This window comes from Cypionkella sp. TWP1-2-1b2 (assembly GCF_049896245.1).
Classification (GTDB): domain Bacteria; phylum Pseudomonadota; class Alphaproteobacteria; order Rhodobacterales; family Rhodobacteraceae; genus Cypionkella.
Genome location: NZ_JAFCTX010000008.1, coordinates 56,678 through 149,587, shown reverse-complemented (window position 1 = coordinate 149,587; position 92,910 = coordinate 56,678). Strand labels below are relative to the sequence as shown.

General features: G+C 60.2%; 104 protein-coding genes, 1 tRNA gene and 3 pseudogenes (1 of these 108 running past the window's edge). 66 read left to right on the top strand and 42 right to left on the bottom strand.

Features of this window, described 5'->3' with window-relative positions; translation table 11 throughout:
* The first annotated feature begins 678 nt into the window (after positions 1-678).
* Positions 679-2,517, top strand: a complete 1,839-nt coding sequence (ilvD, locus tag ACP7AP_RS07685) for a dihydroxy-acid dehydratase (RefSeq protein WP_426033614.1) — start codon at positions 679-681, stop codon at positions 2,515-2,517.
* 195 nt (positions 2,518-2,712) lie between these two features.
* Here the strand turns inward: ilvD and ACP7AP_RS07680 are convergent, their stop codons facing one another.
* The gene (locus ACP7AP_RS07680) at positions 2,713-3,525 is read right to left on the bottom strand and encodes a helix-turn-helix domain-containing protein (protein ID WP_426033613.1); all 813 of its coding nucleotides are present in this window, start codon (positions 3,523-3,525) and stop codon (positions 2,713-2,715) included.
* Positions 3,526-3,591: 66 nt separating this feature from the next.
* On the opposite strand from ACP7AP_RS07680, the gene ACP7AP_RS07675 reads away from it, so the two are divergent.
* Positions 3,592-4,983 (top strand): SLC13 family permease, encoded by a 1,392-nt coding sequence (locus tag ACP7AP_RS07675; RefSeq protein ID WP_426033612.1) that lies wholly within the window; start codon positions 3,592-3,594, stop codon positions 4,981-4,983.
* Position 4,984: 1 nt separating this feature from the next.
* Here the strand turns inward: ACP7AP_RS07675 and ACP7AP_RS07670 are convergent, their stop codons facing one another.
* On the bottom strand, positions 4,985-5,905 hold the full coding sequence (locus ACP7AP_RS07670) for a substrate-binding domain-containing protein (protein WP_426033611.1): 921 nt from the start codon (positions 5,903-5,905) through the stop codon (positions 4,985-4,987).
* Positions 5,906-6,031 (bottom strand): LacI family DNA-binding transcriptional regulator, encoded by a 126-nt coding sequence (locus ACP7AP_RS07665; RefSeq protein WP_426033610.1) that lies wholly within the window; start codon positions 6,029-6,031, stop codon positions 5,906-5,908. It lies immediately after the preceding gene.
* A gap of 331 nt (positions 6,032-6,362) precedes the next feature.
* Between ACP7AP_RS07665 and ACP7AP_RS07660 the strand changes: the two genes are divergently transcribed.
* The 16 genes and pseudogenes from ACP7AP_RS07660 to ACP7AP_RS07585 all read left to right on the top strand — a co-directional run bounded on the left by ACP7AP_RS07660 (position 6,363) and on the right by ACP7AP_RS07585 (position 16,653).
* Positions 6,363-7,610 (top strand): ABC transporter substrate-binding protein, encoded by a 1,248-nt coding sequence (locus tag ACP7AP_RS07660; protein ID WP_426033609.1) that lies wholly within the window; start codon positions 6,363-6,365, stop codon positions 7,608-7,610.
* Between the two features lie 6 nt (positions 7,611-7,616).
* The gene (locus tag ACP7AP_RS07655) at positions 7,617-7,955 is read left to right on the top strand and encodes a hypothetical protein (protein WP_426033608.1); all 339 of its coding nucleotides are present in this window, start codon (positions 7,617-7,619) and stop codon (positions 7,953-7,955) included.
* 108 nt (positions 7,956-8,063) lie between these two features.
* A complete protein-coding gene (locus ACP7AP_RS07650) occupies positions 8,064-8,924 on the top strand; it encodes a carbohydrate ABC transporter permease (RefSeq protein ID WP_426033607.1) in 861 nt (286 codons plus the stop codon).
* On the top strand, positions 8,921-9,295 hold the full coding sequence (locus ACP7AP_RS07645) for a carbohydrate ABC transporter permease (protein WP_426033606.1): 375 nt from the start codon (positions 8,921-8,923) through the stop codon (positions 9,293-9,295). The genes ACP7AP_RS07650 and ACP7AP_RS07645 overlap by 4 nt, the downstream gene beginning before the upstream one ends.
* A gap of 9 nt (positions 9,296-9,304) precedes the next feature.
* A complete protein-coding gene (locus ACP7AP_RS07640) occupies positions 9,305-9,808 on the top strand; it encodes a carbohydrate ABC transporter permease (RefSeq protein ID WP_426033605.1) in 504 nt (167 codons plus the stop codon).
* The gene (locus ACP7AP_RS07635) at positions 9,805-10,593 is read left to right on the top strand and encodes an ABC transporter ATP-binding protein (RefSeq protein ID WP_426033604.1); all 789 of its coding nucleotides are present in this window, start codon (positions 9,805-9,807) and stop codon (positions 10,591-10,593) included. The genes ACP7AP_RS07640 and ACP7AP_RS07635 overlap by 4 nt, the downstream gene beginning before the upstream one ends.
* Before the next feature lie 6 nt (positions 10,594-10,599).
* Entirely contained in the window at positions 10,600-10,896 is a 297-nt protein-coding gene (locus ACP7AP_RS07630; RefSeq protein WP_426033603.1) for a hypothetical protein, read from the top strand.
* Position 10,897: 1 nt separating this feature from the next.
* On the top strand, positions 10,898-11,986 hold the full coding sequence (locus ACP7AP_RS07625; RefSeq protein WP_426033602.1) for an ABC transporter ATP-binding protein: 1,089 nt from the start codon (positions 10,898-10,900) through the stop codon (positions 11,984-11,986).
* Entirely contained in the window at positions 11,983-12,813 is an 831-nt protein-coding gene (locus tag ACP7AP_RS07620) for a Gfo/Idh/MocA family protein (protein ID WP_426033601.1), read from the top strand. The genes ACP7AP_RS07625 and ACP7AP_RS07620 overlap by 4 nt, the downstream gene beginning before the upstream one ends.
* Before the next feature lie 131 nt (positions 12,814-12,944).
* A complete protein-coding gene (locus ACP7AP_RS07615; protein WP_426033600.1) occupies positions 12,945-13,073 on the top strand; it encodes a hypothetical protein in 129 nt (42 codons plus the stop codon).
* 14 nt (positions 13,074-13,087) lie between these two features.
* Entirely contained in the window at positions 13,088-13,396 is a 309-nt protein-coding gene (locus tag ACP7AP_RS07610) for a sugar phosphate isomerase/epimerase family protein (protein WP_426033599.1), read from the top strand.
* Between the two features lie 154 nt (positions 13,397-13,550).
* Entirely contained in the window at positions 13,551-14,000 is a 450-nt protein-coding gene (locus ACP7AP_RS07605; protein WP_426033598.1) for a hypothetical protein, read from the top strand.
* Positions 14,001-14,174: 174 nt separating this feature from the next.
* Positions 14,175-15,175: pseudogene (locus tag ACP7AP_RS07600) on the top strand (DUF4432 family protein).
* A gap of 9 nt (positions 15,176-15,184) precedes the next feature.
* Complete coding sequence (locus ACP7AP_RS07595) at positions 15,185-15,544, top strand: fatty acid desaturase (RefSeq protein ID WP_426033597.1); 360 nt, start codon at positions 15,185-15,187, stop codon at positions 15,542-15,544.
* A complete protein-coding gene (locus ACP7AP_RS07590; RefSeq protein WP_426033596.1) occupies positions 15,504-15,977 on the top strand; it encodes a MocE family 2Fe-2S type ferredoxin in 474 nt (157 codons plus the stop codon). Before ACP7AP_RS07595 ends, ACP7AP_RS07590 begins: the two co-directional genes overlap by 41 nt.
* Complete coding sequence (locus ACP7AP_RS07585; RefSeq protein ID WP_426033595.1) at positions 15,862-16,653, top strand: 3-methyl-2-oxobutanoate hydroxymethyltransferase; 792 nt, start codon at positions 15,862-15,864, stop codon at positions 16,651-16,653. Before ACP7AP_RS07590 ends, ACP7AP_RS07585 begins: the two co-directional genes overlap by 116 nt.
* On the opposite strand, the gene ACP7AP_RS07580 is transcribed toward ACP7AP_RS07585, so the two are convergent.
* Positions 16,654-17,214 carry an FCD domain-containing protein gene (locus ACP7AP_RS07580; RefSeq protein ID WP_426033594.1) on the bottom strand — a complete coding sequence of 187 codons (561 nt, stop codon included), beginning with the start codon at positions 17,212-17,214 and terminating at the stop codon, positions 16,654-16,656.
* Here ACP7AP_RS07580 and ACP7AP_RS07575 point away from each other — a divergent pair.
* The 8 genes from ACP7AP_RS07575 to ACP7AP_RS07540 all read left to right on the top strand — a co-directional run bounded on the left by ACP7AP_RS07575 (position 17,200) and on the right by ACP7AP_RS07540 (position 20,413).
* Positions 17,200-17,502, top strand: coding sequence for an enolase C-terminal domain-like protein (locus ACP7AP_RS07575; protein ID WP_426033593.1), 303 nt, complete (start codon positions 17,200-17,202; stop codon positions 17,500-17,502). The two genes, ACP7AP_RS07580 and ACP7AP_RS07575, sit on opposite strands and share 15 nt — an antisense overlap.
* Entirely contained in the window at positions 17,496-17,945 is a 450-nt protein-coding gene (locus ACP7AP_RS07570; protein ID WP_426033592.1) for a hypothetical protein, read from the top strand. The genes ACP7AP_RS07575 and ACP7AP_RS07570 overlap by 7 nt, the downstream gene beginning before the upstream one ends.
* Positions 17,946-17,999: 54 nt before the next feature.
* Complete coding sequence (locus tag ACP7AP_RS07565) at positions 18,000-18,410, top strand: hypothetical protein (RefSeq protein WP_426033591.1); 411 nt, start codon at positions 18,000-18,002, stop codon at positions 18,408-18,410.
* Between the two features lie 241 nt (positions 18,411-18,651).
* On the top strand, positions 18,652-19,014 hold the full coding sequence (locus tag ACP7AP_RS07560) for a hypothetical protein (RefSeq protein ID WP_426033590.1): 363 nt from the start codon (positions 18,652-18,654) through the stop codon (positions 19,012-19,014).
* Complete coding sequence (locus tag ACP7AP_RS07555; protein ID WP_426033589.1) at positions 19,002-19,310, top strand: carbohydrate ABC transporter permease; 309 nt, start codon at positions 19,002-19,004, stop codon at positions 19,308-19,310. Before ACP7AP_RS07560 ends, ACP7AP_RS07555 begins: the two co-directional genes overlap by 13 nt.
* A gap of 147 nt (positions 19,311-19,457) precedes the next feature.
* Entirely contained in the window at positions 19,458-19,622 is a 165-nt protein-coding gene (locus tag ACP7AP_RS07550; RefSeq protein WP_426033588.1) for a hypothetical protein, read from the top strand.
* A gap of 27 nt (positions 19,623-19,649) precedes the next feature.
* On the top strand, positions 19,650-19,922 hold the full coding sequence (locus tag ACP7AP_RS07545; RefSeq protein WP_426033587.1) for a hypothetical protein: 273 nt from the start codon (positions 19,650-19,652) through the stop codon (positions 19,920-19,922).
* A 17-nt stretch (positions 19,923-19,939) separates the two neighbouring features.
* Complete coding sequence (locus ACP7AP_RS07540) at positions 19,940-20,413, top strand: ABC transporter ATP-binding protein (RefSeq protein WP_426033586.1); 474 nt, start codon at positions 19,940-19,942, stop codon at positions 20,411-20,413.
* 98 nt (positions 20,414-20,511) lie between these two features.
* Here ACP7AP_RS07540 and ACP7AP_RS07535 read toward each other — a convergent pair whose 3' ends face one another.
* Entirely contained in the window at positions 20,512-20,832 is a 321-nt protein-coding gene (locus ACP7AP_RS07535) for a hypothetical protein (RefSeq protein WP_426033585.1), read from the bottom strand.
* 118 nt (positions 20,833-20,950) lie between these two features.
* Between ACP7AP_RS07535 and dusA the strand changes: the two genes are divergently transcribed.
* Entirely contained in the window at positions 20,951-21,928 is a 978-nt protein-coding gene (gene dusA, locus ACP7AP_RS07530) for a tRNA dihydrouridine(20/20a) synthase DusA (protein WP_426033584.1), read from the top strand.
* On the opposite strand, the gene ACP7AP_RS07525 is transcribed toward dusA, so the two are convergent.
* The 3 genes and pseudogenes from ACP7AP_RS07525 to ACP7AP_RS07515 form a co-directional block, all read right to left on the bottom strand.
* Complete coding sequence (locus ACP7AP_RS07525) at positions 21,904-22,761, bottom strand: MFS transporter (protein ID WP_426033583.1); 858 nt, start codon at positions 22,759-22,761, stop codon at positions 21,904-21,906. The two genes, dusA and ACP7AP_RS07525, sit on opposite strands and share 25 nt — an antisense overlap.
* 64 nt (positions 22,762-22,825) lie before the next feature.
* Positions 22,826-23,011 (bottom strand): annotated as a pseudogene (locus tag ACP7AP_RS07520) (MFS transporter); the annotation flags it as partial.
* A gap of 183 nt (positions 23,012-23,194) precedes the next feature.
* A complete protein-coding gene (locus tag ACP7AP_RS07515; protein WP_426033582.1) occupies positions 23,195-23,746 on the bottom strand; it encodes a hypothetical protein in 552 nt (183 codons plus the stop codon).
* A gap of 158 nt (positions 23,747-23,904) precedes the next feature.
* Between ACP7AP_RS07515 and ACP7AP_RS07510 the strand changes: the two genes are divergently transcribed.
* Together ACP7AP_RS07510 and ACP7AP_RS07505 are read left to right on the top strand one after the other, a co-directional pair.
* On the top strand, positions 23,905-24,723 hold the full coding sequence (locus tag ACP7AP_RS07510) for a sulfite exporter TauE/SafE family protein (protein ID WP_426033581.1): 819 nt from the start codon (positions 23,905-23,907) through the stop codon (positions 24,721-24,723).
* Between the two features lie 291 nt (positions 24,724-25,014).
* On the top strand, positions 25,015-27,012 hold the full coding sequence (locus tag ACP7AP_RS07505; RefSeq protein ID WP_426033580.1) for a hypothetical protein: 1,998 nt from the start codon (positions 25,015-25,017) through the stop codon (positions 27,010-27,012).
* Between the two features lie 90 nt (positions 27,013-27,102).
* Here the strand turns inward: ACP7AP_RS07505 and ACP7AP_RS07500 are convergent, their stop codons facing one another.
* From ACP7AP_RS07500 to ccmI, 4 genes are all read right to left on the bottom strand, one after another.
* Positions 27,103-27,996 (bottom strand): T6SS effector amidase Tae4 family protein, encoded by an 894-nt coding sequence (locus ACP7AP_RS07500; RefSeq protein WP_426033579.1) that lies wholly within the window; start codon positions 27,994-27,996, stop codon positions 27,103-27,105.
* A 67-nt stretch (positions 27,997-28,063) separates the two neighbouring features.
* Entirely contained in the window at positions 28,064-28,297 is a 234-nt protein-coding gene (locus tag ACP7AP_RS07495; RefSeq protein ID WP_426033578.1) for a DUF1289 domain-containing protein, read from the bottom strand.
* Positions 28,290-28,796 carry a Holliday junction resolvase RuvX gene (gene ruvX / locus ACP7AP_RS07490; RefSeq protein ID WP_426033577.1) on the bottom strand — a complete coding sequence of 169 codons (507 nt, stop codon included), beginning with the start codon at positions 28,794-28,796 and terminating at the stop codon, positions 28,290-28,292. The genes ACP7AP_RS07495 and ruvX overlap by 8 nt, the downstream gene beginning before the upstream one ends.
* A complete protein-coding gene (ccmI, locus tag ACP7AP_RS07485) occupies positions 28,793-30,001 on the bottom strand; it encodes a c-type cytochrome biogenesis protein CcmI (protein WP_426033576.1) in 1,209 nt (402 codons plus the stop codon). The genes ruvX and ccmI overlap by 4 nt, the downstream gene beginning before the upstream one ends.
* 190 nt (positions 30,002-30,191) lie before the next feature.
* Here ccmI and ACP7AP_RS07480 point away from each other — a divergent pair, with 190 nt between their 5' ends.
* The 8 genes from ACP7AP_RS07480 to ACP7AP_RS07445 all read left to right on the top strand — a co-directional run bounded on the left by ACP7AP_RS07480 (position 30,192) and on the right by ACP7AP_RS07445 (position 37,701).
* Positions 30,192-31,439 carry a sarcosine oxidase subunit beta family protein gene (locus ACP7AP_RS07480; RefSeq protein ID WP_426033575.1) on the top strand — a complete coding sequence of 416 codons (1,248 nt, stop codon included), beginning with the start codon at positions 30,192-30,194 and terminating at the stop codon, positions 31,437-31,439.
* Complete coding sequence (locus ACP7AP_RS07475) at positions 31,439-31,990, top strand: hypothetical protein (RefSeq protein ID WP_426033574.1); 552 nt, start codon at positions 31,439-31,441, stop codon at positions 31,988-31,990. The genes ACP7AP_RS07480 and ACP7AP_RS07475 overlap by 1 nt, the downstream gene beginning before the upstream one ends.
* A gap of 82 nt (positions 31,991-32,072) precedes the next feature.
* A complete protein-coding gene (locus tag ACP7AP_RS07470) occupies positions 32,073-32,435 on the top strand; it encodes a hypothetical protein (protein WP_426033573.1) in 363 nt (120 codons plus the stop codon).
* Positions 32,436-32,552: 117 nt separating this feature from the next.
* On the top strand, positions 32,553-32,876 hold the full coding sequence (locus tag ACP7AP_RS07465) for a sarcosine oxidase subunit delta (RefSeq protein WP_426033572.1): 324 nt from the start codon (positions 32,553-32,555) through the stop codon (positions 32,874-32,876).
* Positions 32,873-35,881, top strand: a complete 3,009-nt coding sequence (locus ACP7AP_RS07460; protein WP_426033571.1) for a sarcosine oxidase subunit alpha family protein — start codon at positions 32,873-32,875, stop codon at positions 35,879-35,881. The genes ACP7AP_RS07465 and ACP7AP_RS07460 overlap by 4 nt, the downstream gene beginning before the upstream one ends.
* Complete coding sequence (locus ACP7AP_RS07455) at positions 35,874-36,470, top strand: sarcosine oxidase subunit gamma (RefSeq protein WP_426033570.1); 597 nt, start codon at positions 35,874-35,876, stop codon at positions 36,468-36,470. Before ACP7AP_RS07460 ends, ACP7AP_RS07455 begins: the two co-directional genes overlap by 8 nt.
* Positions 36,471-36,552: 82 nt before the next feature.
* Positions 36,553-36,963, top strand: a complete 411-nt coding sequence (locus ACP7AP_RS07450) for a hypothetical protein (RefSeq protein ID WP_426033569.1) — start codon at positions 36,553-36,555, stop codon at positions 36,961-36,963.
* Positions 36,964-37,101: 138 nt separating this feature from the next.
* Positions 37,102-37,701 (top strand): superoxide dismutase, encoded by a 600-nt coding sequence (locus tag ACP7AP_RS07445; protein WP_426033568.1) that lies wholly within the window; start codon positions 37,102-37,104, stop codon positions 37,699-37,701.
* 83 nt (positions 37,702-37,784) lie between these two features.
* Here ACP7AP_RS07445 and ACP7AP_RS07440 read toward each other — a convergent pair whose 3' ends face one another.
* Together ACP7AP_RS07440 and ACP7AP_RS07435 are read right to left on the bottom strand one after the other, a co-directional pair.
* On the bottom strand, positions 37,785-38,063 hold the full coding sequence (locus ACP7AP_RS07440) for a hypothetical protein (protein ID WP_426033567.1): 279 nt from the start codon (positions 38,061-38,063) through the stop codon (positions 37,785-37,787).
* Between the two features lie 82 nt (positions 38,064-38,145).
* On the bottom strand, positions 38,146-38,709 hold the full coding sequence (locus ACP7AP_RS07435) for a TIGR00730 family Rossman fold protein (protein ID WP_426033566.1): 564 nt from the start codon (positions 38,707-38,709) through the stop codon (positions 38,146-38,148).
* A gap of 104 nt (positions 38,710-38,813) precedes the next feature.
* On the opposite strand from ACP7AP_RS07435, the gene ACP7AP_RS07430 reads away from it, so the two are divergent.
* Positions 38,814-40,475 (top strand): LysM peptidoglycan-binding domain-containing protein, encoded by a 1,662-nt coding sequence (locus tag ACP7AP_RS07430; protein ID WP_426033565.1) that lies wholly within the window; start codon positions 38,814-38,816, stop codon positions 40,473-40,475.
* Here the strand turns inward: ACP7AP_RS07430 and ACP7AP_RS07425 are convergent.
* Positions 40,453-40,836 carry an ArsR/SmtB family transcription factor gene (locus ACP7AP_RS07425; protein WP_426033564.1) on the bottom strand — a complete coding sequence of 128 codons (384 nt, stop codon included), beginning with the start codon at positions 40,834-40,836 and terminating at the stop codon, positions 40,453-40,455. The two genes, ACP7AP_RS07430 and ACP7AP_RS07425, sit on opposite strands and share 23 nt — an antisense overlap.
* Positions 40,837-41,098: 262 nt before the next feature.
* Between ACP7AP_RS07425 and ACP7AP_RS07420 the strand changes: the two genes are divergently transcribed.
* Both ACP7AP_RS07420 and ACP7AP_RS07415 read left to right on the top strand, forming a co-directional pair.
* Positions 41,099-42,868 carry an ABCB family ABC transporter ATP-binding protein/permease gene (locus ACP7AP_RS07420; protein ID WP_426033617.1) on the top strand — a complete coding sequence of 590 codons (1,770 nt, stop codon included), beginning with the start codon at positions 41,099-41,101 and terminating at the stop codon, positions 42,866-42,868.
* Positions 42,843-45,617 carry a caspase family protein gene (locus ACP7AP_RS07415; RefSeq protein WP_426033563.1) on the top strand — a complete coding sequence of 925 codons (2,775 nt, stop codon included), beginning with the start codon at positions 42,843-42,845 and terminating at the stop codon, positions 45,615-45,617. The genes ACP7AP_RS07420 and ACP7AP_RS07415 overlap by 26 nt, the downstream gene beginning before the upstream one ends.
* On the opposite strand, the gene ACP7AP_RS07410 is transcribed toward ACP7AP_RS07415, so the two are convergent.
* Positions 45,618-47,300: a calcium-binding protein gene (locus ACP7AP_RS07410; RefSeq protein WP_426033562.1), complete on the bottom strand. Its 1,683-nt coding sequence runs from the start codon at positions 47,298-47,300 to the stop codon at positions 45,618-45,620.
* Positions 47,301-47,569: 269 nt separating this feature from the next.
* Between ACP7AP_RS07410 and ACP7AP_RS07405 the strand changes: the two genes are divergently transcribed.
* From ACP7AP_RS07405 to der, 3 genes are read left to right on the top strand one after another with little or no spacing between them, the layout of a single operon-like run.
* A complete protein-coding gene (locus ACP7AP_RS07405) occupies positions 47,570-48,253 on the top strand; it encodes a hypothetical protein (RefSeq protein ID WP_426033561.1) in 684 nt (227 codons plus the stop codon).
* A gap of 44 nt (positions 48,254-48,297) precedes the next feature.
* Complete coding sequence (locus tag ACP7AP_RS07400; protein ID WP_426033560.1) at positions 48,298-49,644, top strand: PQQ-binding-like beta-propeller repeat protein; 1,347 nt, start codon at positions 48,298-48,300, stop codon at positions 49,642-49,644.
* A gap of 48 nt (positions 49,645-49,692) precedes the next feature.
* The gene (gene der, locus ACP7AP_RS07395) at positions 49,693-51,162 is read left to right on the top strand and encodes a ribosome biogenesis GTPase Der (RefSeq protein ID WP_426033559.1); all 1,470 of its coding nucleotides are present in this window, start codon (positions 49,693-49,695) and stop codon (positions 51,160-51,162) included.
* A 164-nt stretch (positions 51,163-51,326) separates the two neighbouring features.
* Here the strand turns inward: der and ACP7AP_RS07390 are convergent, their stop codons facing one another.
* Positions 51,327-52,040, bottom strand: coding sequence for a hypothetical protein (locus ACP7AP_RS07390; RefSeq protein WP_426033558.1), 714 nt, complete (start codon positions 52,038-52,040; stop codon positions 51,327-51,329).
* A gap of 30 nt (positions 52,041-52,070) precedes the next feature.
* Positions 52,071-53,360, bottom strand: a complete 1,290-nt coding sequence (serS, locus tag ACP7AP_RS07385; RefSeq protein ID WP_426033557.1) for a serine--tRNA ligase — start codon at positions 53,358-53,360, stop codon at positions 52,071-52,073.
* Between the two features lie 281 nt (positions 53,361-53,641).
* Between serS and ACP7AP_RS07380 the strand changes: the two genes are divergently transcribed.
* The 5 genes from ACP7AP_RS07380 (at position 53,642) to ACP7AP_RS07360 (ending at position 58,250) form a co-directional block, all read left to right on the top strand.
* Positions 53,642-54,562, top strand: coding sequence for an acyltransferase family protein (locus tag ACP7AP_RS07380; RefSeq protein ID WP_426033556.1), 921 nt, complete (start codon positions 53,642-53,644; stop codon positions 54,560-54,562).
* Between the two features lie 267 nt (positions 54,563-54,829).
* On the top strand, positions 54,830-55,162 hold the full coding sequence (gene yajC / locus ACP7AP_RS07375) for a preprotein translocase subunit YajC (protein WP_426033555.1): 333 nt from the start codon (positions 54,830-54,832) through the stop codon (positions 55,160-55,162).
* 74 nt (positions 55,163-55,236) lie between these two features.
* Positions 55,237-56,904, top strand: a complete 1,668-nt coding sequence (gene secD / locus ACP7AP_RS07370; RefSeq protein ID WP_426033554.1) for a protein translocase subunit SecD — start codon at positions 55,237-55,239, stop codon at positions 56,902-56,904.
* Between the two features lie 11 nt (positions 56,905-56,915).
* Positions 56,916-57,893, top strand: a complete 978-nt coding sequence (gene secF, locus ACP7AP_RS07365; RefSeq protein WP_426033553.1) for a protein translocase subunit SecF — start codon at positions 56,916-56,918, stop codon at positions 57,891-57,893.
* A 3-nt stretch (positions 57,894-57,896) separates the two neighbouring features.
* Positions 57,897-58,250, top strand: a complete 354-nt coding sequence (locus ACP7AP_RS07360; RefSeq protein ID WP_426033552.1) for an Mth938-like domain-containing protein — start codon at positions 57,897-57,899, stop codon at positions 58,248-58,250.
* Between the two features lie 100 nt (positions 58,251-58,350).
* Here ACP7AP_RS07360 and ACP7AP_RS07355 read toward each other — a convergent pair whose 3' ends face one another.
* Entirely contained in the window at positions 58,351-59,343 is a 993-nt protein-coding gene (locus tag ACP7AP_RS07355; RefSeq protein WP_426033551.1) for an aldo/keto reductase, read from the bottom strand.
* 100 nt (positions 59,344-59,443) lie between these two features.
* On the opposite strand from ACP7AP_RS07355, the gene ccmA reads away from it, so the two are divergent.
* Genes ccmA through ACP7AP_RS07325 form a run of 6 tightly spaced genes read left to right on the top strand, consistent with a single transcriptional unit; the run spans position 59,444 to position 62,594 of the window.
* Complete coding sequence (gene ccmA, locus ACP7AP_RS07350; RefSeq protein ID WP_426033550.1) at positions 59,444-60,070, top strand: heme ABC exporter ATP-binding protein CcmA; 627 nt, start codon at positions 59,444-59,446, stop codon at positions 60,068-60,070.
* Entirely contained in the window at positions 60,067-60,723 is a 657-nt protein-coding gene (gene ccmB, locus ACP7AP_RS07345; protein WP_426033549.1) for a heme exporter protein CcmB, read from the top strand. Before ccmA ends, ccmB begins: the two co-directional genes overlap by 4 nt.
* A 36-nt stretch (positions 60,724-60,759) precedes the next feature.
* Positions 60,760-61,488, top strand: coding sequence for a heme ABC transporter permease (locus ACP7AP_RS07340; RefSeq protein ID WP_426033548.1), 729 nt, complete (start codon positions 60,760-60,762; stop codon positions 61,486-61,488).
* Entirely contained in the window at positions 61,485-61,658 is a 174-nt protein-coding gene (ccmD, locus tag ACP7AP_RS07335; protein ID WP_426033547.1) for a heme exporter protein CcmD, read from the top strand. Before ACP7AP_RS07340 ends, ccmD begins: the two co-directional genes overlap by 4 nt.
* Entirely contained in the window at positions 61,651-62,184 is a 534-nt protein-coding gene (locus tag ACP7AP_RS07330) for a DsbE family thiol:disulfide interchange protein (RefSeq protein ID WP_426033546.1), read from the top strand. Before ccmD ends, ACP7AP_RS07330 begins: the two co-directional genes overlap by 8 nt.
* Positions 62,181-62,594 (top strand): hypothetical protein, encoded by a 414-nt coding sequence (locus ACP7AP_RS07325; protein ID WP_426033545.1) that lies wholly within the window; start codon positions 62,181-62,183, stop codon positions 62,592-62,594. The genes ACP7AP_RS07330 and ACP7AP_RS07325 overlap by 4 nt, the downstream gene beginning before the upstream one ends.
* On the opposite strand, the gene ACP7AP_RS07320 is transcribed toward ACP7AP_RS07325, so the two are convergent.
* The 3 genes from ACP7AP_RS07320 to acnA all read right to left on the bottom strand — a co-directional run bounded on the left by ACP7AP_RS07320 (position 62,595) and on the right by acnA (position 67,278).
* Complete coding sequence (locus tag ACP7AP_RS07320) at positions 62,595-62,729, bottom strand: hypothetical protein (RefSeq protein ID WP_426033544.1); 135 nt, start codon at positions 62,727-62,729, stop codon at positions 62,595-62,597.
* 253 nt (positions 62,730-62,982) lie between these two features.
* On the bottom strand, positions 62,983-63,852 hold the full coding sequence (locus tag ACP7AP_RS07315) for a Hint domain-containing protein (RefSeq protein ID WP_426033616.1): 870 nt from the start codon (positions 63,850-63,852) through the stop codon (positions 62,983-62,985).
* 741 nt (positions 63,853-64,593) lie between these two features.
* On the bottom strand, positions 64,594-67,278 hold the full coding sequence (gene acnA / locus ACP7AP_RS07310) for an aconitate hydratase AcnA (protein ID WP_426033543.1): 2,685 nt from the start codon (positions 67,276-67,278) through the stop codon (positions 64,594-64,596).
* 263 nt (positions 67,279-67,541) lie between these two features.
* Here acnA and ACP7AP_RS07305 point away from each other — a divergent pair, with 263 nt between their 5' ends.
* On the top strand, positions 67,542-68,264 hold the full coding sequence (locus tag ACP7AP_RS07305; protein WP_426033542.1) for a DUF1223 domain-containing protein: 723 nt from the start codon (positions 67,542-67,544) through the stop codon (positions 68,262-68,264).
* Between the two features lie 74 nt (positions 68,265-68,338).
* Here the strand turns inward: ACP7AP_RS07305 and ACP7AP_RS07300 are convergent, their stop codons facing one another.
* The 4 genes from ACP7AP_RS07300 to purB all read right to left on the bottom strand — a co-directional run bounded on the left by ACP7AP_RS07300 (position 68,339) and on the right by purB (position 72,593).
* Positions 68,339-69,202 carry a lysophospholipid acyltransferase family protein gene (locus ACP7AP_RS07300; protein WP_426033541.1) on the bottom strand — a complete coding sequence of 288 codons (864 nt, stop codon included), beginning with the start codon at positions 69,200-69,202 and terminating at the stop codon, positions 68,339-68,341.
* A 3-nt stretch (positions 69,203-69,205) separates the two neighbouring features.
* The gene (locus ACP7AP_RS07295; RefSeq protein WP_426033540.1) at positions 69,206-70,087 is read right to left on the bottom strand and encodes a DMT family transporter; all 882 of its coding nucleotides are present in this window, start codon (positions 70,085-70,087) and stop codon (positions 69,206-69,208) included.
* A 67-nt stretch (positions 70,088-70,154) separates the two neighbouring features.
* On the bottom strand, positions 70,155-71,228 hold the full coding sequence (locus ACP7AP_RS07290) for a flagellar motor switch protein FliG (protein ID WP_426033539.1): 1,074 nt from the start codon (positions 71,226-71,228) through the stop codon (positions 70,155-70,157).
* Between the two features lie 60 nt (positions 71,229-71,288).
* Positions 71,289-72,593, bottom strand: coding sequence for an adenylosuccinate lyase (gene purB, locus ACP7AP_RS07285; protein ID WP_426033538.1), 1,305 nt, complete (start codon positions 72,591-72,593; stop codon positions 71,289-71,291).
* A 209-nt stretch (positions 72,594-72,802) separates the two neighbouring features.
* Here purB and ACP7AP_RS07280 point away from each other — a divergent pair, with 209 nt between their 5' ends.
* Together ACP7AP_RS07280 and ACP7AP_RS07275 are read left to right on the top strand one after the other, a co-directional pair.
* Positions 72,803-73,183 (top strand): hypothetical protein, encoded by a 381-nt coding sequence (locus ACP7AP_RS07280; protein WP_426033537.1) that lies wholly within the window; start codon positions 72,803-72,805, stop codon positions 73,181-73,183.
* Positions 73,184-73,254: 71 nt separating this feature from the next.
* Positions 73,255-73,890: a CDGSH iron-sulfur domain-containing protein gene (locus ACP7AP_RS07275; RefSeq protein ID WP_426033536.1), complete on the top strand. Its 636-nt coding sequence runs from the start codon at positions 73,255-73,257 to the stop codon at positions 73,888-73,890.
* Positions 73,891-74,020: 130 nt separating this feature from the next.
* Here the strand turns inward: ACP7AP_RS07275 and dddP are convergent, their stop codons facing one another.
* Entirely contained in the window at positions 74,021-75,361 is a 1,341-nt protein-coding gene (gene dddP, locus ACP7AP_RS07270) for a dimethylsulfonioproprionate lyase DddP (protein WP_426033535.1), read from the bottom strand.
* Positions 75,362-75,494: 133 nt separating this feature from the next.
* Between dddP and ACP7AP_RS07265 the strand changes: the two genes are divergently transcribed.
* Both ACP7AP_RS07265 and ACP7AP_RS07260 read left to right on the top strand, forming a co-directional pair.
* On the top strand, positions 75,495-75,653 hold the full coding sequence (locus ACP7AP_RS07265; RefSeq protein ID WP_426033534.1) for a hypothetical protein: 159 nt from the start codon (positions 75,495-75,497) through the stop codon (positions 75,651-75,653).
* A 9-nt stretch (positions 75,654-75,662) separates the two neighbouring features.
* Positions 75,663-76,286: a heme-dependent oxidative N-demethylase family protein gene (locus ACP7AP_RS07260; RefSeq protein ID WP_426033533.1), complete on the top strand. Its 624-nt coding sequence runs from the start codon at positions 75,663-75,665 to the stop codon at positions 76,284-76,286.
* A gap of 3 nt (positions 76,287-76,289) precedes the next feature.
* Here ACP7AP_RS07260 and ACP7AP_RS07255 read toward each other — a convergent pair whose 3' ends face one another.
* The 3 genes from ACP7AP_RS07255 to ACP7AP_RS07245 form a co-directional block, all read right to left on the bottom strand.
* The gene (locus ACP7AP_RS07255) at positions 76,290-77,120 is read right to left on the bottom strand and encodes a hypothetical protein (protein ID WP_426033532.1); all 831 of its coding nucleotides are present in this window, start codon (positions 77,118-77,120) and stop codon (positions 76,290-76,292) included.
* A 212-nt stretch (positions 77,121-77,332) separates the two neighbouring features.
* The gene (gene glnA, locus ACP7AP_RS07250) at positions 77,333-78,742 is read right to left on the bottom strand and encodes a type I glutamate--ammonia ligase (RefSeq protein WP_304924823.1); all 1,410 of its coding nucleotides are present in this window, start codon (positions 78,740-78,742) and stop codon (positions 77,333-77,335) included.
* A gap of 76 nt (positions 78,743-78,818) precedes the next feature.
* Positions 78,819-79,157, bottom strand: a complete 339-nt coding sequence (locus ACP7AP_RS07245; RefSeq protein ID WP_054008596.1) for a P-II family nitrogen regulator — start codon at positions 79,155-79,157, stop codon at positions 78,819-78,821.
* Between the two features lie 184 nt (positions 79,158-79,341).
* Between ACP7AP_RS07245 and ACP7AP_RS07240 the strand changes: the two genes are divergently transcribed.
* Entirely contained in the window at positions 79,342-80,982 is a 1,641-nt protein-coding gene (locus tag ACP7AP_RS07240; RefSeq protein ID WP_426033531.1) for an NAD(P)H-hydrate dehydratase, read from the top strand.
* A 63-nt stretch (positions 80,983-81,045) separates the two neighbouring features.
* Here ACP7AP_RS07240 and ACP7AP_RS07235 read toward each other — a convergent pair whose 3' ends face one another.
* Entirely contained in the window at positions 81,046-81,519 is a 474-nt protein-coding gene (locus tag ACP7AP_RS07235; RefSeq protein WP_426033530.1) for a Hint domain-containing protein, read from the bottom strand.
* Positions 81,520-81,726: 207 nt separating this feature from the next.
* Between ACP7AP_RS07235 and ACP7AP_RS07230 the strand changes: the two genes are divergently transcribed.
* The 3 genes from ACP7AP_RS07230 (at position 81,727) to ACP7AP_RS07220 (ending at position 83,989) form a co-directional block, all read left to right on the top strand.
* Positions 81,727-81,811, top strand: a tRNA-Leu gene (locus ACP7AP_RS07230).
* A gap of 24 nt (positions 81,812-81,835) precedes the next feature.
* On the top strand, positions 81,836-83,170 hold the full coding sequence (gene tig, locus ACP7AP_RS07225; RefSeq protein WP_426033529.1) for a trigger factor: 1,335 nt from the start codon (positions 81,836-81,838) through the stop codon (positions 83,168-83,170).
* A gap of 72 nt (positions 83,171-83,242) precedes the next feature.
* Positions 83,243-83,989: a hypothetical protein gene (locus ACP7AP_RS07220; RefSeq protein WP_426033528.1), complete on the top strand. Its 747-nt coding sequence runs from the start codon at positions 83,243-83,245 to the stop codon at positions 83,987-83,989.
* Here ACP7AP_RS07220 and ACP7AP_RS07215 read toward each other — a convergent pair.
* The 10 genes from ACP7AP_RS07215 to ACP7AP_RS07170 all read right to left on the bottom strand — a co-directional run bounded on the left by ACP7AP_RS07215 (position 83,960) and on the right by ACP7AP_RS07170 (position 89,911).
* On the bottom strand, positions 83,960-84,901 hold the full coding sequence (locus tag ACP7AP_RS07215) for a DMT family transporter (protein ID WP_426033527.1): 942 nt from the start codon (positions 84,899-84,901) through the stop codon (positions 83,960-83,962). The two genes, ACP7AP_RS07220 and ACP7AP_RS07215, sit on opposite strands and share 30 nt — an antisense overlap.
* A 382-nt stretch (positions 84,902-85,283) precedes the next feature.
* Complete coding sequence (locus ACP7AP_RS07210; RefSeq protein ID WP_426033526.1) at positions 85,284-85,967, bottom strand: hypothetical protein; 684 nt, start codon at positions 85,965-85,967, stop codon at positions 85,284-85,286.
* Positions 85,968-86,358: 391 nt separating this feature from the next.
* Positions 86,359-86,943 carry a 50S ribosomal protein L9 gene (gene rplI / locus ACP7AP_RS07205; RefSeq protein ID WP_426033525.1) on the bottom strand — a complete coding sequence of 195 codons (585 nt, stop codon included), beginning with the start codon at positions 86,941-86,943 and terminating at the stop codon, positions 86,359-86,361.
* Positions 86,944-86,953: 10 nt separating this feature from the next.
* A complete protein-coding gene (gene rpsR / locus ACP7AP_RS07200) occupies positions 86,954-87,181 on the bottom strand; it encodes a 30S ribosomal protein S18 (protein ID WP_426033524.1) in 228 nt (75 codons plus the stop codon).
* A 29-nt stretch (positions 87,182-87,210) separates the two neighbouring features.
* Positions 87,211-87,666, bottom strand: coding sequence for a 30S ribosomal protein S6 (gene rpsF, locus ACP7AP_RS07195; RefSeq protein WP_426033523.1), 456 nt, complete (start codon positions 87,664-87,666; stop codon positions 87,211-87,213).
* Between the two features lie 373 nt (positions 87,667-88,039).
* The gene (locus ACP7AP_RS07190) at positions 88,040-88,459 is read right to left on the bottom strand and encodes a PACE efflux transporter (RefSeq protein WP_426033522.1); all 420 of its coding nucleotides are present in this window, start codon (positions 88,457-88,459) and stop codon (positions 88,040-88,042) included.
* A 62-nt stretch (positions 88,460-88,521) separates the two neighbouring features.
* Complete coding sequence (locus ACP7AP_RS07185; RefSeq protein ID WP_426033521.1) at positions 88,522-88,683, bottom strand: hypothetical protein; 162 nt, start codon at positions 88,681-88,683, stop codon at positions 88,522-88,524.
* Positions 88,680-89,315, bottom strand: a complete 636-nt coding sequence (locus ACP7AP_RS07180) for a sulfatase-like hydrolase/transferase (protein ID WP_426033520.1) — start codon at positions 89,313-89,315, stop codon at positions 88,680-88,682. The genes ACP7AP_RS07185 and ACP7AP_RS07180 overlap by 4 nt, the downstream gene beginning before the upstream one ends.
* A complete protein-coding gene (locus tag ACP7AP_RS07175) occupies positions 89,276-89,665 on the bottom strand; it encodes a phosphoethanolamine transferase domain-containing protein (RefSeq protein ID WP_426033519.1) in 390 nt (129 codons plus the stop codon). Before ACP7AP_RS07175 ends, ACP7AP_RS07180 begins: the two co-directional genes overlap by 40 nt.
* A gap of 3 nt (positions 89,666-89,668) precedes the next feature.
* Entirely contained in the window at positions 89,669-89,911 is a 243-nt protein-coding gene (locus tag ACP7AP_RS07170) for a hypothetical protein (RefSeq protein ID WP_426033518.1), read from the bottom strand.
* 252 nt (positions 89,912-90,163) lie between these two features.
* On the opposite strand from ACP7AP_RS07170, the gene fabD reads away from it, so the two are divergent.
* The 3 genes from fabD (at position 90,164) to ACP7AP_RS07155 (ending at position 92,333) form a co-directional block, all read left to right on the top strand.
* Complete coding sequence (gene fabD / locus ACP7AP_RS07165; RefSeq protein WP_426033517.1) at positions 90,164-91,093, top strand: ACP S-malonyltransferase; 930 nt, start codon at positions 90,164-90,166, stop codon at positions 91,091-91,093.
* Between the two features lie 99 nt (positions 91,094-91,192).
* Positions 91,193-91,930 carry a 3-oxoacyl-[acyl-carrier-protein] reductase gene (gene fabG, locus ACP7AP_RS07160; RefSeq protein WP_426033516.1) on the top strand — a complete coding sequence of 246 codons (738 nt, stop codon included), beginning with the start codon at positions 91,193-91,195 and terminating at the stop codon, positions 91,928-91,930.
* A 169-nt stretch (positions 91,931-92,099) separates the two neighbouring features.
* Positions 92,100-92,333, top strand: a complete 234-nt coding sequence (locus tag ACP7AP_RS07155) for an acyl carrier protein (protein ID WP_054008607.1) — start codon at positions 92,100-92,102, stop codon at positions 92,331-92,333.
* Between the two features lie 306 nt (positions 92,334-92,639).
* Here the strand turns inward: ACP7AP_RS07155 and ACP7AP_RS07150 are convergent.
* Positions 92,640-92,910: pseudogene (locus tag ACP7AP_RS07150) on the bottom strand (IS481 family transposase) (it continues 788 nt past the right edge of the window).

Genomic DNA, 92,910 nt, shown 5'->3' with positions numbered 1-92,910 from the left:
CGCCTGCTTGTGAAGATGGATCAACATGCCCGAACCCCGCTTCGAATGTCCCTCAGGATCGATCTTGCCATGAAAAACGCAGAGCGCCGAGGGTCTATGTGATCATCCGGGATGGAACACTTAGCATACGTACCGGATCGAACATACATGATCAACACAACTGCAACCCCTCTGTAGTGAACAGCAAGCCAATGGGGGGCCAAGGTTACGCATTCTTTTCCTTGCCCGGAAGCAAGGGCGGAGCCCGCCGGGCCGCGCCCGACCTCCCGCCGGGAGGGCGCGATTGCCAAGGGTGCCAGCAGAAGTTCTGGGGGAGGGGTTGGGGGATAAAGCGCGTCAAACTTCTGTTGGCGCGTCCTCCCGAGGTCGGGCGCTTCCCTCTGTTGCGCTTGTATGAGGCCCCGGATCAGGTCCGGGGCGGCGTGGTGGTGGGGAGATAGAGTGCGCAGAAGTTTGCTGGCGCGTCCTCCTGAGGTCGGGTGCTGCCCTCTGTTGCGCAGGCGTTGAGGCCCCGGATCGGGTCCGGGGCGGCGTGGGGGTGGGGGGGAAACTGCGCGAATATTGGTCATCTCGAGGCTCGGTTTGCGATTGCGCTCTTGAAGCGGGCGGCGCGTAGGGTCAATAAGGGCTTGCCGAGTTTCCGCGCGCTCGCGGGACGTCTAGCTATGAGGATCAGCCATGCCTGTTTATCGTTCCAGAACCACCACTCACGGCCGCAATATGGCGGGGGCGCGCGGGCTTTGGCGGGCGACCGGGATGAAGGATGGCGATTTCGGCAAGCCGATCATTGCGATTGTGAACTCGTTTACCCAGTTCGTGCCGGGGCATGTGCATCTTAAGGACCTCGGGCAGATGGTGGCGCGCGAGGTGGAGCGGGCGGGCGGGGTTGCCAAGGAATTCAACACCATCGCGGTGGATGATGGCATTGCGATGGGGCATGACGGGATGCTGTATTCGCTGCCGTCGCGCGAGTTGATTGCGGACAGCGTCGAATACATGGTGAACGCGCATTGTGCGGATGCGATGGTGTGTATCTCAAATTGCGACAAGATCACGCCGGGGATGCTGATGGCAGCGATGCGGCTGAACATTCCGGTGGTGTTTGTATCGGGTGGACCGATGGAAGCGGGCAAGGTGGTGATCGACGGCAAGGAACTGGCGCTCGATCTGGTGGATGCGATGGTTTCGGCGGCGGACGAGTCGGTGTCGGATGAGGATCTGGCGAAGATTGAGGCGGCGGCTTGCCCTACTTGTGGGTCGTGTTCGGGGATGTTTACCGCCAATTCGATGAACTGTCTGACCGAGGCTTTGGGGCTGTCTTTGCCTGGGAATGGCTCGACCTTGGCGACGCATTCGGCGCGGCAGGGGCTGTTCCTTGAGGCGGGCCGCGTGATCGTCGATATCACCAAGCGGCATTATGAGGGCAATGAGGCGGGGCTCTTGCCGCGCGACATCGCCAGCAAGGGCGCGTTTGAGAATGCGATGGCTTTGGATATTGCGATGGGGGGCTCGACCAACACCGTGCTGCATATTCTGGCGGCTGCGCATGAGGGTGGTGTGGATTTCACCATGAGCGATATTGATGCTTTGAGCCGCAAGGTGCCGGTGTTGTGCAAGGTGGCCCCCGCCAAGCAGGACGTTCATATGGAGGATGTGCATCGCGCAGGCGGCATCATGGCGATCTTGGGGCAGTTGGATGCGGCGGGGCTATTGAACCGAGATTGCCCGACGGTGCATGCGCCGACGTTGGGGGCGGCGATTGACCATTGGGACATCTCGCGCTCGAACCACCCCGAGGTGCGGGAGTTGTTCTTGGCGGCTCCGGGTGGGGTGCCGACACAAGTGGCGTTCAGTCAGAGCCGGAAATGGGCGGAGCTGGATACGGACCGCGAGAAGGGGGTTATTCGTTCGGCTAAGACTCCGTTTTCGCAGGATGGCGGTTTGGCCGTGCTGTCGGGGAATATCGCGCCTGAGGGTTGCATTGTGAAGACGGCTGGGGTGGACGATTCTATCTTGGTGTTTGCGGGGCCTGCGCGGGTGTTTGAGTCGCAGAACGCCGCTGTCGAGGCGATTTTGTCGAACTGGATCAAGGAAGGCGATGTACTGGTGATCCGCTATGAGGGGCCGAAGGGCGGGCCGGGGATGCAGGAGATGCTGTATCCGACCTCGTATCTGAAATCGAAGGGGCTCGGGAAGGCGTGTGCGCTGCTGACGGATGGTCGGTTCTCGGGCGGGACTTCGGGTCTGTCGATTGGGCATGTCTCGCCTGAGGCGGCGTCGGGTGGGTTGATCGGTCTGGTGGAAGAAGGCGACCGGATTGAGATCAATATCCCGGCGCGGACGATTCATTTGGCGGTGTCGGAGGCCGATCTGACAGTGCGGCGGGCGGCGCAGGATGCCAAGGGCTGGAAGCCTGTGAAGCCACGGGCGCGGAAAGTCAGTCAGGCGTTGCGGGCTTATGGCTTGTTTGCGACTTCGGCGGCGACCGGGGCTGTGCGGCGGTTGCCGGGCGAGTGAGGTTGGCTTGCTGCAGGAAGCGCCGGGGATTTCACATCCCCCATGCCATTGGTTCTCGGACCAATGGCAAACCTGTGGAGTATTTTTGCCAAGATGAAAATTTTAGATAAACTTTAGGGACTTTCCCGATCAAAACGCGTGCCGCGCAGCTATGGGTTAGTTGTGGCGGTTTTTCGGGGGCTCACTGCGCTGCTGTTACTGCGCGACTGCGTGTTTCAGAAAGCTTTGCGGTGGGGTGCCGAATTCTGCGCTGAAGGCGGCGGTGAAGGCGCTGGGGCTGCGGTAGCCCAAGGCATAGGCGATGGTGGCGCTGCTTTGGCCGAGGGTCAGCCGCTCGATGGCGAGCAGCAGGCGCTGACGGGCGCGCCATTGGCGGTAGCTGAGGCCGGTCTCCGTTCGGAACAGACGCTCTAAAGTGCGGGGGCTGGCGGCGATGCTGCGGGCGAGGTCGGGCAGCAAGCTTGGATCGTCGGGGTGGTTGATCAGGTGGCGCGTCAGGCGCATAAGACGAGGATCGTGGCCGCCGGGCAGATGCAGCGGAGCCTCAGAAAGGGTTTCGATCTCATCAGCGATCACTGCAGTCAGGCGCAGCAGGCGGGGCGGGAAGGCTGCGGCGGTGTCTTCGCTGTGCAGCCGCAGGATCAGCGCCCGCATCAGCGGGGTCAGGGTCAGGACGGCGCAGGTCTGGTTTGCGGCGCGCAGGGGAAGCGTGGGGTCGATGTAGAGGTTGCGGATATCGGTTTCGGTATCCGATTGCACTTGGTGCGGCACATCACCGGGAATCCAGACGGCATGGCTGGCGGGCACGATCCATGTGGCCTCTGCGGCATGGATGCGCAGCACGCCCCGCAGCGCCCACAGCAGTTGCGCGCGGGGGTGATGGTGGGGGGCGATGCCGTGTTGTGGCTGCATCGTGCGGCCATAGGCAAGGATTGGGCGAGCCGGGTCACGCAGGAAGCCAGTGGCGCTGGGGGCGTGGTTTGGCGTATCAGCGATATATTCTGGCATAATGGTGGTCTAACGCATAGCGGCGGTTTCGGCTAGGGTGGTTGCATTGGCAAATTGGAGCGGGCGATGCAGCGGGTTGGATTTTTGGTAAAACTTGGGTTGGTGGCGGGCTTGGTGCTGGTGGCGCTGGGGTTGGCGCTGTTGCCGCCTGCGGGATTAACCGCACAGCAAGCGCAGATTTTGGCCGTAGTACTGGTGACGCTAGGGCTTTGGGCCAGCGGTGTGGTGCCGAGTTACTTCGCCAGCCTGTTGCTGTTTGCGGTGGTCTTAGTGTTTGGGCTGGCTCCGCCTGATCTGGTGTTTGCGGGGTTTGGCTCGACGGCGGTGTGGCTGATCATTTCGGGTTTTGTGATTGGAGCGGCGATCAGTGCTTCGGGTTTGGGCGTGGTGCTGGCGCGGGTGTTGGGGCCGCTGTTGGACGGCAGTTATGCCCGGATGATCTTTGGGCTGACGCTGGTGGCGATGCTGCTCGGGTTCATCATGCCGTCTTCGGTGGGTCGGGCGGTGGTACTGGTGCCGATTGGCATGGCGCTCGCGCAGCGGGCCGGATTTCAGCCGGGGTCGAAGGGGCGGATTGGCATTGCGGTGACGCTGGCCATCGCCTGCAACATGCCGAGCTTTGCGATTTTGCCCGCGAATATCCCCAACATGGTGCTGTCGGGGGCGGCCGAGACGATTTACGGCGCGCATTTTGGCTATACTGCCTATCTTTGGCTGCATTATCCGGTGCTGGGTTTGGTGAAATCGGCGCTGACGGCGTGGATGGTGCTGCGGATGTTTCCGGCGGAGGTGGCCCCGCATGTGGTGGAACCTGCGGCGGCTTTGGTCCCGGCCAACAGATCGGCGCAGATGCGGGTGGCGGCAGTCCTGCTGGTGACGCTGGGGTTGTGGATGACGGATTCGCTGCACGGCGTGAATGCAGCTTGGGTCGGGCTTGCGGCGGCGGTGGCGTTGCTGAGCCCCGGCTTTGGCGTGGTCTCAACGGCTGCGTTCAAGGCTGCGGTGGATTTCGGGCTGCTGCTGTTTGTGGCGGGGGCGCTGGCGGTGGGGGCTTTAGTCAACGCTTCGGGGCTTGGCGCGCTGATCGGGCAGGGCTTGCAAGCTGTGCTGCCGCTGCATCCCGGTGGGACGGCTACGAACTTTGCCTCGCTGTCACTGATGTCGATGCTGACGGGTCTGGTGACGACGGTGCCGAGCGTGCCTTCAGTGCTGACCCCGATGGCGCAGGATTTGGCAGCGGCGAGCGGATTCAGTTTGCAGGCGGTGTTGATGACGCAGGTGGTGGGGTTTTCGACCGTGCTGCTACCGTATCAGGTGGCGCCTTTGGTGGTGGCGATGCAGCTTTCTGGGGAAAGCCTAAGGGCTTTGGCGCGGATTTTGTGGCGCTTGGCGGCGGTGACTTTGGTAATGCTACTGCCGCTGGATTATCTGTGGTGGCGGCTGTTGGGGTGGATTTGAGTTACTCGTCCGGCAGGTTTTCGCGCAGCACCAGTTGCAGGCGGGGCGGGACGTAGGTGTAGGGCTGACCACGCGCGGCGGCGGTGAGCAGGTTGAGGGCCTCGCGCGCCTCAACATGGGGATTCTGGTCGATCACCGCATCGACGGTGCCGTCCAGCAGCAAGGCTTTGTTGGTTTCGGTGGCTTCGTGGCAGACGAACACCACGCGATGCTCCAGCCCGCGCGCGCGGAGTTCGGTGGCATTGCCCGAGGTGCCGCCACCGACGTTGTAGATCGCGGCGAGGTCGGGGTGTTGATTGAGCAAGGCGCTGGTCTGCGCCAGCGCGCGCTGGCGGTCGTCCATGATCTCACGCAGTTCCAGGATTTGAATATGTGGGAATTCTTCGCGCAGGATGTGGCTGAAGCCCATCTCGCGTTCCTCATGGCCGCGGTAGGCGAGCGAGCCTGCGAACAGCGCGGCTTTGGCGGGTTGGTTTTTGGGCAGCAGGCGGCCCATCAACTGCCCCGCAAGACGCCCGGATTGGCGGTTGTCGATGCCGACATAGGCGAGGCGGGGCACGCTTTGGATATCTGTGGCGAGGGTGAGCACTTGGTTGCCGCTTTGGGCAAGGGAGCGGATGGCTTCGCGTACAAGGCGGTGATCTTGTGCGATCAGGCCGACGCCTGCGGCTTGGTCTTTCAGCGCCACCAGGTGGGCGGCGACGGTTTGCGGGTTAAAGCCCTCGATGTGGCTGATTTTCACGCTCAGATCGGGGCGAGTGGCAGCGTGTGTTTCGATCTGCTGGTGTAGGGCGTTGATGAAGGCGTTGGTCCCGGCAGGCAGAAGGAACGCAAGTTGGAGGGTGGCGGCGGTCTGGGCGGGGATTTTGGGCACACTGCCGTCCGAGATATAGCCCAAACGCCGCGCGGTTTGCAAAACCACTTAGCGGGCGCGCGCCCGCACGCCTTCGCGGCCATTCAGCACGCGGTCCACCGTGGCGGACGAGACATTGGCCTCACGCGCGACGTCTTGCAGGGTGGCGCTCGGCATCGGGGTTTGGTTGTTCATGCGGTTTGGGTCGCTTTGGTTGGGTTGGACCTTAGTGCCATTGAAAAAGCGATCTATAAATGATGTATTTCGATTGATTGATGCCATGATCGGGTGTGACTGATATTTTTTCTTCGGGGTTCTGGCGTCGGTGTGATGGACAAGTATTGAGCATTATCAGTATAATATCCAGTATTCCGTGCTACACTTGCCACTGCTCCGTAATCCTCATGATCGAACTGCCGTTTTATGATGTTTAAGAAATAATTGATGTAATCACAAAACATCATTCAGGCGCATCAGCGCATGGGCTTTGCTGTCTTGGGAGGGATACAGGGATCGCACAGGTCGCATGTCGCGGCGTCAGTTACTGACGAGCGGAGGAAAGCTGGCGGTTTATGGCGCGGCAATCGGGATTGCGCCGCGCTTCATCCGCCCGGCGCGGGCCGAGGGCGCGGATGCGCTGGCTACGGGGATGATAGGCGGTACAACCGGGTTTCCGGGGGCAGAGCGCTATCAATATGGCCCGGATACGCCGGAAGGCCGGGCTGTTGAGGTGGTGAAGTCGCTGAAAGGCGCGGTTAAGGCCCCGACCAAGATCGTGATGGCTTTGTCGGATGGCTCGATTGGCCAGTTGACCGAAGCCTTTCCGGCAGGTGCGCCCAGCATCAAGGATCTGTGGGAGAAGGAAACCGGGATCACTTTGAAGATCGTCGGGCTGCCGAACGGGCAGGAGTTTACCAAGACGATGCAGGATATCTCCACCTCTGGTGGGGCCAATGACATCTATTCGACCGATTGGAACCGTCTTGGGGACCGCGCGGAATCCGGCGGCATTGCCAAGCTGAACGACTACGTAGAAGCCCACAAACCGCAGTGGGACGACCCCGAGCGCGGCTATGTCAACGGCGCGCAGGGCGTGGCTTTGCTGAACCAATATCGCGGCAGCACTTATGGCGTGTCGTTGGATGGCGATTTCCAGACCTGGGTGTGTCGCACCGATCTGTTCGGCGATGCGGCAGAGCAGGCGGCGTTCAAGGATAAATACGGCTACGAACTGGCCCCGTCGAAGACATGGAAGCAGCATTCCGATGTGGCGGCGTTCTTCCAACCGCCCGACAAAGGGCTGTTTGGGTCCACCGATCTGCGCAATCAAGGCTGGGGCTATACCCACTGGTATCAGCGCTTTACCTCAATGGCCTCGCCGAACCAGTTCTTGTTTGGCGATGATGGCGTGCCGCTGATCAATCCAGAAAACGGCATGGCAGCAATGCAAGTATGTATCGAAAGCCTGTCGCACCACTCGCCAGATGCGATCAACTGGGGCTGGCCGGAGCAGTATGGCAATTTCGCTTCCGGTGGGGCGGCGATGACCTGCGCGTTCTCTAACCTGCCGAAGTTATTGGATAATGCCGGGAATACCGGATCGACCGTGACGGGCAAGATCGGCTCGATGCTGCCGCCGGGAACGGAAGTGGATGGTAAGATCGTCAGCCGCTCGGTGCTTTGGTTCAGCCTGACGGGGATGGTGTCGGCGCAGTCGGAATATCCTGAGGTGGCGTATCTGTTGCTGCAATGGCTGGGTTCTGCGCGAATTTAGTCGTGGATGACGGCCAATCCGGGCGGCTATTTTGACCCGTTCTCTCTGAACAATTTTGCCGATCCGTTGGTGCGCGAAACCTATCACGCCTACCACATGAACATTTTACACGAGACGGTGGCGCGCACGGTGCCCACGATCAACTATCCGGGTGCCACGGCATTTCATAATGCGCTGGATGAGAACCTGATGGCGTCTTTGACCGGGGCCAAGACGGCAGCGCAGGCGATGGCGGATACCGCCGATGCTTGGGCGAAGATCACTCGCCGCACCGGGGAGGAGAAGATTATCGAGGCGATCAAGGCCAACAAGGCGGCTAGGCCGACGGTGCTTGATCCGGTTTAGGCCCTCCCGCTTTAACCCTGATCTTTGGCGGTTTGCGGAGAACCGCAAACCACCTTGGTCGGCGCGGACCCTGCGCGCCGACCGAATTTATGGAATTTTGGACCTGATATGACCCGCTCGCTGGCCTTTGAGGCATTTCGATATACGATGATTTTGCTGGCGGTGGCCGTCACGCTGATCCCGATCCTGTGGATGGCCTCGATGGCGTTTAAGCCGATCCCGGAGTGGCAAGCGACCGGGGCGGCGCTGACATGGTGGCCAAAAGCCCCGACCTTGAACAATTTCCGCTATGTGTTTGGCGTCAGCAATTCCGATTTGATCGTGGCACTGGATCGCACCGCTTTGAAGCCGATTTTGGCATCTTTTTTGTCGGCAGGCATCGGCACAGTGATTGCGATGACGGCGGGGACGGCGGCGGCTTATGGGCTGTCGCGGTTTGGATCGAGCGGCAATTTGCCCTTGGCGCTGGTGCAGTTGCGGCTGTTTCCGCCGATGGCGGTGATGACCCCGGTGATGATCATGTGGGCGTTTTTTAACATGACCGATACCTGGTGGGGGCTGGCGCTGGTGTATGGCATTGTGACCTTGCCCTTCGCGTTCTGGCTGATGAAAACCTTTTTCGACGACATGCTGAAAGAGATTGAGGAAGCGGCTTTGGTCGAGGGCTGCTCTCGGGCGCGGGTGTTCTGGCGGATCACTTTGCCGATGATGCGCGCGCCTTTAGCCTCGGCGGCTTTATTCGTGTTCATCCTGAATTGGTCGGATTACCTGATCGCTCTGCTGCTGACCATGCGCGAATGGGTGACGATTGCGGTCTATATGGCCTCGCTTTCCTCATCCATGACCGGGCAGCTTTATGGCGCGAAGGCCGCGTTGGGGCTGATGGCTGCCGTTCCCCCCGTGGTGCTTGGCGTGCTGATTCAGAAGCATCCGGTGCGCGGGCTGACGTTTGGAGCGTTGAAACAATGAAGGACGAATCTGCACATTTGGGTTTCCGGCTGACCTTGCCCGCACAGGTGCTGGTGCTGTTCATCTCGGTGTTTCCGCTGCTGATGCAGGCCTATATTTCGCTAACCGATTGGTCGCGTTTGTCGGGGCAATCTTGGCCGCAGGCGTGGCAGTTCTGGAACAGCTTTGCCAATTACAGCGACCTGTTGGGCGATGGGCGGCTGTGGGCGGCGCTGGGGTGCACGGCGTTTGTGATGGCGATTTGCGTACCGATAGAGTTCATGCTTGGGCTGGGCTTAGCCACCCTGTTCGTGGATGACTTCAAGGGCAAGCGGGTGTTCTACTCGATCCTGATTATGCCGATGATGGTGGTGCCTGCCGTTGCTGGCTAAATGTTCTTCATGCTGTTCCAATCAGGCGGGCCGGTGAATGACATTCTGTCGATGTTCATGGGCAGCCCGGTGACGATTGCTTGGCTGTCGGACCCGACGCTGGCTTTGGTGGCTGTGATGGTGGCGGATATCTGGCAATGGACGCCGCTGATGTTCCTGATTTTGCTGGCCGGTCTGGTTGGCGTGCCGGAAGATCAGGTGCGGGCGGCGACTTTGCTGGGGGCCAATCCGTTGCAGCGGTTCACCTTGATCGTGTTGCCCCGGATGAAGACAATCATCGGCATCGCGCTGGCGATCCGGGTGATCGAATGTTTCAAGATTTTCGATACGTTGTTCATTATGACCGGCGGCGGGCCGGGGGTCGCGACGGAGACGATCTCTGTTTACATCTACAAAATCGCCACTCAAGACCTGATCTGGGGCTATGTCGCGGCGATTGCGCTTTCGATCCTGATCGTGCTGTCGGTCGTCTGTGTCTGGGCCTTGAAGCGGATGGCGAGGGTTCGGGCATGAGCATGATCCGGCTGGAAAATCTGGTGAAACGCTTCGGAGCTTTTACCGCGCTGAAGACGATGGATCTGACGATTGCGGATGGCGAGTTCGTGGCGTTGCTGGGGCTGTCGGGTTGTGGGAAATCCACCACGATGAACATGATCGCGGGGATGGAAACTCCGTCAGAGGGGCGCATCCTGTTTGGTGACCACGACATGGGGGGGGTGCCGATGGGGCGGCGTGGCGTGGGGTTCGTGTTTCAGAACTACGCGATTTTCACCCATATGACAGTGCGGCAGAATCTGTCTTACGGCTTGCGAGCGACGCGGCGGCCTAGCGATGAAATGGTGCGGCGCACCAATGCGATGGCCGAATTGCTGCAACTGACGCCGATGCTGGATCGACCTGAGGCGGGGCTGTCTGTGAACATCCTGCAACGGGTGGAGATTGGGCGCTCTGCGATTATGGAGCCTGCGATTTTCCTGCTGGATGAGCCTTTGTCGAATGTCGATGCGGCGTTCCGGGCGGTGATGCGGACCGAGTTGAAGGGGCTGCAACGCAGCTTCAAGCAGACCATGGTTTACGTCACGCATGACCAGTTGGAAGCGATGACGATGGCCGACCGGATTGCGGTGATGGACCACGCGGTGTTGCAGCAGGTGGGGGCTCCGCTGCAGATTTATAACGATCCGGCGAACCTGTTTGTGGCGCGGTTTATCGGCTCGCCAGGCATGAATTTGCGGCACGGGCGTCCGACAGAGGTGGCTGGGCAGATGGCGATTGATCTGGGTGTTTTGGGGCACTAGCTGCCGTTGTCACCGGAGCAGGCGGCGGCGGCAGGGCGCGCCAAGGGCGAAGTGGTGTTCGGGTTTCGGCCAAAGCAGGCGGCGCTGGTTGGCGAAGGGCAGGGCATGGCGATGAAGGTCAGCTTTGTCGAGCGGATTGGGTCTCGGACGATCCTGCACCTGGGCGAAGGTGCGGCTTCGGCCAAGACGGCGTTTGAAAATGACGCCGGGTTTGAGTTCGGGCGGGCGCTGAATTTCGCACCGCACCCAAGCGCTGTGCGGCTGTTCGATGCCGCCTCCGGTGCTGCTTTGAGGGGGCACTGACATGGCCGAGATTGCCTTTCACAATGTGACCAAGCGCTATGGGGCCACTTTGACGGTGGATGACGCCAGCTTCACTGTGGCGGACAATGAATTTTTTTGCTTTTTCGGGCCGCCGCTGTCGGGAAAAAGCACGATCCTGCGGCTGATCCTAGGGCTGGAAAAGCCCGATAGCGGTGAGATTTTGATTGACGGTAAGGCTGTCAACGAGGTGTCGCCAGCGGCGCGCAACATTGCGATGGTGTTCCAGAATTTAGCGCTGTTCCCGCATATGACGGCGGCGGGTAACGTGCGGTTTCCACTGGTGGAACGCCGCGAAGCGCCTTTTAGGATTGAGGCGCGGTTGAAGGATGCGGCGGAGAAGCTGCACATCAGCCATACCCTGCACAAGATGCCGGGGCAGCTTTCGGACGGCGAGCGGCAGCGGGTGGCGATTGCGCGGGCTTTGGTGCGCGATCCGGCGGCGTATCTGATGGATGATCCGATCTCGGCTTTGGATGCACGGCTGCGGGAAGAAACACGAGTGGAGTTGAAGCGCATCCAGCGCGAGGCGGGGCGGACGCTGATCTATGTGACGCATGATCAAGAGGAAGCCATGTCGGTGGCCGACCGGATGGCGATTTTGCAGCAGGGCGCGATCCGGCAGATTGGCCGCACGGTGGAGATTTATGACCATGCGGCAACGACTTATGTGGCGCGGTTTCTCGGCAGCCCGGTGATGAACATCTTGCCCGTGCAGGCGACGGGCGCGGGGTTTGAGGCGGCGGCGGGGGCGTTGCAGGTTTCGGCTGTGGCTCAGGCGGGTGTGGCGGAGATGGGGCTGCGGCCAGAGGATTTGCGGGTGTCGGCTTGGCAAGGTGGCGCGGGGGTGCCTGCCACGGTGTCCGAGGTCGGACCGCTCGGCGGTTATACCGTGGTGACTCTGACCGCTGGCGCGCAGCCTTTGCGGGCGATGCTGCGCGGGCAGCCGGATATTCGGGTGGGGGAGCTCGTGGGCCTCGGCTGTGATCCCGCACGCGTGATGTATTTCGGGGCCGGGGCTGAGGCGCTGCCAAAATCCGCAGCCCCATCCTTGGGAGGGGACAGGATATGAGCGATACTTTGGGGTTTCAGCCCGATCCGGTGGTGCGGACCAATGATATGGTGATCGGCTGCATTGGGGCGGGCATGATCATGGCGGAGTGCCATCTGGCCGCTTACCACGAGGCGGGGTTCAAGGTGGGCGCGATTGCCAGCCGGACCGAAAGCAAGGCCGCTGCGGTGGCGGAGCGGTGGGGGATTGCGAGGGTTCATGCCACGCCAGAGGCGCTGATTGCGGATGCTTCGATTGAGGTCTTGGACATTGCCTATCCGCCGGACCAGCAGCCTGCGCTGATTTGTGCCGCGCTGAGACAGCCGCATATCAAGGCGATCTTGGCAAAAAAGCCGCTCGCGCTGACACTCGCCGATGCGATTGCTTTGCGCGATGCGGCGGCGAAGGCGGGCAAGGTTCTCAGCGTTAACCAGAACATGCGTTTTGATCAGTCGATGCGGGTGCTGAAGCAGATTATAGACCGAGGTGATCTGGGCGAGATCGTGTTCGCGCAGATCGACATGCACGCGATCCCGCATTGGCAGGGGTTTCTGGAAGGCTACGACCGCCTGACGCTGGCGAATATGTCGGTGCATCATCTGGATGTTTTGCGCTTTCTGTTCAGCGAGCCTGTAGAGATCACCACGCAAACCCGCAAAGACCCGCGCACGGTGTTTGAACATTCGGACGGGATTACGGTTTCCACGCTGCGTTTCGCATCCGGTGTTTTGGCGGTCAGTCTTGAGGATGTGTGGTCCGGCCCGCGCGCCGAAGGCTATGACAATGACCATAGCATCACCTTCCGGGTGGAAGGCAGGGCAGGGGTGGCGAAGGGGACGATCGGTTGACCGACCGGAGCGGCATCGACGCTGACCTATGCCTCGCAAACCGCCACCGGGGGCAAATGGCTGACGCCGACATGGGAGACGATGTGGTTCCTGCAGGCATTCATTGGCGTGATGGAGCAGGGTAACATGCGGTGAAAACCGGCACGCCACCGGCCTTGTCGGTGCCCGATAACGTCAAGACGGTTGCGTTGATTGAGGCGGGCTACCGTTCAATCGCCGAAGCGCGCAGCGTCAAATTGTTTGAAGTTTCAATGCACTGAGGAAGATACCCACCATGATGCAACGGGGTATTTTTTCGGGGTATTTCCCGTATGGCTTGGAAGAATCGGCACGCAAAATCCGTGCCCACGGCTTTAGCACCGTGCAGTTGGATTTGCATTTCAAGGATATTGACCTGAGCCACGGCAACCTGACGGCGGCAAACTGCAAAAAGGTCCGCGACACGTTCCGCGCGCATGATCTCCCCGTAAGCTGCATCTCGGGCTATACCAATATCATCCACTCCGATCTGGCGCACCGCAAAGCCAATGTGGACCGTCTGAAAGAAATCATCCGCGACGCGCGAGCGCTGGGGACGCTCTAAGTGATCTCGGAAACCGGGACGTATAACCAAATCCGAGTGGATATCGGACTTGAAGAACAAGACCGAGGAAGGTTTTGAGATGTGCCGCAAGATCATCGCGGAACTGGCGCAGGAAGCCTATGATCACGAATCGATGTTCCTGCTGGAAACCTAGGTGAACAACGTCGTGGGCTCGGTTGAGGAAACCGTGAAGATGTTTGCGCAGGTCGATCATCCGGGGCTGGGGCTGTTGATGGACCCGAGCACCTGCTTCGAATCGCACAACATTGATAACATGGACGGGATTTTGCATCAGGTGTTCGACACGTTGTCGGACAATATCAAGATCGCCTATGCCAAGGATGTGGCGCGGGCGGGCGATGATAAATCTGAAAAGCACGCGGATATTTGCGATGATGAGGCGCTGGCCTCGCACACCTTCCGCGGTGTGGGCGAGATCGTGCTGAACGCGCCGGGGACGGGATCGCTGAACTACGATCTGTACCTGCAACTTTTTGCGAAAAAGCATCCCAACATTCCGATGATCGTCGAGCATCTGGACGAGGCCGATGTGCCGCGCTCGAAAGCTTTCATGGACGGTAAATTCACGGCCCACGGGCTTTGAGAACAGGCGGGCGGCACTGTGGTGCGCCGCCCGATTTTGCAGGAGGCCAGCGTGCCGCAGCTATACGGAAAATCCATAACGCGGGGCGAGGTTGCGGCCCATGCGGGCACGCTGGGCCAGTTCGCTGGCGTACAGTTGGTGACATTGGGCGATGGATTGGAGCGTGGGCTGCGGATGTTGGAATTACGCACCGGATCAGGCTTGCGGTTTTCTGTACTGGTGGACCGGGCGATGGATATTGCTGAGGTGGAGCATAACGGCCGCGCTGTGGGTTGGCATTCGGCTGCGGGGTTTCGGCATCTGGGGCTGCATGATGCGGAAGGCGAGGGCGGCTTTGGCTGGGCACGCAGTTTCTCGGTGTTTCTGGTGACTTGCGGGTTGGATAATATTCTGGGGCCGGAGGTGGTCTCAACCGAGAGTTACAATTATCCGGGACGCAAGACGGCGAGCCATGGCTTGCATGGGCGGGTTTTCACCATTCCGGCGCGGCTGACGGGGTATGGCGAGGCTTGGGACGGCGACGCTTGCGTGCTTTGGGCCGAGGGCGTGGTGTCTCAGGCGACGGTGTTCGGTGAAAATCTGGTGCTCTATCGCCGGATTGAGGCCGATGTGGGGGCGATGAAATCCGGCTGTCTGATCGCGTGGTGAATGAAGGCTTCCTGAAAACCCCGCATATGATGTTCTACCATATCAACAACGGGCATCCGGTGTTGGAAGAAGGTGCGCACTATCTGGCGCCGATCAGGGATGTGATTTGGGTTGCGCACAAGGCGCGGTATCAGGCGCAGGGCGTGGGGTATCAGATCGCCAGCTTCATGGTGATGCGCAACCCGACGACATGGCGGTGGAGCCATGCGCGGCATCACACCAATACGATCATCGTCGGGCTTGACCCCGAAATCGGCTTCATGCGCCCGCCGCGCATCGTGATGGCGGCGCTGAATTTCATCGGTATTCCGTTCATATTTTACGATCTGCGCACGCTGGCGCGGCACGCGTTTGTTGGGCTGAATGCGGGCGAGAAGACCGATATTCCTGAATCCGAGCGGTATAAGGCGGTGTTTTGGGCGCGGCTGCATATTGGCGTATATGCCGTGACGATCCTGCTGACGATTGGCTTGCAAACGTGTCTGCCGCTGATGCTAATTGGCGGGCCACAGATTTATGGTTGCTGACATATGTATATGACTGGGCTGATCCAGCATGGTGGGCTGGCCGAAGATGTCGTCGATCACCGCTTGAACTCGCGCACGGTGTATATGAACAGGGTCAGCCGCTGGCTGTATTGGAACATGAATTACCACGTTGAGCATCACATGTTCCCGATGGTGCCCTATCACGCGCTGCCGCGTCTGCATGAGGTGATCAAGCATGATCTGCCCGCGCCGAACGCCTCGATTTACGCCGTCTATATCGAGATGACGCGGGCGTTGCTGCGACAGCGCAAAGACCCGACCCATTGTGCGCGCAAGGCGCTGCCCGCGACGGCGCGGCCTTACCGCGATGCGTTCCATGACATTGAAATTGCCAGTGAAGGGGTCTGATATGGCCTGGACTGATGCCTGCGGTCTGGATGACATCGACGCGGAAGACCTGATCCGGTTTGATCATGGTGGCGGAACCTATGCGATCTATCACGCACCGGATGGCACGTTTCACGCCACAGATGGGCTTTGCACGCATGAAAAGATGACTCTTTGCAATGGCTTGGTCGATCGCGATACCATCGAGTGCCCCAAGCACAATGGGCGATTTAATTACCGGACGGGGGCGGCATTGCGCGCGCCCGTCTGCGTCGATCTGAAGCGCTATGCGATGCGGGTGGTGGGCGGTCGCGTTGAAATTAAATTGGGACAGAGGCATGCGCAAGAAACCAACGGTTGCCGATTTGCGGGCGGAAAAGGGCAAGGGTCAGTTGACCATGCTGCGGCTGTTCACGCTGGAACAAGCGGCGGCGGCAGAGCAGGCGGGAATTGATGTGGTCTCGGTGCCGCCGGAATTGGTCAGCCATCCACGCTACCGCGAGGTTGCCCCCAGTCTGTTTTCGATGACCGGGGTGGATCACCGCTCGGCTGGCACGCGCGGGGATTATCTGCGGTTTTCGGGGAAAATGCTGAACGCAGGCGCGGATGCGATCTATTGCTCGGGCAGTCTGGCCACGGTGAAGTTTTTGGCGGATGAGCATATCCCGGTGGTGGGGCACGTCGGGCTGGTGCCATCGCGCAACACTTGGACCGGGGGCTTCAAGGCGGTGGGCAAGACGGCGGATGCGGCGGTGGCGCTGTTGGCTGAGGTGCAGGCCTATGAAGCCGCAGGGGCTTTCGCGGTGGAGGTTGAGGTGGTGCCGGTTGAAGTTGCCACCGAGATCAGCCGCCGGGTGAATATCCTGTTGTGGTCGTTGGGGGCGGGGCCGGGCTGCGATGTGCAAGATCTGTTTTCCGAGGATATCCTTGGCGAAAACCGCGGCCACCTGCCGCGCCATGCCAAAGTGTATCGCAACTTCGCGGCTGAATTTGATCGGTTGCAGCAAAAGCAGATCGCGGCATATCGGGAATTCATTGCCGATGTGGCCTCGGGGGCTTACCCCGAGCCGCAGCATGTTGTGGCAATGAACTCGGACGAGATGGCGGCGTTTCTGAAACTGATCGCCTGATCACATAAAGCCTATATTGCGCTGGATTGCCGCGTGCAGATGCACTTGTAGCGCTGCCTCTGCCGCATCCGCGTCGCGGCGGGTGCAGGCGGCCAAAATCTCCATATGCTCGCGCAGGGTGCGCAGGATGATCGGGGCGGTGAATTTGCGGTCCAGCCGCAGCAGCCGCAGGTCGTTCATCATTCGGCGATACCTTATGTCGATCAAGGGGTTATGCATGATGCCAATCACCGAGGCGTGCATCAGTTGCCCGACCGCATCGACTTCGGCCAGACCGTCTGGCGTGACGCCCTGCGCCTCCATACGCGCGATCAGGGCGGTGTGGCAGGTGGTGAGGGTTTCCAGCAGGGACTCGTCGGCAGTCTCGGTAAACACCCGCACGGCGGCGCGTTCGATGATGCTGCGGAACTGATAGGTGGCGCGGGTTAACTCCAGCCACGGCTGCACGCATTGGATGCCAGAGCGCGGGTGGATGGTCAGCACGCCCTCGGCCTCCGACGGCCGTTGGCGTTGCTGAAAGCGGTGGTTCCAGCCGGCGCGCAGATCATGGTGAATGCGCATGAGGTGTGGTCTGCGAAAGAGGCGCTGATGAAGATTACAGCCATTCGTGATGCCGGGCCTCAGCTGCTGTGGGTGGAAGACCCCATCCTGCGGCATGATTTCGTGGGGCTGCGGAGGCTGCGGCAGGCGACACCTTGGAAGCAGATCAATTCGGGTGAGTATCTGGGTATTTCGGGCAAGCGCGCGCTGTTGGCGGCGGAGGGCACCGATCTGCTGAACGTGCATGGCCATGTCTCGGACGTGATGCGGATTGATTGGCTGGCGGCGGGCCGGATTTATTCTTGCTGAACGGCGGCGCGCAGGCGCGGGCGCGGTTTGAAAACGCTGTGAAGCTGGACGATAAGATCGGCGCTATGAAGGCCGATCTGGCGGGCTTGCCGGAGTTTTCTGACGCGTGTGGCATCTACGCCAGTCCGCTGACCATTCAGGGCTTTGTGGTGTATTGCAACAAGGCGATTTACACGGCGGCGGGGCTGGACCTCAACACACCGCCGAAAAGCTGGGATGATCTGAGCAAAATCTGCGCGGCCTTTGTGGCGCAGGGCACCGTCCCCTGCATCGCCTTGGGTCACAAAGAGGGCTTCGGGATGGAGTTCTTGTTCTCGGCGATTGCCGCCAGCCTGTGGACGCCAGAAGACAAGGCCGATTTCGCGGCGGGTACGCCGGTATCGCGCATTCCGCAAGTTTTGGCAGTGTTGCAATCTTGGGTTGACGCCAATGCGGCAGGGTGATTTCCGAAAGGGACCAATTCCACCGCGAAATTCATCAATGAATACGAGGGCTTCATGCGCGGCGAGAGTGCCAACACCAGCGGTCTGATCTCGGACGTGGCGCATTCGAAATCGTTTGATAAGATGCTGGGGGCGGAAAACCTCGGCGTGTTCCTGTTGCCTGCGCCCGGTGGAATGGCCGCGAAAATTCCGGCGGCGGCGGGGATTGGCTATGCGGTAAATATGAAATCACCGAATGTCGATCTGACGGTGGAATTCGCCAAAACCTTGGCTGCACCCGAGGTGTTGCAGGTGTTCTTCAACGATGCGGGGGCGGTGACGGCGAACACCAAGATGGACACTTCAGCGGTGACCAGCCCAGCGGCGAAGACGATCTTTAGCGGGCTGGCAACGGATGTGGTGCCGATGGCGCATACCAATGCCACGGCGCAAGAGTTGAAGGCAATCCACCGACAAAGCCAGTAGTTGCTGAATGGTGAGACCACCGTGGCGGAAGCGGCGGCGGCGATGGATGGGTCGGCAAAGCCGCGCGGCAGTAGGCTTGGACTAACCCCTTGAGCCGCCGCCCGTGTGGGGCGGCCCGGTATAATCGCAAGACGCAGTACATGGCAAACCGCTCTGAGCAACGCATAGCGATCCTGTTCGTGCTGCCCGCTGTCGCACTGGTTGCGATTTGCCGCATGCTTCTATTGGCTTGGGGGTTTTGTTGTCGTTCACCTCAGGCAACGGCGCGGGCGGTGCGACGTTTGTCGGGCTTGAGAATTACCGGGCTTTGACCACGGATGCGGCGTTTCATGACGGCCTGATCAACATGCTGATCTTTCTGGCAACTCTGCCGGTCTGGGTGATGCTGTTATTGCTGCTGGATATCCTGATCCACCAAGGCGTGCCGGGCGGCAAGATGTTCCGCACAGGGTATTTCTTTCCGGCTGTGCTGTCGGCGGTGATCATCGGGTCGATCTTCAACGTTGTGCTGGGCGATGACGGCAGCCTGAATCCGGCGCTGAAATTTGCGGGAATCGAGGCGGTGGACTGGCTGGAATCGGGGCCACGGCATTGGCCTGCCTGATCGCGGTGCAGCTTTGGGCGACGTTTGGCATGTCGGTGCTGATCTTCATGGCGGGGCTTGCCACGGTGTCGTGTGAGTTGGTTGAGGTAGCACGGCTGGACGGTGCCAAACCGGGGCAAATCTGGTGGCACGTCATCCTGCCCGCGATGCGGCCAATTCTGGAATTTGTCGCCGTGGTCACCACCATCGGCGTGCTGACCACGATGTTCGGCGTGATCTATGTGCTGACCGCAGGCGGGCCGGCGACGGCGACGACGCTGCCGGAATTTCTGGTCGGATGGAGCAGGGCAGGATGAACCGACCCAGGTATGCCTCGGCGATTTCGACGGTGTTGTTTGTGAGCATGGCGGGACTGGCCCATGTGCAGATCCGCATCATGTCGCATAATGCGAATACATAAGGGTGCAGGCATGGCAGTCCGCAATCCGCAATCGGCGTGAGAAATGGCTGCTGCGCGCGGCGAGTATGCCGATGGCGCTGCTGGCGTTGTCCTGCATTATCCGGTGTTCTTCACCGTCAACACCCCGCTGAAAACCAATAAGGGCTATATTCTGGACCGCTTCGGCGTGGTCGATGCTCCAAGTTTCGAAAACTTTTCCGCCGCATAGACGCGGTCGCATCTGGGCGAATATCTTTTGAACTCGGTGATGGTCACGGCGGGGGCTGTGGCTTTGCTGCTGCTGACCTCCTCTATGGCCAAGTTTGCACTGGCGATGCTGCGGTTTCCCTATCGGCTGGCGTTGTTCATCGTCATTCTTGCCAGCCTGATGATCCCGGAGCAGGTGGTGCTGGTGCCGTTCTACCGCACCATGTTGGCGCTGGATCTGATCAACACCAGGATCGGGCTGATCATCGCCTATACTGTGTTTTTCCTTCCGGGTTGGAGGAGATCACCTCGGGCACGTTGAACATCGGCGGTCAACGGATGAATGATACCGACCCCGCCACGCGGGGGCTGGCGATGGTGTTCCAATCCTATGCTTTGTATCCGCATATGAGAGTGGCAGAGAATATGACCTTTGGCTTGCGGACCGCGCCTCGCCCAAAGGCAGCGATTGCCGAAAAACTCACCAAAGCCGCCGCGATCTTGCAACCGAAGCCGCTGCTGGAGCGCAAGCTTGCAACGCAGTCGGGCGGTCAGCGTCAGCACGTCGCCATCGGTCGCGCCATATTGCGTGATCCGCAGGTGTTTTTGTTCGACAAGCCGCTGTCCAACCTCGACGCCGGATTGCGGCTGCAAACATGGGTGGAAATTGCCAAGCTGCACCAAGTGCTTGGCAATACGATCATCTATGTAACGCATGATCAGACCGAGGCGATGACGCTGGCCGATCAGATCGTTGTGCTGCGGGCGGGGCGGGTGGAGCAGGTAGGCCCCCCCGATGCAGCTTTATTATGATCCTGACAATGCGGGCGGGGCGGGCTTCATCTGCGCGCCCCGGATGAATTTTCTCTCCGTCACAGTGACGGCTGCTGGGCTTGATCTGGGCGGCATCGCTACCTCGTTGCCAGTTCTGCAAGCCCCGCCCGCGCTTGAAGCATCCATCGAATTCGGCAGCCGCCCAACTCGGCATCTGGCCCGAGCATCTGGATCAAGCCAAGGGCATCCGGTTGCCTGTCACGGTCGAAATGGTCGAAAAGATGGGGGCGACCGTCTGTATCCGCGCCGGTCTTGCGCGTGGTGAGGCCGGGGTGGCCGAGCAACGTGAAACCACGGCCCGGCCCGAAGCCACGCTTGATCTGCATTTCGATCCGATCCGCGCGCCTGTTCAATGCCGCAGGCGCAAGATTGCGCTGATCGCATGGCGCAAACGCCATCCGTCAAATCGGCTTGGCTTTCTGGCCCCACAGCGCTATTTTGCCCGCTGCATCGCCGTAGGGTCGGCTAACAACGGGTTAAACCTTGCAAGGCATGGCACAAAACACAGATCCTTCGATGGCGTACCGCCTGTCGGTGGCCCCGATGATGGACTGGTCAGACAGGCATTGCCGCATGTTCCATCGCCAGATGAGCCGCCGCGCCATGCTCTATACCGAGATGGTGACCGCCGCCGCCATCCTGCACGGCCCGAAACATCGCCTGCTGGACTATAGCGCCGAGGAGCATCCGATTGCCTTGCAAATCGGCGGCTCAGATCCGCGTGAACTGGCAAAGGCCACCCGGATTGCGGGCGCATGGGGTTATGATGAAATCAATCTGAACGTCGGTTGCCCGTCAGACCGCGTGCAATCGGGGTGTTTCGGTGCAGTGCTGATGGAGCGTCCTGCGCTGGTCGCAGACTGTGTCGCGGCTATGATCGCTGAGGCAAATGTGCCAGTGACGGTGAAATGCCGCATTGGCGTCGATGATCAAGACCCCGAATCCGTGCTGCCGGATTTCATCGAAAAAGTCTCTGCGGCGGGCGTTTCACATTTCATCATACACGCGCGCAAGGCTTGGCTGAAGGGGCTGTCACCCAAAGAAAATCGCGAGATTCCACCGCTGAACTACGACCTTGTGCTGCGGATGAAAGCGGCTTTCCCTCAGCTGACGATCTGTATCAATGGCGGCATCACCTCGCTTGCCCAAGCGCAATCGCTGCTGGATCAGGGCTTGGATGGGGTGATGCTGGGCCGTGCGGCGTATCACGATCCGGCTTCGGTTTTGGTGGGGGCCGATTCGTTGTGGGGCGAGACGTCTGGCGTGGATGCCTTCGGCGCGGTAGAGGCGATGCGGCCCTATATGCTGGATCACATCGCGCAGGGCGGGCGCTTGCATCAGATCACCCGCCATATGCTCGGGCTGTTCACCGGGCGACCCGGTGCGCGGGGTTGGCGTCGGGTGTTGTCGGAAAGCGCGAACAAACCCGGCGCGGGGTTGGACGTTTTGGATGCCGCTTTGGCCGAACTTCAGACCACTGCCACCGCCGCGTGACGCGGGATCAGCCGCGACAGCACCAAGGCAATGACGCCGCACAAAGCGATCGCGCCCAGCATCGGCACCACGGTGCCATCCATCAACGGCCCGGTTGCCGCCACCAGAACCCCCGCTGCGACCATCTGCATTGTGCCACCCAAAGACGCCGCCAAGCCCGCATGTTCGCCTTGCTCTTCTAGCGCCAGCACTTGCGCGGTGGGCAGCACGACACCAAGGAACATGTTTGCCAAAAACAGCCCGGCGATGGTGACGTAAAGGTTGGCAAAGCCGAGCAAGGCCAGCGCGAACAGCCCGAAGGTGGCAAACGCAAAACCCGTGGTCGCCCGCACGATCATCTTCTTCGCGCCAACCCTACGGCTGATGGTGGCAGCAAACTGCGAGGCCGCGAAGAAGCCGAACGCGTTGATGGCGAAGGCCAGTGAGAACTGAGTGGGGCTGAGGCCGAATTGCCCGGTGTAGACGAACGAGGCCGAGGCGATGAACACAAAAAAGCTGGCGAAAGCAAAGCCCGCCAAGAATGTCATCGCCAGAAAGCCCCGGTCGGTGAACAACACGCCCAGACCCTTGCGCATGGTGATCAGATCAAAGCGTTGGCGGTTCTCGGGCGGCAGGGTTTCATCCACCATGAAATAGATCAGGAAGAAGCTCAGTGTGGCCGCCAGCAATAGCGCCCAGAACACCAGCCGCCATGTGCCAAATGTCAGCAACGCCGAGCCGGACAGTGGCGCCAGCAGCGGCGAGATCGCGATGACGATCATGATGGTGGACATCATGCGGGTGGCATCGGCTCCGGTCGCCAGATCGCGGATCATCGCGCGCAGCACGACCATGTTGGGCCGCCCCGCCTATGCCTTGGATAAAGCGACCAAAGATCAGGATTTCCACCGTTGGGGCCACTGCACAGATCACCGTGCCCACCATGAACAGCGCCAGCCCCGCATACATCGGCGGCTTGCGGCCCGCTTGATCGGCCCAAGGGCCATAGACCAGTTGCGCCACGCCAAAGGCCAGAAAATACGCCACAATCGTCCACTGCACCGCCTGCATCGTGGTGGCGAGATCGCTTTGGATCTTCGGCATCGCGGGCAAGTACATATCAATCGCAAACGGGCCGACGGCGGCGACAAGGCCAAGGATCAGCGAGTAGCGCATCAGCGATACGGATTTTGGCATGGGTGACCTCAAATGTCGGACAAGGGTCAGGCTTAACGTGGATCGCTGGGAGGGGAAAGGCCAGAACGACAGATCATGATGGCTGAGCGGCTAGCGGCGTATCCAGCCTTGCTGTTTCGCCAAACTGTCCAGCAGTGCAATACGCTCGGCATAAAGCCGCGACTGGCAGGCGGGACGCGCCACCATGTCAGCGTTGCCGTTCGACCACTGCAGCATTTCCATTCGGCACTCGGCTTCGGCGTAGCTTTGCCAAGTTGTTTCTGTCGCCATAAAGGTTGGAAGCCTGTCAGAAATCGTGCGTAGCGCATCGACTTCATCGGCGTCGCTGCGGTAGGCCCAGTCGAGCCCAATCATCACCCTATCTCGATAAAGCTGTTGAAAAATCCGTGTCTCGCGTTGCAAACACGCCCCTTTTGCCGCATGAGACACGTTGCCAGCAATGCGCTTGACGCAGGCGTCGGCGGCGCGGTGGAGGCAGGCGCGCGCCGCATCACCCGCGCCATCGGCTTTTGCCATGCACGCCTGCACATCGGCGAGGTCTGTGGCCATGGCAGCACTGCTGCCATCATAATCATCGGCACTGATGGATGACGCAGGGAACAGAGTGACGGCAAATATCAATGCCGCGAAATGCAGGCGCATGTGGTTTCACTTTCAAGCGGGTATCAGCGGCAACAGACCAACAGGATCGCAACTTATGCCGCGAAAACAAGCCGTCGTCTGTGCGATGATTGATGGCTTTCGCGGGTTGGAACCGCCCATCGCCCGCGCTAGGCTGCGTTAAATCAAGGAGACGACCGATGCCCGAAATTTCCACGCTTTTGCCGATGGTGGCGTTGTTGTTCGTGATCGGTGGGGTGGCCGGAGTGGTCGCAGGCTTGCTCGGTGTTGGCGGCGGTATCGTGTTGGTGCCGGCGTTTTTCTATGCCTTCACCCATCTGGGCTATGACGGGCCACAACTGATGCAGATTTGTGTGGCGACCTCGCTGGCGACGATTATGGTGACTTCGCCACGCTCGGTCGCGTCGCATCACAAGAAGGACGCGGTGGATTGGCAGATGCTGCGCGATTGGGCACCCTATATTGTGGTGGGCGCGCTGGCGGGAACTTTGGTGGCGGCGCTGGTGAAATCGGTGGTGTTGCAGGTGGTGTTCGGGGTGCTGGCGGGGCTGGCGGGGCTCTATATGGCGTTTGGCAAGCCTGGCTGGCGGTTGGGCACGCAGCTTCCGGCGCAGCCTACGCGCGGGATCATGGCCTCGGTGCTGGCGTTTTGTTCGGCGATGATGGGGATTGGCGGCGGCACGTTTGGGGTGCCGTTGATGAGCCTTTATGGTGTGCCGATCCACCGGGCGGTGGCGACGGCGGCGGGGTTGGGGGTGTTGATCGCTGTGCCTTCGGTGCTGGGATTTCTATTCGTGCCGATTGAAAACGCGCCGCCCTACACAGTCGGGGCGGTCAATCTTCCTGCGTTTCTGGTGGTGATTGGCTCCACCATGCTGACCACGCCTTGGGGGGTGAAGCTGGCGCATGCGATGGACCCCAAGCCGTTGAAACGGGTGTTTGCGGTGTTTATCACTTTGGTGGCCCTGAATATGCTGCGCAAGGTTGTGGGCTGGTAGCAGGCGGTTTGTCCACGCGTGGACAGATTTAGCGCCGTTATGAATCAATGGCTTGCAGTGTCGTGGTTACGGCTTATCAACATATGCAACCTTAGGTTGTTATGTTAGGCTGGAGATATTCGCTCAGAATGGCCACGGCCTCTGCGCAAAATTGCCCAAGTTTGACCACGAAGTTCGGCCACAGCTTCCTCAGGATGATCCCGGCGCCGGGGCGGGTTTATCCCGCGTTGGCATAGGCTGGGGGGCCTTGTGCCAAGCGTTTGGGCGGATGTGTTCAGAAGGCTGCTTGACATGGGACTTACGGCTGCAACGGCGACAAGTGGCATTGCGATGATCAACATCGTGATGAAGGCGGCGGACGGCTCGGGCGGGACCTGGCAAGACCCGGTGCAACTGATCCCGCAAGACATGTATGGCAACCCCGAGCAATTCGTCGCAGGGATCAAGGCAGCACTGCCGCTGGTGAACAATCTGCGGGTGCAGTTCAACGAATTTTCCTTCAACGCCGATGGCTCGCTGAACCCGCAGATGGAGCGGTTTCTGGCCGCAGCGACAGCGGCGGGCTATCAGCTAACTATGGTTTACGCTGGCGGTGATGCGCAAAATATCGGGCGCGGTATTGCGGGCTGGCCTGCGCTGAGCAACGCTGCGGCCTATGCGGCGTTGCAAGCCAATTACAGCGACGTGTCGGGCGCGTGGAGCAAAATGCTCGACTGGATGGATCAGCATAAGGCGGTCGAGGACTCGGTTTATGGCTGGGAGCTGATGAACGAGTCCGCAGGTTACAAGCACTCGGTGCGCGCCAATGGCACGCAGGGTGATCTTGATAAGGCGGATTTCGTCAAGCTTTACGCCGATCACGCGATTGCTTTAACCGAGCAGATTGAGGCGCGGGCGGCAGGCAAGATATTGGTCGGCGGTTGGGGCTATAACGGCGATTTTCTGACGCTGGCGGGCACCAAGATTGGCGATGTTTCAGCACTGGACTATCTGCGCGCCGGGGTCGGCGACAATCTGGTGTGGTCGTCGCATCTCTATCCCGGCTGGATGGGGACACATCTGCCGACCACCAGTGCCGAACTTGCAAGCCTGCTCGACACGTTGTTTGCTTCGGTCGCGGGCGATGCGGTGCTGATCACCGAGACCAATGCCGATGGCAAGGTCGATGATCCGAATGTGGTTCTGGATGAGAACGATCTGGCCACCGCCAGTTATGAATGGTTCGCGTCGCATGGCATCGGGATGGGTTGGTTTCCGGGGCTGCAAACCGGGGCATCCAGCCTGATGGTGATCAATGCCGACGGGTCATTGACGGCGCGGCATCAACATTCCCTGGCGCATGCGATGGACGCCTATTCGCTGGGGCAACGTGGCACTGTGGCGCAGGCGGCGGGGCAGATGGTGGGCGTTAGCCTGACCAAAATGACCCTGCGCAATGAGGCCTATGAGATTGCCGCTGGCGAGGCGGGTACAGATGCCGCACAATATGCAGGCTTCGGCTTTGGCTATGGCGGCAATGATACGATTACGGGTCGCGCGATCTCGAATGATTTCCTCTATGGCGGCACGGGCAATGATCAGGTGTCGGGGCTGGCGGGCGATGATTTCCTGTTCGGGCAGGATGGATCGGATCAGTTGATCGGTGGCGCGGGGATTGATGCGCTGTTTGGCGGGCGCGGCAATGACCGGCTGGATGGCGGCATCGGGCGCGATCAGCTTTATGGTGGTCTCGGCTATGATACCTATGTCGTGGATCAGACGGCGGATTCTGTGCGCGAACTGGTTGGCGAGGGAGTGGATACCGTGTTGAGCACGGCGCTGGTGTATTCTTTGACCCGTCCGGGCTTGGAGGCACAAACGCAGGTCGAGCATCTGACGTTTATCGGCACCGGCAATTTTACCGGAACCGGCAATGGTTTGGCCAATCGGCTGACCGGAGGGGCGGGCAATGACCGTTTGTTCGGACTTGCGGGCCAAGACAGCCTGATCGGCGGCGCGGGCAATGATCGGCTGGATGGTGGCGCAGGGCGCGATTTTCTGACGGGCGGCGCGGGTGCTGATCAGTTTGTGTTCGCGAAAACCTCTGGTGCGGATCGTGTGATGGATTTTGAGGACAACGTCGATGTGCTGGTGCTAAGCGGCTTTGTCGGGGTCAACACGGCTACGCAGGCTTTAAGCCATGCGGTGCAAAGCGGCCTGAACGTGGTGTTCAATTTTGGCGAGGGCGATGTGCTGACCGTGCTGAACACCACCAAAGCGGCGCTGATGGATGATCTGCTGGTCAGCTGAAGCGGCTTGGAATTTCCCCAAACGATCAGAAAACGCGGTCTTGTGCCGCGCTTAGCCGCGATGTCTGATGCCATGTAAGCCTGATCCGATCTAGCGCCTGCGTCTTGGTGGCGGGGCTGGCATGGCAAGGGTCATTTTGGTGGCAATCGCGGGCAGGGTGTTGTTGATGCTGCCGGTCATATGACCGGGCTCGGCGTCAAGCGCATAGGTCTCTGTTGTCTCACCATCGGCAGAAGGCTCCCACTGGATCGACAGGCCGGGGCGGGCATCGTTCAGCGTCACCACGCCTTGCATCATCGCACCCCGCACCGGCTGGGTCAGGATATTGGCGGGGCGGGTGGTGGTGTAGAACACCACATATTGATCCGAGATGTAGTAGAAATACGGATCGGTGATGGTCTCGATCTGCCACCAGCCGACGGCCCATGCGGGCATGAGATCACGCGCATCGTCACCACTGCAAGCCCAAAAGATGATGCGGGGGGTGCCGAAGATGCCGCGTTCCGACATGCCAGCGCCATTGGAACCGGGGGCACCGTTCTGGATGATATGTTCGCCATTCCACAGCTCGGTGTGCAGGCCGTAACCGTTGTCGCGGAAGGTGATGATGCCAGAGCGGCCTGCAAGGCGGGCCTTGATGGCGTGGATATCGCCATGGACGGGGCCAGAATAGACCGTGTCGCCGCGGCCGTAGCGGTTGGTGAGGTAGGTCTCCAACTCATCCACCGCGCCCAGATAATAGTTCTGGCCCAGTCTGGCGCAGGCACGGCGGTAGCTGCGGGCGGGGATTTTATGCTCGGCCCCGGCAAGGTTCAGCGCCTCGGAGATCTGAAAGCAACAGGGGGTGTTGCGCGGCCCGGTGTTGCCGACGTTCAGCGCATCCATATAATCGCCGATGTGTTTTGGCAGGCGGTTGTAGGTGGGATATCCGGCGCGCAGGGTGGCAAAATCCAGCGGGATTTGCCCAACGGTGGGAATTGGCATGGCAACCTCATATCGCTGAAAACGGCTTCGAAATATGAGGCAAGGCTGGGCTACCCTGCGAGTCGTGTCAATCTTTGCCGCCAAGGCGGGCCATGCGGCCCCCCCGGCGTTTGGTGAGAGTTGCGGCGCGGCTGGGCAGTTCGGCCATGATAGCTGTGCGTTGGGCGGGGGTCAGACGACCCCAACCTGCGATCTCATCAATGCTGCGGTAACAGCCGATGCAGATGCGAGCCTCGGGGTGGACGATGCAAAGCTTGACGCAGGGGCTTTCAACTTCTTCGCGTTTCCAGACTTCATCCATTTTCGGCCTCGTTGCGTGGCGGCGCGGGCGCTCTGCCCATGTAGTTTAGCCGATCCAACACGCCTTGTAAGATATAGCCCGCAGCCACTTGGTCAATCACCTCGCGCCGACGTTTGCGTGAAGTGTCGCCTTCAAGCAGCGCGCGCTCAGCCGCGACTGTGGACAGGCGTTCATCCCAGAAGCTGATTGGCAGATCGGTCAATTTGATCAGATTGCGGGCAAAGGCGCGGGTGGATTGCACGCGCGGGCCTTCCGATCCGTCCATGTTCAGCGGCAGGCCAAGGATGATGCCGGCAATATTACGCTCGGTCAGCACGGCCAGCAGTTCGGTGGCGTCGGTGGTGAATTTCGTGCGCCGCAGCGTATGGATCGGGGTGGCCACGCTGCGGCGCAGATCGGACACCGCGATGCCGATGGTTTTGTCGCCCAGATCAAGGCCGCAGATGGCGCGGTTGGGGGGCAGAGCGGCCAGAAAATCGGCGATCTCGGTCAGGATCATGGCGTGACCCCGGCAGTGGAGGCTGCGGCTTCGATTGCCCCCAAGGCGGTGTCATCGGATTGGAACACGGTCAGCGCCTTGTCATAGGCGGTTTTGGCGCGGGTTTTCTCACCGATCACGCCCAGAGAGGTGATCAATTTCGCCCATTCCTCGACCGGGCCGCCCTCGGTCCTCAGCCGGGTTTCCAACTGACCGACCATGCCTTTGATCATGTCTTGCCGATCTGCCGCCGACATCCCGTCTGCGTTGGCAATATCTTCGGCGCTTGGGCCTTTGGCGGCTGGCAGTTGGTATTTGATGCCAGCGGCGTCGGCGGTTTGTTGCAACATGCCGCGAATGGGGGTGATCCAAGGCGCATCGGCGGGGCCTTCGCGCAACAGTGGCTCCCACAGCGCAAAGGCACGGTCGGGGCGGCCAATTTCGGCGAACATCAGGCCCGAGAAATACCGGGCGAGCGGGTTGGTCGGGTCCAATTCCAAAGCGCGGATCAGGTGCTTTTCGGCTTCTGGCGTGACTTCGCCCCCGGCGGCAAAGATCATGGTTTGCGCAAGACCCGCGTGATCATTGGCGGTTGCTTTGTCGCCCATCAGGGTCAGCAGGTGTTCCTGCGCTTTGCGGGCGGCAATGTAATTGCCAAGCTGGGCTTCGTTTTTCGCTAGCAAAGCAAGGCCTTGCTGGTCATCCGGATGGGCGGTGACGGCGGCGCGGAGTTTTTCCATCAGGGCTGCGAATTCGGCATCGGGCTTTGGCGCGGCTGCAGGTGCAGGGGCTGCGGCCTCGGCTGCGGTTTGGCTCGGGCGATCACGGTAAGCTTGATCGGCCAGAGCCAGTCGGTCGGTCAGCGGCAGATCGCCATAGCCGGGCGCTCCGATGCGGTCATAGGTGTAAAGCGCGGCAATCGCGGCGAGGATCAGGGCAACGGCCGTGGGCCAAAGCTTGCCATCGCCGATTGCGGCAGGGGTTTGCCGCGCACGGTCGGCATCCAGCAAGCGGCGCGAGACTTCGGTTTTTACCCGTTCGGCCTCTGGGGCTGAGATCACCGCGCGGGCAAGGTCGCGGTCAACCTCGGCCAACTGATCGCGGTAGACTCTCAGGGCGGCGTCAGTGTCGCTGCTGGCATCGCCCCGGCGGTAGGCTTGCAGCAGGATTGCCACGACGCCGACCGAGAGGGCTGTCACCGCTGCCCAGAAAAACCAATCCTGCATCATCCGCCCCTTACCCGCTGGCCCCGATGTAGGCGGTTTGGCGGGCCCGCAAAAGGGGAGATTCTGCCGCAGCCGGGCACAGGGGTTCAAAACCACCACTCATGTCGCAATTTTCCCGATTGTGCCGCTGCTGTTGCGGGATAAAAGCAGGGATCACGCGATAAGCAGCGCAAGATAGGGGGGCCAGCCCATGAAACGCTATTCGGTTTTCGCCATCGCCAAGCAGGCGCTGAACAATCACCTTGGATGGGAGCGCGCGTGGGCCGCCCCTGCGCCGAAAAAACACTATGATGTGATCATCGTGGGCGCGGGCGGGCATGGCTTGGCGACCGCCTACTACCTTGGCAAGAATTTCGGCATCACCAATGTGGCGATCATCGAAAAGGGTTGGCTGGGCGGTGGCAACACCGGGCGCAATACCACGATCATCCGCTCCAACTACCTGCAAGATCCCTCAGCTGCGATCTATGAAAAGGCGCGGTCGCTCTATGAGACGATGAGCCAGGATCTGAACTATAACGTGATGTTCAGCCCGCGTGGCCTGCTGATGCTGGGCCAGACCCATCACGAGGTGCGCGGCTATCTGCGCACGGTCCACGCCAACAACATGCAGGGTGTCGCAACCGAGTGGATTTCGCCGCAGCGGGTCAAGGAACTGGTGCCGATTATCAACATTGACGGGCCGCGCTATCCGATTTTGGGCGCTTTATATCAGGCGCGCGGTGGCACAGCGCGGCATGATGCGGTGGCTTGGGGTTACGCGCGGGCCTGTTCCGACATGGGCATGGATATTATCCAGCAATGCGAGGTTAAGGGTGTGACCTCGGAAGCTGGGGTCGTGACCGGAGTTGAAACTTCGAAGGGCTTCATCGGCTGCAAGAAACTGGGCGTTGTGGTGGCGGGCCATTCGGGGCAGGTCGCTGAAATGGCCGGGTTCCGTCTGCCGATTGAGGCTGTGGCGTTGCAGGCGATGGTGTCCGAGCCGATCAAGCCCTGCATGGATGTGGTGGTGATGGCCAACACCGTGCACGGCTATATGTCGCAATCCGACAAGGGTGAGATGGTGATCGGTGGCGGCACCGACGGCTTCAACAACTTCACCCAGCGCGGCTCGTTCCACCATATCGAGGAAACCCTGCGCGCGCTGATCGAGACTTTCCCGATGATCAGCCGCCTGAAAATGCTGCGGCAATGGGGCGGGATCGTCGATATGACTGGCGACCGCTCGCCGATCATCTCAAAGACGCCGCTGAGGAATTGCTTCATCAACTGCGGCTGGGGCACGGGCGGCTTCAAGGCCATTCCGGGATCAGGCTGGGCGATGGCCGAGCTGATGGCGAAAGGCGAGCCAGGGGCTTTGGCCGAGGCGTTCAACATGTGGCGATTCAAGGAAGGCCAGTTCATTGATGAAAGCGTCGCGGCTGGGGTGGCGCATTGATGGAAAGAGCCAAAGTTGTTGATGTTGTCGGCATGGGAGCGATTGCTCTCTGGTTGGTAATATCTGCGGTATATTTTTGGTCTGGAAATGGTCCAATGTTCGCACGCCTAGGTGCGATGGGAACTGCTGTGGCGGTAGATTACTTTGCATCTATTTCTCATGCACTACCATATCCCGTTGGGCTGCATGAGAAGTTACAACGAACAAGTGATCAGGTAAATTATCAGGCAGAAGCTGTTCGTGTGGCTCTAGATAACAACACGCTACTAACATTTGCCGTTAAGGAGCTTTTTGAGCAGTTGTCGCTGAACTTGCCGAATGCGGTTTCGGGTTTGGCTGACGAAAAAATGTTGCGTCATTCGGCTGCAACAGGCCAATTTCCTTTGGGTGAGTGGGAAGCAGCAAACGCCCTAAACGTCCAACGTGGCCTTGCCGCTGATGCGCTTGTTACGAAAGTGGCTTTTCGCGCTGGCAGACTTCAAGCCTTGATTGTTGTCATTGCTACGATGCAATGGGGTTTCGGCGATCTTTTTTTTGGAGTCGCACACTGATGCTAGCCTCCTCCCCCCCACGGAACCAAAACGCGCACAGCCGCGTTACCTTGCCAGATACCTTCTGCAAGGAGACTGCATCATGTCTGACCAATATCGCCCACCCGAGCGTAACACGACCGTCCCCAAATCCAGCAACACCGGTTTCATCGTCGGCGGTCTTGTCGCCGCAGTCGCGCTGCTGTTGTGGTTTGTGTTCGGCCAAGGCGCGCCCAAGGCTGTTGACAACGGCGGCACGACCAACTCCGTCACGGTGGAAACGCCTACGCCAGCTCCGGCTGATCCAGTGGCTCCAGCACCTGCTGACCCTGTCGCACCAGCCCCGGCTGACCCCGTCACCCCGGCCCCTGCCGATCCGGTCACCCCTGCGCCTGCTGATCCTGTCACGCCTGCGCCCGCTGACCCGGCACCTGCCACACCTCCGGCAGCACCTGCCAACCCGTAACACTGCGGGCCTGCGGGCTGGCTTTGATCTGACCAATTTGGGCGGACACCGTGCGGTGTCCGCCCTTTTCTCGTTTGCGCAGACCCCTGCGCCCAAATTGCCAACAGGGATGACGCTATGCTGATTCTGGAATGTCCGTATTGCGGCGTCAAAGCCGAAGAAACCGAACTGACGCCGGGCTATGAGGCGCATCTCAAGCGCTTTGGGCCGGGGTCTTCGGACACCGAGTTTGAAGATTACATGTTCGCGCGCAAAAACCCCAAGGGGGTGCATTTTGAACGCTGGCGGCACGTTTATGGCTGCGGCAAGTGGTTTTTGGCGGCGCGGGACACCAACACTTTGGAGGTGTTCGGCACTTATGCGGCGCAGTCTTCGGCTCCGCCTGCTGAGTTGCAAGACAAGATCAAGGCCAAGCGGCCGGACTGGAAGGGTTACAAATGAGCACCCGTCTCTCAAAAGGTGGCCGGTTGATCGACCGCGCCGCACCGCAGGAATTTTCGTTTAACGGCAAGAAGTTGCGCGGCTTGGCGGGGGATACTCTGGCGGCGGCGCTGCTTGCCAATGACCAGATTCTGCTGGGCCGCAGTTTCAAATATCACCGCCCGCGTGGGTTGGTGGCGGCGGGGCCGGAAGAACCCAATGCGATTGTGGGTTTGGGCCGCGATGGTCGGTTTGAGCCGAACCAGCGCGTGACCACCACGGAACTGTTTGATGGGCTGGAAGCCGCCAGCCAGAACCACTGGCCCTCGTTGGAATTCGATGTCGGCGTGATCAACAACACGCTTGCACGGTTTCTGCCGGGGGGCTTTTACTACAAGACCTTCATGTGGCCGCGGGCTGCGTGGAAACATGTGTTCGAGCCGATCATCCGCCGCTCGGCTGGTCTGGGCAAGGCCCCAACCGTGCGGGATGCGGATCGTTATGAGTATACCTACAGCTTTTGCGATGTGCTGATTCTGGGTGGCGGCATTGCGGGTTTGCAGGCGGCGCTGGTCGCGGGCGCTTCGGGTGCGCGGGTGATGCTGCTGGAACAATCCGCACATTGGGGCGGGCGTGCGCCTGTCGATGGCGATGTGATTGAGGGTCAGCCAGCGGACATCTGGATCAACTCTGCCGTGCAAGCCCTTGCCGCTATGGACAATGTGACGATGCGTCTGCGCACGATGGGTGCGGGGGTGTATGACCACGGCTATGTGCTGGCCGAAGAGAAGGTCGCCGACACGACGCCGGGCGATGGACGGCCGAAGCATCGGCTGTGGCGTATTCGGGCGGCCCAGATTGTCACAGCGACGGGGGCGATTGAGCGGCCGTTGTCGTTTGCAGGCAACGATATTCCCGGCGTGATGCTGGCGGGGTCGGTGCGCGAGTATGTGGTGAATTACGCGGTGTCTCCGGGTGATCGCACCGTGGTTGTGACCAACAACGACGACGCCTACCGCACCGCGATTGCGCTGGTGCAGGCGGGGCTGTCGGTACCGTGTATTGTGGATGCGCGGGCGAGCATTATGGGTGATCTGCCTGCGAAAGCGCGGGCGATGGGCATCCGGGTTGAGGCTGGTAAGGCGATTGCCAACGTCAAGGGTGGCAAGCGTGTCACCGGGGTGTCGCTCTGTGTGCAAGCCGGTGAAGGCGCTGTTCTGGAAGAGATTTCCTGCGATGCAGTGGCGATGTCGGGCGGCTGGTCGCCTGTCGTGCATCTGTGGAGCCATTGCGGCGGCAAGCTGATCTGGGACAAGACCCATGCGCATTTCCGCCCTGATGCAACGCGTCCGCCGACTGGCGCGGATGGTCTGGCGATGGTGGTGCCTGTCGGCAATGCCAATGGCGCGATGACGGCGGCTGAGGCTTTGGTTTGCGGTGCCAAAGGTGGGGCTGCGGCGGCGATTGCGGCGGGCTTTAAGGCCGAGGCTAAGGCGGCTGTGGCCGATGCGGCACCCGAAGCGGATATGGAAGCGGTCTGGATCATGCCGCAGGGCGCGGGTCCGGCGTTGAAGGCCAAGATGTGGCTGGATTATCAGAACGATGTGAAGGTGTCTGACGTGCAACTGGCTGCGCGGGAGGGCTATACTTCGGTCGAGCATACCAAGCGTTACACCACTTTGGGCATGGCAACAGATCAGGGTAAGCTGAGCAATATCAATGGTCTGGCTGTTCTAGCTGATGCGTTACATGAAGAAATTCCGCAGGTGGGCACTACCACCTTCCGCCCGCCTTATGCGCCGGTCACTTTGGGGGCTTTGGCGGGGGAATCTCGCGGGGATATCTTCCAACCCCTGCGCAAGACGCCGATGCACGCGTGGCATGAGAAGAACCATTCGTATTTTGAACCCGTCGGGCTGTGGCGCAGGCCCTACACCTTCCCGCGTGCGGGCGAGAACCACGAGCAGGCGGTGCATCGTGAGGTGATCAACACCCGCAGCAATCTGGGGCTGCTGGATGCCTCGACGCTTGGCAAGATCATCGTCAAGGGCCCGGATGCGGGGCGGTTCCTGGATATGCTCTACACGGGCGTGATGAGCACTCTGCCGATTGGCAAATGCCGTTATGGGCTGATGTGTTCGGAACAAGGTTTCCTGTCGGATGACGGCGTGGTGGCGCGGATTGATCAGGATACCTGGCTTTGCCACACCACATCCGGTGGCGCGGATCGTATCCATGCCTGGATGGAAGATTGGCTGCAATGCGAGTGGTGGGATTGGCAGGTCTATACTGCCAACGTGACCGAGCAGCTGGCTCAGGTGGCGGTTGTCGGGCCTAACGCTCGGAAAGTGCTGGAGAAACTCTGCGGAATGGATGTTTCCAAGGAAACCCTGCCGTTCATGCAATGGGCCGACGGCACCTTGGGCGGCTTTCCTGCACGGGTGTACAGGATCAGTTTCTCGGGCGAATTGTCCTATGAAGTCGCGGTTCCGGCAAGCATGGGGCTGGCGTTCTGGGAGGCCTTGCACGCAGCGGGCGCAGAGTTTGGCGCGATGGTTTATGGCACTGAAGCGTTGCACATCATGCGGGCCGAAAAGGGCTTTATCATGATCGGCGATGAGACCGATGGCACCATCATTCCGCAGGATTTGAACCTGGGCTGGGCGATTTCGAAGAAGAAGGCAGATTACCTTGGCAAGCGCGGGCAAGAGCGGACCTATCTGGCCTCGCACGACCGTTGGAAGCTGGCCGGGTTTGAGACTCTGGACGGCTCGGTTATTCAGGACGGCGCTTATATTCCTTCGCCGGGTAAGAATGCCAATGGGCAGGGCAATACCCAAGGCCGGGTGACCTCGACCTACTTCTCGCCGACCTTGAAAAAGGGCATTGCGATGGGGTTGATCAAGGGCGGCATGGAGCGGCTTGGCGATGTGGTGGAGTTTACCACGATCACCGGCGGCGTGGTGAAGGCCCGCGTGGTTGATCCGGTGTTCTATGACAAAGACGGGGAGAAGAATAATGTCTGATGCAGTCAGTGACCAGATCGCCGGCGCCCAGATCGCCGGGGCCAAACCTGTCAGCGCCATTGGTCATGCCTCGTTTGATGGCTTTGCCAAGGTGCGGGAAATTGGCCCAGTGGGGATGATTTCATTGCGCGCCAAAGCTGATCTGCCGGGACTGGCAGCGGCGATCATGGCGGCGGCGGGGACGGCTGTGCCTGCGCAGCGCCAGATTGAAATTGCGGGCGAAAAAGCGGCGGGCTGGATGAGCCCGGACGAATATCTGCTGCTGCTGCCTTACGGCGAGACCGACGCGGCTTTGGCGGCGATTGCCGAGGCTTTGCGCGGCCAGCATCATCTGGCGGTAACCTTGTCGGATGCCCGCGCGGTGTTCCGGGTGGAGGGAGCCAAGGCGGATCAGGTGTTGGCCAAGCTGTCCCCGGTGGATTTCGCCACATTGGGGCCGAAGGAATTGCGCCGCACCCGCGCGGCGCAGGTGGCTGCGGCGTTCTGGCGCGATGGTGATGGCTTTACCGTGGTGTGTTTCCGCTCGGTGGCGGGATATGTGATGGGATTGCTGAGCCATTCCGCGACCAAGGGCAGCGAGATTTCCTAACGTTTGCATTGCGTTAGGGCTTGACGCGTCACGGCTCGGCACGCTCTGGTAGAGGTCTGGGTTTTACAAAGGATTCTGTCAGATGCGGATGCGTGTTAAGGCGTTTGCTTGCACTGTGGCGCTGGTCTTGGCGGCGGGCGTGGTCAGTGCCAAGCCGGTGGTCTATGATTGCAAGCCCGTCGTGGGCCGCTCGGATTCGGTGATCCAGCCCGAATATGTGATCTCGTATGACAAGGCTACGGGTGCGGTTTTGGTCAATGATCCGATCATCATGGGCACTGTCGGCAAGCCAATTCAGGGTAAGGTGCAGTCGGACAGCGATGTGCGCACGGTGTTCGACTGGAAGTTGAAGACCGTGAAAGGCACCAGCGACAGTGCCTCTTGGGAATATCGCGCGCGGGTTTTCAAGGATGGCCGCCTGTCGCTGACAGTGACGCCGGTGGGCTATGACAACCAGTTCTCCAGCGAGGGGCGCTGCACGATCAACAAGTAACTAATGCTGGCAAGTGACGGCTGGCAAGGTCTTGCGCAGGACGAGTAAAGAAGTCGGGAAATGCAGCACTTGCTCTTGACCTTGCCGCTTCAAAGTCACTTATAGAGTGCAACGCATATCTGAACAGGAGCACCTCCGATGGCCTTTACCCTTCCCGATCTTCCCTATGCACATGACGCTTTGGCGGCCCTTGGCATGTCGAAAGAGACGTTGGAATTCCACCACGATCTGCACCACAAAGCCTATGTCGACAACGGCAACAAGCTGATTGCGGGCACCGAGTGGGAGTCCAAATCGCTGGAAGACATTGTCAAAGGCACCTATGTCGCGGGTTCCGTGGCGCAGAATGGTATCTTCAACAACGCGTCGCAGCACTGGAATCACAACCTGTTCTGGGAAGTGATGGGGCCTGCGGGCAACGCCATTCCCGGCGCTTTGGAAAAAGCTTTGGTTGAGGCGTTTGGCTCGGTTGCCAAGTTCAAGGAAGATTTCGCCGCCGCTGGCGCTGGTCAGTTCGGTGCGGGCTGGGCTTGGCTGGTGAAGGACAAGGACGGCGCTTTGAAGGTCACCAAGACCGAAAACGGCGTCAATCCTTTGTGCTTTGGCCAAACCGCGCTGCTCGGCTGCGATGTCTGGGAACATTCCTACTACATCGACTTCCGCAACAAGCGTCCGGCGTATTTGAGCAACTTCCTTGACAAATTGGTCAACTGGGAAGCGGTAAGCGCCAAGCTGTAAGGTTTATCACCGTATCAACAACGCCCGTCCTGGGAACCGGGCGGGCGTTTTGTTGTGTTAATTACCCCCGCTTTACCCCAATATCACCCCAGCGCGTTGCGGGCTGATCTTGCCTGATTTTGCACGAGGGTCGGCACACGGGCGGTCGAGATTAGCTCAAGTGCGTCGGCAAGTCGGCCTGCACGCAGGATAGCCCGTGCATGGCTGGTGCGGCTGCGCGAGGCTTTGGCGGTAAAGCTATGATTTAGCGTTGCGGCAATGGTTTCGTTGCTAAGTTTGGTATTGGCGAACAGCGGCAGGTGGGCGACGAAACATGCCATACCAATAGATTGCAGGCTGCGGATAAGTTGAGCGTCGGTCATGGCATTTCCTGACTGCATGGGGCGCATCCATGGGCAGTTTAGCGGTCTGCGGTCGGGGCGCAACCTAAAGATGTGCGTGGCGTCAGGACAAGGCCGCGCGCAGGGCTTCGGTCAGGGCGGGCACGTCGGGGATGGCGGTGAAATAGCCCTTCACCGAAGCATCGGCGAAGCCTTCCGCGATGATGTGATCAATCAGGGCGATCAGTGGGTTCCAGTAGCCTTCGGAGTTCAATAGGAAGATCGGTTTGCGGTGCAGGCCGATTTGCGCCCAGGTCAACACTTCGAAAAACTCATCAAGGGAACCCGCACCGCCCGGCAGCACCACGACGGCGTCGGAATTCATGAACATCACCTTTTTGCGCTCATGCATGTCTTCGGTGATCACCAACTGGCTGAGATCTTGCTTGCCGCGCTCGGCGGTCATCAGATGCGTCGGGATGACGCCGAAAGTGGGGGCCCCTGAGCTTTGCGCCGAACGCGCGACCTCACCCATCAAACCGACATCGCCTGCGCCGTAAACCAAGCGCCAACCTTGGGCGGCGATGGCCGCGCCCATGGCGCGGGCGGCGGCGGTATGGGCGGGATTGCTGCCAGCGCGCGCGCCACAGAAGACACAGATCGAAGACAGAGCACGGGCCATGGGCATATCTATCCGAAAATTGTTGCTTTAACGCCTGATATAGCGGTTCCATGACGAAAGGAAGAAGGGCCGGGAACAGGCCTTGAATACGCCTTACTCGGGGGGAATCGATGGCTGGTTGGAGTGGACTGAGTGCGGGCGAGCGCGGGGCTGTGCTGCTGGGCGGCGCTGCGGTTGTGGCGGTGGCGGGGTATTTCGGCTTTGCGCGCGGGCCAGAGGTGGCGGTGCCTGCGGCGGATCAAGCTGCGGTGACGGCGACAGAGGTTCAGGGGGCCGAGGTTCCGGCAGCACAGGTTCCGGCGGCGGTTGCGGGCACGGAAGCGACGGCTGGGGCTGTGGCTTCGCTTGACGCTTCTGCGGCGCAAACGGCGGCAGATGCGCCTGCGCCACTGGCGGATTCAGCCCCAGTTGCGGGTGCGAGTGCTGTGGTTGACCCGGCTGCGGCACCCGCGGATGATAAGGCTGTGCAAACGGTGGTTCCGGCAGGCTCGGGTTCGATCGACACGGTTGCGACAGCCGCGATCCTGCCCAGCTTTGATCTGGCCCGAATTGCGGCTGATGGTGCCGCGACGGTGGCGGGGCAGGCTGCGCCGGGGGCAGCGGTGGCGATGCTGGTCGATGGTATTGAGGTTGCCCGTGCGCAGACGGACGCGCAGGGCAAGTTTGCGGCTTTGTTCGATCTGCCGCCCAGCCCGGTGGCGCGGTTGTTATCCTTGCAGGCGACGGGCGCGGATGGGGTTGCGGTGAAGGGGGCCGAGACGGTGGCTTTGGCTGCGGTTGCTGCGGCGGCCACGGAAACGGCGGCCCCAGAAACGGCGGCCCCAGAAACGGCGGCCACGGAGACGGCGGCCACGGAGACGGCGGCCACGGAAACGGCGATTACGGAGACGGCGACTTCTGAAGCTGCGGCGGCAACCGCCTTGCAGGCTCCGGCGGCGGTGTTGATCGCGCCTGAGGGCGTGAAGGTGCTGCAATCTGGTGGCGAAATACCTGCTGAATTGGCGGGCGCGGTCACGCTGGACACGATCAGCTATGCCCCGGATGGTGCTGTGATGCTGGGCGGGCGGGCCGGGGCCGGGACGGGATTGCGGGTCTATCTCGACGGTCTGGCGATTGCCGATGTGGCGGCGGGGCCGGATGGGGCTTGGGCTGCGACGTTGACAGATGTGGCGGCGGGGATTTACACCTTGCGGGTGGATCAGCTGGCGGCGGATGGCACGGTGAGTTCGCGGTTTGAAACCCCGTTCAAGCGCGAGACTTTGCAGGCTTTGGCTGCGGCCTCGACGCCTGCGGTTCAACCTGAGGTGAGTGCCGAGGCAGCGCCCGTTGTGGCAGAACCTGCGCCAACTGCGGATACCACTGCCGTCGAGGTGGCTCCAGTGTCGCCTGCTGCGGCGACAGAGGTTGCGACGGGCGATGCAGCCCCTGCGGCTGAACCCGCCGCAGCGGGTACGGCCCCTGTTGTCGAGGCCGCGCCTGTTGAAGCCACCGCAGCGGTCCCTGACGCAGCACCTGTCCCAGAAACGGCAGTTGCTGAAATGGCACCTGCCGCCGCCGCACCTGTCGTATCAGAACCTGCGGCTGTGGCACCTGCGGCTGTGGCCCCGGTCTCTGTCACGGTGCAGCCGGGTTATACACTGTGGGGCATCGCGCAGCAGAATTTTGGCGATGGCGTGATGTATGTGCAGGTGTTTGAGGCCAACAAGGATAAGATCAAAGACCCCAACCTGATCTATCCGGGTCAGGTGTTTACGATTCCTGCGGCGCCGTAGCCGGGGTCATTGCAGCGGGCGATATCACCGGGGCTGCCACGGTTTGGCCGTGGCGGCAGCAGGCCATCACCTCGGGGTGTTCCATGCAGCAATCGTTGAGCAGAAAGCTGATCGTAGCCCCCATGCCTGCGGCATCGACCGAATAGAACACATTGCGCGCCAGTTTGCGCGAACGGATCAGGCCCGCTTGCTCCAAAGCCGCCAGATGGAACGACAACCGCGACGATGACAGCCCCAAAGCCCGGCTGATCTCGCCCGCAGCCAGTCCCTGATCGCCCAAGGGCATCAGCAGGCGCATCAGATCCAGCCTTGCATCATTGGCAAGCGCGGAGAGTGCGGCGAGGGCTTGGGATTTCTCCACGTTTCAACTGCTCATGAATCATTGAACTATCTTGGTGTAGTGGATATGTGGGATGCGGTAAAGCGGGTGCGGCCTTTTGGCCCCTGCGATGAAGGATCAAGTGATGCGGAATACGACAGTCAAGGCCAGCGCGGCCACAGCCAGTTCGGGAACAGCCAGTTCGGTGGCGGCCAGTTCGGGAACAGCCAGCGCGGCCACAGCCAGCTCGGTGGCGGCCAGTGCGACAGATGACACCGACGGCCATGCGGGCGGCTGGGCCACGATGAAACGCGTGGCCCCTTACCTGTGGCCGGAAGGTGAGACTTGGATCAAGCTGCGGGTGGTCGCAGCCCTGTTGTTCTTGCTTGCCGCCAAGCTGGTGTCGATCACCATGCCGTTCATGTACAAGCAGGCGGTGGATGCTTTGGTCGGCAAAGACCCGAGTGCGGCGACCATGCTGGGCTTGGGGGCTGTCGGGCTGACCGTGGCCTATGGCTTGGCGCGGTTCGGATCAGTGGCACTAGGCGAAGCCCGCGACTGGGTGTTCGTGCGGGTTGGCCAGCGCGCGTTGCGCAAGCTGGCGTTAGAGACATTCACCCATATTCACCGCCTGTCGATGCGCTATCACATCACCCGCAAGACCGGTGGACTTAGCCGCGTGATCGAGCGTGGCGTGAAGGGTGTCGATTTCCTGCTGCGCTTCATGTTGCTGTCGATCGGGCCGTTGATCTTGGAACTGTCGCTGGTGTCGATCATCTTCGCTTTGTATTTCGGCTGGCAATATGCCGTGGTCGTGGTGGTGACGATCACGATCTATGTGACCTACACCTTCAAGGTCACTGAATGGCGGGTGCAAATCCGCCGTCAAATGAATGATCAGGATACCGACGCCAACCAGAAGGCGATTGACTCTCTGTTGAACTTTGAGACGGTGAAATATTTCAATGCCGAGGCGCGGGAAGCAGCGCGCTATGATGGCGCGATGGCGGCGTATGAGGGCTTTGCGGTGCGCACCGGGCAGTCTTTGTCGGTGTTGAACATAGGGCAAAGTTTCATCATCACCACCGGGCTTATTCTGGTGATGGTGATGTCGGCTTACGGGGTAGAGGCTGGTCAGTTCACCGTCGGCGATTTCGTCATGGTCAACGCCTATATGGTGCAGATCACCATGCCGTTGGGCTTTCTTGGCACGGTATACCGCGAAATCCGCCAAGCACTGGTCGATATGGCAGCGATGTTTCATCTGTTGGAACAGCCCGAGGAAGTCACCGATAAACCCGGCGCCGTGGCGTTGCAGGTGACGGGAGGTGAGATCACGTTTGACGATGTGCGCTTTGCCTATGATCCGTCGCGACCCATTCTGAAGGGCATCAGTTTTACGCTGAAACCGGGGCAGCGCTATGCGTTGGTCGGGCCTTCGGGCTCGGGTAAATCCACCATCGGGCGGTTGTTGTTCCGGTTTTATGATGTGACCGGGGGCAGCATCCGCATTGATGGGCAGGATCTGCGCGATGTGACGCAGACCTCTCTGCACGGGCTGATTGGCGTGGTGCCGCAGGACACGGTTTTGTTCAACGATACCGTGCATTACAACATCGCTTATGGCCGGGCAGGGGCGACTGAGGCCGAGATTGTCGCAGCGGCGAAGGCGGCGAAGATCCATGATTTCATCATCTCATTGCCAGATGGCTACGCGACGACCGTGGGCGAGCGCGGCTTGAAGCTGTCGGGCGGCGAGAAGCAGCGCGTCGGCATTGCACGCACTTTGTTGAAAAACCCGCCGATTCTGGTGCTGGATGAGGCGACGAGCGCCTTGGACACCCAGACCGAGCAAAGTATTCAGGAGTCGTTGCGCGAAATGGGGCAGGGCCGTTCGGTGATCACCATCGCGCACAGGCTTTCGACGATTGCCGATGCCGATTGTATTCTGGTGCTGGAGGACGGCGTGGTGACCGAACGCGGCACGCATGACGAGTTGCTGGCGCGCGATGGCAAATACGCGGCGATGTGGGCGCGGCAATCTGCGGATGAGGAAGAAGCGCAGGCGGCCTGAGGCTTTGCTTTACGGCTTGCGGCTTTCGGGGCAGGATGGGCTTACCTTAATACGCGACATTCATAGGCTGATCCTGTCTTGGTTTGTGTTCAATCTGAAAAAGATCGAACATAAACCGCTGTCTGGTGATTTCATGCTGCCCCGATTGTTTTTAATATTTTGCCTTTTGCTGCCCGTGCAGGCCATGGCCGAACGGCGGGTGGCGCTTGTGCTTGCGGCGCAGGATTACCGCCATCTGCGCAAGCTGGACAATCCGGTCAATGATGCCGTGGCGGTCGAGGGCTTGCTTTCGGGGTTAGGCTTTGAAGTGACCGTGGAAACCAACCGCGATTTGAAGCGGATGCGGCGGGCCTTGCAGGATTTTCGTGAGGATGGCGCAGGGGCGGACGTGGCCTTGCTGTTTTACGCAGGCCACGGAGTTGAGATAGCCGGGGTGAATTACCTGCTGCCCGTCGATGCGCAGGCGGGCACGGCAGAGGCGGTGGCGGGCAGTGCTTTGCCGCTGGCAGAAGTGCAGGCGGCTTTGGCCTCGGTCGCCCCCATCGGCATTGTTTTGCTGGATGCCTGCCGCGAAGATCCTTGGGGCGGTGGGGGTTCGGGGCAAGGGCGCTCGGCTGTCGAGTTGCAGGATGCGGTGGATCAGCCCAAGCCCGGTTTGGGCCGGGTGGGGCGCGCGGACGGGGTGTTGTTCGCGTTCTCGGCGGCTCCGGGTGAGGTGGCGGCGGATGGCACGGGCGCGGACTCCCCCTTCACCGAAGCCCTGTTGCGGCATTTTGCGACCCCCGGCGTCGAGGTGCGCACGGCGCTGACCTTGGTGCAGCAGGATGTCTATGACCGCAGCCGGGGCAAGCAGTTGCCCTATATCGAAAGCGGTTTGCCGAGGCTGTTTTTCGCGGCTGAGGTCGGGGAATTGGGTGAGCGGGATCGGCTGTTGGTGGCAATGGCGGGGCTGCCTGCCGAGTTGCGCGCCGAGGTTGAGGCTTTGGCGCGGGACAAGGATATGCCGCTGGCCCCGCTCTATGGCGCGCTGATGTCGGCGGATTTGGCGGGTAAAGACCGCAGTGCGCGGGCGCAGGCCTTGGTGCAATCGGCGGAATCCTTCCTGCGGTTTCGCGCGCAGGTGCAACTGTTGTCGGCGGATGACCCAAAGGTGGCCGAGTTCCGGGCAGAGGCTGAACAGGCGCTGGATTTGGGCGCGTTTGACCTCGCGCGCGCGGCTTTGGACAAGGCCGCGAAATTGGACGCCGGGGCGCGGGATGCGTTGCGCGACAATTACCGCAGCCGGACTTTGTCCGAGGCGCAGACCCATGCGCTGGCGGCCTCTGCCGCGAAAGCCGATTTGCGCTATGATCTGGCAATGGCGGATCTGACCAAGGCTCTGGCGCTTTATGCCGAATTGGAGGGACCGGACTTATCCCGCCCAGACCGCGAGGCTTACACAGATTTACTGTGGGATCAGGGCGATTTGTCACGTAACATTGGCAACACCAGCTTTGCGCTGCGCAGCTATCGCGCTTGGCAAGACATTGCCGCCGCACGGGTGGCCGAAGCCCCGCAGGATGCCGATTTCCGGCGCAACTGGTCGGTGGCGCGGGTGAATATCGGCGATATGCTGCTGTTGCAGGGCGTTTTGGCCGGGGCTGAGGCCGAATTTCGTGCCGCGTTAGAAGTCGATCAGGACCTGGCCGCGCGCAAAGATGCGCCGTTGAAATGGCGGCATGATGTGTTCGTCTCACAATCGAAACTCGGCGATGTGGCGCAGTTGCGCGGCGATCTGGCGCAGGCTTTGGCGCTGCAAGAGGCCGGGCTGACGGTACTGCGGCAACTCGTGATCGAATTTCCTGATCGTGATGATGTGCGGCGCGATCTGGGGCTGTCGCTTGACCGGGTCGGCGATCTGCGCAAGCTGTCGGGCAATCCGCGTGGGGCTTTGGTGGTCTATAATGAGGCGATGGCTTTGCGGCAGGCCCTGCTTGCGCGGCTGCCCGATCGGGATGATCTGCGCAATGATCTGGCCACCAGTCTGGACAAGATCGGTGATGTGTTTCTGGCGCTGAATGACCCGAAAGCAGCCCTGCTGCGGTTCAAAGCCGAGGTGGCGCTGTTGGAAAAACTGGTGGCAAAGGACGCGGGGCAAACCAAATGGCAAAGCGATCTGGCGATGGGCTATGTCAAACTGGGCGATGCGCGGGCGGCACTGGCAGCCCCGTCCGAGGCGGCAGAGCTTTACGCTAAGGCGCTGGATTTGCGACTGAAACTGGCGGCGCTCGACCCTGCGAACGCCGATTGGCAGCGCAGCGTGGCGCTGGCGCAGTCTCGCTTGGGCGATCTCGCGTTCAAGCGCCAGGATTATGTCGAGGCAGAGCGGCGGTTCACGCAAGCGCAAGCGATCTCGCAGGCGCTGGCTAAGGCCGATCCGGGCAATGCCAGCCGCCAGCAGGATTTGGCGGGCAATCTGGACCGCTTGGGTGATGTGGCCTTGATGCAGGGCGATCCGGTACGCGCACGCGATTTGGTGCGACAAAGCTATGCGATCTCGGCCGACATCGCGGCGCGTGATCCGGGCAATGTCGAGAAGCAGTTGAACCTTGTCGCCAGCCTTGTGCGGCTGTCAATCTATGAAGACGACCCCAAACCACGTCAGCGCGAGGCTTTGGCGATATTGAAAGCCTTGCAAGCACAGGGGCGGCTTGATCCGGGGCGGGCGGGGTGGATCGGGGTGATCGAGGCGCAACTGGCAGAGCCTTGATCAGCCCTCGCGCACCAGCACCACCTCGGCAAGCCCCACGGCATGGCTGCCCATCACATTGGCGACCACCACGCCATCGAGGCTGATCGCTGAAAATCCGGCAGATTGCGCGATGGTGACGACCGGGGGAATTTCAACGTGATTGGCGTCGAAATGCGGCGCGTAATGCAATTCCAACTGATCGGTCTGGAAAATGTAATCGGTGATCGTGGCGGCGGCGGTGCTGTCTGCCCATTGATGCTCGATCTCAAAGCGATCCGCGCCAGCACCGCCCGTGGCGGTGTCGCCGTGGCCGATGATAAGGGTGTCGCGGCCATCGCCGCCCGAAAGCGTGTCAACTCCATCAATCGCAGTCAGGCTGGCTTCGGCGGAATGGGTGTCGGAATAGCCTGACAACGTATCATCGCCGCCACCGCCAAGCAGACTGTCCGCGCCCGCACCACCCGCCATCAGATCATTGCCGGAATCGCCTGCCATGCGGTCTGCGCCATCGCCGCCATGCAGCGTGTCCAAGCCGTCGCCGCCGCGCAGGGTGTCAGCGCCCAAACCGCCGTCGATGCTGTCCTCGCCCGCGTGGCCCAGTACCGAATCATTGCCGTCGCCCATCGCGGCATGATCGTTGCCCGCGCCAAGATCGGCGTAATCAGACCCCGACGACCCTGCCAGATGATCCGCGCCACCCTCCAGATGCCAAGCGGTCGGATCGCTGCCACCTGCAAGGCTGTCGTCGCCTGCGCTGCCCTGCACATCGTCGCTGTAATGCCCGGCTGCAAATTGCGGATCGGTCGCCGCATCGGGCACCAGAACAATGTCGTTCAGGCTGAAATCATCGACGCCGTCCAGTTGTGCGACAATCGCGCCGTCCATCCTGATCTCGGTGCTGCCATCGGGGGTATGCGTCAGGCTCATCATCGGGGGCACTTCGGCCGAGCTATCAGAGGAATAATGCGGGGTGTAGGTGATATGCACAGCGTCCTGCGCCGCGTTGTAATCGGTGATATGGGCAATGGCTGCGCCATCGTCCCAGCGGGTGTCGAGATCGAAGGTGTCGTTGCCAGCGCCACCTTGGCCGATATCGCCGTGGCCCAGCACCAACAAATCATTGCCATCGCCGCCGACCAACTGATCGCTGCCCTCGGCTCCGGTCATGCCGCCCGCACCCGCAGCCCCGGTGAGAAAGCCCGACAACGTGTCATCGCCAGCACCTCCGTTCAGAATATCGCCGCCCAAGCCGCCCCAAACCTCGTCATTGCCATCGCCGCCCGCGAGGCCATCATCGCCAAGATTGCCCTGCACATCGTCGTTGCCCGCGCCGCCAAACAGCGAATCCGCACCGACGCCACCCTCTAAGCTGTCATTGCCCGCGCCGCCAAGGCCGATGTCGTTGCCAGCCCCCATCACGGCATGATCATCGCCGTCGCCCAAGTTGGCGTAGTCATTGGCCGAAGACGCCGTCAGATCATCATTGCCATCATGCAAAAACCACGCCTGATTGTCGGCATCCGCGGTGACGGTGTCATTGCCCTCGGTGCCGTCATGCGCATGGGCATAGTTTTGCGCGTTATACAGCGGATCATTGTTGGCAGGGGTGTCGTCTGACGTGTCATCCGTGCCTCCCATGCCGATATTGAGGCCCAAAGCGCCGAGAAACAGGAAGATGTTAGCAAGGACAGCAGGTTCCATCGGGCAACTCGGGCAAAGGGGACAAGTTTTCGAAACATTTCATGCAAATATGTTAACAATTCGTCCTAATCGCGGCGGTTTGTCAAATTTGCGCGAAACTGTGATCTGTTGGCGGCAGCTGCAAAGCGCGGGGCTAAGGCTTGCGCCGTCGCAGGGCTTGGCAAGTTGCGGGCTTTGCCTGTAAGACAGGGGTCAAGTGACTTTGCGCGCGGGCGTGGGGTGCAGATCAAGAACCAAGGCCATGGCTTTGGTGCGAAAGAGAGGCCAGCGTGAGCAACCCAGACAGCTTTATCAGCGAGGTCACCGAAGAGGTCCGGCGTGATCGGCTTTACGCGATTTTCCGCAAATATGGCTGGATCGGCGCTGTGATCGTGCTCGGCGTCGTGGGCGGCGCGGCCTATACCGAATGGACCAAGGCGCGCGATGCGGCGCGGGCGCAAAGCTTTGGCGATGCGATGCTGGATGCGGTCGATCTGGGCGCACCCGAAGACCGCGCGCAGGCAATGGCGGCGATCCCCGCCGATGGCGGGCAGATTGCGCTGAAGGATCTGATGCTGGCCACCGATGCGGGCAGCGATAAAGCAGCGGCGCTGGCGGCCTTGGATAAGTTGACGGCCGATCAAAGTCAGCCGCAGGTCTACCGTGATCTCGCGGTTTTGCGCCGGGTGATGCTGGCGGGCAAGGATCAGCCGATTGCGGATCGGCGTGCAGCACTTGAGTCGATTGCGGTGCCGGGGCGGGCGTTTCGCACTTTGGCCGCCGAGCAGCTGGCCTATCTGCTGATTGAAGATGGCAAGAAAGACGATGCGATTGCGGCGCTGGCGGCGCTGATGCAGGATCAGGATGCACCGCAGGGTCTGCGCCAGCGCGCGGGCCAGATGATCACCGCTTTGGGGGGCACGCCGCCGGAACCAAAGCCCGCCGCCGACAACGCGGCTGTGGATGCGGGCTAAATGCCTTTGGGCGCAGTTGAAGAAATCTGGGAGTGTTTTGCGTGATGACCAGCGGCAAGATCGGGATGGCGGGGCTGATGCTGTGCATTGGGCTGGCTGGATGCGAAAAAGACGTGATCCTTGAGGGGACGCGTTTTCCGGTGCGCGCGCCGCTTGAAGATTCGGTCGCGCTTGAGGGGCAACCGGCCCCTGTCGCCACGTCGCTAGAGCCCGCCAATACCGCGGTGCCCATCGCGCTGCCGGGCGCATCCGCCAATGCTGAATGGAGCCATCGCGGCGGCAACGCCCGTCATGCCTCTGGCAACGGCGCGTTGTCGGCCAATCCTGCGCGGGTGTTCAGCGTCAATATCGGCGCAGGCGACAGCAAGCGGTCGCGGATCGCAGCCTCGCCAGTGGTCTCGGGCGGGCGGGTGTTCACCATGGACGCCACAGCGCAAGTGACGGCGGTCTCGACCGGTGGCGCGGCGCTGTGGACGGCGAATATCACGCCCGAATCCGGTGAGGCCAGCAATGTGACGGGCGCCGGTTTGGCCGCCAGTGGCAACCGGGTTTACGCGACCTCGGGCTATGGCGAGTTGGTGGCTTTGGATGCCAGTACGGGCGGCATCGCATGGCGGCAACGCTTTGACAGCCCGATCACCGGGGCACCCACGGTTGTGGGCAATGTGGTTTACGCGATGGGCCGCGATGGCTCGGCTTTGGCGGTATCCGCCGATACCGGCAAGCAGCTTTGGCAACAGGCGGGTGCGCCAAACTCCAGCGGTATGATCGGCACGGCCTCGGTTGGGGTGGGCGACAATGAAGTGGTGTTGCCGTTTGCCAGCGGGCAGATTTCGGCGGTGCAGGCGGCTTCGGGCGATCCGATCTGGAACGCCGGGGTTTCCGGCCAGCGGTTGGGTCGCAGCTATGGCGGCATGGGCGATGTGACGGGCGATCCGGTGATCGTCGGAAACACGGTCTACCTTGGCACCGCAGCCGGGCGCACCGTGGCGATTGACATGACCACGGGCGGAAGGATTTGGACGGCGAATGAGGGCGCGTTGAACCCGCCCTTGGTGGTGGGAGGCTCGGTGTTTGTCGTCAACGACGAAGCCCGTCTGGTGCGGCTTGATGCGGGCACGGGTGCGGTGATCTGGTCCATCGAGATGCCATATTACGTCAAGGACAAGCCGAAGAAGCGCCACGCGATCTATGCGCATTATGGCCCGGTGCTGGCGGGCGGGCGCATCGTTGTGGCATCAAGCGATGGTAGCTTGCGCGGCTTTGATCCGACCAATGGCAATCAGGTTTACAGCGTCGAAATTCCGGGCGGTGCGGCCTCGGCCCCGGCTTTGGCGCAAGGTTTGCTGTTCGTGGTCGGCGGCAACGGCCAACTTCACGCTTTCCGTTAGGGCTATCCCCGTGTATGGGGGCAGCTTGGTTATACCCGGACGCCTGAAATGAGCTTTACCCTTGCCATCGTTGGCCGCCCCAATGTGGGCAAATCGACCCTGTTCAACCGCTTGGTTGGCCGCAAACTGGCGTTGGTCGATGACCAACCCGGCGTGACGCGTGACTTGCGCGAAGGCGACGCCAAGCTGTTAGATCTGCGCTTTACTGTGATCGACACGGCGGGCTTGGAAGAAATCACCGACGACAGCTTGCAAGGCCGGATGCGGCGCTTGACCGAACGTGCGGTCGATATGGCCGATGTCAGCCTGTTCGTGATTGATGGCCGCATGGGCGTCACGCCGTCCGATGAGATCTTCGCCGACATCCTGCGCAAAAAGGGCGCGCGGGTGATCTTGGCGGTGAACAAGGCCGAAGGCAGCGCAGGTGATGCAGGCGCGATTGAGGGCTGGTCGTTGGGTCTGGGAGAGCCGCTCAGGATTTCTGCCGAACATGGCGAGGGCATGGACGATCTCTACCGCCTGCTGCTGCCGCTGCAGGGCGAATTTGCCGAGCGTGAGGCCGAGAATACACCTGACACCGAAGTCGATGTGTCCGAGGAAGAAGCTGAACTTGAAGAAGATATCGAAGCCTTCCGCCCGACCGCCAGGAAGCCTCTGCAAATCGCAGTGATCGGTCGCCCGAACGCTGGAAAATCAACGCTGATCAATAAAATCCTCGGCTATGATCGCCTGCTGACCGGGCCGGAACCGGGCATCACCCGCGATGCGATCTCGGTCAAGGCGGAATGGCTCGGCACGCCGATCAAGATTTTTGACACCGCGGGGATGCGCAAACGCGCGCGGATCAACGAGAAACTCGAAAAGCTCTCGGTGTCCGATGGCATCCGTGCCGTGCGCTTTGCCGAGGTGGTCGTGGTGCTGCTCGACGTCGATATCCCGTTTGAAGTGCAAGACCTGCGCATCGCCGATTTTGCCGAAACCGAAGGCCGCGCCGTGGTGATTGCGGTGAACAAATGGGATCTTGAGGACGAAAAGCAGGAAAAGCTGGCCGAACTCAAAGAGATGTTTGAACGCCTGCTGCCACAGTTGCGCGGTGCGCCGATGATCACCGTCTCGGGTAAGACTGGCCGGGGTCTTGACCGTCTGCATGATGCTATTCTCGCCGCCCACACCGTGTGGAACAAACGCATCCCGACCAACCGTCTGAACACCTGGCTGGGTGCTATGGTCGAATCGCATCCGCCACCCGCGCCACAAGGCCGCCGCATCAAGCTGCGCTATATGACGCAAGTAAAGCAGCGCCCGCCGGGCTTCATTGTGATGTGCAGCCACCCCGATGATCTGGCCGACAGCTATCGCCGCTATCTGGTGAACGGGTTGCGCGAGCATTTCGCCATGCCGGGCACGCCGATTCGCATCACCTTTCGCTCACAAGCCGACAAAAACCCGTTCCGCAATCCGAAATTCCACACGCCCAGCCGCTTGCGCAAACACAAAGAAAAGAACACCGGGCAGTAGGCTAGGGTGAAAATATAAAGCCACCGATCCCGTCAAGGATCAGTGGCTTTTTCATTCTTTGGCGATAACTTGACTGATAAAACCACAACATATTGTGGAAAATGCCTCACTAACCGACCAAAAACACAAGTCATTCCCCGCTGGGAGAGATTTTCACGCCGTACTCAAGCGCTTTGCCGACGCAACTGTGCAGCTGTGACCAGCGCCATCAGCACCGCTCCTGCAACGGCTGCATAAGCGACTGTCGGGTTCACGCCCCAGCTTTTCACCACAATCCCCACAATCGCCCAAACTAGCGTTGCGCCGTAAATCGGCAGGTTGGGGCGGTTGATCTGAACCGTGACGCCAATGACCAGCACAATCCCTAACATCGCAAGCGCCGCTGTGGTGTCCGGCAAAATGCCATAGCCCGCCAAGATCACGCCGGTTGACACAGCCGATGCCGCCGTCAGCCAGCCCGCATAGATCGCAAGCGGCGCGGACAGCAGCCAGCGATCCTGCGCGGGGTCGGCGATCACATAGGCATAAACCGCCAAAGCCGCCATCGCGACGATCACAACTGCCGCCGGAATGGGTGAGGCGACAGCGATGGCAAGCCAGACCGTGCCCAAGGCGACCGACAGCGTCAGCGGCACTGCGGGTTTGACGAACGCCAGATCACCCCGGCGTTTGATCACGCCAAAGGCGGCATGCGCGATCAGCCATAAATAAATCAGCCCCCAGATCGCAAACGCGTAGCCCGCAGGCTGCACGCTAGGGTTTTCGATCTGAACCGGAAACGTTGCCGGATCATAGCCCCGGAACGACGGCGTGAAAGCCGGTGCTATCGCAAAAGCAAGCGTGGCGAGCAGCAGGGCGGGTTGGATGATGCGTTTCATGAATTGATTACGACTGAGAATGGTTGTGGTTCACTCTAAAACGCCTGCCGCCGAAATCCTCGTCTTGCCGCGCAGGTAAGGGTGCAGCGCGCTTGGCAGATCGACCGAACCATCGGCCTGCTGGCCATTCTCCAGCACCGCGATCAGGCAGCGGCCAACGGCAAGGCCGGACCCGTTCAGTGTGGCCACAAACTCCGGCTTGCCACCCGGCACTTTGAAGCGGGCATTCATCCGGCGGGCTTGAAACTGACCGCAGGTGGAAACCGAGCTGATCTCGCGGTACTTGTTCTGCCCCGGCAGCCAAGCTTCAAGATCATGGGTTTTCTGCGCGCCAAAGCCCATGTCTCCGGTACACAGCACGATGGTGCGGTAGGGGATTTCCAACTTTTCCAAAATCGCTTGGGCGCAGGTGGTCATCCGCTCGTGTTCCGCCAAAGCGGTGTCGGGGGTGCAGATTGTGACCATCTCGACCTTCTCAAACTGGTGCTGGCGCAGCATCCCCGAGGTGTCCTTGCCCGCAGACCCTGCTTCCGAGCGGAAGCATTGGGTATGCGCGGTCATGCGGATCGGCAGCGCAGCTTCGTCAAGCGTGTCGCCTGCGACGGTGTTGGTCAGGGTGACTTCGGAAGTGGGGATCAGCCACCAGCCGTTGGTGGTCTGGTAACTGTCTTCGGCGAATTTCGGCAGCTGATTGGTGCCAAACATCGCGTCGTCTTTAACCAGCACCGGGGTCCAGGTTTCCTGAAGCCCGTGCTCCTCGATATGCGTATCCAGCATGAACTGCGACAGCGCCCGGTGGACGCGGATCACGGCCCCTTTCAGCACCACGAACCGCGCGCCCGAGAGTTTGGCGGCGGTCTCGAAATCCATACCGGGTTTGACGCCTGCAATCTCGAAATGCTCGACCGGGGTGAAATCGAAATTGCGCGGGCTGCCCCAGCGACGGATTTCAACATTGCCTTCCTCATCCGCGCCGTCGGGGACTTCATCAAGGGGAAGGTTCGGGATCGCCATCAGAAGGTCGCGCAGTTCGCGGTCGAATTGGTCGGCTTCGGCAGCAAGAGCGGCCACTTCGGATTTCTTCTCGGCGACGAGGGTCCGCAGGCGGTTGAATTCGGCCTCATCGCCGCGTGCTTTCGCGCTTCCTGCCTCTTTCGAGGCGGCGTTTTGCAGCGCTTGCGCGGTCTCGGAGGCGAGGATTTTGCTGCGCCGGGCTTCATCGAGTTTCAGGATTGTGGCAGAGATGCCCGACAGGCCACGGCGGATCAAAGCGGCTTCAAAAGCGGCGGGGTTCTCGCGGATGGCGCGGATATCGTGCATGGCTGGCCTCTTGAAATCAGAATGGGCAGGTTATGCCCGATTTGGGTCGCAAGGGGAAGGGCGGGTTGACCACGCGTGGACAGGCAGGGGCCTCATGTTATTTCAACGGCTTGCGCATAGACGTTCAGGCTTTATTTTCCAATGTGGGCGGAGCACAGGCGAAATGCCGGTGATTTGGGCAGAGGTGTTTTGCACCGGATTGTAAACGCAGAGTTGCCGAAGCTTGGGCTAGGCGCAACGGGCGGATTAGGCTATGGCCGAAGCAGAGGTATGAGGTTGGTTTGGCAGGCGCGGGTGTGAAAGCGGGATACAGGCGGTCGGTGGACCTTGCGCGGTTCGCTGCGGCCTTTGGCATTGTCTGGGACCACGCCCGCGCGCCCTATGCCGATATTGGCTATACCGCACTGGCGCTGTTTCTGGTGCTGACCTCGTTTCTGGCGGTGGGCTCGTTTGAACGCTCGGACGGTCAGCGATTCTGGTTGGCCCGCGCGCAGCGGATCGCTTTGCCGTGGCTGTTCTGGTGCGTGTTTTTCCGGGTGGTGTTTGAGGTGGTGTCGGATGAGCCGTTTCAGCTGCTGTCAGACCCGTGGACACTGCTGATCGGGCCGTCGATCCATCTGTGGTTTTTGCCGTTTGTGATGATCTTTCTGGTCACGATTCCGTGGGTGTCGCGGTTTATTGACCGCCCGGCGCGGATGTATCTAGCGGCAGGGTTGCTGGTGGTGGTGTCGATCCCTTTGGGCCTGCTGCACGCCAAACTGGCACCGCAAGCCTGGTTCATCAATCCGGCGGGCTTTCCGCAACCGCTGCCGCAATGGTTTTTCTCGCTGCCGCTGTTCTGGTTTGGCGCGATCTTGGCTGTTGGCAAGCGCATGGGGCTGGTCTGGCCGGTGATTGTGGCGGCGGCGCTGATCAGTGGGATTTTGTACAACCGCAGCCCGGAATTTGCCTCGGTGCAGATGATCCTGGTGGCGGTGATTTTTGAGGCGGTCTGGCGGGTGAATATCAAAGGCACTTGGCCGACTTGGCTGGCCGGATTTGCTTTTGGCATCTATCTGTTGCACCCCGCGACGATGCTGGTGGCGTTCAAGCTGTTCTCTGACACGGTGGACCGCAGTTTTGCGGCTGTGTTCGCCTTTGCTCTGGCTTGGGCGTTGACGGCGGTGTTGCAGCGGGTGCCGGGGTTTAATCGGTTTTTGTGACGCTGTGCGCGTTTCAGCGTTGAACTGGGGGTTTCACACCCCCATGCCACTGGTCTGTCGAACCTTTGGCGATACCAATGGCAAACCTGTGGGATATTTGCGCACAGAGGATGACAATTTTGGACAAGATTTAGCGAATTTGTGGGGTGGGGGCTGCAACGCGCCGATCAAGCGCCTAGATCGGCGTTGGCTTGCCTATCCGCCAGAGCGCGGCTAGGGTGCCCGCCGACAAATCAGGGGGAATGTCCCCGAAATGAGAGGACTTCCATGTTCGTGACCCCCGCTTTCGCGCAAACCGCTGGTGCCGCTGGTGCAGGCTCGGCTTTCGCGTCGTTCCTGCCTTTGGTTCTGATCTTCGCGATCATGTATTTTCTGCTGATCCGTCCGCAGCAAAAGAAGATGAAGGATCTGAAGGCGATGGTCGATGGCTTGCGCCGCGGCGATCAGGTGCTGACCCAAGGCGGCATCATCGGCAAAGTCACCAAAGTGGGCGACGATGGTGTGCTAGAGGTCGAGATTGCCGAAGGTGTGAAGGTGAAAATGCCGCGTCACACCATTTCTCAGGTGATGAACAAGACCGAACCTGCGAAAGCAGTGTAAGGTTTCGACCTGCTGCCTGCGTTGCTGCGACCCGATGCTAACCCAAGCCCGACCCTAACCTGAGACAAAACATCATGCTCTATTCGCCGCTGTGGAAGCGCCTTTTGATCCTTGCGCTTTGCGCTTGGGGGATTGCAGCGTCGCTTCCCAACCTGTTCTACACCGAAGTTGAGGCGCATAACGACGCCGCCACCGCGATTGCAGCCAATGCTGGGGTGGCCACACCCGAACAGACGGCGGATCTGGCGAAATGGCCGTCATTCCTGCCCTCGGCCTTGGTCAATCTCGGCTTGGATTTGCGCGGCGGCGCGCATCTGTTGGCCGAAGTGCAGGTGGCGGATGTCTATGCGCAGCGCATCGACAGCCTGTGGCCGGAGGTGCGTGACGCGTTGCGCGATGTGCGTGATCAGGTCGGGGCGATACGGCGGATGCCGTCGGTGCCGGGGGTGTTGCGGGTGTCGGTTGGCAATGCGGGTGGCATGGCGGTGGCGGTGGCAAAGGTGCAGGCTTTGGCCTCACCCGTGGTCAGCCTGACAGGGGTGGGCCAGAAGGATCTGGAGGTTACAACCGAGGGCCAAGAGATTGTGGTGCAACTGTCGGAGCCTGAACGGGTGGCGACGGATACCCGCACCATGCAGCAAAGCCTTGAGATCATTCGGCGCAGGGTGGATGCGGTCGGCACGCGCGAGCCTACGATTCAGCGCGAGGGCACCGACCGGATTTTGATTCAAGTGCCTGGTTTGGGCTCGGCGGCTGAATTGAAGGCGATCATCGGCACCACGGCGAAACTGACGTTTAACACCGTGGTCGGGCGCACCAGCAATCCGGCCGCCGACCCGGGTCCGCGCAATTCACTACTGGCCTCGTCGGACGAAAAGGATGTCTATTACATCGTCGCCGATGAGCCGGTGGTGTCGGGCGAGGAGTTGACCGACGCACAACCGTCGTTTGACCAAAACTCGCGCCCTGCGGTGAGTTTCAAGTTCAACGTCTCAGGCGCGCGGAAGTTTGGCGAATATACCTCGGCCAATATCGGCCAGCCGTTTGCGATCGTGCTGGATGATAAGGTGATCTCGGCCCCGACGATTCAAAGCGCGATTCAGGGTGGCTCCGGGATTATCACCGGCAGTTTCACGCTGGAGGAATCGACCAATCTCGCGGTGCTGCTGCGGGCGGGGGCACTGCCTGCGAAGATGAATTTCCTGGAAGAACGCACGATTGGGCCGGAGCTGGGCCAAGACAGCATTGATGCGGGCAAAAAGGCGGCGGTGATCGGCGTGGTGGCGGTATCGCTGTTCATGCTGGCCTCGTATGGGTTGTTCGGGCTGTTCGCCAACATCGCACTGGTCATCAACATGGCGCTGATTTTCGCGGTGCTGTCCTCCATCGGTGGCACGCTGACGCTGCCGGGGATCGCCGGGATCGTGTTGACCATCGGCATGGCGGTGGATGCCAACGTGCTGGTCTATGAGCGGATACGAGAGGAATTGCGGGTGCATAAAACCACGGCGCGGGCGATTGAGATCGGTTACGAGCGGGCGATGTCGGCGATCATTGACGCCAACATCACCACGCTGATCACCGCTGCCGTGCTGTTCTTCCTAGGTGCGGGGCCGGTGCGCGGCTTTGCGGTGACTTTGGGGATCGGCATTATCACCTCGGTGTTCACCGCGCTGCTGGTGACGCGGCTGATCATTTCGGCTTGGTTCAACTGGCGCAAGCCCACTGAAATCGTGGTGTAAGGAGATACCTGATGGCTTGGCGTTTGCGACTTGCACCCGAGAAGACCAATATCGACTTTTTCAAACACCAATGGCTGACCTTTGGCGGCTCGGTGCTCTTGATGCTGGCGGCGTTCCTGTTCTGGGGCACCGAGGGGTTGAACTACGGCATCGACTTTAAGGGTGGCACCACGTTGCGCACCGATTCGTCGCAGCCGATTGACGTTGGCGCTTACCGTCAGGCGATGGACGGGCTGCCGGTGGGCGATGTGGTGATCACTGAGGTGTTCGATCCGTCGTTCCGCGCCGATCAGCATGTGGCGATGATCCGGTTGTCCTCGGTCGAGGCAGATCAGGCGGTGAGTGAGACGGAACTTGCGGCGGTGAAAGCTTCGCTGTTGAAGCTGGACCCGGCGATCAAGTTTGTCTCGGAAGAAACCGTCGGGCCGAAGGTTTCCGGCGAGTTGGTCTATACCTCGATCCTCGCGATGGTGGTCACTTCGGTGGGCATCATGCTGTATATCTGGATGCGGTTTGAATGGCAGTTCGCCTTGGGCGGGGTTTTGGCACTGCTGCATGACGTGTTCATCACGGTGGGGATTTTCGCCTTCTTCCAGATCAAGTTCGATCTGACCATCGTGGCGGCGCTGCTGACGATTTTGGGCTATTCGATCAATGATACTGTGGTGGTGTTTGACCGGCTGCGGGAAAACTTGGTCAAATACAAAACCATGCCGCTGCGCGATGTGATGAACCTGTCGGTGAATGAGACGCTCAGCCGGACGCTTATGACCTCGATCACCACCCTGATCGCGGTGGGCTCGATGATGGTGTTTGGCGGCGATGTGATCCGGGGCTTCTCGTTTGCGATCTTCATGGGGGTGATTTTGGGCACCTATTCCTCGGTCTACGTAGCAAAAAACATCGTGTTGATGATTGGCTTGGACCGCAGTGAAAAGCCGAAGAACGGCAAGCCGTCGGATCACGAATTCGCCAATATTGACGCCTAGATCATGCGCCTGACCGAAATCACCTACGGATCAGCCTTGGCGATTGAAAGCTATGGGCCGGGGTTTTTTCGGGTGGGCCACCATGTCTTGCGGGGGCCAAGCCTGATCACGCCGTGGGATGCCGGGGCGTGGAGCGGGTTTGACGATCTGGCGGGGCCATTGTCTTTGGCGGGCAAGATTGATGTGTTGCTGGTGGGGCTGGGGGCGGAGGTTTCGGTGATCCCCAAGGCGTTTCGGCTGGCTTTGGAAGCGCAGGGCATTGGGGTGGAGCCGATGAACACGCCCGCTGCCTGTCGGACGTATAACGTGCTTTTGGGCGAGGGCCGCCGCATCGCTGCGGCCCTGTTTGTGGTTTAACACCAAGCTGCCCCAGATTTGACCGGGGCCTCATGGGTTATGAGGCGAGGCCCCGGCTCAAGGCCGGGGTGGCGTAGTGTAGATGGTTCGGGTTGAGCGACTACCAAGACCCGTGTACTTCTGGGGCAATCAGGCGCGTGTAAATCTCACGCGCCTTTTCCATGGTCGCAGGCGGCAGCTCGGCCAGAGCATCGGCTTTCGCGTTGGCTTGGGCCTGAGCAGGTGATTTCGCGCCGGGAATCACCACCGTCACTGCGTCTTCCATCAAAATCCAGCGCAGGGCAAATTCGGCCATCGTCGCCCCCTGAGGCACCAACGGGCGGAGTTCTTCGACGGCTTGCAACGCGATATCATAGGGCACGCCGGAGAAGGTCTCACCCTTATCAAACGCCTCGCCATTGCGGTTAAAGGCGCGGTGATCGTCAGCGGCGAATTGGCTTTGCGCGGTCATTTTTCCGGTCAGTAGGCCAGAGGCGAGCGGTACGCGGACGATGACAGCGACGTTTTGCGCTTTGGCGGCTTTGAAGAATTGCTCAGATGGGCGTTGGCGGAACAGATTGTAGATGATCTGCACCGAGACAACGCCGGGGTTTTTGATCGCGGTCATGGCTTCAGCAATGGTCTCGACCGAGACACCATAGGCGGCGATTTTGCCTTTGGCTTTGATGGCGTCGAGGGCTTCGAACATCGCGGGGTTGCTGTAGACCGGGGTGGGCGGGCAGTGCAGTTGCACAAGGTCCAGACACTCGACGCCCAGATTTTGCAATGAACGGTCAATGAATGCCTCAATCGCGGGCCCAGTGTAGGCCTCGGCGGTATGCGGGTTCAGGCGGCGTCCGGCTTTGGTGGCGACAAAGGGGCGCTCACCTTTGCGCTCGGCCAAAACCTCGCGGATGATGCGTTCAGAGCGGCCATCACCGTAGACGTCGGCGGTGTCGATGAACGTAACACCTGCATCAAGGCTGGCGTGTAGCGCTGCTTTGGCGTCATCTAAGCTGACTTCGCCCCAAGTGCCGCCGATGGCCCAAGCGCCAAAGCCAAGCCGGGTGGTGGTTTTGCCGGTGCGGCCGAAGGGGGTGGTGGATAGGGTCATGGGTGTCTCCTGTTTGGCAGCCACTATAGGGGATGGGATGGGAAAGGCCATGCTGTCGCAGGGTCTTTTCGCATTGAGCGCGATGGGTTAGGGGTGGGGCATGGACATGCAGGTAAGCGATCTTGCCGTCGCGCGTGGCGGCGTGGCGGTGCTGGAAGGGGTGACGTTTCGGCTGATGCCGGGGCGGGTTTTGGTGTTGCGTGGGCCGAACGGCATTGGCAAAACCACCTTGCTGCGCAGCTTGGCCGGATTGCAGCCCGCTTTGGCGGGTAAGGTGACGGTAGCCCCCGAGGCTTTGGCCTACGCCGCCCATGCCGATGGCGTCAAAGCGGTGCTGACGGTGGCGGAGAACCTGCGGTTTTGGGCGGCGGCTTATGGCACAGATTCGGTGGCGCAAGCGCTGGCCGAGATGAACCTTGAGTCGCTGGCGAACAGGCGGGCGGCGCATCTGTCAGCGGGGCAAAAACGGCGGCTTGGGCTTGCGCGGTTGCTGGTCACCGGGCGGCCGATCTGGCTGATGGATGAGCCGACGGTGTCGCTGGATGCAGCGTCGGTCGCGTTGTTTGCGCGCGTGGTGGCGCGGCATCTCGGCGCGGGGGGCGCGGCGCTGATCGCCAGCCATATTGATCTGGGGCTTGAGGCCGAGGTGCTGGACCTGACGCCGTTCAAGGCGCGCAGCCCTGCGGCGGGCGGGCGTTTGGGTGCCTTTGACGAGGCGTTTGAATGATCGCGCTGCTGATCCGGGATTTGCGATTGGCGATGCGGGCGGGCGGCGGCTTTGGCCTTGGCCTTGCGTTTTTCCTGCTGGTGGCGGTGATTGTGCCGTTGGGTGTGGGACCCGAGCCGAGCGTTCTTGCGCAGATTGCGCCGGGAATTCTGTGGGTGGGGGCGCTGCTGGCGTGTCTTTTGTCGCTCGACCGGATTTTTGCGCTGGACTATGAGGATGGCAGCTTGGATTTGCTGGCGACCTCGCCGATGCCATTGGAGGCCGTGGTGGCGGTGAAATCGCTGGCGCATTGGCTGGTGACGGGCCTGCCGTTGGTACTGGTTTCGCCGGTACTGGGGGTGCTTTTGAACCTTGAGGCTGCGGGGTATGTTTGGTTGGTGGCCTCACTGGCGCTGGGGACGCCCGCTTTGTCGGTGATCGGGGCGTTTGGCGCGGCGCTGACTGTGGGGGTGAAGCGGGGCGGGTTGTTGATGAGCCTGCTGGTGCTGCCGCTGTATATGCCGACGTTGATTTTCGGTGCCGAAGTTGTGAAGCGCGGCGCGGCGGGTTTGGCAGTAGGCACGCCCTTGGCGTTGTTGGCGGGGATCACGGGCGGCGCGGTGGCTTTGTTGCCGTTTGCCTCGGCTGCGGCAATCCGCGTCAACCTGCGTTAAGTCGGCTGTGCTAGGTTTGCTATGATGAGGATAACGATGTCGATCTGGGAATATGCGAATCCGAAGCGGTTCATGCAGACCTCTGGCCTGCTGCTGCCTTGGGTGACCGGGGCGGCGGTGCTGTGCCTTGTGATCGGGCTGGTCTGGGGCGCGTTTTTCACCCCGGATGCGGATAAGTTCGGCTCGACCGTGAAGATCATCTACCTGCATGTGCCAGCGGCGATGATGGCGATTTCGGCTTGGATGATGATGCTGGTCGCGTCACTGATCTGGCTGATCCGGCGGCACCATGTCAGCGCGCTGTCGGCCAAAGCGGCGGCGCCGATTGGGCTGACCTTCACGCTGATCGGTCTGGTAACCGGGGCAATCTGGGGCCAGCCGATGTGGGGGACGTGGTGGGCCTGGGACCCTCGGCTGACCTCATTCCTGATTTTGGCGCTATTTTATCTCGGCTATATTGCGTTGTGGGAGGCGGTGGAGGACCCGGATACAGCGGCTGATCTGACGAGCGTGTTGTGCATCGTGGGTTCGGTTTTCGCGTTCCTGTCGCGCTATGCGGTGCTGTTCTGGAACCAAGGGCTGCATCAGGGCGCAAGCCTGTCTCTGGACCGTGAGGAGCATGTGGCGGATGTCTATTCCTCGCCGCTTTATGTCTGTATCGCCGGGTTCATCCTGCTGTTCGTGACGCTGGTGTTGCTGCGCACCCGCACCGAAATCCGCGCACGAAGGGTGCAGGCGCTGCTGGCGCGGGAGCGGTTGGCATGATGGAGCTGGGCAAATATGCCGGTGCGGTGATCGGGTCGTATGCGGCTTCGGTGGCGCTGATTGTGGCGCTGGTGGCGCTGTCGATCTGGAAAGGCGCGCGGGTGAAGCGGGCTTTGAGCGAGGTTGAGGCGCGGGCAGAGATAGCGAAAGCGAAGAAGAAAAATGGCTAAATGGCTGATGTATCTGCCGCCCGTGTTGTTCGCGGGGCTGGCGGTGATGTTCTATGTCGGTATGCAGCGCAGCGATCCGCAGAATCTGCCTTCGGTGTTTATTGACAAGCAAGCCCCAAGCCTGAACGCGGGTGTTCTGCCGGGGTTTCCGGCACTGACCGATGCTGATCTGCGCACGGGTAAAGTGACGGTGGTGAACTTTTGGGCCAGCTGGTGCCCGCCGTGTCGGGCCGAGAATGGCACGCTGAAGGCTTTGGCGGCGGAAGGGGTTCATGTGGTGGGTGTCAATATGATGGACCGCCCGGATGATGCGGCGGCGTTTTTGGCGTCGGATGGCAATCCGTTTGCCGCCATCGCCTTTGACCCCAAGGGCAAGACCCGGCTGGATTGGGGTGTGACTGCGCCGCCCGAGACCTTCATTCTGCGTGGTGATGGCTCGGTGGCTTACAAGTTTATCGGGCCGATGGTGGGCGACGATTACCTGCAACGCTTCCGCCCGGAGTTGGATAAGGCGCTTGCAGAATGAGCCCTCACCGCATGAGCGCGCGCTGGGGTTTGTTTGTTGTGTCGATTCTGGCGGCTGGCCCGGCCAGCGCGAAACCCGGCACGCCCGGCCCGGCCTATTTCACTGGCAGTTATGAACGCATAGGCCGGCTTGGCGGCGGCATCGCGGCTTTGCAGAATGACCGGGTGACGATTGCGCCCGAGGGTCAAGGCGTGGTGATCGCAGGGTGCACGGGGGCGGCGCTGACGATGGGCTTTGGCCCGGCTTTTGAAGTCACCAACCTGATGACGGGAAGTCAAGCCGGAGTGACGGTGGAGTGTTTGTTTCACAATAACGGCTATAACCGCCCGATCCTGACCTGCCGTGCCGCCGATGGCGCAGCGTTCACCCTGTGGCCGCTGCCTGCAACTGCGCCGAGTTGTGGCGGCTGATCAGGCCAGCAACAACGCAAGGCCGATCAGCAGCATCACAGATAGTTCCCCGAGAGGCAGGGCTTCGATGACTTGGGCGCAGATCCGGCTGTGAACTGCTTCTTGCGGGGCAAGCGGCGGAAAGGGTTGAGGCATAGGCGCATCTTTCTGAAACCATGTAATCATGATATTACTGAGAACTTAACAAGAACATAAGCGCGGATGCTCTTGGCTTGATCGCTTTGGAAACAAACTGTTGCGCCCCACATCAAAGATGCAGGACGCAAACGGGCGTGTGTCGCACAATCAGTCGAGTAAGCTACAGATCAGCAGCACCCAAAAGGCTGCACCGCCAGCAATGCAGGGCAAAATCCACCAACTTGTTTTGTCATTTGGTTCGTCTTCCGGCTTAGGCACTGATATAATGGCGATATTCGACGACAGGTATGGTATTTTTAATGGCGCGCGCGACGATGGATTTTGCGATGTGACCCACGAGAAACTTGCGCGCCGGTGACATGACATAGTGCGCCTCCTGAGTGCTAAGGTCGGGAAATAGGGTCATGATCTCAAACCGATCATCGGCGGACATGGACGCCATTGCCACTGGGCCTATGAAGAACGACTCGGTCGCAGCGCCATTGGAAATCAGCAATTCATGGCTGTCGAGCAACAGATGGAAGTAGGTCACGGGGGCATCGCTTTCGACAACCGAGATGCCTTCAGCCGCCAAAAGATGCTTGGCAGCAGCCAAAACCTCGCGCTCACCGACCATACGTTGGGCAATGTGCGAGCGGATCAGGCATCGGTGCTGTGGCGAAACCTCAAGCGGGCGCAGCGGCAGGCCATTTCCCAACGCGCCAATCTCAATCCGGATCGGGCGCAGTTGCGGGGCCATTTGCAGTTGGTGGGCCGACAGCCGGCGCGTGCCTATCCAGCGGATCGGGCGAAAACCATTGTCCACCGTCAACACTTCGTCGCCGATACACAGATCTTCGACCGCGATTTCTCCGGCTCGGGTCATAATCATCGTGCCCGCCGTGAAGCAAGGCACGAAAGGCAGCGAGCCCCCTGCGGTCAGCGAAATCGTCAGCAGCGCATTATTTTGGACATATTGCAATGGGTTGGCGAGGATCAGGTTGACCGCTGCCCGCAGCGGCAGCGGAATCGGACCACTGAGTGCTGCGACCAACTGGGTGGTCAGTGAATCCAGTAATGCGGCCGGATCGGCTTCAGAGCCATCGGCATTGTAGAAGTGCAGCATCTGGTTGCCGTTCACATCCAACAGGGCTGTTCGTACGGGAGTGCTAAGTTGGATATTGGCAAGGGTGATGCCCAGAATGGTGACTTTCACCCCGGCATAAGACAGTCCGGTGCCCAACAAATCAGCCGGCGCACCGCCAATGGTCGCATCTTCCGACGCATTCCACGCGCCATTGTTGGGGTTGGAATCGTCAAATGTGACGGTTGTTTTTGTGGATGTGCTGAAATTGGTAAAGCTCAGCACTTGGCTTTGACCCAGAGTGAGCAAAGCTCCTTGGTTATCATATAGCTCAATATCTCTTGTGCGGTCCGGCATGACAGTGCCTCCTAAGCCGGGGGTAAAACACCCCGGAGTTGATTCTGTCCCCGTGATCAGATTAACCCAATTGGCCTGTGAAACAATTAACAACTAATGCGTGTAAATCTAATTCCTAAAGTTGTTCGAGAAAACTTGTTCATACTGTGGCAGCGTCTGCCCGGCCCAACAGAGCTTTGATTGTGGAAATTCTGATATGTTTGATATTATTGTTTTTTATCAACAAGTTGATGATCGTACCTGATCAAAGGCAACATCGGATCGCAGGGATATGCTGCGTTGCGGAGGCAGTAATGAGGCGGATTATGTTGTTTGTGGAAACAAATCGTTCGAATAATTGCATCAATAGTACGTTGAATCAGAGTATCGCGGATCAAATTAAACCCAATAAGCACCCCGAGGGGTGCTTATCTCTTCACAATCTATGGATGAGTTGTAAACTTAACGCGACGCCAGATCGCGCAGAACATAGTGCAACACGCCACCATGTTCGACGTATTCAATCTCGATCTCGGTGTCGATGCGGCACTTGATGGCGATGGTTTTAACAGTGCCATCGCCGTAGGTGATGCTGCAGGGCAAGGTGGACAGCGGCTTAAGATCGCCCGCCAGACCGTCGATGCTGACCACTTCGTCACCCTTCAGGCTCAAGGTTTTGCGGGTTTCACCGCCAGTGAACTCGAACGGGATCACCCCCATGCCGACGAGATTGGAGCGGTGGATGCGCTCGAACGACTCGGCGATCACGGCTTTGACGCCCAGCAAAGCGGTGCCTTTGGCGGCCCAGTCGCGCGACGATCCCGCGCCATATTCGATGCCGCCGAAAATCACCAAGGGCGTGCCCTCGGCTTGATAGGCCATCGAGGCGTCGAAAATGCTGGTCTGCATGCCGTCCGGGCCCTTGGTGTAGCCGCCTTCAACGCCGTCCAGCATCTCATTCTTGATGCGGATGTTGGCGAAAGTGCCGCGCATCATCACCTCGTGGTTGCCACGACGGGCACCATACGAGTTGAACTCGGACACCGGAACTTGACGTTCGGTCAGATACTTACCCGCCGGGGTGCCCGCTTTGAACGAACCTGCCGGGCTGATGTGGTCGGTGGTGATCATGTCACCCAGCAAGGCCAGCACGCGGGCGTTGTGGATGTTGCTGATCACGCCCGGCGTTTTCGCCATGCCGCGGAAGTAGGGCGGGTTCTGGATATAGGTCGAGGACGCGGGCCAATCGTAGGTTTCCGAATCCGTGACCTCAACCGCCTGCCATTTCTCATCACCCTTGAACACGTCGGCGTATTTCTTCTGGAATGCGGCGCGGGTGACGGTGGCTTCGACAAGGTCAGAGATTTCCTTGTTGGTCGGCCAGACGTCTTTCAAGTAGACCGGGCCATTGGTGCCGATGCCCAAAGGCTCGGTGGTGAGGTCGATGTTCATATCGCCCGCGAGCGCGTAGGCCACGACCAGCGGCGGCGAGGCCAGATAGTTGGCGCGCACATCGGGGGAAATTCGGCCTTCAAAGTTGCGGTTGCCGGACAGCACGGCGGTGGCAACCAGATCGCCCTCGGAAATCGCTGCCGAAATCGCAGGGTCGAGCGGGCCAGAGTTGCCGATACAGGTGGTGCAGCCGTAGCCGACCAAGTTGAAGCCGACCGCATCAAGGTCTTCTTGCAGGTTGGCGGCGTTGAGGTATTCGCTGACGACCTGCGATCCGGGGGCGAGCGAGGTTTTCACCCAAGGCTTTGATTTCAGCCCCAAAGCCCGGGCTTTTCGGGCAACCAGCCCTGCGCCGATCATCACATAGGGGTTCGAGGTGTTGGTGCAGGAGGTGATCGAGGCGATCACCACTTTACCGCTCGACATGGTGAAATCATGGTCCTTGACCGCCACTTCGGTGCCCAGCGGACGCTTGAACGAGGCCGCCATCTCAGTGGCGAACGAGGCTTTCGCGTCGGTCAGCGGCAGGTAATCCTGCGGGCGTTTCGGGCCGGAAATGGCCGGAACGATCGTGCCCATATCGAGGCTGAGGGTGCTGGTGTAGATCGGATCATAGCTCGCGTCGCGCCACATGCCGTTGGCTTTGGCGTAAGCTTCAACCAGTGCAATGCGGCCTTCGTCGCGCCCGGTGTTGCGCAGGTAGCGGATGGTTTCACCGTCGATCGGGAAGAAACCGCAGGTCGCGCCATATTCCGGCGCCATGTTGGCGATGGTGGCACGGTCAGCCAAGGGCAAGCGGTCGAGACCGTCACCGTAAAATTCGACAAATTTATTGACCACGCCGTGCTTGCGCAGCATCTGCACGACCTTCAGCACCAGATCGGTGGCGGTGGTGCCCTCAACCATCTCGCCGGTCAGTTTGAAGCCGACAACCTCGGGGATCAGCATCGACACTGGTTGGCCCAGCATCGCAGCTTCGGCCTCAATGCCGCCAACACCCCAGCCCAACACGGCGAGGCCGTTAACCATGGTGGTATGCGAGTCGGTGCCGACCAGAGTATCCGGGTAGGCGACAAGGTTGCCGTCTTGGTCTTTGTCGGTCCAGACGGTTTGCGCCAGATATTCAAGGTTCACCTGATGGCAAATCCCGGTGCCCGGAGGCACCACGCGGAAGTTGTTAAACGCGTTCTGACCCCATTTCAGGAAGACATAGCGCTCCATATTCCGCTCGTATTCACGGTCAACGTTGGCTTGGAAGGCGCGCGGGGTGCCGAATTCGTCGATCATCACCGAATGGTCGATGACCAGATCCACAGGTGCAAGCGGGTTGATGCGCTGTGCATCGCCGCCAAGGCCCTTGATGCCGTCACGCATTGCGGCCAAGTCAACCACTGCCGGAACGCCAGTGAAATCCTGCATCAGCACGCGGGCAGGGCGGTAAGCGATTTCGCGCGGGTTCTTGCCCGCCAGTTTGCCCCAATCCGAGAACGCCTTGATGTCATCGACCGACACGGTCTTGCCGTCTTCAAAGCGCAACATATTCTCCAGCACCACTTTCAACGCGGCGGGCAGACGGCTGAATTCGCCCAGACCTGCGGCTTCGGCGGCGGGGATCGAGTAATACGAAACGCTTTGTCCGCCTGCGGTCAAAGTTTTGCGGATTTTGCTGCTGTCGTGTCCAACGGTGACGGTCATGTGGCCTCCTGCGGTTGACGGATTGCTGTGGCTTTGCCCTAAGGGCGCGCGCGGTGCAAGGGAATCATCTCTGGTCTTGCGGTAATTGTATGCAATGGTATGCTGAAAATCCAGTGTGTAATGCGGTCGTTTGACTTGGTTTGAACGGCATCCTTGGAACGGTTGTGTGACTATACTGTAATATCGGCTCGCAAAACCTTGATTGGCGGCGGTGTATCCACATCATGTAGAACAAAAACCGGGCCCAAAGATCGGAAAACACCATGTCGCACCATATTTTCAGCACAAAAGGTATGGGTTTGATCGGTGGCATGATGCTGTGCGCCACGACAGCACTGGCCGAATCTGAGCAGGGGGTTGTGGTCGAACTTTACACCTCGCAAGGCTGTTCGTCTTGCCCGCCCGCCGATGAATTTATGGCCAAGCTGGCGCAGACGCCGGGGGTGATCGGGCTCGCGCTGCATGTCGATTATTGGGATTACATCGGCTGGACCGACACCTTTGGTCAGGCCAGCTTTACCGAGCGGCAAAAGGCCTATGCCCATGCGGCGCGGGAAAAGATGATCTACACACCGCAAATGATCGTGGCGGGGGCTGCGCGGGTGGCGGGCAATCAGCCGAGCGAAGTGGCTGCGGCATTGGCGGCGATCAAGCCCAGCCCGGTGACACTGTCTTTGATCCGGAAGGGCGGTGATCTGGTGATCAACGCCAGTACGGCGCAAGCTTTGGCCAGCCCAGTGATCGTGCAACTGGTGCATTACACCGACCACGCTGAAGTGGCGATTGAGCGCGGCGAAAATTCGGGGCTAAAGGTGGTCTACAACAACATCGTCACCTCGTGGCAGAAGGTGGGCGATTGGTCTGGCGTTGAGCCTTTGCAACTGGTGACGGCGGCGGGCACTGGCCCGGTGGTGGTGATCTTGCAAGCTCGCGCTCCCAATGGCGTTGGCCCGGCGCAGATTGTCGCGGCGGCCCGGTTGAAGTGATTAACGCCAGCGCCGGTTCCCTCAGAACCTCCTGCTCAGCGCCAGCGGCGATGAATCCAGAACCCCAAGCAGATTCAGCGCCAGCGGCGATGAATCCAAAACCATTGACCGGGATGGGCTTTGACCCGGGCTTCCAGGCTGCGGGTCAGTTGAGTGGTCATCTCCAGCGCGGTGGTATGCGGGATCGGGGCTTCGAGATCCACCTCAAAGCTGAGGCCATCAGGCTGGCGTGTGGCATAGAACGGGATCAGATCGGCTTTATAGCGTAAGCTGAGGTCAGCGGCTGACAAAGCGGTGCGGGCAGGCTCGCCCAAGAATTTTATCTGATCGCTGCCGGCGCGCTGATCGAACAGCAAGACCAAAAGCCCGCCCGCCTTCAGATGTTTGACGAATCCGGTGGTGCCAGCACGGCCCTGCGGAAAGATCGGGCCGCCAAACGCCTGCATGGTGCGGACGTAATGCGCGTTGAAATAGCTGTTCGACATCGGGCGATACAGGCCGCCGATGGTATAGCCTTGCGCCACAAGGCAGGCGCGGGCGGCTTCATAATTGCCGAAATGCCCCGAGACGAGGATGACCGCGCGGCCCTCGGCCTGTGCCTTGGCCAAAGCGGCGACGCCCGGCCCTTGTGGGATCAGGTGCGACTGCCGCGCCAGAAATCCTGCGGTTGAATAATTTTCAATCAGCGTTCTTCCAGCATTATCAAGTGCTTCCGATGCGATTTTCTTGCGTTGCTTTAAGTCCATATCCGGCCAGATCAACGCCAGATTGGCCATCGCCCGCTGCCGATAGCCCGCAATGCGCCCCACCGGGCCGCGCAATATCGCGCCCATGAGCGGCACCCGCCAGCGATAGGGCAGCGCCAAGCCCAAGCCGATCAGGCCGCGCACCGCAAGGTTCTGCGCGAAGGCAAGAGGCTGAAAAGGTGTTACGGACATGGCTTAACGCTTGATGGTTTCACGGTGCCAAACATAAAGCCCGGACCCTGCGATCACAAGCGCGCCGATGATCGTCCATGTGTCGGGAAACTCGCCATAAAACCCGATGCCGAACAGGGTGGCGTAGAGGATACCAAGGTAGGAAAACGGCGCAATCGCCGAAGCCTCAGCCATCGAGAACGCCCTTATCAGGCAGAATTGCGCGGCAGTGCCCAGACAGCCAAGCGCGGCAAAGCGCGGCAGATCGGCGAGATGGATCGGCTGCCAGACGAAACTCACCGCGATGCTGGTCGCCACCGCGCCAAATAGTGCTGCGTGCAGCATCGAGGTGGCAGGGCCTTCTTTCTGCCCGACTGCCCGCGTCAGCAGCGCCGAGGCGGCGTAGCAGACGGCACAGGCCAATGGCAGCAGGGCGGCGGGAGTGAACAGCCCAGCCCCCGGTCGAATGATCATCAGCGCCCCGATCATCGCCACCGCGACCCCGGCGATGCGACGGGGGCCGAGTTTCTCACCCAGAAAAATCGCGGCCCCCAGCGTGATCAACAACGGGCTCATATCCGCCAGTGCTGTGGCTTCGGCCAGACCGATATAGCCAAGGCTGAGGAAAAACAGCCCTGTGGTGGCCAGTTGGAAGCTGGAGCGCGCCAGATGCAGCCACGGATAGGGCGTGCGCAGGGTAGGGCCGACGCGTTTCGGGCCAAGGATGATCAGCACCAGCAAAGCTTGGCCGATAAACCGCGCCCAGACCACTTGTGCTGTGGGATAGCTGTGCAGCAGGCCCTTGGCGACCGCGTCCATCGTGCTGAACATCGCCACCCCCAGCATCAGCGTCAGGATACCCTTGCGGGTGGCAGCAGCCGTGGGCAGGACTTTGATCGGTGACATGGCGTGACCCTAAGGTGGCGGTTGTGTAGCAGCAAGGGGCGCAGCGCTGGATCGCCTTGAATTTTGGCTATTCCTCGTCTTGGATCAGCACCAATTCCCCCGCAGCCTCTAACTGACGCACGGCAGTGATGATCTGGTTCATCGCATCCTCGGCGTCCTTCTCCTTCACCCGACCCCGCGCCAGCATTTCCTCACGCAGGCCCTGCGCCATACGTTGCGACATGTTCGACAGGATGAATTCGGCGCTCGCCTCCCACGCGGGGATGCCCGTGCTGGCGGCAAGGGCGGTGATCAGTTGCGCCTGATCGAGGATGCGGATCAGCTTGGGAACATCGCGACCCAAAACCCGCTGCGGCAGATGCACGAAGGTGAAAATCGCTTTACGCACCTGCTGGGCAAAGCCTGCATCGGTCTCATCCAGCCCCTTCAGCACATCCTCGCGCGTCAGAGCAGGCGAGACATTCAGGATCGCGCCGACCCGTTCCACCGGATTGGCGTGAAAGGCGCGCAGAGGCTGCGATTCCAACTGTCCCGCCAGTGAAACCCCGATCCGCCGCACGGTATCAGGGTCAATATTGCCGGTTTGCGATACCGCATAGGCCACCCGGCGGGCTTTCTCGCCGGGAAGTTTTCCCAGCAATTCCGCAGCCTTGGCGACGGGTAGCTTCGAGAGCATCACTGCACCCACCTCAATGCTTTCCTCCTCCAGCACCGGAAGCAGAGTTTGCACCGGCATCGCCATCAACCGCTCCCACGGATCGCTTGAGGCATTGCTCGCCGCCATCCGTCGCAACCGACTGGCGGCATTGGCCGAGATATGGCCATCCATCATCGCCAAAGCCGCCTCAATTCCGCCGGGAAAGGACAGCCCGACCTGATCCAACTCGCCCATGAATTCTTCGATCACAGCCGCCAAAGTGCGCCTGTACACCGAGCGCATCAGGCTCATCTGCTCGGCCAAGGCCGCCTGCATGTGATCGGGCAGCTTGGCCAGTGGCAGACTGCCCCCCTCCGCCAGCAAAAACTGCACGATGATCGCCGCTTTTTGCCGATGGCTGGGCTGGCGCTGCTGGCTGATGGGGGCCGCCACTGCCCGTTGCACCGGCGTGATCCGCGCCAGAACTGCTGGTTCGCCTGCCATATCTATCCCCTGATCCGTTCTGGTTCAGGTATAGAATGACCCCATCAGGTTAAGGGCGATTTAAGCGCCAAACACCCGCTTGAAAATCGTATCAACATGTTTGGTGTGATAGCCGATGTCGAATTTTTCCTCAATTTCAGACGGACTGAGTGCTGCGGTGACTTCCGCATCGGCGAGCAGTTCGGTCTTGAAATCCGCACCATGCTCCCAAACCTTCATCGCGTTGCGCTGGACAAGGCGATAACTGTCTTCGCGCGACACCCCGGCTTGAGTGAGCGCCAGCAGAACGCGCTGGCTCATCACCAGACCACGGAATTTGTTCATGTTTTTTAGCATGTTTTCCGGGTAGATCACCAGCTTTTCCACCAGCCCGCCAAGGCGGTGCAGGGCGAAATCGAGGGTGATCGTGGTGTCAGGGCCAATCGCACGTTCTACGCTGGAATGGCTGATGTCGCGCTCATGCCAAAGGGCGACATTCTCCAGCGCGGGGATCACGGACATCCGTACAAGACGCGCAAGACCCGTCAAGTTTTCGCTCAGAACCGGGTTGCGCTTGTGCGGCATCGCCGAGCTGCCCTTTTGGCCGGGCGAGAAAAACTCTTCCGCCTCAAGGACTTCGGTGCGCTGCATATGGCGAATTTCAATGGCGACATTCTCGATGCTCGACGCGATTACCGCCAGAACCGCGAAATACATCGCATGACGGTCGCGGGGGATGACTTGGGTGGAGATCGGCTCGGGCGTCAGGCCAAGCTGGGTGCAGACGTGTTCTTCCACGGAAGGGTCGATGTTGGCGAAGGTGCCGACAGCGCCGGAAATCGCCCCCGTGGCAATCTCGGCGCGGGCGGTCAGCAGACGGATGCGGTTGCGGGCCATTTCGGCGTAAAACCGCGCGAAGGTCAGGCCCATCGTGGTCGGCTCGGCGTGGATGCCGTGGCTGCGGCCAATGCGGATGGAGTTTTTATGCTCGAAGGCGCGGGCTTTCAGGGCGGCAAGGACACGGTCCAAGCCGACCAACAGCAAGTCGGTGGCGCGGACGAGTTGCAGGTTGAAGGTGGTATCGAGCACGTCGGACGAGGTCATGCCTTGGTGGACAAATCGGGCTTCCTCAGACCCGATATGTTCGGCGAGGTGGGTGAGGAACGCGATCACGTCGTGTTTGGTGACGGCTTCGATCTCATCAATCCGCGCCACATCGAAAGTCACGTCCTTGGCTTTCCAGACCGCAGCGGCGCTTTCATTGGGGATCACCCCGATGGCGGCGAGGGCGTCGCAGGCGTGGGCCTCGATTTCAAACCAGATACGGAATTTGGTTTCGGGCGACCAGAGGGCGACCATCTCGGGGCGGGAATAGCGTGGGATCATCGGGGCCTCCGGGCAGCTTTGGTGGGGGATAGCGCGCTTTAGACCGGGGCGGGGGAAAGGGCAAGCAATGGGTGTATGTCCACGCGTGGCGCTGGACACTGGGTGAGATAAATCAAAGGGTTATCGTGGTCCGATTCACGCATCATCAATCACGACCTGGGGATTCCCTGTGCGGCGCGGATGCCTTGGGATTGAGTGGCGGCATAGCGATGATTGGCGTAACCTATAGGTATGGAGCGGCGGGAAAGGGCAAAGGGATGCGGCGATTGGCGATGGGTTTGGCGTTGTTGGCGGGACCGGCCATTGCGCAACAGTGGCAGCCGCTGGATGGTGCAGGGATCACGGCGGCGTTGAGCGGGCGGGTGGTGGTTTACGCGGATGGCGCGCGGCAGGATTTCAAACCGGACGGCCAGACGATCTATACCAAGGGCCGCGATAGTCTTGGCCATTGGGCTTTGCGCGGTGATCTCTATTGCTCGGTCTGGCCGCCCTCTGACATTTGGGCTTGTTACGCTGTGGCTGTGCAGGGGACTGCTGTGAAATTTATCGCGGCAGATGGCAGCGAAACGCAAGGTGCTATCGCGCCCTGACCGCGATGGAAACCTGCCGCTGGCTGTGGCAGACTGATCTAAGCCAACTTGCCAAAACGGAGGGACTGAGGATGGAGACGATAGCTGGACGCGAAGTGACGATCGTGTTTGACGGCAAGCGCTGCGTACATTCGCGCAACTGCGTGCTAAGCCATCCTGAGGTGTTTGTGCCGAATGTGCAGGGCGAGTGGATTTATCCCGATGCTGCCTCGGCGGCAGAGGTTATTCGGCTTGGGCAGAATTGCCCTTCGGGGGCGATCCGGGTGCTGCGCAATGACGCGGCGGTGGGCTCGGATGCGCCGCCCGTGGTCAACACTCTGCGGGTGCGCGAGAATGGGCCGCTGGCACTGGAGGCTTCGATCCTGTTGCGCGGCGTGACGCTGGAAAGCCCGCGCGCCACCTTGTGCCGCTGTGGCGCTTCGGCCACCAAGCCGTTTTGCGATGGCAGTCATACAGCGGCGAAGTTTACCGCTACCGGAGAGCCAGCGGTGAAGGAATCGGCCGCTTTGGCTTTGCGCGATGGCGTCGTGGATGTGCAGCCTTTGCCGAACGGGCCGCTGAAAGTTGTGGGCAATCTGGAAGTGGTCTCGGGCACCGGGCATACGGTAAACCGGGTGACGCAGGCGTTTTTCTGCCGCTGCGGTCATTCGGCGAACAAACCCTATTGCGACGGCAGTCATAAGGCGGCGACGTTTGTGGCAGAGTAGGCTTTAGATCAGCAAGAAAGCGCCTCCGGCGGGAGTATTTGGCCCAATGTGAAATGATTGCCGTTCCACACATTCATCTTGGCAAAAATACTCCCGCCGGAGGCATCCACAGGACCGCCAAACCGCCGTTTCAGGCTTGACCCATCAGGGCGGCATCGAACGGGTATTTCGTCAGGTTCTCAAACCCGGTTTCGGTGATCAGCACCTGATCTTCCAGCTTGATCGAGAAATCGCCGCCTTCGGGGGAGACCAAAGCCTCGACGCACAGCGTCATGCCGGGCTGCAAGGCGACCTCGAACGCACCGTCGACATGGGCATCGGGGTAGGGCACGAAGGGCCATTCGTCGCAGAGGCCGACGCCGTGCATTTTGCAGGAGTATTTTTGGCGCTGATATTGCGGCCCTAGTTTATGGCCGCCATGGGTCAGCTCGCGGATGGTGACGCCGGGTTTCAGCATCTGCATGTTCTGGTGGATATGATCCATCGCATGACCCATCGCCGAGATCATATCGGCGCGCGGGGCTTTGTCGCCGATCCACCAGGTGCGGGAAATGTCGATGCAGATGCCGTAAGAGCCGATCAGATCGGTGTCAAAGGCGACGATTTCATTGTTGGACACGATGCGCGGACCACATTCTTGGAACCACGGATTGGTGCGGGGACCCGAGGCGAGCAAGCGGGTTTCGATCCATTCGCCGCCGCGGCGGATGTTGCCTTTGTGCAGTTCGGCCCAGATGTCATCTTCAGACATATGGCCGAGTGGTACGCCTGTACGGGTGGCGGTTTCCATCTCGGCAATCGCGGATTCGCAGGCGTGATGGGCGCATTTCATCGCGAGTATTTCGTCGGGGCCTTTGATAGCGCGGGTGCGCTCGGTAACCTCTTCGCCCTCCATCACCTCAAACCCGGCGCGTTCAAGCGCGCGCAAGCCATTGATCATGATTTTATCGACGGCGAGGCGGCGGTTTGTGCCTGCATGGGCGCGCATCACCTCGGTCACTTGGGCGGCGAAAGAGGTGGCATCTTCGGCGACTTTATCACCGCAGACGTTGTAGAAGAACGAGGCGCCGGAGCGGAGCTCTTTGACGAGGGGGTTGAAGTTCACCAAGAACGGCGCCTGTTTGTATTCCCAAACCACCATATGACCATCGGCGCAGATCAGGCAGGCGCGGAACGGATTGTGGCTGTTCCACAGCTGCATATTGGTGGTGTCGGTAGCGTATCGGATGTTCAGCGGATCAAACATCAGGATGCCGCCATAATCACGGGCATTGAGGGAGGCGACAAGGCGCGTCCAGCGAAATTCGCGCATATTGGCAAGGTTTGGCAGTTGCAGGCCCGCCTTGGCCCATTCGCCAAACGCCAGTTGGGTTGGGCCGATTTCCACCCGGTCATTGTCATTCGGCGTGCCATCGCCCAAACGGTCACCGCGCGCGGGGTCGATTTTGCGGCGGGTTTCGGCGTAGGACATTGGGCTCTCCAAAGCGGGATTGGCTGTGGGTAAGGTGGCAGGTGAGGGTGCGCGGGCTTTGCTGGGCGCGACGTGGGTTGTCGCAAATGGCTGGGGCTTGCGTTTATCACTTCGCCGCGGCTAGGTTTGGCCTATGGCAATATTGAACGCAAAACTGCCGCTGCAGCCTTGGCTTGATCCGCGCAATCTGCGAGTGCCGGGGATACAGCCGATCGCCGATGACAGTTGGATTGCGGTTTGCGATGCGTATGCCGCACAGATGGCGGAGCGGGATCGGTTAATTTCTGAGTAGCCCGATCTGGTGCATGCTTTGCCAGAGGCGGCGCTGCCTGCAGCTTTGGAGTTGTATGACCGGGTGTTGGGCAAGCTGCGCAGCACGGCGGGGTTTGAGGTTGGCGCGACGGCAGTGCGGCGGCCAGATGGGGTATTGGTGGCGCTGGACCGTGACCGCCCGCTGCTGACATTGGGGCGGTTGGTGCAGGAAGATTTGTGCCTGATGCAGCGGGTGAGCGCGGAGCATGCGCTGACGGCGGCGGTGTTGTGCTTTCCGGCGAGTTGGACTTTAGCCGAAAAGCTGGGGCGGTCGATGCTGGGGATACATATCCCGGTGGAAAGCTACGCCGAGGATCTGGCACGCCGGGTGCAAAGGCTGTTCGATGCGATCCGGCCCGAACAGCCGCTCTGGCGGATGAATTTTCACATCTACGAAAGCCCGGCGTTGTTTCATCCCCGGCGGGAGAGTTATCGCCACCCCACCGCGCGCGCAGGCGCTTACATGCGCGCAGAGCGGCAATGTTTGCTGCGTTTGCCGCAGACTGGGGCGGTGGTGTTCAGTATTCACACTTATCAGGTGCGTTTGGACAGCCTTACGCCGAGCGACCATGCTGCGCTCGGCGCTTTGGGGGTGATGCAGCGTGCGAACTAGGCTTCAGCCAACCAAGGCCGAGATCACCGGGCCTTGCAACAGATGTGAGGCGATCCCTGTCGCAACCAGCGCCGCCGAAGTCAGCCGCATGTTTTCGCCGCGCAGCACCGAATAGGTCAGCATCGCCGCCCCCACCGGCAGCGCCACCATGATCAGGGTGGCGTTCATCGTATGGGCGGCAAGCCGCATTTGTGGTGAGATCAGATAGGGCGGCACCGCCTGCTCGGTGGGATAAAGCGCCAGCCGCAACCGCGACAGTTCGGGATCGCGCGGCCGCGGAATATCCGGGCGGTCGTTGCTGGGCTGGAAGCCACGCTGATACACCGCATCGACATTGCCCTCATCCAGCAGGGTGAAGATCGGGTGATCCGGGTCGGCACGCTGGCTGGATTTCGGCTGCGCATAGGCCAGCGAGTCGATCACCTCGGCGGTCACCGGATGCGCCCATTCATGCCAATAGACCGCATCAGGGTTCAGCCGGGCCTGCACGCGCTCGATCAATTTCGAGCACAAAGCCTCATGGCGCACCGGGGCATGGCGACGCTGTGGATGCGCGTTCAGACGTGGTGGCAGGTGTGACGGGCCGACTGACAACGTTAACGACGCGGCGATACCGGGGCGCGGCGCGTCGCTGGTTGCCAGCACAATGCGGGTGCCGGGCATATCGAAACTCGCCAGATCTTCGCAATTCCATGTCAGCTGGCGATCCTTATCGTGGAACCGCGCCAGCACGGCATCCAGATCAGCCACCAAACGGGCAAAGTTCAGGTTGGGCGATTGTAGAAACAACAACTCGGCAATCGTACTGAACTGTATGTCGGGATGAACCTTCATCGCGTGACCTCCATCAGTGGTTGCACAGTGTTGCCCGCAGATTGTGCCTGCATCTGGAAGGCATTGCGGCGTTTACAAGTTATTAACCGGAAGTTGAGCGCTGTTTCTGCCTTAATTCCAATCTTGCCGTGGCAATGAGATTGTTCACGCTTAGGCTGGAAATGCGAAAGGCCGCCCGAAGGCGGCCTTTGCAGTTCTGCACTGTTCTGCGCTTAGCAGGAGTAATACATTTGATATTCGATCGGGTGCGGCGTGTGTTCGTAGGCGTAAACCTCTTCCCACTTCAGACCCATATAGGCTTCCAGCATCGGACGGGTGAACACGTCACCCGCCAGCAGAAAATCCATATCCTTGTCGAGTTCTTCCAACGCTTCACGCAACGATCCGCACACAGTCGGGATCACGGCGAGTTCTTCGGGCGGCAGATCATAAAGATCTTTGTCCGAAGCAGGACCCGGGTCGATTTTGTTGCGGATGCCGTCAAGGCCAGCCATCAGCAGACCCGCGAAGGCGAGATAAGGGTTGGCTGCCGGATCGGGGAAGCGGGCTTCCACGCGTTTGGCTTTCGGCGATTCGGTCCACGGAATACGGACCGCACCCGAGCGGTTGCGGGCGGAGTATGCCAGCAGAACCGGGGCTTCAAAGCCGGGGATCAGGCGTTTGTAGCTGTTGGTCGACGGATTGGTCAGCGCGTTCAGCGCCTTGGCATGTTTGATGATGCCGCCGATGAACCACAGAGCTTCCTGCGACAGGTCTGCGTATTTGTCGCCTGCGAACAACGGCTTGCCGTCTTTCCAGATCGACATGTTGACGTGCATCCCCGAGCCGTTATCGCCCTTCATCGGTTTCGGCATGAAAGTGACCGTTTTGCCGTAGGCGTGGGCCACGTTGTGGATCACATACTTATATTTCTGGATGTTGTCGGCTTGCTCGACCAGACCACCAAAGATCATGCCAAGTTCATGCTGACAGGTGGCAACCTCGTGGTGGTGCTTGTCCACCCGGATGCCGATGCGCTTCATCGTCGACAGCATCTCGCCGCGCAGATCTTGCGCCTCATCAACTGGGTTGACCGGGAAGTAGCCGCCTTTATGACCGGCGCGGTGGCCGTAGTTGCCGCCTTCGGTCACGGTGTCGGTGTTCCAAGCCGCAGCCTCGGCGTCGATTTCATAGGAAACCTTGCGCGGCGTCACCGAATAGCGCACGTCGTCGAAGATGAAGAATTCAGCTTCGGGACCGAAATAGGCGGTCTCGCCGATGCCGGACGACTTCATGAAAGCTTCGGCTTTCTTGGCGATCTGGCGCGGGCAACGATCATAGGCCTCATTCGTGTCCGGCTCGACCACGTCGCAGTGGATGCACAGGGTCTTTTCGGCGTAGAACGGGTCGATATAGATCGAGGTCGCATCCGGCATCAGTTTCATGTCGGATTGATCAATCGACTTCCAGCCCGCAATCGACGAGCCGTCGAACATGAAGCCTTCCTCGAAGAAGTCTTCATCCACCAGGTCAGTGACCAAAGTGACGTGCTGAAGTTTGCCTTTGGGATCGGTGAAGCGGATATCGAGATACTCGATTTCCTCGTCCTTGATCAGTTTCAGAGCTTTCGCAACTGCGCTCATCATGCTGCCTTTCGGGGTTTCGGGTTGAAAGTGGCGGCAGGTGTTGGCCTGCCGGGTTGTTTGGATCGCGACTGGCTTAGATCGCGTCGTCGCCGGTTTCGCCAGTGCGGATACGGATGGCCTGCTCGACAGGGCTTACGAAAATCTTGCCATCGCCGATCTTGTCGGTGCGGGCGGCTGCAATGATGGCGGCAATCGCGACATCGACCATATCATCGGTCAACACGACTTCGATTTTCACTTTCGGCAGGAAATCGACAACATATTCCGCGCCGCGATACAGTTCGGTGTGGCCTTTCTGACGGCCAAAGCCTTTGACTTCGGTGACCGACAGGCCCTGAATACCGGCTTCCTGAAGGGCTTCCTTCACCTCGTCCAGTTTGAACGGTTTGATGATTGCCTCGATTTTCTTCATGGCCTGCTCCCCAAGTCTTTTTACACGCAAAATTTGGTCCTATCGGTAGTGATCACTTCCCTGCGGGGGCTTCAATTCTGTAGGAATAGGCGGGGCGCGGTTGCGGTTGGAAAAACGTGATGATGATTAAAATATAGGCGATATGCGTGATGTATGGGCGGTTTGTGAACGAAAAGGTTATGAAATGAGCGAAGTGCTGACGGCGGCGCAGATGCGGGCGGTTGAGGCGGCGGCGATTGCCTCGGGGGCTGTGACCGGGCTGGAGCTGATGGAGCGGGCCGGGGCAGGCGTGGTGGCTGCGGTGCTGGAGGAATGGCCGGAGATGGCACTGACCGCACAGCGCGCGGTGGTGCTGTGCGGGCCGGGGAATAATGGCGGCGATGGGTTTGTGGTGGCGCGGCTGTTGGCTGGGCGCGGGTGGGCGGTGGAGGTGTATTTGTATGGCGACGCGGGGAAGCGGCCGCCTGATGCGCGGGTGAATTATGAGCGGTGGTGTGAGGTGGGGGAGGTGCGGGGGCTTACGGTTGATGTGGATACGTGGGACGCGAACCTAGTTGTCGACGCTCTTTTCGGCTTAGGGTTGACGCGAGGGTTTGACGAGAGACTGAGCCCAGTTGTCGCGCACCTCGCGTTACATTTACATGCTGACCAGCATGTCTGCGCAATAGACTGCCCAAGTGGTCTCTGCCTCGACAGTGGGATTGTGCTGTTGAATCTGGAAGGTAAAGACGGTGCAATTTACGCCGATCTGACCGTGACATTTGCCTCAAAAAAGATCGGTCATGTGATAGGCCAAGGCCCCGAGTTTTGCGGTAAGGTCGTGATCGCAGATATTGGTTTGTATTGGTGGGATGGCAGCAGGCGGGCACTGGCAAATCTATACGATGTTTCTCCGCCGAAGCGGGGGTTGCGAAAGTATGTAGTATTCGAGCAAGTCGAGATCGACAAAGGCGTTGCCCACAAGCACGCGAGGCATGGTTCAACTCACAAATTTTCTCACGGCCACGCTCTGATCGTCTCGGGCGATCACGGTCATGCCGGGGCCGCGCGGATGGCGGCGCGGGCGGCTTTGCGGATCGGGGCGGGGCTGGTGACGGTGGCCTCGCCGCCGGGGGCGTTGGCTGAGAATGCGGCGCGGCTCGATGCGGTGATGCTGCTGCCCATGGCGGATGCGACGGGGCTGGCGGAGGTTTTGGCGGATGTGCGGATCAATGCGTTGTGTCTGGGGCCGGGGATGGGGCTGGGTGCGCGGGCGGCGGATTGGGTGCGGGTGGCGCTGGAAACTTCGAGGCTCCGGCTCAAGGCCGGAGCGGCGCAGGGATTGCGGTTGGTGTTGGATGCGGATGCGCTGACGTTGATCTCGCGGGATGGGGGGCTGTTTGCGTTGCTGCACGGGGGCTGTGTGCTGACTCCCCACGCGGGCGAGTTTGCGCGGTTATTCCCGGATATTGCAGAAAAGCTGGCGGCCCCGGCAATCACATGTCCTGCCTATTCCAAGGTCGATGCGACGCGCGAGGCGGCGGCACGGGCGGGGTGTGTGGTGCTCTATAAGGGGGCGGATACGGTGATTGCCTCGCCGGATGGGCGTTGTTCGATCAACGCGGCGGTGTATGAGCGCAGCGCACCTTGGCTCGCTACGGCGGGATCAGGTGATGTGCTGGCGGGGTTTATCACCGGGCTTCTGGCGCGGGGATTTCAGCCGATGCAGGCGGCGGAGACGGCGGCTTGGCTGCATGTCGAATGCGCGCGCTGCTTTGGGCCGGGGTTGATTGCCGAGGATCTGGCGGAGGAGTTGCCGAAGGTGTTTCGGGCGTTAGGGGTTTAGTGCGTCGCTGGCCTCGCGTCGATTTTCGCGCGAAAATCGTGCCGGAATTCGCGCGAATTCCGATCAGGTGGCCACGCGCGCAACCGTGCAGGCCAGTTCCAGATCGCCTGCGTAGATCACCACGTCTTCTTCAAAGCGCAGGGTGTAGAGGCGGAGTTCGGGCATCACCTCGGCGCGGATGTATTCGCCATCGACAAGATGCGCTGCAGGAATCAGCGCGACCGTAGCCCCCGTCAGGGCTTTCGCGCGCCAATCGCGGATCAGGATGGGCTGATCTGGGGTGACGATCATATCCTCATTGGGACGATCCTTGCCCAGAACGCCATGTGCAATCCGCACCACGCGGGCGTTTTGCACCAATGTCACCTCAATCGCCACCAGCTTGCGCGCGCCGGTGCGGGTGATCACCCGGTCGCCGGGGTGCAGATATTCGACGGGCATCATGCCATCCAAGCTCAGCACCGGAGTGCCGATCGCCAGACCATGATCAAGGCCCAGATTGGGTTTGGCGGCGGTCAGTTTGGCGTGGATGGTCATTGGCACTCCTCCGGCGCTTGAGCGCTTAGGGTAAACTTACCGCCAAATGGGGCGAGATTGCGGTGTTCCCCTGACTTTTCAGCGAATTTCGCGGCAAACCACCGCTTCACTTTTCCTCTCGCTTCCCGCGCGCGGCTTTGTTAGAAGGGCGCGGATTTCAAGGCGCATCTCTCGTCCTTTGGGCGGGTGTGCGCTTTGTTGACATACGCGGGTATGGCGAAATTGGCAGACGCACCAGATTTAGGTTCTGGCGCCGCAAGGCGTGGGGGTTCAAGTCCCTCTACCCGCACCAAAGCTTGATGAGAAGGACGGACACATGCAGGTCACCGAAACCCTGAAAGACGGCTTGAAGCGCGCCTACACCATCACGGTGTCCGCCGCCGAGTTGGAAGCCAAAGTTCAGGAAAAACTCCTTGAGGCGCAGCCCGAGGTCGAAATCAAGGGTTTTCGCAAAGGCAAAGTGCCGCTGGCGATCCTGAAAAAGCAATTCGGCCAGCGCCTGATGGGCGATGCCATGCAGGACGCCATTGATGGCGCAATGAAGTCGCATTTTGAGGCAACCGGCGACCGCCCGGCCTTGCAGCCCGACGTGAAAATGGTCGGTGGCGAGACCTGGAAAGAAGGTCAGGACGTTGTGGTCGAGATGGCCTATGAGGCCCTTCCGCCGATCCCGGAACTGGATGCGTCGCAAATCACGCTGGACCGTTTGTCGGTGAAAGCCGATGAAGCCTCGGTTGAGGAAGCTTTGAAGAACCTTGCGGCCACCGCGCAGAACTTTGAAGACAAACCGAAGGCCAAAAAGGCCAAATCAGGCGATCAGGTTGTGATCGACTTCAAAGGTGCGGTCGATGGCGTGGCGTTCGAAGGCGGCGCTGGCGAAGATTACCCGCTGGTTCTGGGCTCAAACTCGTTCATACCGGGCTTTGAAGACCAACTGATCGGCACCAAAGCTGGCGAAGATGTCACCGTCACCGTGACCTTCCCCGCAGAATATGGTGCGGCGCATCTGGCTGGCAAAGAAGCGGTGTTTGCTTGCACCATCAAAGTCGTGCGCGAGGCCAAAGCGGCTGAGCTGGACGATGAATTGGCGAAGAAATTTGGCGCAGAAGATCTGGCTGCCCTGAAGGGTCAGATCTCCGAGCGTCTGGAAGCCGAATACAAAGGTGCAGCCCGCGCTGTGCTGAAGCGTTCGTTGCTGGATCAACTCGACGGTCTGGTGAAGTTCGACCTGCCGCCCGCTTTGGTCGATGCCGAAGCCAATCAGATTGCGCATCAGCTGTGGCATGAAGAAAACCCGGAAGTGCATGATCATAACCACGGCTCGGTTGAGACCACCGACGAGCACAAGAAACTGGCCGAGCGTCGCGTGCGTCTGGGTCTGGTGCTGGCTGAAATCGGCCGCAAAGCCGAAGTCACGGTGTCGGATGCTGAGATGACTCAGGCTGTGCTGGCGCAGGCGCGTCAATATCCGGGGCAAGAGCGGCAGTATTTCGAGTTCGTGCAGAAGAACCCGAACATGCAGCAGCAGCTGCGCGCGCCGATCTTTGAAGACAAGGTTGTCGATCACATCGTCGCAAGCGCGAAAGTGACCGAGAAAGAAGTCAGCAAAGAAGAGCTACAAAAGTTCATCGAAGCTTTGGACGAGATGTAAGCTTAGACTTCTGTTAAGCATACCGGGCCGCTCCATTGGGGCGGCCCTTTTCTATCTGAACTGGAGACCCTGATGCCCGAATTCTTGCCCGATCTGCCCGTGGATGGCATCCTGGAGTGCCTTAAGCGCTCGCCGGGGCATGAGGTCAATACCGGCAAGATGGATGGGCCGGAATCTTCCAGCGCTTTGACCGCCAACGCGTTTGGTTGGTTTCTGAACCGCGCGCAGGATCTGCCACCTTTGCCGGGGGTGCCTGCGGGGCAGGTGGCGTCAGTGACGTTGGAATCAGAGATGCGGTTTCCGTGGACCGGCGGGCGGCATCCTTGGCTGGATGTGGCGATTGAAACCCACACGACCTTGATCGGCATTGAAGCGCGGCGCTATGAACCGTTTCGCCCGATGAAGGCCAATGGCTTTGCCGAAATTTTTGATCGCCCGGTTTGGGTTGAAAAGTTGCCGCGCTTCACCAAGCTGCGCGATGATATGGTGGCGGGCGAGGCCGGGTTTCAGACTTTGGACGCGGTGCAACTGATCAAATCGGCTTATGCGATTTTGACGCGGGCGGAGAAGCGGGCGGTTGGCGGCGTGCTGGTGTATCTTTATGCCGAGCCTGCCACTTGGGCCTCGGGCAAGCCGGTGGACCCCAAGCGTATCGCGCTGCACCGCCGCGAAGTTGCGCAGTTTGCCAAGCTGGTGGCGGGCGATACCGTCAGCTTCGTGCCGCTGCGGTGGGAGGATTTGCTGGGGCAGTGGGGCAAATCGGCGAAATTGGCGGGCCATGTCGGCGCGCTACACTACCGCTTCGGTGCTTTGGGGTGATCTACGCCGCTCTTGCAACAGCACGAACAGCCCCGCGCCTGCGATGATGCCGATGCCCAGCCAGCCTTGGGCATCCGGCCAGTCGCGCCAGAACAGCCAGCCCCAGAGCACCGACCAGATCAGGCCGAGGTATTCGAATGGTGCCACAACCGAGGCCGCCGCGATGCGGTAGGCTTGGGTCAAAAGCCACAGCCCCATCGCCGCGACCACGCCGCAGGTCATCATCAGGGTGAGATCGTGTGCATTGGGGTTGATCCAGCCTCGGGTGAGGAAAGCAAGGCTGGGGTGGCTGGTGACGGTATGGCTGCCGTCGTGGTAATACAGCGCCATCAGTCCGGCGCAGCTTAAGAACACCGCATTGCCCCAGAACGCCAGCGCGGCGGCGGTCTGGGTGTCACCCATCTTGCGGGCGGTGATCATCGAGATGCCATAGGTCAGGCCGGACAGGATCGGTAGCAGGGCGGCCCAATCGAACAGGGCTGATCCGGGGCGCACCATTATGATCACGCCAAGAAATCCGGTGAGGACAGCAGCCCAAGCGGCGGCGCTGACTTTCTCGGAGAGGAACAGCACCGACAGTACGGTGATGAACAGCGGCCCGGAATAATACAGCGCCACGGTGGTTGGCAGCGGCAGGCCCGCGAGCGCGATGTAGAAGCTGAAATAGGCAAGAAACATCACCAGCCCGCGCAGGATCATCTTCGGCGCACCTGGGGTGAACAGGGTGCGGATGCCGCCATCAAAATGCGCGAAGGCGAGCAGGAACGGGATCGAGGTGAAACCGCGGATCAGCATGGCCTGATACAACGGATAGCCGCCGGAGATCAGCTTCAGGATCAGGTCTTGCACCGAAAACACCGAGATTCCGGCGATTAGGTAGATGGTACCGAGAGAGGTGGTTTTATGGGCCATGTGCACAAGCTAGGGGCGGGCGGGCCTCCGGGCTGTTCGATTCGCGACATGGTTTGATCAAAAGCGGTGGGCTTAAACCCCAGCCAGTAAAACCGCAGTCTCGGGCATACGCTTTAAGCGCGCCGCGATCCGTTCCCCCCAACGCGGCCCCGAGGCCAACGCCACCGCGTAGGTGTCGCGCAATTTCTCGGGGCGATCCTGTGTGATTGCGCGGATCAGGAACGCCAGCTTGGGCGCGGTGTTTGATTGAATTGATGTTGTCCGGCAAGCCTCGCGACTGTCGGCTAGGATCCGTTTCGCTAGCTGTCCGGCTCGCTGGTCATGATGTTAGGATTGCAGGAACCTAACGAAGGCAACGCAAATTCGAATTCTGATCAGCGAGTCATTCCGGCCTGCGCAAAAAGTAACCCATATGAACGAGTCGATAGAATGGCACGCTGCCGGAGCCTCCTGTTGCAGGACCAAGTGCAGGTTCTGGGAACGGACCAAGCCAACCTAACAACCCATCCAAGATGGGCTTGGTCACCGCCTCATCCGTCACCTCCAGCACCACCGACTTCAACTTCACCCCCGGCCCGAAACTGGCGGCAAGGTCCGCCGGATCGATCAGCTCCACGCTCGCCGGATCGGTGATGTCGGCAAACGTCACCAGCATTGGATACTGATATTCTGGCACGGTGATCACCCCCGCCGCCCGGTCGTTCCGATCACGCACCTCATCGAACAGCGCCCCATCAATCACCCGACCCTTGCGCCCGACGATTGAGGCGGCGGCGACCGTGCCCATATATTCCGTCACCCCCGCGCCCTTCAGCAGCGCGAAAAGATAGTGGCCCGGCGTGACCTCGACCACCACCGCCTCGCCGGTCAGCTCATAGTCCCAGCCCATGCCGTCGGTCTTGACCCAGTGCTTGCGCCAGCTGACCTGACTGACAGACGCAGCCGACACCTCGCCTGCCGGTGTCTCGATGGTGATGGTGAGCTTCTGGCGCCAAGAATAGCGCTCGGATCTGGTAAGGGTGAAGACGGCGAGGAGGACTAAGGCGATGAGGAGCAGCTTCTTCATAAATGTACCCCGTGCTTCGGCATCGCGCCGTCTGCTCGCCTTTCTCTGCAAGCGGTATCACGAATCCAAGCGGAAAATACCGAGATGCCAGCGATCAGGTAGACGATACCCAGAGTGGGGTTTTACGGTTCGTGCCGGGTAAGCCAGAGGGCGGTATGGTGGTCGGTTATTCGATTTTTCGACATGGTTTCATCAAATGCCTGATCGGGTATGGCGATTAGAAACTTTTCAGCAAGGAAGCCGTCTCGGGCATCCGCTTTAAGCTCGCTGCGATCCCGGCAATCGCTGCCAATAATTGCCCTAAAATAGGGCTAATTGTGAAATTTGGTCAAGAAAAAACCGCGCAAGGTTGCCCCTGCGCGGTTCTAATCTTGAAACCAATAACCCAAGCTTAGTCGCGGGTCAGGTCTTCGCCGTCTTGGGCAGCGCCCATTTCCGAGAACAGGTTGGCGATCTCGAAGTCAGCTTCGGCCTCTGCCTCGGCTGCGAGTTCCTGGATCGACTTGCCCGAAGCTTGCAGTGCGGCTTCTTCAACCGAACGTGCGACGTTCAGGCTGAATTTCACCGACACCTCCGGGTGCAGGATCACCGAAACGGTGTGCACGCCAAGCTCTTTGATCGGACGATCCAGCACGACCTGGCCACGGTTGACTGTGAAACCGTCAGCGATTGCCGCATCTGCTGCGTCACGGGTGGTGACGGAACCGTACAAAGCACCCGAATCGGAGGCCGAACGGATGATCACGAAAGTCTGACCATCCAGCTTTTCGCCGACAGCTTCGGCTTCTTTGCGGGTTTCCAGGTTGGTAAGTTCCAGATGCGCTTTCTTCACTTCAAACTGGGCAATGTTGCCGTTGTTTGCGCGAAGCGCTTTGCCTTGCGGCAGCAGGAAGTTGCGTGCGTAGCCGTCTTTGACGTTGACGACTTCGCCCATTTGGCCAAGCTTGGCCACGCGTTGAAGCAGGATTACTTGCATGGTTAAACCCTCACTTCACAGCATAGGGCAGCAGGGCGAGGAAGCGGGCGCGCTTGATGGCCTGAGCCAGTTCGCGTTGCTTCTTAGCCGAGACTGCGGTGATACGGGACGGCACGATCTTGCCACGCTCGGATACATAGCGTTGCAGCAGGCGCGTATCTTTGTAGTCGATGCTCGGCGCATTGTCGCCCGAGAACGGGCAGACCTTGCGGCGGCGGAAAAACGGTTTGTTCGCCATGGTTTAGGCTCCTTTCCTGAGGCTGGGGATCAACGACGCGGGCCGCCGAACGACGGACGCTCGCCACGGTCACCACCGCGGTCGGGACGATCGCCGAACGAAGGCCGCTCACGACGCTCGCCACCGAAACCACCTTCAGGGCGATCTCCGCGCTCGCGCTCGTCACGCTTTTGCATCTGAACCGACGGGCCGTCTGTGTGCAGGTCAACCTTGATGGTCAACACGCGCATGACGTCATCGTGCAGGCGCATCAGGCGTTCCATTTCCAGAACTGCCGAAGCGGGTGCATCGGTTTTCAGCAAGGCATAGTGGCCCTTGCGGTTTTTGTTGATCTTGTAGGCCATCGTCTTGACGCCCCAGTATTCATGCTCGACAACTTTACCGCCGTTGTCGGCCAGAACCGTGGAGAAGTGCTCGATAAGGCTTTCAGCCTGCGCGTTGGAAAGATCCTGACGCGCGATCATAACATGCTCGTAAAGCGGCATGTGTGCTCCGATCTGTCTATGTGGCGCATTTCATAGGACGGGCAAACACTTTCCGCGGCCCGTCCACGAGAGCCTGCGCCGTTACGTGGAAATGCGGAAAGATTGGGGGCTTATAGCGGGATCGGGCGGGGATGCAAGGCATCAGGCGAGAAGAAAATGCCTTCTTTTCTTGGCAGATTTGGCCCCAGACAAATCTGGCCGCGCCTGCCTGCCCTGAGGCAGGCGCGATACCGCGCCAGCCCAGTCAGGCGTGGCCAGATTACTGGGGTCAGGTTTGTGGCACTACACCCCTTGCTCAACGGCTTTCAGCCTTGTGAGCAACTCACCGGAAAACTCTGCCCCGCAGAGTTTTCTATCGGTTCGGGCCATTCGGCTACCGCGCCGAAGCTGGCAAGCCGAAGATGCGGTCGAAACTGTAGGTGAAAACGTAGGTATATATGATGAACAGCACGATCAGCCCGGCCTCGTATTTCAGCGCCGTCCCCAGATCGACCTGAAGCCACCACGCCATGATCGGCAGCACCAGGATCACGAGGCCACCCTCAAACAATAGCGCATGAACCGAACGCCGGGTCAGGCTACGGCCCTTTTGGCTTTGCCGCGCCTCCCATGCCTCAAACAGCGCGTTGAAGCCCATGCTCCAGCCCATCGCGATGGTGGCGGTGATCGCCGAAAGGATCAGTGATTGCGTGGGGTTTGCCTCTGACATCGCCAACAGGCCAAGCGTGGCCACGGCGACGCCAAGGGTCTCAAAGCTGACAGCATAGAGGATTTTGCGCATTGTCGGTGTCATGCGGGCATCTGGTCCGAGCGGGTCTGTGGCGTCAAGGTTTTATGCAAACACTACAGTTCCGATCACATACAGCCCGCCATCAAATCCAGCGCAGACTTGCGCTCGGCGGTTTGAATATCCAGCAGGCCAAGGGCGGTGGGAAAGAAGTTATCATGGCTTGTGATTGCAGTTCCAACCGCCGCAGAACCGGTCGCTGCTGCCGCTTTCTGCCGCAGACAGCTCATATCGACATCAAAAGCCTTAATGCAGGGTTGGGAAAGCCACAGGAAAAACGGCACCGGGTCTGCTCGGGTGGTGCCATGCTAAGCGGCGTGCTGTGCAGGTAGGCACCTCCTTCGCCAAGCGCTTCGCCGTGATCCGAAGTGTAGATCAGCGCCGACGTGATCTGGGTTTGCTGCGTCAGCGTTTCGATGAAATGCGCCAGAACGTCATCGGTGTAGCGGATCGAATTGTCATAGTCGTTGACGATTTCCTGCGGCATGCAGGTGTCAAGAACCGGACTGTTGCAGGCGGGTTTGAACGCCTCAAACGCGCTGGGATAGCGGTGGTGATATGGAAAATGCCTACCAACCAGATGGATCACCATCAGTTTATCGCTGGCAGTCTGGGCGATCACCTGATCCATAAAGTCGAAGAACACTGCGTCATCACACTCACCCGAGACACAAGCCGCAAGATCATGGCGCTGGTACAACCGATCAACCTTGATGCGGTCGCCGACACCGCCCTCGGCAAAGGTCCAGTCATTGTCATGCCATTCAACGCCGATTTTGGCATGGGCTGCGATATCAAGCAGGTTCTCATGGGTGGCGAATTTCACATAGCGCATCTGGTCGCGGCCAAATTTAGAGAACATGCAGCACAACTTGTTGCCGGGCCAAAGTTGAGGATGTCGAGTTTAGGAAGCAATGGGTTGGTTTCGCGGGCATAGCCGTCGATCTGCTGGTTCTGCGCCTGCGCGGTTTCGCCAACCACCAAAAACAGCACAACGGGTTTCGGTGCCTTGGCTGCGGCAAAGCAGCCAAGGCCGATCCCGATCGTCAGCGCCCAAACCAGAGTGTTCTTGATCCAGCCGCGGCGTTTCAGCGGGCACAGCAGCACCAGAATCGCGGGCAGCACCCCCAACAGCAGCACATGCAGGATCATCGGCGTGGTGATCAGGGTAGCACCTTCAGGGGGATGCGTGGTCAGGACATTGTTGACCAATTCTTAATCAAAAATCGCCCCGAGGCTGTCAGTGTAAAACGCGGTCAGTACTGATAAAATCAGCACGGCCGCATAGGCGATTTTCTGAAACCAGCGGATGCCAAAATACGACAGCAGGGTGATCAAGGCCAAAGTCAGCCCGAAAGCCATGATTGCAAGATAGAAAAGCGTGCTGGTTTGCGTCGCCAAACTTGCCGCTCGCGCAAACATGGTGCGATTATGTGCGGCGAGGATGAACAGCACCACCACCACGTTCAACAGTTCGAGGTGACGGCAAAGCCGCTCGGTTTTACGCTGCTATTGGAGGGCAATCACGGGGATTCCTGCTTTGATCAGGTCTCAGATCACGTATCTGTTACATTTTCGTTACCTGCCGTAAGGCAAATGCGCAGTCCGCATGCTTGAGAGCGATGCCGCTGCCGCCTTGCACAAAGATGACGGGCAGGTTGCGCCATGCCGTGCGGCAAGGTAAGCCAGAGCAAGCAATCGGAGGGCCAGATGAGCCGCGCATTCGTATTTCCGGGGCAGGGTGCCCAGACCATTGGCATGGGCCGCGCTTTGGCCGAGGCTTACCCAGCGGCAAAAGCGGTGTTTGATGAGGTCGATGCGGCTTTGGGTGAAAAGCTGTCCAGCCTGATCTGGGAGGGTTCGATTGAAGATCTGACCCTGACCAAGAACGCCCAGCCCGCGCTGATGGCGACCTCGATTGCGGCTTTGCGGGCGTTGGAGAGCGAAGGCATCGGCATTGAGACGGCCTCGTTCGTGGCGGGTCATAGCTTGGGTGAATATTCCGCGCTTTGTGCTGTCGGTGCGCTCGATCTCTCCGACACCGCGCGTCTGCTTAGGATTCGCGGACAGGCGATGCAAGAGGCGGTTCCGGTTGGCGTCGGCGCTATGGCAGCACTGTTGGGCCTCGATTTCGCCGCAGCTACGGAAGTGGCCGCAGAAGCCGCGCAAGGTGAGGTCTGCCAAGCCGCCAATGACAATGATCCCGCACAAGTCGTGGTCTCGGGCCATCGTGGTGCAGTGGAGCGGGCTTTGGAGATCGCCAAGGCCAAAGGTGCCAAGCGCGCCTTGCTGCTGCCCGTCTCCGCCCCGTTTCATTGCACCTTGATGCAACCCGCCGCCGCCGTGATGAACGAAGCCCTTGCAGGCGTTGTGATCCACACGCCGAAACTGCCGATCGTAGTCAATGTCCGCGCCGAAGCCGTGACTGAGCCTGACCGCATCCGGGCTTTGCTGGTGGCGCAGGTGACAGGCTCGGTGCGCTGGCGCGAGTCGGTGCTGTGGATGGAAGGCGCGGGCGTGACAGAGTTCTGGGAGATCGGCGCGGGCAAAGCTTTGTCCGGCATGATCAAACGCACGGCCTCCGGGGCGGTGACCCGCGCGGTGGGCACGCCGGAAGACGTGTTGGCTGCCAAGGGCTAGCCAGACGATTTTTGGGAAAAATCGTGGCCCGGCTTTCTGGTGGCTGCGATCTGGATAAATGGCGGGGCCTGCGCGGTTTCGCTTTTGGGAGTACAGAACATGTTTGATCTGACAGGAAAATCCGCGCTGGTGACAGGCGCTTCAGGCGGCATCGGTGGTGAGATCGCGCGCGCGTTATATGCGGCGGGGGCCACGGTTGGGCTTTCGGGCACGCGGCTGGAGCCGTTGCAGGCCCTCGCGGCGGAACTTGGCGAGCGCGCGCATGTGCTGCCCTGCAACCTCTCTGACCTTGCGGCGGTGGATGAGCTGATCAAGCAGGCAACCGCCGCAATGGGCAGCGTTGATATTCTGGTGAACAACGCCGGGATCACCCGCGACAATCTGTTCATGCGGATGTCGGATGACGAATGGCAGGCGGTGATTGATGTGAACCTGACCGCCACCTTCCGGCTGATGCGCGGCGCATTGCGCGGTATGATGAAAGCCCGCTGGGGGCGGATCATCAACATCACCTCGGTCGTCGGGCATTCCGGCAATCCGGGGCAGGCGAATTATGCCGCCGCCAAAGCGGGCACCTTGGCTGCGTCGAAATCGCTCGCGCAAGAAGTCGCCAGCCGCAATATCACGGTGAACTGTGTGGCCCCGGGTCTGATCGAAACGCCGATGACCGAAAAGCTGAACGACGAGCAGAGGGCGAAGATATTGGTCGGTGTCCCCGTAGGCCGGATGGGCAAACCGCAGGAAGTAGCTGCAGGTGTGCTCTATTTGGCATCACAAGAGGCCGCCTATATCACCGGCACAACACTGCATATCAACGGCGGCGGCGATATGTCATAAGCGGGGCGAAAGCGGTTTGAAACCGTTTGCCTAATGCGCGCGCCCTTGCTATAGGCGCGCAAGAACACGCCATTGCTTCGGTTATGGTGCCTGCCGATGCAGGAAAGAGCGCCCGGCAACGGGCAGGCAAAAGACCGGGGGCGACCCCTAAACGATATGAGGAAAGAACATGAGCGACATCGCTGATCGTGTGAAGAAGATCGTCGTCGAGCATTTGGGCGTCGAAGCAGAAAAAGTGACCGAGACCGCCTCGTTCATTGATGATCTGGGCGCAGACAGCCTCGACACCGTCGAGCTGGTCATGGCGTTTGAAGAAGAATTCGGCATCGAGATCCCGGACGACGCGGCTGAGACCATTCAGACCTTCGGCGACGCGGTGAAGTTCATCTCCTCGGCTGCCTGATCGCTTTCGCAGATCAAACGGAAAGGCATCCTGCGGGGTGCTTTTTTGTTTTTTGGATGTTTGTTTTGACCGGAACGCGGGACGGTCTCGGTCGGCATCTAGCCAACCTCACCCGGCTACCGCGATTAGGTTTTGACAGGGCAACATTGCGAAAATGTCGAAGCCTGTGGCGGGAGTATTTTAAAAAGAGCAACGCATAAGATCGTCTCATCTGTGACAAGCTGTCAAAAGACTCCGGTTCTCTATCGTTGCTCTTTTTAAAATACTCCCGCCGGAGGCTCGCTCGTTGATAGCGAAAACAATAGCTTAGGTGTTCAGTCCCGGCATCTGGTGGATCGGGTTTAGGATGAATCGTGCCAGCTCTGATGTCCAGATTTTGCGGATGTACTCGCAGGGCATGAATCAGTTTAGGGTCTTCAGCCTTTGCGCGAAGTTGCATGCTGCGAGGAAGCCGGCGCGGTGCGTCGGCAGCTGATCGTGTTTTTCCTAGGGGAACCATTTCACCGTCGCTTCTATGATCGTGCGGTTCCGTTGGCTGACAGGTATTTGCCTTCAAACACCGAAAAGCATCCGCTCG

What these genes read in the sequence shown, in the direction of transcription:
- ilvD (WP_426033614.1), top strand. Translation starts at nt 679, where the DNA reads ATGCCTGTTTATCGTTCCAGAACCACCACTCACGGCCGCAATATGGCG.
- ACP7AP_RS07680 (WP_426033613.1), bottom strand. Translation starts at nt 3,525, where the DNA reads ATGCCAGAATATATCGCTGATACGCCAAACCACGCCCCCAGCGCCACT.
- ACP7AP_RS07675 (WP_426033612.1), top strand. Translation starts at nt 3,592, where the DNA reads ATGCAGCGGGTTGGATTTTTGGTAAAACTTGGGTTGGTGGCGGGCTTG.
- ACP7AP_RS07665 (WP_426033610.1), bottom strand. Translation starts at nt 6,031, where the DNA reads ATGAACAACCAAACCCCGATGCCGAGCGCCACCCTGCAAGACGTCGCG.
- ACP7AP_RS07660 (WP_426033609.1), top strand. Translation starts at nt 6,363, where the DNA reads ATGTCGCGGCGTCAGTTACTGACGAGCGGAGGAAAGCTGGCGGTTTAT.
- ACP7AP_RS07655 (WP_426033608.1), top strand. Translation starts at nt 7,617, where the DNA reads ATGACGGCCAATCCGGGCGGCTATTTTGACCCGTTCTCTCTGAACAAT.
- ACP7AP_RS07650 (WP_426033607.1), top strand. Translation starts at nt 8,064, where the DNA reads ATGACCCGCTCGCTGGCCTTTGAGGCATTTCGATATACGATGATTTTG.
- ACP7AP_RS07645 (WP_426033606.1), top strand. Translation starts at nt 8,921, where the DNA reads ATGAAGGACGAATCTGCACATTTGGGTTTCCGGCTGACCTTGCCCGCA.
- ACP7AP_RS07640 (WP_426033605.1), top strand. Translation starts at nt 9,305, where the DNA reads ATGCTGTTCCAATCAGGCGGGCCGGTGAATGACATTCTGTCGATGTTC.
- ACP7AP_RS07635 (WP_426033604.1), top strand. Translation starts at nt 9,805, where the DNA reads ATGAGCATGATCCGGCTGGAAAATCTGGTGAAACGCTTCGGAGCTTTT.
- ACP7AP_RS07625 (WP_426033602.1), top strand. Translation starts at nt 10,898, where the DNA reads ATGGCCGAGATTGCCTTTCACAATGTGACCAAGCGCTATGGGGCCACT.
- ACP7AP_RS07620 (WP_426033601.1), top strand. Translation starts at nt 11,983, where the DNA reads ATGAGCGATACTTTGGGGTTTCAGCCCGATCCGGTGGTGCGGACCAAT.
- ACP7AP_RS07610 (WP_426033599.1), top strand. Translation starts at nt 13,088, where the DNA reads ATGATGCAACGGGGTATTTTTTCGGGGTATTTCCCGTATGGCTTGGAA.
- ACP7AP_RS07595 (WP_426033597.1), top strand. Translation starts at nt 15,185, where the DNA reads ATGACTGGGCTGATCCAGCATGGTGGGCTGGCCGAAGATGTCGTCGAT.
- ACP7AP_RS07590 (WP_426033596.1), top strand. Translation starts at nt 15,504, where the DNA reads ATGCGTTCCATGACATTGAAATTGCCAGTGAAGGGGTCTGATATGGCC.
- ACP7AP_RS07585 (WP_426033595.1), top strand. Translation starts at nt 15,862, where the DNA reads ATGCGCAAGAAACCAACGGTTGCCGATTTGCGGGCGGAAAAGGGCAAG.
- ACP7AP_RS07575 (WP_426033593.1), top strand. Translation starts at nt 17,200, where the DNA reads ATGGTGAATGCGCATGAGGTGTGGTCTGCGAAAGAGGCGCTGATGAAG.
- ACP7AP_RS07580 (WP_426033594.1), bottom strand. Translation starts at nt 17,214, where the DNA reads ATGCGCATTCACCATGATCTGCGCGCCGGCTGGAACCACCGCTTTCAG.
- ACP7AP_RS07565 (WP_426033591.1), top strand. Translation starts at nt 18,000, where the DNA reads ATGCGCGGCGAGAGTGCCAACACCAGCGGTCTGATCTCGGACGTGGCG.
- ACP7AP_RS07550 (WP_426033588.1), top strand. Translation starts at nt 19,458, where the DNA reads ATGGCTGCTGCGCGCGGCGAGTATGCCGATGGCGCTGCTGGCGTTGTC.
- ACP7AP_RS07540 (WP_426033586.1), top strand. Translation starts at nt 19,940, where the DNA reads ATGAATGATACCGACCCCGCCACGCGGGGGCTGGCGATGGTGTTCCAA.
- ACP7AP_RS07535 (WP_426033585.1), bottom strand. Translation starts at nt 20,832, where the DNA reads ATGGCGTTTGCGCCATGCGATCAGCGCAATCTTGCGCCTGCGGCATTG.
- dusA (WP_426033584.1), top strand. Translation starts at nt 20,951, where the DNA reads ATGGCGTACCGCCTGTCGGTGGCCCCGATGATGGACTGGTCAGACAGG.
- ACP7AP_RS07525 (WP_426033583.1), bottom strand. Translation starts at nt 22,761, where the DNA reads ATGGTCGTGCTGCGCGCGATGATCCGCGATCTGGCGACCGGAGCCGAT.
- ACP7AP_RS07515 (WP_426033582.1), bottom strand. Translation starts at nt 23,746, where the DNA reads ATGCGCCTGCATTTCGCGGCATTGATATTTGCCGTCACTCTGTTCCCT.
- ACP7AP_RS07510 (WP_426033581.1), top strand. Translation starts at nt 23,905, where the DNA reads ATGCCCGAAATTTCCACGCTTTTGCCGATGGTGGCGTTGTTGTTCGTG.
- ACP7AP_RS07505 (WP_426033580.1), top strand. Translation starts at nt 25,015, where the DNA reads ATGGGACTTACGGCTGCAACGGCGACAAGTGGCATTGCGATGATCAAC.
- ACP7AP_RS07500 (WP_426033579.1), bottom strand. Translation starts at nt 27,996, where the DNA reads ATGCCAATTCCCACCGTTGGGCAAATCCCGCTGGATTTTGCCACCCTG.
- ACP7AP_RS07495 (WP_426033578.1), bottom strand. Translation starts at nt 28,297, where the DNA reads ATGGATGAAGTCTGGAAACGCGAAGAAGTTGAAAGCCCCTGCGTCAAG.
- ruvX (WP_426033577.1), bottom strand. Translation starts at nt 28,796, where the DNA reads ATGATCCTGACCGAGATCGCCGATTTTCTGGCCGCTCTGCCCCCCAAC.
- ccmI (WP_426033576.1), bottom strand. Translation starts at nt 30,001, where the DNA reads ATGCAGGATTGGTTTTTCTGGGCAGCGGTGACAGCCCTCTCGGTCGGC.
- ACP7AP_RS07480 (WP_426033575.1), top strand. Translation starts at nt 30,192, where the DNA reads ATGAAACGCTATTCGGTTTTCGCCATCGCCAAGCAGGCGCTGAACAAT.
- ACP7AP_RS07475 (WP_426033574.1), top strand. Translation starts at nt 31,439, where the DNA reads ATGGAAAGAGCCAAAGTTGTTGATGTTGTCGGCATGGGAGCGATTGCT.
- ACP7AP_RS07470 (WP_426033573.1), top strand. Translation starts at nt 32,073, where the DNA reads ATGTCTGACCAATATCGCCCACCCGAGCGTAACACGACCGTCCCCAAA.
- ACP7AP_RS07465 (WP_426033572.1), top strand. Translation starts at nt 32,553, where the DNA reads ATGCTGATTCTGGAATGTCCGTATTGCGGCGTCAAAGCCGAAGAAACC.
- ACP7AP_RS07460 (WP_426033571.1), top strand. Translation starts at nt 32,873, where the DNA reads ATGAGCACCCGTCTCTCAAAAGGTGGCCGGTTGATCGACCGCGCCGCA.
- ACP7AP_RS07455 (WP_426033570.1), top strand. Translation starts at nt 35,874, where the DNA reads ATGTCTGATGCAGTCAGTGACCAGATCGCCGGCGCCCAGATCGCCGGG.
- ACP7AP_RS07450 (WP_426033569.1), top strand. Translation starts at nt 36,553, where the DNA reads ATGCGGATGCGTGTTAAGGCGTTTGCTTGCACTGTGGCGCTGGTCTTG.
- ACP7AP_RS07445 (WP_426033568.1), top strand. Translation starts at nt 37,102, where the DNA reads ATGGCCTTTACCCTTCCCGATCTTCCCTATGCACATGACGCTTTGGCG.
- ACP7AP_RS07440 (WP_426033567.1), bottom strand. Translation starts at nt 38,063, where the DNA reads ATGACCGACGCTCAACTTATCCGCAGCCTGCAATCTATTGGTATGGCA.
- ACP7AP_RS07435 (WP_426033566.1), bottom strand. Translation starts at nt 38,709, where the DNA reads ATGCCCATGGCCCGTGCTCTGTCTTCGATCTGTGTCTTCTGTGGCGCG.
- ACP7AP_RS07430 (WP_426033565.1), top strand. Translation starts at nt 38,814, where the DNA reads ATGGCTGGTTGGAGTGGACTGAGTGCGGGCGAGCGCGGGGCTGTGCTG.
- ACP7AP_RS07420 (WP_426033617.1), top strand. Translation starts at nt 41,099, where the DNA reads ATGAAACGCGTGGCCCCTTACCTGTGGCCGGAAGGTGAGACTTGGATC.
- ACP7AP_RS07415 (WP_426033563.1), top strand. Translation starts at nt 42,843, where the DNA reads ATGAGGAAGAAGCGCAGGCGGCCTGAGGCTTTGCTTTACGGCTTGCGG.
- ACP7AP_RS07410 (WP_426033562.1), bottom strand. Translation starts at nt 47,300, where the DNA reads ATGGAACCTGCTGTCCTTGCTAACATCTTCCTGTTTCTCGGCGCTTTG.
- ACP7AP_RS07400 (WP_426033560.1), top strand. Translation starts at nt 48,298, where the DNA reads ATGACCAGCGGCAAGATCGGGATGGCGGGGCTGATGCTGTGCATTGGG.
- der (WP_426033559.1), top strand. Translation starts at nt 49,693, where the DNA reads ATGAGCTTTACCCTTGCCATCGTTGGCCGCCCCAATGTGGGCAAATCG.
- ACP7AP_RS07390 (WP_426033558.1), bottom strand. Translation starts at nt 52,040, where the DNA reads ATGAAACGCATCATCCAACCCGCCCTGCTGCTCGCCACGCTTGCTTTT.
- serS (WP_426033557.1), bottom strand. Translation starts at nt 53,360, where the DNA reads ATGCACGATATCCGCGCCATCCGCGAGAACCCCGCCGCTTTTGAAGCC.
- yajC (WP_426033555.1), top strand. Translation starts at nt 54,830, where the DNA reads ATGTTCGTGACCCCCGCTTTCGCGCAAACCGCTGGTGCCGCTGGTGCA.
- secD (WP_426033554.1), top strand. Translation starts at nt 55,237, where the DNA reads ATGCTCTATTCGCCGCTGTGGAAGCGCCTTTTGATCCTTGCGCTTTGC.
- secF (WP_426033553.1), top strand. Translation starts at nt 56,916, where the DNA reads ATGGCTTGGCGTTTGCGACTTGCACCCGAGAAGACCAATATCGACTTT.
- ACP7AP_RS07360 (WP_426033552.1), top strand. Translation starts at nt 57,897, where the DNA reads ATGCGCCTGACCGAAATCACCTACGGATCAGCCTTGGCGATTGAAAGC.
- ACP7AP_RS07355 (WP_426033551.1), bottom strand. Translation starts at nt 59,343, where the DNA reads ATGACCCTATCCACCACCCCCTTCGGCCGCACCGGCAAAACCACCACC.
- ccmA (WP_426033550.1), top strand. Translation starts at nt 59,444, where the DNA reads ATGGACATGCAGGTAAGCGATCTTGCCGTCGCGCGTGGCGGCGTGGCG.
- ccmB (WP_426033549.1), top strand. Translation starts at nt 60,067, where the DNA reads ATGATCGCGCTGCTGATCCGGGATTTGCGATTGGCGATGCGGGCGGGC.
- ACP7AP_RS07340 (WP_426033548.1), top strand. Translation starts at nt 60,760, where the DNA reads ATGTCGATCTGGGAATATGCGAATCCGAAGCGGTTCATGCAGACCTCT.
- ccmD (WP_426033547.1), top strand. Translation starts at nt 61,485, where the DNA reads ATGATGGAGCTGGGCAAATATGCCGGTGCGGTGATCGGGTCGTATGCG.
- ACP7AP_RS07330 (WP_426033546.1), top strand. Translation starts at nt 61,651, where the DNA reads ATGGCTAAATGGCTGATGTATCTGCCGCCCGTGTTGTTCGCGGGGCTG.
- ACP7AP_RS07325 (WP_426033545.1), top strand. Translation starts at nt 62,181, where the DNA reads ATGAGCCCTCACCGCATGAGCGCGCGCTGGGGTTTGTTTGTTGTGTCG.
- ACP7AP_RS07320 (WP_426033544.1), bottom strand. Translation starts at nt 62,729, where the DNA reads ATGCCTCAACCCTTTCCGCCGCTTGCCCCGCAAGAAGCAGTTCACAGC.
- acnA (WP_426033543.1), bottom strand. Translation starts at nt 67,278, where the DNA reads ATGACCGTCACCGTTGGACACGACAGCAGCAAAATCCGCAAAACTTTG.
- ACP7AP_RS07305 (WP_426033542.1), top strand. Translation starts at nt 67,542, where the DNA reads ATGTCGCACCATATTTTCAGCACAAAAGGTATGGGTTTGATCGGTGGC.
- ACP7AP_RS07300 (WP_426033541.1), bottom strand. Translation starts at nt 69,202, where the DNA reads ATGTCCGTAACACCTTTTCAGCCTCTTGCCTTCGCGCAGAACCTTGCG.
- ACP7AP_RS07295 (WP_426033540.1), bottom strand. Translation starts at nt 70,087, where the DNA reads ATGTCACCGATCAAAGTCCTGCCCACGGCTGCTGCCACCCGCAAGGGT.
- ACP7AP_RS07290 (WP_426033539.1), bottom strand. Translation starts at nt 71,228, where the DNA reads ATGGCAGGCGAACCAGCAGTTCTGGCGCGGATCACGCCGGTGCAACGG.
- purB (WP_426033538.1), bottom strand. Translation starts at nt 72,593, where the DNA reads ATGATCCCACGCTATTCCCGCCCCGAGATGGTCGCCCTCTGGTCGCCC.
- ACP7AP_RS07280 (WP_426033537.1), top strand. Translation starts at nt 72,803, where the DNA reads ATGATTGGCGTAACCTATAGGTATGGAGCGGCGGGAAAGGGCAAAGGG.
- ACP7AP_RS07275 (WP_426033536.1), top strand. Translation starts at nt 73,255, where the DNA reads ATGGAGACGATAGCTGGACGCGAAGTGACGATCGTGTTTGACGGCAAG.
- dddP (WP_426033535.1), bottom strand. Translation starts at nt 75,361, where the DNA reads ATGTCCTACGCCGAAACCCGCCGCAAAATCGACCCCGCGCGCGGTGAC.
- ACP7AP_RS07265 (WP_426033534.1), top strand. Translation starts at nt 75,495, where the DNA reads ATGGCAATATTGAACGCAAAACTGCCGCTGCAGCCTTGGCTTGATCCG.
- ACP7AP_RS07255 (WP_426033532.1), bottom strand. Translation starts at nt 77,120, where the DNA reads ATGAAGGTTCATCCCGACATACAGTTCAGTACGATTGCCGAGTTGTTG.
- glnA (WP_304924823.1), bottom strand. Translation starts at nt 78,742, where the DNA reads ATGAGCGCAGTTGCGAAAGCTCTGAAACTGATCAAGGACGAGGAAATC.
- ACP7AP_RS07245 (WP_054008596.1), bottom strand. Translation starts at nt 79,157, where the DNA reads ATGAAGAAAATCGAGGCAATCATCAAACCGTTCAAACTGGACGAGGTG.
- ACP7AP_RS07240 (WP_426033531.1), top strand. Translation starts at nt 79,342, where the DNA reads ATGAGCGAAGTGCTGACGGCGGCGCAGATGCGGGCGGTTGAGGCGGCG.
- ACP7AP_RS07235 (WP_426033530.1), bottom strand. Translation starts at nt 81,519, where the DNA reads ATGACCATCCACGCCAAACTGACCGCCGCCAAACCCAATCTGGGCCTT.
- tig (WP_426033529.1), top strand. Translation starts at nt 81,836, where the DNA reads ATGCAGGTCACCGAAACCCTGAAAGACGGCTTGAAGCGCGCCTACACC.
- ACP7AP_RS07220 (WP_426033528.1), top strand. Translation starts at nt 83,243, where the DNA reads ATGCCCGAATTCTTGCCCGATCTGCCCGTGGATGGCATCCTGGAGTGC.
- ACP7AP_RS07215 (WP_426033527.1), bottom strand. Translation starts at nt 84,901, where the DNA reads ATGGCCCATAAAACCACCTCTCTCGGTACCATCTACCTAATCGCCGGA.
- ACP7AP_RS07210 (WP_426033526.1), bottom strand. Translation starts at nt 85,967, where the DNA reads ATGAAGAAGCTGCTCCTCATCGCCTTAGTCCTCCTCGCCGTCTTCACC.
- rplI (WP_426033525.1), bottom strand. Translation starts at nt 86,943, where the DNA reads ATGCAAGTAATCCTGCTTCAACGCGTGGCCAAGCTTGGCCAAATGGGC.
- rpsR (WP_426033524.1), bottom strand. Translation starts at nt 87,181, where the DNA reads ATGGCGAACAAACCGTTTTTCCGCCGCCGCAAGGTCTGCCCGTTCTCG.
- rpsF (WP_426033523.1), bottom strand. Translation starts at nt 87,666, where the DNA reads ATGCCGCTTTACGAGCATGTTATGATCGCGCGTCAGGATCTTTCCAAC.
- ACP7AP_RS07190 (WP_426033522.1), bottom strand. Translation starts at nt 88,459, where the DNA reads ATGACACCGACAATGCGCAAAATCCTCTATGCTGTCAGCTTTGAGACC.
- ACP7AP_RS07185 (WP_426033521.1), bottom strand. Translation starts at nt 88,683, where the DNA reads ATGAGCTGTCTGCGGCAGAAAGCGGCAGCAGCGACCGGTTCTGCGGCG.
- ACP7AP_RS07180 (WP_426033520.1), bottom strand. Translation starts at nt 89,315, where the DNA reads ATGTTCTCTAAATTTGGCCGCGACCAGATGCGCTATGTGAAATTCGCC.
- fabD (WP_426033517.1), top strand. Translation starts at nt 90,164, where the DNA reads ATGAGCCGCGCATTCGTATTTCCGGGGCAGGGTGCCCAGACCATTGGC.
- fabG (WP_426033516.1), top strand. Translation starts at nt 91,193, where the DNA reads ATGTTTGATCTGACAGGAAAATCCGCGCTGGTGACAGGCGCTTCAGGC.
- ACP7AP_RS07155 (WP_054008607.1), top strand. Translation starts at nt 92,100, where the DNA reads ATGAGCGACATCGCTGATCGTGTGAAGAAGATCGTCGTCGAGCATTTG.